107 protein-coding genes, 3 tRNA genes, 2 pseudogenes and 4 riboswitches (1 of these 116 cut by a window edge) are annotated in these 115,343 nt (G+C 31.0%); of the genes and pseudogenes, 6 read left to right on the top strand and 106 right to left on the bottom strand.

The window, feature by feature from the left end:
- Nucleotides 1-603 precede the first annotated feature (603 nt).
- The 46 genes from OREMA_RS0104900 to OREMA_RS0105125 all read right to left on the bottom strand — a co-directional run bounded on the left by OREMA_RS0104900 (nt 604) and on the right by OREMA_RS0105125 (nt 48,058).
- Nucleotides 604-1,425, bottom strand: coding sequence for an LptA/OstA family protein (locus OREMA_RS0104900; protein ID WP_018248166.1), 822 nt, complete (start codon nt 1,423-1,425; stop codon nt 604-606).
- The gene (gene lptC / locus OREMA_RS0104905) at nt 1,415-1,984 is read right to left on the bottom strand and encodes an LPS export ABC transporter periplasmic protein LptC (protein ID WP_018248167.1); all 570 of its coding nucleotides are present in this window, start codon (nt 1,982-1,984) and stop codon (nt 1,415-1,417) included. The genes OREMA_RS0104900 and lptC overlap by 11 nt, the downstream gene beginning before the upstream one ends.
- Entirely contained in the window at nt 1,977-4,412 is a 2,436-nt protein-coding gene (locus tag OREMA_RS0104910; RefSeq protein ID WP_018248168.1) for an LPS-assembly protein LptD, read from the bottom strand. The genes lptC and OREMA_RS0104910 overlap by 8 nt, the downstream gene beginning before the upstream one ends.
- 4 nt (nt 4,413-4,416) lie before the next feature.
- On the bottom strand, nt 4,417-5,502 hold the full coding sequence (locus tag OREMA_RS0104915) for an LptF/LptG family permease (protein ID WP_018248169.1): 1,086 nt from the start codon (nt 5,500-5,502) through the stop codon (nt 4,417-4,419).
- Nucleotides 5,503-5,622: 120 nt separating this feature from the next.
- Nucleotides 5,623-6,726, bottom strand: coding sequence for an LptF/LptG family permease (locus OREMA_RS0104920; RefSeq protein WP_018248170.1), 1,104 nt, complete (start codon nt 6,724-6,726; stop codon nt 5,623-5,625).
- A gap of 321 nt (nt 6,727-7,047) precedes the next feature.
- A complete protein-coding gene (locus OREMA_RS17175) occupies nt 7,048-8,682 on the bottom strand; it encodes a S8 family peptidase (protein ID WP_018248171.1) in 1,635 nt (544 codons plus the stop codon).
- A 189-nt stretch (nt 8,683-8,871) separates the two neighbouring features.
- A complete protein-coding gene (locus tag OREMA_RS0104930; protein WP_018248172.1) occupies nt 8,872-9,639 on the bottom strand; it encodes an outer membrane beta-barrel protein in 768 nt (255 codons plus the stop codon).
- Nucleotides 9,640-9,778: 139 nt separating this feature from the next.
- Nucleotides 9,779-10,414 (bottom strand): YjbH domain-containing protein, encoded by a 636-nt coding sequence (locus tag OREMA_RS0104935; protein ID WP_018248173.1) that lies wholly within the window; start codon nt 10,412-10,414, stop codon nt 9,779-9,781.
- A gap of 2 nt (nt 10,415-10,416) precedes the next feature.
- Nucleotides 10,417-11,460, bottom strand: coding sequence for a UDP-3-O-(3-hydroxymyristoyl)glucosamine N-acyltransferase (gene lpxD / locus OREMA_RS0104940; RefSeq protein WP_018248174.1), 1,044 nt, complete (start codon nt 11,458-11,460; stop codon nt 10,417-10,419).
- Nucleotides 11,461-11,602: 142 nt separating this feature from the next.
- Nucleotides 11,603-12,046: an OmpH family outer membrane protein gene (locus OREMA_RS0104945; RefSeq protein ID WP_018248175.1), complete on the bottom strand. Its 444-nt coding sequence runs from the start codon at nt 12,044-12,046 to the stop codon at nt 11,603-11,605.
- Nucleotides 12,047-12,059: 13 nt separating this feature from the next.
- Nucleotides 12,060-13,187, bottom strand: coding sequence for an OmpH family outer membrane protein (locus OREMA_RS0104950; protein WP_018248176.1), 1,128 nt, complete (start codon nt 13,185-13,187; stop codon nt 12,060-12,062).
- A 93-nt stretch (nt 13,188-13,280) separates the two neighbouring features.
- Nucleotides 13,281-13,742 carry an OmpH family outer membrane protein gene (locus OREMA_RS0104955; protein WP_018248177.1) on the bottom strand — a complete coding sequence of 154 codons (462 nt, stop codon included), beginning with the start codon at nt 13,740-13,742 and terminating at the stop codon, nt 13,281-13,283.
- An 18-nt stretch (nt 13,743-13,760) separates the two neighbouring features.
- Nucleotides 13,761-15,530 carry a BamA/OMP85 family outer membrane protein gene (locus tag OREMA_RS0104960; RefSeq protein ID WP_018248178.1) on the bottom strand — a complete coding sequence of 590 codons (1,770 nt, stop codon included), beginning with the start codon at nt 15,528-15,530 and terminating at the stop codon, nt 13,761-13,763.
- A 56-nt stretch (nt 15,531-15,586) separates the two neighbouring features.
- Entirely contained in the window at nt 15,587-19,804 is a 4,218-nt protein-coding gene (locus OREMA_RS0104965) for a translocation/assembly module TamB domain-containing protein (RefSeq protein ID WP_018248179.1), read from the bottom strand.
- Between the two features lie 147 nt (nt 19,805-19,951).
- A complete protein-coding gene (locus OREMA_RS0104970) occupies nt 19,952-21,793 on the bottom strand; it encodes a SpoIVB peptidase S55 domain-containing protein (RefSeq protein ID WP_018248180.1) in 1,842 nt (613 codons plus the stop codon).
- Nucleotides 21,794-21,871: 78 nt separating this feature from the next.
- On the bottom strand, nt 21,872-22,222 hold the full coding sequence (locus tag OREMA_RS17180; protein WP_018248181.1) for a rod-binding protein: 351 nt from the start codon (nt 22,220-22,222) through the stop codon (nt 21,872-21,874).
- Nucleotides 22,223-22,236: 14 nt separating this feature from the next.
- Nucleotides 22,237-23,391, bottom strand: a complete 1,155-nt coding sequence (locus OREMA_RS0104980; protein WP_018248182.1) for a flagellar basal body P-ring protein FlgI — start codon at nt 23,389-23,391, stop codon at nt 22,237-22,239.
- A 14-nt stretch (nt 23,392-23,405) separates the two neighbouring features.
- Nucleotides 23,406-23,990, bottom strand: coding sequence for a flagellar basal body L-ring protein FlgH (locus OREMA_RS0104985; protein WP_018248183.1), 585 nt, complete (start codon nt 23,988-23,990; stop codon nt 23,406-23,408).
- Nucleotides 23,991-24,006: 16 nt separating this feature from the next.
- Complete coding sequence (gene flgA, locus OREMA_RS0104990) at nt 24,007-24,975, bottom strand: flagellar basal body P-ring formation chaperone FlgA (protein WP_018248184.1); 969 nt, start codon at nt 24,973-24,975, stop codon at nt 24,007-24,009.
- A gap of 9 nt (nt 24,976-24,984) precedes the next feature.
- On the bottom strand, nt 24,985-25,773 hold the full coding sequence (gene flgG / locus OREMA_RS0104995; protein WP_018248185.1) for a flagellar basal-body rod protein FlgG: 789 nt from the start codon (nt 25,771-25,773) through the stop codon (nt 24,985-24,987).
- Nucleotides 25,774-25,792: 19 nt separating this feature from the next.
- A complete protein-coding gene (locus OREMA_RS0105000; protein WP_018248186.1) occupies nt 25,793-26,533 on the bottom strand; it encodes a flagellar hook-basal body protein in 741 nt (246 codons plus the stop codon).
- Between the two features lie 229 nt (nt 26,534-26,762).
- Nucleotides 26,763-27,926: a group II intron reverse transcriptase/maturase gene (ltrA, locus tag OREMA_RS0105005; protein WP_018247545.1), complete on the bottom strand. Its 1,164-nt coding sequence runs from the start codon at nt 27,924-27,926 to the stop codon at nt 26,763-26,765.
- A gap of 795 nt (nt 27,927-28,721) precedes the next feature.
- Entirely contained in the window at nt 28,722-28,985 is a 264-nt protein-coding gene (gene spoIIID, locus OREMA_RS0105010) for a sporulation transcriptional regulator SpoIIID (protein ID WP_018248187.1), read from the bottom strand.
- 85 nt (nt 28,986-29,070) lie between these two features.
- Nucleotides 29,071-29,838 (bottom strand): M23 family metallopeptidase, encoded by a 768-nt coding sequence (locus OREMA_RS18225; protein ID WP_018248188.1) that lies wholly within the window; start codon nt 29,836-29,838, stop codon nt 29,071-29,073.
- A gap of 61 nt (nt 29,839-29,899) precedes the next feature.
- The gene (gene spoIID, locus OREMA_RS0105020; RefSeq protein WP_018248189.1) at nt 29,900-30,799 is read right to left on the bottom strand and encodes a stage II sporulation protein D; all 900 of its coding nucleotides are present in this window, start codon (nt 30,797-30,799) and stop codon (nt 29,900-29,902) included.
- 127 nt (nt 30,800-30,926) lie between these two features.
- Nucleotides 30,927-32,177 carry a UDP-N-acetylglucosamine 1-carboxyvinyltransferase gene (locus tag OREMA_RS0105025; protein WP_018248190.1) on the bottom strand — a complete coding sequence of 417 codons (1,251 nt, stop codon included), beginning with the start codon at nt 32,175-32,177 and terminating at the stop codon, nt 30,927-30,929.
- Nucleotides 32,178-32,276: 99 nt separating this feature from the next.
- Nucleotides 32,277-32,867, bottom strand: a complete 591-nt coding sequence (locus tag OREMA_RS0105030) for a YueI family protein (RefSeq protein ID WP_018248191.1) — start codon at nt 32,865-32,867, stop codon at nt 32,277-32,279.
- Between the two features lie 143 nt (nt 32,868-33,010).
- Nucleotides 33,011-33,421 carry a F0F1 ATP synthase subunit epsilon gene (locus OREMA_RS0105035; RefSeq protein ID WP_018248192.1) on the bottom strand — a complete coding sequence of 137 codons (411 nt, stop codon included), beginning with the start codon at nt 33,419-33,421 and terminating at the stop codon, nt 33,011-33,013.
- Nucleotides 33,422-33,423: 2 nt separating this feature from the next.
- Nucleotides 33,424-34,851: a F0F1 ATP synthase subunit beta gene (gene atpD / locus OREMA_RS0105040; protein ID WP_018248193.1), complete on the bottom strand. Its 1,428-nt coding sequence runs from the start codon at nt 34,849-34,851 to the stop codon at nt 33,424-33,426.
- 21 nt (nt 34,852-34,872) lie between these two features.
- Complete coding sequence (gene atpG, locus OREMA_RS0105045; protein WP_018248194.1) at nt 34,873-35,727, bottom strand: ATP synthase F1 subunit gamma; 855 nt, start codon at nt 35,725-35,727, stop codon at nt 34,873-34,875.
- A gap of 38 nt (nt 35,728-35,765) precedes the next feature.
- Nucleotides 35,766-37,295 (bottom strand): F0F1 ATP synthase subunit alpha, encoded by a 1,530-nt coding sequence (gene atpA / locus OREMA_RS0105050; protein WP_018248195.1) that lies wholly within the window; start codon nt 37,293-37,295, stop codon nt 35,766-35,768.
- Entirely contained in the window at nt 37,285-37,860 is a 576-nt protein-coding gene (gene atpH / locus OREMA_RS0105055; RefSeq protein ID WP_018248196.1) for an ATP synthase F1 subunit delta, read from the bottom strand. The genes atpA and atpH overlap by 11 nt, the downstream gene beginning before the upstream one ends.
- Nucleotides 37,854-38,360 (bottom strand): F0F1 ATP synthase subunit B, encoded by a 507-nt coding sequence (gene atpF / locus OREMA_RS0105060; RefSeq protein WP_018248197.1) that lies wholly within the window; start codon nt 38,358-38,360, stop codon nt 37,854-37,856. The genes atpH and atpF overlap by 7 nt, the downstream gene beginning before the upstream one ends.
- Nucleotides 38,361-38,458: 98 nt before the next feature.
- Nucleotides 38,459-38,710, bottom strand: a complete 252-nt coding sequence (atpE, locus tag OREMA_RS0105065; RefSeq protein ID WP_018248198.1) for an ATP synthase F0 subunit C — start codon at nt 38,708-38,710, stop codon at nt 38,459-38,461.
- 44 nt (nt 38,711-38,754) lie between these two features.
- Nucleotides 38,755-39,306 (bottom strand): ATP synthase F0 subunit C, encoded by a 552-nt coding sequence (gene atpE, locus OREMA_RS0105070; protein WP_018248199.1) that lies wholly within the window; start codon nt 39,304-39,306, stop codon nt 38,755-38,757.
- Nucleotides 39,307-39,337: 31 nt separating this feature from the next.
- Complete coding sequence (gene atpB / locus OREMA_RS0105075; protein ID WP_018248200.1) at nt 39,338-40,060, bottom strand: F0F1 ATP synthase subunit A; 723 nt, start codon at nt 40,058-40,060, stop codon at nt 39,338-39,340.
- Nucleotides 40,061-40,063: 3 nt separating this feature from the next.
- Complete coding sequence (locus OREMA_RS0105080) at nt 40,064-40,459, bottom strand: ATP synthase subunit I (protein WP_018248201.1); 396 nt, start codon at nt 40,457-40,459, stop codon at nt 40,064-40,066.
- Between the two features lie 3 nt (nt 40,460-40,462).
- The gene (locus OREMA_RS0105085) at nt 40,463-40,687 is read right to left on the bottom strand and encodes an AtpZ/AtpI family protein (protein WP_018248202.1); all 225 of its coding nucleotides are present in this window, start codon (nt 40,685-40,687) and stop codon (nt 40,463-40,465) included.
- Between the two features lie 159 nt (nt 40,688-40,846).
- Nucleotides 40,847-40,981: riboswitch (cyclic di-AMP (ydaO/yuaA leader) on the bottom strand.
- A 349-nt stretch (nt 40,982-41,330) separates the two neighbouring features.
- On the bottom strand, nt 41,331-42,353 hold the full coding sequence (locus tag OREMA_RS0105090) for a glycosyltransferase family 4 protein (RefSeq protein ID WP_018248203.1): 1,023 nt from the start codon (nt 42,351-42,353) through the stop codon (nt 41,331-41,333).
- A 110-nt stretch (nt 42,354-42,463) separates the two neighbouring features.
- A complete protein-coding gene (locus tag OREMA_RS0105095; protein WP_018248204.1) occupies nt 42,464-42,904 on the bottom strand; it encodes a deoxycytidylate deaminase in 441 nt (146 codons plus the stop codon).
- A 246-nt stretch (nt 42,905-43,150) separates the two neighbouring features.
- Complete coding sequence (upp, locus tag OREMA_RS0105100; RefSeq protein ID WP_018248205.1) at nt 43,151-43,780, bottom strand: uracil phosphoribosyltransferase; 630 nt, start codon at nt 43,778-43,780, stop codon at nt 43,151-43,153.
- 12 nt (nt 43,781-43,792) lie between these two features.
- Nucleotides 43,793-45,031 carry a serine hydroxymethyltransferase gene (glyA, locus tag OREMA_RS0105105; RefSeq protein ID WP_018248206.1) on the bottom strand — a complete coding sequence of 413 codons (1,239 nt, stop codon included), beginning with the start codon at nt 45,029-45,031 and terminating at the stop codon, nt 43,793-43,795.
- A 12-nt stretch (nt 45,032-45,043) separates the two neighbouring features.
- Nucleotides 45,044-45,481 carry a ribose 5-phosphate isomerase B gene (rpiB, locus tag OREMA_RS0105110; RefSeq protein ID WP_018248207.1) on the bottom strand — a complete coding sequence of 146 codons (438 nt, stop codon included), beginning with the start codon at nt 45,479-45,481 and terminating at the stop codon, nt 45,044-45,046.
- Between the two features lie 100 nt (nt 45,482-45,581).
- Nucleotides 45,582-46,271, bottom strand: coding sequence for an arsenate reductase/protein-tyrosine-phosphatase family protein (locus tag OREMA_RS0105115; RefSeq protein WP_018248208.1), 690 nt, complete (start codon nt 46,269-46,271; stop codon nt 45,582-45,584).
- 43 nt (nt 46,272-46,314) lie between these two features.
- On the bottom strand, nt 46,315-46,884 hold the full coding sequence (locus OREMA_RS0105120) for a manganese efflux pump MntP (RefSeq protein WP_018248209.1): 570 nt from the start codon (nt 46,882-46,884) through the stop codon (nt 46,315-46,317).
- Nucleotides 46,885-47,014: 130 nt separating this feature from the next.
- Nucleotides 47,015-48,058, bottom strand: a complete 1,044-nt coding sequence (locus OREMA_RS0105125; RefSeq protein ID WP_018248210.1) for an L-threonylcarbamoyladenylate synthase — start codon at nt 48,056-48,058, stop codon at nt 47,015-47,017.
- Between the two features lie 233 nt (nt 48,059-48,291).
- Between OREMA_RS0105125 and OREMA_RS0105130 the strand changes: the two genes are divergently transcribed.
- Entirely contained in the window at nt 48,292-48,663 is a 372-nt protein-coding gene (locus tag OREMA_RS0105130) for a hypothetical protein (RefSeq protein WP_018248211.1), read from the top strand.
- A gap of 28 nt (nt 48,664-48,691) precedes the next feature.
- Here OREMA_RS0105130 and prmC read toward each other — a convergent pair whose 3' ends face one another.
- The 18 genes from prmC to glnA all read right to left on the bottom strand — a co-directional run bounded on the left by prmC (nt 48,692) and on the right by glnA (nt 65,721).
- Entirely contained in the window at nt 48,692-49,549 is an 858-nt protein-coding gene (prmC, locus tag OREMA_RS0105135; RefSeq protein ID WP_018248212.1) for a peptide chain release factor N(5)-glutamine methyltransferase, read from the bottom strand.
- A gap of 1 nt (nt 49,550) precedes the next feature.
- Nucleotides 49,551-50,627, bottom strand: a complete 1,077-nt coding sequence (gene prfA, locus OREMA_RS0105140) for a peptide chain release factor 1 (protein ID WP_018248213.1) — start codon at nt 50,625-50,627, stop codon at nt 49,551-49,553.
- 129 nt (nt 50,628-50,756) lie between these two features.
- Nucleotides 50,757-51,620 carry a DUF1385 domain-containing protein gene (locus OREMA_RS0105145; protein WP_018248214.1) on the bottom strand — a complete coding sequence of 288 codons (864 nt, stop codon included), beginning with the start codon at nt 51,618-51,620 and terminating at the stop codon, nt 50,757-50,759.
- A 118-nt stretch (nt 51,621-51,738) separates the two neighbouring features.
- On the bottom strand, nt 51,739-51,942 hold the full coding sequence (gene rpmE, locus OREMA_RS0105150; RefSeq protein ID WP_018248215.1) for a 50S ribosomal protein L31: 204 nt from the start codon (nt 51,940-51,942) through the stop codon (nt 51,739-51,741).
- Nucleotides 51,943-52,033: 91 nt separating this feature from the next.
- Nucleotides 52,034-52,861 carry a peptidoglycan DD-metalloendopeptidase family protein gene (locus tag OREMA_RS18230; RefSeq protein ID WP_018248216.1) on the bottom strand — a complete coding sequence of 276 codons (828 nt, stop codon included), beginning with the start codon at nt 52,859-52,861 and terminating at the stop codon, nt 52,034-52,036.
- 18 nt (nt 52,862-52,879) lie between these two features.
- Entirely contained in the window at nt 52,880-54,127 is a 1,248-nt protein-coding gene (rho, locus tag OREMA_RS0105160) for a transcription termination factor Rho (protein WP_018248217.1), read from the bottom strand.
- An 18-nt stretch (nt 54,128-54,145) separates the two neighbouring features.
- The gene (locus OREMA_RS0105165) at nt 54,146-55,153 is read right to left on the bottom strand and encodes a sodium:calcium antiporter (protein WP_018248218.1); all 1,008 of its coding nucleotides are present in this window, start codon (nt 55,151-55,153) and stop codon (nt 54,146-54,148) included.
- An 89-nt stretch (nt 55,154-55,242) separates the two neighbouring features.
- Nucleotides 55,243-56,229 (bottom strand): class II fructose-bisphosphatase, encoded by a 987-nt coding sequence (gene glpX / locus OREMA_RS0105170; protein ID WP_018248219.1) that lies wholly within the window; start codon nt 56,227-56,229, stop codon nt 55,243-55,245.
- A gap of 165 nt (nt 56,230-56,394) precedes the next feature.
- Nucleotides 56,395-57,249 carry a class II fructose-1,6-bisphosphate aldolase gene (gene fba, locus OREMA_RS0105175; RefSeq protein ID WP_018248220.1) on the bottom strand — a complete coding sequence of 285 codons (855 nt, stop codon included), beginning with the start codon at nt 57,247-57,249 and terminating at the stop codon, nt 56,395-56,397.
- Between the two features lie 282 nt (nt 57,250-57,531).
- Nucleotides 57,532-58,173: a hypothetical protein gene (locus OREMA_RS0105180; RefSeq protein WP_018248221.1), complete on the bottom strand. Its 642-nt coding sequence runs from the start codon at nt 58,171-58,173 to the stop codon at nt 57,532-57,534.
- A gap of 106 nt (nt 58,174-58,279) precedes the next feature.
- Nucleotides 58,280-59,011 (bottom strand): hypothetical protein, encoded by a 732-nt coding sequence (locus tag OREMA_RS0105185; RefSeq protein WP_018248222.1) that lies wholly within the window; start codon nt 59,009-59,011, stop codon nt 58,280-58,282.
- A gap of 129 nt (nt 59,012-59,140) precedes the next feature.
- Nucleotides 59,141-60,736 carry a CTP synthase gene (locus OREMA_RS0105190; protein ID WP_018248223.1) on the bottom strand — a complete coding sequence of 532 codons (1,596 nt, stop codon included), beginning with the start codon at nt 60,734-60,736 and terminating at the stop codon, nt 59,141-59,143.
- 150 nt (nt 60,737-60,886) lie between these two features.
- Complete coding sequence (locus OREMA_RS0105195; protein WP_018248224.1) at nt 60,887-61,042, bottom strand: XapX domain-containing protein; 156 nt, start codon at nt 61,040-61,042, stop codon at nt 60,887-60,889.
- A gap of 79 nt (nt 61,043-61,121) precedes the next feature.
- Complete coding sequence (gene argS / locus OREMA_RS0105200) at nt 61,122-62,789, bottom strand: arginine--tRNA ligase (RefSeq protein WP_018248225.1); 1,668 nt, start codon at nt 62,787-62,789, stop codon at nt 61,122-61,124.
- 1 nt (nt 62,790) lies between these two features.
- Complete coding sequence (locus tag OREMA_RS0105205) at nt 62,791-63,207, bottom strand: DUF1934 domain-containing protein (protein WP_018248226.1); 417 nt, start codon at nt 63,205-63,207, stop codon at nt 62,791-62,793.
- Nucleotides 63,208-63,301: 94 nt separating this feature from the next.
- A complete protein-coding gene (locus tag OREMA_RS0105210; protein WP_018248227.1) occupies nt 63,302-63,709 on the bottom strand; it encodes a hypothetical protein in 408 nt (135 codons plus the stop codon).
- Between the two features lie 60 nt (nt 63,710-63,769).
- Nucleotides 63,770-64,222 (bottom strand): DUF441 domain-containing protein, encoded by a 453-nt coding sequence (locus OREMA_RS0105215; RefSeq protein ID WP_018248228.1) that lies wholly within the window; start codon nt 64,220-64,222, stop codon nt 63,770-63,772.
- Nucleotides 64,223-64,389: 167 nt separating this feature from the next.
- Nucleotides 64,390-65,721, bottom strand: a complete 1,332-nt coding sequence (glnA, locus tag OREMA_RS0105220; protein ID WP_018248229.1) for a type I glutamate--ammonia ligase — start codon at nt 65,719-65,721, stop codon at nt 64,390-64,392.
- Nucleotides 65,722-66,090: 369 nt separating this feature from the next.
- Between glnA and OREMA_RS0105225 the strand changes: the two genes are divergently transcribed.
- A complete protein-coding gene (locus OREMA_RS0105225) occupies nt 66,091-67,581 on the top strand; it encodes an amino acid permease (protein ID WP_018248230.1) in 1,491 nt (496 codons plus the stop codon).
- Nucleotides 67,582-67,673: 92 nt separating this feature from the next.
- A complete protein-coding gene (locus tag OREMA_RS19315) occupies nt 67,674-67,808 on the top strand; it encodes a hypothetical protein (protein ID WP_018248231.1) in 135 nt (44 codons plus the stop codon).
- A 37-nt stretch (nt 67,809-67,845) separates the two neighbouring features.
- On the opposite strand, the gene OREMA_RS0105235 is transcribed toward OREMA_RS19315, so the two are convergent.
- The 36 genes and pseudogenes from OREMA_RS0105235 to OREMA_RS0105410 form a co-directional block, all read right to left on the bottom strand.
- On the bottom strand, nt 67,846-68,340 hold the full coding sequence (locus tag OREMA_RS0105235) for an FxsA family protein (protein WP_018248232.1): 495 nt from the start codon (nt 68,338-68,340) through the stop codon (nt 67,846-67,848).
- Nucleotides 68,341-68,539: 199 nt separating this feature from the next.
- Entirely contained in the window at nt 68,540-69,862 is a 1,323-nt protein-coding gene (rpoN, locus tag OREMA_RS0105240; RefSeq protein WP_018248233.1) for an RNA polymerase factor sigma-54, read from the bottom strand.
- A gap of 92 nt (nt 69,863-69,954) precedes the next feature.
- Nucleotides 69,955-71,664: a phosphoenolpyruvate--protein phosphotransferase gene (gene ptsP, locus OREMA_RS0105245; RefSeq protein WP_018248234.1), complete on the bottom strand. Its 1,710-nt coding sequence runs from the start codon at nt 71,662-71,664 to the stop codon at nt 69,955-69,957.
- A gap of 16 nt (nt 71,665-71,680) precedes the next feature.
- A complete protein-coding gene (locus OREMA_RS0105250) occupies nt 71,681-71,944 on the bottom strand; it encodes an HPr family phosphocarrier protein (RefSeq protein WP_018248235.1) in 264 nt (87 codons plus the stop codon).
- A 326-nt stretch (nt 71,945-72,270) separates the two neighbouring features.
- Entirely contained in the window at nt 72,271-74,301 is a 2,031-nt protein-coding gene (locus tag OREMA_RS0105255) for a sigma 54-interacting transcriptional regulator (RefSeq protein ID WP_018248236.1), read from the bottom strand.
- Nucleotides 74,302-74,352: 51 nt separating this feature from the next.
- Nucleotides 74,353-75,138, bottom strand: coding sequence for an IclR family transcriptional regulator (locus tag OREMA_RS0105260; protein WP_018248237.1), 786 nt, complete (start codon nt 75,136-75,138; stop codon nt 74,353-74,355).
- A 123-nt stretch (nt 75,139-75,261) separates the two neighbouring features.
- A complete protein-coding gene (locus tag OREMA_RS0105265) occupies nt 75,262-75,993 on the bottom strand; it encodes an NAD+ synthase (protein WP_018248238.1) in 732 nt (243 codons plus the stop codon).
- A gap of 150 nt (nt 75,994-76,143) precedes the next feature.
- Nucleotides 76,144-76,602 carry a hypothetical protein gene (locus OREMA_RS0105270; RefSeq protein WP_018248239.1) on the bottom strand — a complete coding sequence of 153 codons (459 nt, stop codon included), beginning with the start codon at nt 76,600-76,602 and terminating at the stop codon, nt 76,144-76,146.
- 104 nt (nt 76,603-76,706) lie between these two features.
- Nucleotides 76,707-77,222: an ECF transporter S component gene (locus OREMA_RS0105275; protein ID WP_018248240.1), complete on the bottom strand. Its 516-nt coding sequence runs from the start codon at nt 77,220-77,222 to the stop codon at nt 76,707-76,709.
- Between the two features lie 27 nt (nt 77,223-77,249).
- Complete coding sequence (panD, locus tag OREMA_RS0105280; protein WP_018248241.1) at nt 77,250-77,597, bottom strand: aspartate 1-decarboxylase; 348 nt, start codon at nt 77,595-77,597, stop codon at nt 77,250-77,252.
- Nucleotides 77,598-77,829: 232 nt separating this feature from the next.
- Nucleotides 77,830-78,681, bottom strand: a complete 852-nt coding sequence (panC, locus tag OREMA_RS0105285; RefSeq protein ID WP_018248242.1) for a pantoate--beta-alanine ligase — start codon at nt 78,679-78,681, stop codon at nt 77,830-77,832.
- 264 nt (nt 78,682-78,945) lie between these two features.
- A complete protein-coding gene (panB, locus tag OREMA_RS0105290; RefSeq protein ID WP_018248243.1) occupies nt 78,946-79,752 on the bottom strand; it encodes a 3-methyl-2-oxobutanoate hydroxymethyltransferase in 807 nt (268 codons plus the stop codon).
- A gap of 258 nt (nt 79,753-80,010) precedes the next feature.
- Nucleotides 80,011-80,553 carry a folate family ECF transporter S component gene (locus OREMA_RS0105295; protein WP_018248244.1) on the bottom strand — a complete coding sequence of 181 codons (543 nt, stop codon included), beginning with the start codon at nt 80,551-80,553 and terminating at the stop codon, nt 80,011-80,013.
- A gap of 66 nt (nt 80,554-80,619) precedes the next feature.
- Nucleotides 80,620-80,714: riboswitch (THF riboswitch) on the bottom strand.
- Between the two features lie 52 nt (nt 80,715-80,766).
- A complete protein-coding gene (locus OREMA_RS0105300) occupies nt 80,767-82,443 on the bottom strand; it encodes a formate--tetrahydrofolate ligase (protein ID WP_018248245.1) in 1,677 nt (558 codons plus the stop codon).
- 145 nt (nt 82,444-82,588) lie between these two features.
- A riboswitch (ZMP/ZTP riboswitch) is annotated at nt 82,589-82,681 on the bottom strand.
- Nucleotides 82,682-83,072: 391 nt separating this feature from the next.
- On the bottom strand, nt 83,073-84,938 hold the full coding sequence (gene ftsH, locus OREMA_RS0105305) for an ATP-dependent zinc metalloprotease FtsH (protein ID WP_018248246.1): 1,866 nt from the start codon (nt 84,936-84,938) through the stop codon (nt 83,073-83,075).
- Between the two features lie 96 nt (nt 84,939-85,034).
- Nucleotides 85,035-85,583, bottom strand: coding sequence for a hypoxanthine phosphoribosyltransferase (gene hpt / locus OREMA_RS0105310; RefSeq protein WP_018248247.1), 549 nt, complete (start codon nt 85,581-85,583; stop codon nt 85,035-85,037).
- Nucleotides 85,583-86,989: a tRNA lysidine(34) synthetase TilS gene (gene tilS / locus OREMA_RS0105315; protein WP_018248248.1), complete on the bottom strand. Its 1,407-nt coding sequence runs from the start codon at nt 86,987-86,989 to the stop codon at nt 85,583-85,585. Before tilS ends, hpt begins: the two co-directional genes overlap by 1 nt.
- 148 nt (nt 86,990-87,137) lie before the next feature.
- Nucleotides 87,138-89,519: a stage II sporulation protein E gene (spoIIE, locus tag OREMA_RS0105320; RefSeq protein ID WP_244871488.1), complete on the bottom strand. Its 2,382-nt coding sequence runs from the start codon at nt 89,517-89,519 to the stop codon at nt 87,138-87,140.
- Nucleotides 89,520-89,888: 369 nt separating this feature from the next.
- Nucleotides 89,889-89,965: transfer RNA gene (locus OREMA_RS0105325), tRNA-Met, on the bottom strand.
- Nucleotides 89,966-90,063: 98 nt separating this feature from the next.
- Nucleotides 90,064-90,139: transfer RNA gene (locus OREMA_RS0105330), tRNA-Met, on the bottom strand.
- A 105-nt stretch (nt 90,140-90,244) separates the two neighbouring features.
- Nucleotides 90,245-90,333 (bottom strand) — tRNA-Leu (locus OREMA_RS0105335).
- Between the two features lie 181 nt (nt 90,334-90,514).
- On the bottom strand, nt 90,515-91,396 hold the full coding sequence (locus tag OREMA_RS0105340; RefSeq protein WP_018248250.1) for a Ppx/GppA phosphatase family protein: 882 nt from the start codon (nt 91,394-91,396) through the stop codon (nt 90,515-90,517).
- Between the two features lie 2 nt (nt 91,397-91,398).
- Nucleotides 91,399-91,968 (bottom strand): DUF501 domain-containing protein, encoded by a 570-nt coding sequence (locus tag OREMA_RS0105345; protein ID WP_018248251.1) that lies wholly within the window; start codon nt 91,966-91,968, stop codon nt 91,399-91,401.
- A 172-nt stretch (nt 91,969-92,140) separates the two neighbouring features.
- Nucleotides 92,141-92,512: a S1 RNA-binding domain-containing protein gene (locus tag OREMA_RS0105350; protein WP_018248252.1), complete on the bottom strand. Its 372-nt coding sequence runs from the start codon at nt 92,510-92,512 to the stop codon at nt 92,141-92,143.
- 93 nt (nt 92,513-92,605) lie between these two features.
- On the bottom strand, nt 92,606-94,759 hold the full coding sequence (locus OREMA_RS0105355; RefSeq protein WP_018248253.1) for a Tex family protein: 2,154 nt from the start codon (nt 94,757-94,759) through the stop codon (nt 92,606-92,608).
- 77 nt (nt 94,760-94,836) lie between these two features.
- Nucleotides 94,837-95,157, bottom strand: a complete 321-nt coding sequence (locus OREMA_RS17195; RefSeq protein ID WP_018248254.1) for an FtsB family cell division protein — start codon at nt 95,155-95,157, stop codon at nt 94,837-94,839.
- Nucleotides 95,158-95,226: 69 nt separating this feature from the next.
- A complete protein-coding gene (gene yabQ, locus OREMA_RS0105365; protein WP_018248255.1) occupies nt 95,227-95,643 on the bottom strand; it encodes a spore cortex biosynthesis protein YabQ in 417 nt (138 codons plus the stop codon).
- A 53-nt stretch (nt 95,644-95,696) separates the two neighbouring features.
- A complete protein-coding gene (gene yabP, locus OREMA_RS0105370; protein WP_018248256.1) occupies nt 95,697-95,960 on the bottom strand; it encodes a sporulation protein YabP in 264 nt (87 codons plus the stop codon).
- Between the two features lie 110 nt (nt 95,961-96,070).
- The gene (locus OREMA_RS0105375) at nt 96,071-96,256 is read right to left on the bottom strand and encodes a hypothetical protein (RefSeq protein ID WP_018248257.1); all 186 of its coding nucleotides are present in this window, start codon (nt 96,254-96,256) and stop codon (nt 96,071-96,073) included.
- Between the two features lie 285 nt (nt 96,257-96,541).
- Nucleotides 96,542-97,710: pseudogene (gene ltrA, locus OREMA_RS17200) on the bottom strand (group II intron reverse transcriptase/maturase).
- Nucleotides 97,711-98,514: 804 nt separating this feature from the next.
- On the bottom strand, nt 98,515-99,630 hold the full coding sequence (locus OREMA_RS0105385) for an ABC transporter ATP-binding protein (RefSeq protein ID WP_018248258.1): 1,116 nt from the start codon (nt 99,628-99,630) through the stop codon (nt 98,515-98,517).
- A gap of 21 nt (nt 99,631-99,651) precedes the next feature.
- On the bottom strand, nt 99,652-100,644 hold the full coding sequence (locus OREMA_RS0105390) for a LacI family DNA-binding transcriptional regulator (RefSeq protein WP_018248259.1): 993 nt from the start codon (nt 100,642-100,644) through the stop codon (nt 99,652-99,654).
- A 264-nt stretch (nt 100,645-100,908) separates the two neighbouring features.
- A complete protein-coding gene (locus OREMA_RS0105395) occupies nt 100,909-101,922 on the bottom strand; it encodes a LacI family DNA-binding transcriptional regulator (RefSeq protein WP_018248260.1) in 1,014 nt (337 codons plus the stop codon).
- A gap of 218 nt (nt 101,923-102,140) precedes the next feature.
- A complete protein-coding gene (locus tag OREMA_RS0105400) occupies nt 102,141-103,856 on the bottom strand; it encodes a phospho-sugar mutase (RefSeq protein ID WP_018248261.1) in 1,716 nt (571 codons plus the stop codon).
- A gap of 217 nt (nt 103,857-104,073) precedes the next feature.
- Nucleotides 104,074-104,187, bottom strand: a complete 114-nt coding sequence (locus tag OREMA_RS18810) for a MetS family NSS transporter small subunit (protein ID WP_018248262.1) — start codon at nt 104,185-104,187, stop codon at nt 104,074-104,076.
- 103 nt (nt 104,188-104,290) lie between these two features.
- Complete coding sequence (locus tag OREMA_RS0105410; protein ID WP_018248263.1) at nt 104,291-105,211, bottom strand: SpoIID/LytB domain-containing protein; 921 nt, start codon at nt 105,209-105,211, stop codon at nt 104,291-104,293.
- 107 nt (nt 105,212-105,318) lie between these two features.
- Nucleotides 105,319-105,398: riboswitch (Fluoride riboswitch) on the top strand.
- A gap of 68 nt (nt 105,399-105,466) precedes the next feature.
- Here OREMA_RS0105410 and OREMA_RS0105415 point away from each other — a divergent pair.
- Nucleotides 105,467-106,669 (top strand): cation:proton antiporter, encoded by a 1,203-nt coding sequence (locus OREMA_RS0105415; RefSeq protein WP_018248264.1) that lies wholly within the window; start codon nt 105,467-105,469, stop codon nt 106,667-106,669.
- A 55-nt stretch (nt 106,670-106,724) separates the two neighbouring features.
- On the opposite strand, the gene OREMA_RS0105420 is transcribed toward OREMA_RS0105415, so the two are convergent.
- The 5 genes from OREMA_RS0105420 to OREMA_RS0105440 all read right to left on the bottom strand — a co-directional run bounded on the left by OREMA_RS0105420 (nt 106,725) and on the right by OREMA_RS0105440 (nt 113,305).
- A complete protein-coding gene (locus OREMA_RS0105420; RefSeq protein WP_018248265.1) occupies nt 106,725-107,882 on the bottom strand; it encodes a D-alanyl-D-alanine carboxypeptidase family protein in 1,158 nt (385 codons plus the stop codon).
- Nucleotides 107,883-107,896: 14 nt separating this feature from the next.
- Nucleotides 107,897-109,339, bottom strand: coding sequence for a bifunctional methyltransferase/pyrophosphohydrolase YabN (gene yabN, locus OREMA_RS0105425; RefSeq protein ID WP_018248266.1), 1,443 nt, complete (start codon nt 109,337-109,339; stop codon nt 107,897-107,899).
- Between the two features lies 1 nt (nt 109,340).
- Nucleotides 109,341-110,957 carry a putative polysaccharide biosynthesis protein gene (locus OREMA_RS0105430; RefSeq protein WP_018248267.1) on the bottom strand — a complete coding sequence of 539 codons (1,617 nt, stop codon included), beginning with the start codon at nt 110,955-110,957 and terminating at the stop codon, nt 109,341-109,343.
- A 319-nt stretch (nt 110,958-111,276) separates the two neighbouring features.
- Entirely contained in the window at nt 111,277-111,831 is a 555-nt protein-coding gene (gene spoVT / locus OREMA_RS0105435) for a stage V sporulation protein T (protein ID WP_018248268.1), read from the bottom strand.
- A gap of 223 nt (nt 111,832-112,054) precedes the next feature.
- Entirely contained in the window at nt 112,055-113,305 is a 1,251-nt protein-coding gene (locus OREMA_RS0105440; protein ID WP_018248269.1) for an RNA-guided endonuclease InsQ/TnpB family protein, read from the bottom strand.
- A gap of 98 nt (nt 113,306-113,403) precedes the next feature.
- Between OREMA_RS0105440 and OREMA_RS19020 the strand changes: the two genes are divergently transcribed.
- Nucleotides 113,404-113,547 carry a hypothetical protein gene (locus tag OREMA_RS19020; RefSeq protein ID WP_018248270.1) on the top strand — a complete coding sequence of 48 codons (144 nt, stop codon included), beginning with the start codon at nt 113,404-113,406 and terminating at the stop codon, nt 113,545-113,547.
- Nucleotides 113,525-113,972: pseudogene (gene tnpA, locus OREMA_RS17205) on the top strand (IS200/IS605 family transposase). Before OREMA_RS19020 ends, tnpA begins: the two are co-directional and overlap by 23 nt.
- Before the next feature lie 90 nt (nt 113,973-114,062).
- On the opposite strand, the gene mfd reads toward tnpA, so the two are convergent.
- On the bottom strand, nt 114,063-115,343 hold the end of the coding sequence (mfd, locus tag OREMA_RS0105455; RefSeq protein WP_018248273.1) for a transcription-repair coupling factor. It continues 2,205 nt past the right edge of the window; 1,281 of the gene's 3,486 nt are visible here — the last part of the coding sequence; its start codon lies beyond the right edge, outside the window — the gene reads right to left on this strand; it ends in the stop codon at nt 114,063-114,065.

Raw genomic sequence — 115,343 nt, forward strand, 5'->3', positions numbered from 1 at the left:
CCACTCAAAATTAAGATATCATTAGTAATCAAATCTTAAACTTCAATAACCTAGATATCCTTCGCTATAATCAACTTTCGTTGATTTTTTTTCTCACTACTATGATATCTTCTGAACTCTAATATATCATCACTCTGGCTTTCCTGTTGGAGTTATACCATCACTTATCTCTATAGATTTCTATAAAGAATTATATTAGAGATTCCCTCGGTCAATTACGTAAACCCTACAATCATTCCGACCCTAATCACACCTAGTTTTCTAACATGGGCACTTCCAGTTACACGTATTTACCAGCGCTACCTGTCTCTCCTTTGTACAGAGCCCCAAGCTAACATTGGACTTCCCCGTTTTTATGGCGGGTCGCCAAAGCTAAATGCCACCTCTGGTTCACATATTGTTCCGGACTGATTGCTCATCTCAAACTCTTCAGATTCTACCTCACGGTAGACACCCTACTACTGTTGATTTCACACACCGTACTGGCGAAAACAGCATGGATAGGATTTTCACCTACTGTTTACTAAATCTACGAGGCACACATAAAAAAGAGGTTAGGATTTCCTAACCTCTTTTTTAGAATAAAAGTAAATTAATAAATTATTAATCAATATCAAACTCCATTTCAACATTTCCAAGGGCATCAAAATCTCCCTCTTCAATGTATATAGTAACTTTATCACTGGTCAGTATTTGACCATCCTCCTTCAACTCTACCTCTTTACTAACCACCATCTCTTCTTTCTCATCATTATAATCTAACCTTTGCCCTTTAATATGTTGCCCATCATAATCAACTAAAACATCATCTTTAGCTAACATATCATTAGTATCAGTCCAGATTTTTAAATACTGACTAGTTAAATCTAGTGGTTTATCTTTTTTAGTAGAATCTAACTTAACATCCTCTTTAGCAACTAAGATATCTCTATCTAGATCTAATTTTAACTTATTACTATAGATTTCATCCCCTTGTCCTCTTTGTAAATATACATTCCCACTAAAATCTGCAATATTTTCGTTTCGATCTAACTTTAATTTATCAGAATCAACTTTGTTACTATCATAATCGAGATGTACATTATTATAAGCAAGATATAAATTCTCATCCTTTTTATAACGAATTCTATTTGCTGTTAATTTAGCTCTTTCTTCTTCTTTATTTTCTGTATCTACTTTATTTTTGACCTTGCTTTGCAAAGTATTCTTTACTTTATCTTTTGGCTGCTTTTCTGCTTCTTCTTTTAGCTTATTTTCTACTTGATCTTCTATCTCTTCCTTTACTCCATCTTCTATTTTTTCTTTAACTTCCTCTTTAATCTCACTCTGTATTTTATCTTCTGCCTTAGCTTTAACTCTCTCTGTTTGTACAGAACAAGAAAATATAACTAAGAGCATGAGCAATATGAATACTCTATTTTTCATCATTGCCATCCCCTTTTAGATCAAATTCCATCTCTACTTCTCCAGAAAAATCTATAATATTATTCTCTACATCCATTCTCATCTTTTTAGCAAATAAATTTCCATCTTTAAATTTAACATTTACATCTGCCTTAGAAACAAACTCTTTTCTTTTATCAATCCAATCAAGCTCTTCTGTCTCAATTTCTTCCCCGCTAATTTCTTTTAATTTAATATTACCTTTAAGCGTTATGTCTTTCTTCTCTTTAAAGTATATTATCTTTTCAGCATCTAGATCATATTTAGCCTTATTATTTTTAAATAACTGTCCTTTTTGTATATCACTTAAAATAACTTTCTTACTTTTCTCTTCTTCTGATTTAGGAACTAAAATCTCTAAAGCGGTAATATCCCATCTTTTATCTCCAGCATCATAGGTTACCACTCTAGAATCATCTATTTGATACTGATAATTAGGAATTTCCTTAGTTGTACTTTCATCACCTGAAAAATAGAGAAAGCATAATCCAGATATGATCAATATAGATATCCCAACTAATAATATTTTACTTTTATTCATCTAAAATACCTCCTAAATCCTCATCATATAACATTCCTTCATCTTTACTACTACCAAAATTAACTCCAGCCTGAGGAAAGGCTAAAATCTGATATTCAAACCATGTTTCTCCCTTAATATGATCGTAAGCCAAGGTAATCTTACGACAATGCAGCATCTTCTCTATCATTATATTAGCAGTATCAAACTCTTTTGTTTTACTATTATAACTACTTTGTAATTCTATCTTCCATTCATAATCCTGCTTTCCAAAGGTCCAATCCAAATCGTTATCATACCTTATCTTATCTACTTCTCCTTGATTAAAATATGCCCTAAGTCCAGTTTTATATTCTAAGTTACCATGTTCATATTTATACTTAGTAGCAAAATCCTCAAATTGATTCTTATTCAAATCATAGCTACTAACCATTTCCAAAGTAGAATACTTATTAAAATGATAATCTAGCTTAGTATCAAGATCATCATACTCTTGTTCTAGTATATTATACCCAGTTTCAATATAAAAATCACTGCTACCTCTTCTCCAGCTCAACTTCTCTTCTATTTTATGCTCTTCATCTTTATTCTTAGTAAAGCCAACAGGAACCTCACCAGCTGCCATCTGATACGTATGGGTTAATTTATTACTCCAACCCTTAGATATATCTGTAGTAAAGTATATTCTACTTCTATGATACCATGATTGATAATCATCGCTATATCTGTTCTGTTCATAGGTTTCTGTATAATTAATTCTATTCTTTCTACTAATTTTAAAGTAATCACTATAGTCTAATTTATAATAATACCTTTGTTTCTTATCTTCCCAGCTCTTATGGTGTTTATTAACTGCACCTAGATTAATATCTAAATTATCCCAGTAACTCCCATCCCAAATCCGACCTGGATCAATTCCAATATCTAATTTAGGCAAATAATATTCTTTTATTTCTTTATAATCTCTGTCAAGACTAGTTGTAAGAGTCCAGTCATAAGCACTATAATCACCTTCTAATTCTAAACTAGTATCATAGTACCAAGACTTAGTATCAGAGATCTTATTTTCTTTATTTGTATACTCCCAATTATAAGTTAATTCTATATCTTTAGTTAAATACTTTTTATACTCTATAATTGGATTATACTCTATTTTCTTTCCTTGATCTTTATCTGTCAAATCATAATCAAAATCAAATTCTAAATCATCATATTTATTCAACTCTTCATTATAAAATTCCTTATCAAGATCAATTTCAAGTCCATACTTATCACTTCGGCTAGTCTCCTTCTCCTTTAAATCATAATCTAAATCTAACTCTAAATCTAGGTCAGTACGATCCTCTGTTATGTTATCAAAACCTATATCTAAACTTAATTTATTCTTATAATACTTATCTCGATCATAATAAATTTCTAAATCATTTTCCCAATTATCAAGAGTTAAATCTTGATCAAAATCTATATTAACTACAGTCCCTTTCTCAGGACTAGATAAGTTATCACTCCCATAATAATTTCTATATCCAATAGTATAATCCCTCTGTAAATCATCTAAATCTAAATACCTATCATACTCTAAAGTAACCCATGGACTATCCTCTTTATTTCTCTCATCTCCATCTAAATAAAAGTAAAGATATTCACTATCATTTTTATCAGTACGGAAATAATGCTTAAAACCACCAGCAAAACCTGTTTTAGTATAATAATCAAGGTATAGCTGTCCAAAATCACCTTCTAATCTTCCTAAGAAGTTATCATAACCAGAACCAATCTTATAATTGTATGTATTTTTAATAAACCATCCTCTAACCTTATTATGACCTATTTGAGACTGTAAGGCTTGTTGGTCATCTTTTAGAGAATAAACTATTATCGGTAAATACATAATAGGAATATTGCCATTAAACTCCCAAAGTACAGCATTATAAGCAATTATTTTATCTCCTGGATAAACTGTAATAGTTGTAGAACTTATATGATAATGTGGTTCATCAAGATCACAAGTAGTAAACTCATTACCTTTCATTTCTGTCTTCTCAGCATCACGTTCAGTATGCTCACTCTTTATACGAATCGGATCTTTAGAGTGTTCACTAACAATTATTCCATCTGATTCAATAAATATTCCTTGCTTAGTCTTGAGATCATACTCTATCTCTTTACTATTAAACTCACCATCAGCTCCTATAACTGTTACTTTTCCATTCGCCTTTAATTTATTAGTTCTTAGGTCAATCTCCATCTTATCAGCCATAATATCAACTTTATCAACTTTTAAGCGAGCATTACCTGTTGCTATTATCAACTCTTCAGAACGATAATATTGTACTCTATCAGCCTTTAGATTACCTTCCTTTGCTTGAGCAAAAGAATAAGGAGTAAATAGTAAGAGTAATAAAATTATTAGAACTACTTTTATGAAATTTATTCTAATTCTACTCACTCCCTTACTTAAGTTTAATATAATCTTCTTTTAAAATTAAATAAGTCCCTACTAAAGCAAAAATAATATTAGGTAGCCAAGCAGCAACCACTGGTGATAATATACCATTTAAACCTAGAGAACGACTAATAGACTGAAAAACATAATAAACAAATATAATAATTAAACTAACTATAATTCCAAAAATTCTACCTTTATTAGACTTGATACTCAAAGGTGCACCTACTAACACAAAAATTAAGCAGACCAATGATTCAGCTAAATTAATATGATATTCAACCAATAATTTACTTGTATCTATTCCACTTGCCTTAAACAGTTCTATTCTTTCTCTTAATTCTTTTCGATTCATTTCACTAGGCTTTTTAGCTTTATCATAAAAATTATTAATATCTTTACCTATATTAATTTTCAATTTATTAACTCTTTCTTCTCCCTTACTATAATTATCTACACCTAATTTATAAACCAAAGCATTCTCTAACCATAGCCTACTATTCTCTACACTACCATAAGAAGCAGTAATTAAATCCTTCTTCCCAGCAGATTTGTCATATATAATAATCCGTTTAGCCTCTTTACTGCTATCATCTATCTCACCTATATAAACATATCTCTCTTCCCATTTAAATAAGACATCTTTGTGTAACTTTTGATCTTCCTTTTTATGAATAGAATATTTAATAATATTATGATATTTTGTATTAGACCAAGGGACTATTCTCTCATTCATAAAATAGGTTATTCCACTAACTAAGATAGACATTAAAATCAAAGGAACAATTAATCTCCAAAAATTTATCCCTGCCATTCTTAAGGCAGTAAATTCACTATCTTTAACTAAACGGCTTAAAGATAACAAAGTCGAAAATAATACAGCCATAGCAAAACTATTAACCATAACTTGTGGTACTCTATATAATAATAACTTAGCAACAATCTTAGTAGATATATCTTTAATTATGATAAAATCAGTTAATTCAAATAAGTATCCACTAATCATAATAATTGTCAAAGCAAAGACCATAAATAAAAAGGGCTTCACAAACTCTAAAATTAAATATTTATCAATAATCTTTAAGATCTTCATTTTTTCCCCCATTTAATAAAGTAAATAATATATAACTACAGTTGTATTTCTTAAAAAATAATAGAAATTCCTTTCAAAGACTATTGCAGTTTTAAAAAATATCTTTTAAGTAAAAAAGAACTATCTCAATTTAAAATACTCCTCTTTAAACACTAAATATAGCCCTAAAAGAGAGAAAATTAAATTTGGTAACCAAGCGGCAACTAAAGGATTTAATAGATCATTTCTGCCCAAAGAACGACAAAATGATATAGCAACATAATAAATAAAGATAATTATAATACTAATTATTAAGCCAAAAGCTTTCCCCTTTTTAGTTTTGATACTCAAAGGGATACCCAATAAAATAAAAATAAGTGAGGCAAAAACTTTTGATAATTTAAGATGATAATCAACTAATAAAGAGGTAACACTCAAACCACTTTTCTGAAATATTGTTATATCTTTCTTCAATTCATCCCTACTCATCTCTGAAGTAGTCTTCTGTTCACCATAAAAATTCTTTAATTTTTCATTTATATTTAATTTAAGTTCATTAAAATTTGATTGGCTAATCATATTCCCCTGTTCATCAAAATCGTGCATAACCCCATTACTCAAATACCAAATTTTATTTTGAAAATACCCTTTGTTAGCAGTAATAACCCTTGGAAACTCGTCTTCACTATCCTCTTCAAATTCATAAAGTACTATATTGGTCAAAGTCCCAGATTTATTATCAATATTCTCAATATAAAAATACCTATTATCTACCTGAAAAAATACTCCCTCTTGTAAATTAGGAAGTCCTTTTTGCAAAATTGTCTTTCTTACTATATTCTCTGCTTCATGATTGGTCCAAGGAACTACCTTTTCATTAATAAAATAATTTAAACCACTTATAATTACTCCTATTATTAAAACCGGTATGATTAAACGATGCAAAGAAATACCGCCCATCCGCAAAGCTGTAAATTCATTATTTTTAACAAACTGTGTCATAGATAGAAGTGTAGAGAACAAAGTAGCAATAGAAAAACTTTGTACAATAACATCAGGTATCTTATATAATAATAATTTTAATACAGTATTAACAGGAACTTTCTTTACAATAATTAAATCTGCTAACTCAAATAAATAACTACTAATCATAATTATAGTCAAAGCAATAATCAAAAAAATAAATGGTTTAATAAATTCAATTATAAGGTATTTATCTACTAAAGAAAGTTTAAGCTTCTTCATAAATCAATTCTCCTTATCTTAGTTTGAAAATCTTCAGCATTAGAATAATATAGCTAGCAACTTATCATTAAATTTTAACTTCTATCTGTACAGATCTCCAGCCTTAGAATGAAATTTAAATATATCGTTATAGGTAGTTTTAGCTACTGGCTATTGGCTACTAGCCGCTGGCTTAGAGCTTATAAAAATAATACTAATAGCTAGAGGCTAAAATATCACAATACATCCATTAAGTTTCAATTTAAACTTGAATATCTATATGAAAAAAACAAGGTTACTCTTTCTCATATCTAAGAAAGATATAACCCTATAAAGCAAGATCTAATTTCTAACCTCTAATTCTTCAAAGCTTTCATCAGTAATTAAATTAATTTCAAAATTAGTATTACTCCCCAGTCCTACTTGACTTGAAGTTCTACCAAAATAATCCCCTACATCTATTTTATCATAGCCTTCTTCTCCTGGCTTGTCTAAATCAATCCAGGAATATATATACCAATTCCCTTTCTCAACATTTGATAATTGATAAAGGCCATTATCTGTTACCTTAACAAGGTCACTCTTTAATCTAATCTTGGAAGCAAGTTTTTCCCCAGCAAAAACTTTAGCCTGAGTAATCTTAGCCCCAGCTAAAGCCGCATGAGCATTAATCAAACCATAGCCATATTGATTATCCTTTCCACTTTCTCCTAAATCCTCTGCCGTCAAAACTAACTCTTCTTTTATCTGATCTGGTGTTAAATTTTCACCTTCAGCTCTAAACTTAGCTAAAATTAAGGCAGCAACTCCTGTTACATGAGGAGCGGCCATAGAGGTACCTGAGTCATACTTATATCTGAAGTATTTAGATATATAAGCAGAGTAGATATCTTCTCCTGGAGCTACAAAATCAAGATTTTCTCCATAATTAGAAAACGTAGATAATTGAAAATCAGAATCTATTGAAGCAACCCCAATTACCTGAGTATATTGGGCTGGATATAATAATTCATCAGAGGAATAGTTCCCCGATGCAGCAATTACAGTTACATTATGCTTATAAGCATACTCAATCGCTTCTTCTAAGATTTGAGAAGCTTCTGAAGCTCCCAAACTTAAATTAATAATATCTGCCCCATGATTAACTGCCCAAACAATCCCTGCCGAAATTGTTTCCATATTCCCTGTTCTACCTGAAGCAGGTAATACCTTTATAGGCATTAAACTGATATTCCAATTAATACCTGCTATCCCTTCATCATTATTAGTTGTAGCACCAATAATTCCTGCTACATGAGTACCATGCCCATTTTTATCATCAGGTCCTGGAAAATCATCGTCATCATCTCCTACCATATCTATTCCATTAATTAATTGCCCTTTCAAATCAGGATGCTCTAAATCAATCCCTGTATCTATTACTGCTACTGTTACCTTGGCACTACCAGTGCTTAAAGCCCAAGCCTCTGGTAAGCTAATTGCCGAGTAATTCCACTTTTGATTCATATAGCCTGGGTCATTAGGTTCAACTGCCATCAATTTTACTCTTCGATTTAACTCTGCATAATGAATAGTATCTTCCTGATTCAACTCTTTAATTAGTCTCTGAATATCTCTAGTTCCTACTCCAGTCAAAAGCTTAGTATTTAATTCTTCAATATTCTTCTTTTCAATTAGTTTATACTTCTTTAATATCTGCTTAATATCTGCTGATTCTTTAAAAGAAATTATAATTTCATCTTTAACATACTCTTGCTTGGAACTACTATCTATCCCTCTTATCATTTTCTCATTACTTATTTGAGTTAATTGCTTTGTTATAGACGTTGAATTGTCAATTTTAATATTAGAAAGCGTGATATGTCCTTGAACCCCATTAAACTCACTATCATCATCCAAAATATTACTACATCCAGCTATAATTAAAGTTAAGCTTAAAATAGTTAGAGTAGTTGTTATTCTCCGAAATAAATTCATTGATTATATTCACCTCTGACTTAATCATAATATCCATTATTAGTGCTTTAAACCTTAGTTCTATTAACTACTATATTCAACAGACAAAGATAATCACCTGCTAGCAAATTAATGAATATTAGATACTCGATAGCAGATACTTTAATTCAAAAAAAGATCATTAACTTGCAAGTTAATGATCTTTTAAAGTTAAAACCTAATCTTTAATGCTAAAGAAACCTCAAAACCACTAAAATCTACAATATTTCTCTGATTGAAATTATTTATTAATCTATCATAATCCTCTTGAGTATCAAATTTAGAAGCATCTCCTCCGTTTTCTGGAAGATTATCATATAGACTCTGATCCTCAAAAGCAATACTATCATCATCTGTATTAGCATATCTATACATCCCTCTAGCAACAAGAGCCAGATTATCTGTTATACTATACTCACCTTCAAAGCCCAATTTACCACCAATAGTCTTATCCTCTCCAGTAATTAAACCATTGGCAACCTTATACTCAGAGTCATATTGACCAATCCCTAAAATAAATATCACTTTATCATTATAAAGCTCTTGGGGCAATCTATAATTAATTGTAGCCATCAGACCTGTTGTTTCAGCCTCAAAAACCCCATTACCAGTAATATAGCGAACTTCATCATCATTATTGTCATAAGCCAAAGCATTGGTACTAGCTTCTAACTCTTCCCCTTCAATACCAAAGCCTAAATTATTATTAAGCCAAAATCTAGCACCAGCAAAATAAGATTCATCTCCTTTTATCTTGCTTGGATTAATACCATCATCATCATCTTTTGTATGTTCTACCATATCATTATGATAATCAAAGCTATAGGTGTTATAACTAATTCCACCATAAACATCAATAACTTCATCGCTTGCTTGAGCAGTAGTAACTATTGAAAAACATAGTAACAAAAACAGTACCATTTCAATTAATCTTCTCATCCTTCCATCCCCTTTTACAATTTATAGATACCAAAATTATAACATTAATTCCATAAAAATTCAATTAATCCATTCTATTTAGGGATATTTATGCTAAATAAAAAAGCTCTTAACTGTTAACAGTTAAGAGCTTCTATATTTAAAATCTGTTCTTAAATCCTAAACCAAAAGTAAAATCATCCATATCTAAAACACCAAGATTTACTGAAACACCAGAAGAAAAAGCAAAATCAACTCCAAGATTTAATTGATCATTATATTCTGCCATCAAAGTTGTTGTTGGAATGCTAATCTCATTATCACCAGTTGAAATAGATACTGGATTTAATACTTTACTCAAACCAACAAAAGCTTTATCAGTAATCTCATTATCATCTGCTATTCCAACATGTGCTCTAAATCCATAAGGACTAATTGACTTGCTTGCAACCAAATAAAGGCTATCATCTATTACCCCTAAAGAAACTTCAGGTTGATAGTTATTATTTTCCTTAAATAAATTAACCTTTACCATAGGATAGACTTCATTGTCGTCATCAGCACCATCAATAGATATAACTGCTGCCCCTAACTCTACACCTTCTCTTAACCCATAACTAGTCAATACAAAATCAAGGCTATCAAAGTGTTGATAGTTTAAATTTAATTCTGAACTATCCAAAGTATCAGCTGTAGGAATAGTAATCAAACTATTAGCCCCTAAGCTTCCTGCATTAACTATACTTGGTACTAACAATACAGAAACTAATAAAAAAACAATTAACTTTGCTTTCAAATTTAACCCTCCTTGTTTAATTTAGATTCTAATAATTCTACTTTCTTCTCTAATTTACGAACTTTCTTTACTAAATCAGGTAATTTTTTGCGAGACGCTTTAATTCTTCTTTCCATACGATGGTCATGAGCAGGATAACCAGAGACAAATGAATTAGCAGAAACATTGTTAGTAATGACACTATTAGCTGCTAAAGTAGTATTATCTCCAACTGTTATATGCCCTACAACTCCACTCTTACCTGCTATTGTTACTTTATTTCCTATCTTAGCACTACCTGCGATACCAACCTGAGCAATAATCAAACAATTTCTTCCAACCTCTACATTATGAGCAATATGAACTAAATTATCAATCTTTGTTCCTTTGCCTATAATTGTAGATCCAGTTGCTGCCCTATCAATGGTCACATTGGCACCTATTTCTACATCATCTTGAATAATTACATTTCCCATTTGTGGAACTTTTATATAAGCATCTTTCCCCATCTCAAAACCATATCCTTCACATCCTATCGTTGTACTTGGGTGAACTTCAACTCTCTTTCCTAGCTTAGAATCATATTCAACCACTACATTAGGATGTAATATGCTATCTTCTCCTATTTTAACATTATGTCCAATATATACACCTGGCCCTAAAACAACATTATCACCAATTTCTGCTCCAGCTTCAATAACTACATTAGGATGGATAGAAAGATTTTTACCTAATTTGACACTATCATCTATATAAGCTTTCTTACTAACTCCTTGAGAATGATAAGGTTTAAAGACAAATAAACTAGCTATCTGAGCAAAAGAAAACCTTGGATTATCAACTATTAATAGGGGCTTAGATGTTTCTATTCTCTCAGCTAAATCATTACCAACAATAATAGCTCCAGCTTTTGCTTCAGCTAATTTAAAAAACTCTTTATTTTGAGCAAAGGTGATCTCATTAGACTTTACATTCTCAACTCCCCCAACTCCTGATATCTCTGTCTCTGCATCCCCTTGAATTTCACCCTCTATAAATTTTAACATTTCCTTTAATGTCTTCTTCATTTTCTTTCCCCCTGGTAAATATTAACACAACTATTAATAATATATACAAAATTATTTCTAATTAGAATATGCTTAAAATAAATATTTTATTTATGTATAATAATATCAGTCCTTAGCTTATTTCAGGACTGATATTATTATATTATTTCAACTTTTTAATTACTTCATCTGTTAGATCAATTCCTCCATATCTTACATCTTCTTTATTTAAAACAATATCTAAGTTTTTAGTTTTAGCTATCTCTTCAACAACGCTTTGAATCTCTTGCCTAAATTTTTCCTTTAATTCTGTCTGGATATTATTTATTTCTTTATAGGCCTCTTCATGCTTCTTTACTTGTTCTTCCTCACTTAGATTTTCTAATTCATCTTTATATCTATCTTGAATACCTTCAATCTTAGTATTTAATTCACTTTGATATTCTTTTGCCTTGGCACTTTCAGTCCAAATTCTATCTTGATTAATAACTCCAACCCTTAAAACTTTTTCTTCTTTTTCAGCCTGATCTTTAGCTGGTTGGGCACAACCTACTAATAAAGCTATAATAACTACTAGAAGGATAGAAATTATAAATAATTTTTTCATTACCTTCACCTCCCTATCCAATATCCTCTAATACATTTTCTGTTAAATCAATTCCATCTACATTTTGAATATAATCTGTTATAACTAGGTCAATCTTCCTAGTTTCAGCAATATCCTTAATAATATTATCAATTGATTCTAACCTATTATTGATAAGTTCTTTTCTGGTATTTTCTAATTTTTCTATTTCATCTTTTAAACTACTAATCTTAGTTTTTACTTTACTAATCAATCTATTCTCGGTTGTAGTTAAATTTTCTTCCATATCTCTTCTTAGTTCTTCTTCCTTAGAACTTAGATCCTCTTTTAAGCCTTCTTCTACACTAGTTAAATATTTATTCAACTCTCTTCTAGCCTCTTCTTCTTTTTTGGCATAGGAATCTTCTGCCTTTTGTTGCAAACTAGACTGATATTCTTTCATACTATTATTAAATTCAGCCTCTTTCTTCTTAATCAGATCTTGAATTTTTTGATTATAATAACTTTCTTTAGTAGATAATTTCTCTTCTTTTTCAACAGATAATTTTTTCAATTCATTTTTGTATTTATCTCTTTCTTCTTCCGATAGATTATTGAATTTTAATTTTAGTTTCAAATTAATAATTTTATTATTATATTTATCATTTAAGCTTTCCTTATAATTAGATATTTTTTCTTCATATTTTTGACTGATCGCTTGAATTTCATCTTTTAATTCACTTTGTAGCTCTTCTTTTTTAGACATAAGATCTTTATTCATATTATCTTTAAGTTGCTGATAATATTCTTTTAAATCATTATTTAATTTCTCTCTTCGATTTGCTATTTCCTTCATGGAATTATCTTTTACTAATTCCAATCTCTTATTTAACTGGGAATTAAAATCTCCCAAATATTCTTTGGTATCCTTTTGTAAATTATTCAAATTTTCAACTTCATTTTTTAAAGTTAAATTATAATTAGCAATACTCTTATCTATTTCTTTAATTTGTTTAGTTAAAGGATGATTATCTAATAATCTATCCATATCAACTATTCCAATTTTAGATTTAGATTTAATTTTAGGTCTCTCGCCTTGAACAACATTTCCAGTAAAAAGAGCTATTAAAAGAACAATTAAAACCACAACTACACCTATACTGGTTAACCTATATCGAGACACCTAAGAACACCTACTTTCTAATCTTATTTAAACTCAAGAAATAGTAGTCTTTACTACTATTTCTTGAGTTTATAAGCTAAAATTTTATAATCATTATTTGTCTTCTTCTACTGTTTTATTATCTTTAATAACCTTTAAAACATCATCTGTCAAATCATATCCTCCATAAATTACTGCTGGTTTATCTACAACTACATTAATTCCATTTTCTTCAGCTACTATTCTTATCTTATCATTAATATCTTCAAATATCTTAGATATCTCTTTCCGCTCTAAGTCCTTAAGATATTGTTCATATTTTTGTAATAATTCCTGTTGTTCTTCTTTAGTCATATTTTTAGCTTCTTCTTCTACCTTCTTTTGTATCCTTTTTGCTTCTTCATTTAATTTAGACTCTGAAGCTGCTTTATCTGGATGATTAACAAATAACTTTTGCATATCTACATATCCAACCTTTGAAGCTTTATCACCTTCTGCATCAACAGGTCTATTTAACATAAATACACTAGCTAATACACTAAAAACTAATAAAGTAAAGATTAATTTCTTTTTCATTATAACTATATCCTCCCTTTAGAAAGTATTACCAATTCTTAAGCTAAAGCTTCTATTATGATCAGCATCTCCTTCTGGGGCATAACCATAATCTAATCCTAATTGTCCTATAGGAGTATTAAATCTAGCACCTACACCTACAGAATAATTCAAATCATTTAAACTAAAGTCGTTATTTTGGAAAGTTCGACCAGCATCAGCAAATACAACTCCTGTTACACTCTCAACTATATCGAACCTATATTCTATATTAGCCAATAATAAAGAATCTCCTTTAAATCCACTTTCTTCTGGATCATAATCTACTTCTCCTGGATCTCTTTTATCATTATCATTTTTATCAGTCCACTTAGTCTTATTATAGTAATCAGAATCATATCCACGAACACCATCTAATAAACCATCTCTTAATTGATACTTATGGATATCTTCTAAAGTACCATTACTAGCTCCTGCTTTAAGACGTAAAGCTAAACTATCATCATTACCAACAGGTATATACTTACGTAAATCAGTTTGATATTTAGCAAAATTAGTGTCACCACCAAAGCCTGCTTTTTCTATAGATAACTCTTGACGTCCCCCTTCTTTAGGATTAAGGAAATTATCTCGAGTATCACGAATTGTCTTTAAAGTTATACTTCTTGTATTTTCATCAGCCTTTTCAAAAGAACCATCACTTATCTCTTCATAGTAATCACTATTGTCATAACTTAAAGTAATATAACCATTAGTATTATCAGTTATTGGATGACCTGCTGTAATATCTATTCCTTTTTCATTAACATCATTATCATTACTATCTTCTTCAGTTCTATTATACAAATTGAAATTTAAACTTGTTTCAGTTCCAAAAGCCCAAGGTTCATAAAAACCGATCTCATATAAATTCTGTTTTCCTCCAAACTCCCAATTTAACTTAACTCTTTTACCTGTACCAAATAAGTTATCCTTTTCTATATTAATAAGTCCTGTCATCCCAGAAGATGAACTATATCCTCCACCTACACTGAAGGTTCCTGTTTTAGCTTCTTTAAGATTAATCACCAAGTTCGCTGACTGAGACTCTCCTTCTACAGGCTTAAACTGAGGTTTTACATCTTTAAAATACCCTAGGTTATAAATATTTCTCAAATCATTCCACATTTGATTAACATTAAATACTTGTCCAGGTTCCATAGATAATTCTCTTCTAACTACATAATCTTTAGTTTCACCATCAGTATTGATTATTATTTTATTTAATTCACCTTCGTTAATAGTAATATATAACTTGTCACTTTCTTTAATCGTAACATCTACAACCTTAGCCAAGATATATCCTTCATCTTGATAGTATTTGTTGATTGCCTGGGTAGATTCATCTAACTTATTTAAATTTAAAATTTGTCCTGGTCTAACTGATATAACTTCTTTTAGTTTATCAGTTCTAACTTCATTATTTCCTATAAACTTAATTTCGTCCAATTCAGGATTTTCAACAACCTCAAAGGTTAACATTACACCATCCTTATGATTTTTGAAAGTAATCTGAATATCGAAGAAATACCCTAAATCAAAGATTTTTTTCATATCTTCTTGTAATTTTTCATTTGAAACCTTATCTCCAACTTTTGTCTTAACCTGTTCTAAAATCTCTTCATCCTTAATTTTCTTATTTCCTACAACTTTAATAGCAGTAATCTTGTTTTGAGTAACTTGACCTTCAATATTAGCTGCCATTAATGTAGTACTATTAACTAATATGAAAATCAAGGAGAGCATTATTGCCAATATTCTTTTATTCATTATAATCCTCCTCTTATTAATATTTTACCATATAAGCCGATACTCATAAAGAACAATTAGAACGGTATTGTTGTTTCCAATCCTAATTTATACTCACCTTTATTGTTGTAATAGCCATCAAATCTTAGTTTATCAAATCCTTCACTAAAATGATACTCAAAACCATAGGTTTGTTCTTCTTCTATACCAAATGTTTGTTTATATTTCAACATTAAGTTATCAGTTATAAATTTATTCAATTCTATTCTTGGCTCACCACTTAAAATAGACTTTATCCTAAATTGATCTAAATTTAAGGACTTCTCAAAAGATTCTTCAACTTTAGAGATTAATTCTATTTGTAATTCCTCATCAATCAATCTCCAGACCTCACTTACTAATGCTCCTTGATAATCTTTTTCCAAGAAGTTTTTAATACTACCTTGGTGAGTTAACAGTGTTATAATTTCATCTTCAGTTAACTCAGGCTTAGAAGAAAGATTGAAATCCATTTGAGTTGCTAATCCATCTAAGTTCAAATAAATTGTAGTATCATCTATTTGAGTAGTTGCTTTAATCTTTAAGTTAGGAATTAAGCTATATTTCATAAAGTTAGCAGTACCAGTCTCCAATTCAAACTCTGTATTGTAATAATTAACTTGCCCATTACCAGAATCTAATTGTCCTGTTAACTCAATTCCTTGTTCACCACTTCTTAGATTTAAAACTCCAGTCTGAATTAAAATATCTATATTATTGTTACCTATTCTTACATTTTTCCCAGGAATAATTTCTATATCAAATTTAGGACTAATCAAACTATCACCTTTTTTATCTGACATTGGCCAGTCAAATGACAGGTCTAAATTAGTATCTCTTACTAATAATTGTCCTTTTATTAAAGGTTCATTAAAAGGCCCTTTAATTTCAATTTCTGCATCATTATAACCTTTCCAAAAACCATGTTCAAAGAAGATATCATTTCCTATAAACTCTAGGTTATAATCTTTAGGCCTAAAACCTTCTAAATTAATAGAACCTTCTAAGCTGAAGTCTCCTTCTCCATAATCCCCCTTAACATTGCCTAGACTTATCTCTTTATTTGTTAAATTAATTTTTCCTGAAAGATTCTTTATATCCCTATCTAGTAATTTTGGATAAGATATATTACCAGAAATGATTTCTGCCTTTCCAGTTAAAATAGGTTTTTTTAAGCTTCCTCCCACATGGATATTAGCTTTCCCTTTTCCTGATGCAGATTCAATATCATCTAACACCAATGGTAATAAGCTTAAATTTCCTTCTACTAATTCAACATTTAAATCAAATCCTTCTTCTGGAATTAATGGCACCTTCCCTTTAGCTTTTACAATATTATTTCCTTTAACCCTTAATAACTGATCAATAACCACTTTTCTTCCATCACTTAGCTTTAATTCACCAGTTAACTCTTCATAATTAAATTCATCTAACATACCATCAATAATTTTTATATTTGAATCTAGGTTCAAAGAATTAATATTACCAGTGGCTTTTCCTGTTAAATTAATCTTTCCTCCTAGATTATAAGGAAGTAACTCCAAATTATTAATTGGAGTAAAATTAAATTCCTTAGCTAAGAGATCCAAATCAACTATACCTTTAGTATCATAATCTCCCTTGAGATCTAAATAACCTATCCCTTGATCATTTGAGACATGTAGATCTAGATTTAAAATAGGCCTACTAAAAGTACCATTTGCTCTAACTTGACCTACAACACCATAAGGTAAATCTAAATTCAAAGGGAGAAATTGATTTATATAAGATAAATTCCCTTCTTTTACATTTACCAATAAACTATTAATTAATTTATCCTTTAGATTTAAACTCCCATCTATCTTATAATAATTATCTTCATCTTCTAATATTAAATCAGTCAAATATAGATTATCTTCTTTATAGTTTATTTTTGCAGAAAGATTTCCTATTGAATTAGCATTAACTTTGATGTTATCACTATTTAATTTTCCAGCAACCTTTAGTTTAGAAATTGGTCCATATACTCTACCTTCTACTTTCGCTGAACCTACTATGCCTAATGAATTAAAATTATAATAGTTAATATTAGATAAAGTTAAATCATTACTAATAAAATCAACTTCAACTCTTTTATTAGAATAACTTCCATCAGCAACTAAAATATCATTATTATACTTTATTTTAGAATTATTAATAATAAAATCCCCATCTTGATAAGCAAAGTTCAAATCAGCTTGATCAAAATTCTGCTCAAAGATAGTACCTCCATTGAGGATAAGATTACCTTCAAGAGACAATCTTGGATATATAGAAGTAATTATAGTTCTCCCCTTAACTATACCAGAAATAGGCAGATCTATATTTAAACTACCTAATAATTTATCGGCTTTAATTGTATCTGTATCCAACACAATCTTCGATAAATTAGATTGGAAGTTTATATTTCCAGATAAATTACTAGATAAAGAGGGCAAAGCAATATCTTCTAAATAGAGTATATTATCAATTAAATTTATTTTTCCAAAGGCTTCATCTAGATTAATTTCCTTATATCTTAAATCAGCCAGATTAAATTGACCCTTTACTATAGGGTTATTTAAATTTCCTTTTATTTCTCCATCTACACTCAAAGCTCCCTTTAATGAATCTAAACCATGAATTTCTTTTAAATCTTTTAGTATTATATTATCAGCTTGAACAGATAAATTCAGCTCACCATTTAAACTAACTACCCCTGCTAAATTAGCAGTACTATCTGGTCTAGTAACTTCTAAATTATTTAATGACAATTTACCATCAGTCAGCCAAAAGTTACTTTCTAAGTTGTTAAAATTATAATCTTTTATTGAACCATCTTTTACTGATATATTTCCTAAGATATTTAATTTATTCTTATCTATCCCAATACCAGAGATCATAGCATTACCACTAAGAGAGCCCATTGTTTCTATATTATCATCGAAAAATGAGTTAATAGATGAAACATTAACTCCATTGACCTTAGTAGAAAAAATATAATTAATTCCATCATCAAAAGTAATTGTTCCACTACCACTAACAATACCTTGTCCATATCCCAAACTTAACTTTTCTAGATTAATTACCTTATCCTTATAATAAAAATCACTATCTAAATTATTTATATCAATACCTGATATATGTCCTTCTCCCATTGAAAGTTGGCCTGTTATATTAGGGTTATTAACTGTACCTTTGATAGTACCATTAACCTCAGCATAGCCTTCAGCCTCTAACTCATCATCTGCAAATAATTCTTTAATTTTCTCCATAGAAAACTTCTTAATACCATATTCTAAGTTGAGTTGTGAATTATTCCAATTAAAGATCTCCCCTTTAACTATTATGGGTAAATCCTTATATTTTGCAGAAAGTTGATTAATTTTTATCCCATACCTATTAATACCCAAATTGCCTTTAACATCTTTTATCTCAGTCTTATCTTTATTGATGCTGCCATTATTTAGAATAATAGCAATAGAGTAATCGGGATCTTTAGCAAAATCCCCTTCAAACTTAGCAACTCCGTTCAAATCACCTACCAAACTGATTCCATCTAATTTTGAATAATTTAGTTTCTTTTTTAACTCACCTAAATTAACTTTATCAAAAAGAACCTGTCCTTTATAACTATCATCTTTAATTGTTCCCTTTAATTCTAATTCTTCATCTGATAGAGATGATAATTTAGTTTTGAAATCAAAGAGAAAAGAGTCTCCTAAGATAAACTTACCATTAATATTTATAAGCTCTTCTTTTAATTTAGCCGTCTTGTAATTTAATTTACCGTCTTCTATATAAATAGGAAAATTAATATTATAACTAGAATTATTTTCTTTTTGGCTTCCCTTATTAATTAAAAAGGAATAATTCCAATCTTCTTTTTGCTGAATTAATATCTTAGGATTTTTAATAGTTATCCTTTCAATACTATCTAAAGGGTTAAAGGCTTTTAAAATTAGATTGATAACATTATAACTAATTTCAACTTTTTTAGTTTCTAATAACTTATTAGAATAACTATCCTTAATAGATACATCGCTAATAACTACTTTATTAAGTCCTTTAACTGCAATATTATCTACTTTTATCTTTGTATTCAACTCTTCTTCTAGACTTGCAATAATCTTATACTTAGCTTTTTCTAATAACGATTCGTTGTTTAAATACAGTAAATATAAAGATAAAGAAAATATAACTACTAATCCTATAAATATAATCTTTACTTTTTTAGACTGTAAAACTTTTAATATCATTACAATTTATCCTCCAGTCTAATCTACAAACTAATTTAATAATATTATATTTTAATAATCCTTGCAATAGTTATTAACAGTTATTTCTTGATAATTTTAATATTTATTGACATAAAAATCCCCTCTACCATTAGAGGGGATTAATATTTACTCTTCTATTTTAACTTTAATCTCTTCCATTAAGGAGCCTTCCAAAACATAATTAGTATCTACTACTTCTTCATCCAAGTCATTAAAAATCTCTTTTTTTGGCTCTCTACTATCTTTATCTTCTCTTACTTTTTTCTTCTCTTCCTTATCTTTCTTGCTTTCATGCTCTTTATTTACTTCTTTAATATTATTATCTACATCAGCTGAAGGAGTATAAGTTGGTCTTAATTCCACTACTAACTGATTATTCTTCTTTTGACTTTGATAAACCTCTATAAGTTCCTCTAAAGTTTTAATATTGTTCGCTTTAGACTTCTTTTCTTCTTCTTGAGGGGCCATTTGGTTTAAATTAGCCTCTTGACCACTAAAAACATGGACTTCTAAGTTAGTACTTTCTGTATCCTCTGGTATCTTAAATTTAACCTTCTTAGTTATCAATTCATTCCGATAAGGTCTTAAAGTAATTTCAGCCTCTACTTCTTCTCCAGGAGCAGCTTCTTTTTTATTCAATTTAATTTCCTCAATTAAAGCTACCTTAGCATCCTTTTCAATTTCAATATTAAATTTAATATTAGCTAATTCTACTTTATTAAAAGGATTATGCAAAATCAAACTTAGCCCTTGTAGAAAATCAGCTAATGATGAGGCAGCTATATCATTAGGACTATAATAAAGGTTTTCCACCTTAACAATATCAGTTGGCACCTTATTTCCCATGATTTCTATACTTACTTTCGAAGTACCCTCTCCTGTACGATCAATTGTACTATCAATTGCTTGTAATACTGCCGAAGAAGCTAACCCTTCTATTAATTCTTCATTTTGTATAATTTGTAAGTTATAAGTCTTACTCCTATCCAAATCATTATCAGTCACATTAATCTCTAAAGGAACTACATTTGGAAATTCACCTATTTTACCAGCGATTCCAGCAGTTCTATCTTGATTAATAACTCCTTTTAATTTACCTGGTGATCCAATTTTAAAAGGCATCTTTATACTTGTAATCATTTGGTGAATATAGGCTGAAGATAGAAGATAATTACTATTTCCTTTGGCTAAAAACGGATGACCAAAGGCTAAAATTTTATTTCCTTCCCGATAAGTTAAAGTACCAATAGCTGAAACATTAATATCTCCTCTAACTAGCTGTGCTGCTACTGCACTACCAGGCTTTAATTCTGTATCACCATCTAGATAAGCTAAGGATCCTCCATTAACAGGAGTAATATTATAATCTTTGAAAGTTTCAACTAACCTCTCTTTAGCTCTTCCGTTTAAACCACTGACTGTTAAAGGTGTCGATACTGGTCTAGCTATTAAAGCATCTGAACCTTTGACCTTTTTATTATTACTAGAAAAATATATTTTATTATAAGTTTTATTTCCTATTTTTATTGGGCTATTTAAATTAATTGTCTTATTATCATCTTTATTATGCTTAGTTAATGAAAAGATATCAATCATACTCTGAATTGGAGTTACCATACCAATCTTATGGTCTGCTAATTGCCATCCATAACCTATAGCTCCAATTAACTTTCCATCAATATAAATAGGACTACCACTCATTCCTGATGCAATTCCACCAGTTCTCTTAATAACATCTCCACTTGTCTTTACCAAAATTAAATCTTGACCTGGCTGTTGGTCTTTTAGAATACTTATAACCTCAACGTTAAAATCTTCAATTTCAGTTCCCCTTAAAACTGTCTTACCTACTCCTTTCATTCCAGGTCTAATATCTGATAATGGCATGATTTCTGTTTTTGCTACAGCTATATTAGATAATGTAATAAATAGTACCAATATAGCCATTACCTTTAAGGTTGTTCGCAATAAAATCCCATCCCTTCTTATTAAAACCAGTAACTTATTATCTATTTTTACCTGTATTATTATAATTATAAATATTAATTATAATTTATTACTTAATTGTTGATAAACTAACTTTGCTAACCCCAATTCATTTCTCTTAGAAGCTGATTCTGCTACCTTGTTATAATACATATCCTCAAAAATTTCACGGCTTAAACCACTATCTAAGAGATCAGACTTGACTACTGACTTTCTCATCTGCTTAAACATCATATTTAAAAAAACAGATTCAAGCTGTTTACTTACCGCTTTTAGTTCTTGATCTTCTGCACTATTATCTTTATTATTAACCTGTTTAGATAGATAATCTTTAAATTTTTGTTCTGACTTTTTTAGATCTGACTGACTTGTTGCTAATTTATTTAAGGATAAATCAAAATTTATTTTCATTTCAATCACAACCTTTACATAATTTCTAATTTAGCATGTAAAGCTCCAGATTCTTTTACAGCTTGTAAAATAGCAATAATATCTCTTGGTGTGGCTCCAACAGCATTTAAAGCTTTAACTACATCAAAAATACTAGATCCTTTAGGTAATACCATCAATCTACTATCTTCTTCTGTAACATCAACATTGGTATCTTCAGTTACTGCTGTCTCTCCTTCAGCAAGAGGATTTGGTTGTGAAACATTCTCTTGGGTTGAAATAGTAACTGTTAAATTTCCATGAGCAACTGAAACCTTTGATAAACGAACATTATGTCCCATTACAATTGTTCCTGTTCTTTCATTAATGATTACTTTTGCTTCAGTATCAGGACGAACTGATAGTTGACCGATTCTAGAAACAAATTTAACAACTTTCTCTTTATAATATTTAGGCACTTTAATATCTATTTGACCAGCATCAACTGCTTCAGCATAGTAAGAACCTTGAGGTGTATAACCAAAATTACCATTGATGACATCAGCTATTCGTTGAGCTGTAGAAAAATTAGGATTAGATAAAAGCAATCTAATATATCCATTATCTGAGAAAGCAGTAGGAAGATCTTTTTCAATTAATGCTCCATTAGGAACTCGACCTACTGTAGTATGATTTTGTCTAACCTGATTCCCACCTTGTCCTCCATTAAAACCACCAATTGATACAGGGCCTTGAGCTACTGCATAAACTTCATTACCTAGTGGACCTTGTAAAGGAGTCATCAAAAGTGTTCCTCCTTGCAAGCTATCAGCATCACCTATAGTAGATAGAGTAACATCAATTTTACTTCCTGAATGAGCAAAAGGAGGAAGCTTAGCAGTTACCATAACAGCCGCTACATTATCAACACTCATTTGATCAGAAGTAACTTTGATCCCAAAACGATTTAACATATTTGCTACAGATTGCACTGTGAATTGGTTGCTTTTACCATCACCTGTCCCATTTAATCCTACTACTAATCCATATCCTATCAGCTGATTATCTCTAACACCTTTTATTCGAGTTATATCTTTGACTCTAACCAAGGGATCATTTATTCCTTCCTGATTAGGTGTTAAAGCCAGAACTGAACTACTAATGATTAACAACATCAACAAAAGTAAAAGATTTATCTTTAGTATCTGCATCTTATCCCCTCTTCCTAGAATAACCAATTAAGTATCCGACTAATAATCCCTGGTTTCTGCTTATCACCAACTGATCCCTCTCCATGATAATTAATTTTTACATTAGCAACATAGGTTGAATCAACTGTATTTTCAGCAGTTATATCTTCAGGTCTAATTACTCCAGTAAGATTAACTCTTTGCTGTTCATCATTTACAGTAATTTCTTTATTTCCTTGAATTTTAAAATTACCATTTTCTAAAATATCAACAATCTCTACTGTCACCTTACTAGATAGATTACCACTTCTACTTGTTACTCCTGTAGCACTATTATTATCACTTTCATTAACTCCAAAGGCCTTAATAAAATCTAAAATACCACTTCCAGCCCCTACACTCACTTGACTACTTTGGGATGCATCAGTACTAGCCTGCTGACTAGCACTAGTGGTCTCCTCAATAATTATAGTTATTAAATCACCAATCTGATGAGCACTTCTATCAGAATATATAGACTTAGAATTATTCCATAAGGATGCAGACTGAACATTCGTACTTATCATAAATAACGCCAAGAAAAAAAGTAATGTATATCTTAAAAATAATCTCTGATTCATCCTTACTTTACCTCCCTTAATGAATTAAAACCTTAACCTTATTCTTAGCTATAATTTCAGCTGTAATAATCTTCTTGCTATGCATATTTTGAACTTTAATCCTTTCACCTAGGCGGCCACTTTGTCTCGCTTTACCTAGAGTTACAACTTCAACTCCACCGATTCTAGCAATAATCTGTACTTCTTCCCACCTTTCAACTAATGGTGGAAATTCAACCATTCTACTTAATAAAGGTCTTCCTGCTCCCAAGGAGATCTTCATTATCTTAGCATCTAAATTAGTATTTGTACTTATATATTGGCTGTTAGGTGTATCTACTAATATCTCTTCTATTCTAAAGTCATCTCGACTAATAAGCTGTCCTCGTTCAAGATTTTTTTTAGCTACCAAAACTTCCTGTAAGACCTGAACTTTATACTGAAGATATATCCTCTTATAAAGTTTATCATTAACTATTAACTTTATAGGCATAGTTATAGTACCTATTAAGTCCCCTTGATAAAAATCTCCTACTTCTAACTTCAAATTACCATGAGGAACCATTAGTTTTTGAGGTGGATTTATAACTTCCACCTCAAGCTTTTCCTTACTATATGATCCTGAACTATATATATAATCTTTACCTACATCAATCAATCTATTAATAGATACTCTTTTATAATCAGCAATTACTGTAAATTGATAGGGAATATCCAAGCGTACCTTAGATAAATTATAACCTCGATTTTTTAAAGCATAAATCACTTCTTCTCGATAAATAACCCTCTTATAGCCAGGCAAAGGAGCTTGACCTAAAGAAATTGAACTAACATTCTCTTTAAATTCATCTTCACCACTTATGTAAGCTATTTCACTTAACTTTATATTCATACTCCTAACCTTTACTTTATAAGGAATACTAATACTAAAGCTATTAGCTAAAGCCCCGGCAGTTATAAGAATGATTAGCAGAAGCAAACTAATAATAACTGACTTATTTTTCATTTTAAACCCCTATCTTCTTAGTGAATTTGCTTGTTGTAACATCTCATCAGAAGCTTTAATTGCTTTAGAATTGATTTCATAAGCTCGTTGTGCTGAAATCATATCTACCATCTCTTCTACTACTTTAACATTTGAAGTTTCTAAATAACTTTGAGCAATAGATCCATATCCTTCTTGAGCTGGCAAGCCATACATAGGTTGTCCAGAAGCAGCTGTACTCTTAAATATATTTTGTCCTATACTCTCAAGTCCAGCAGGATTTGCAAAAGAAGTTAACTCAATCTGCCCAGCCTCTTGAAAATCATCATTTCCTGGTTCTTTATAATATACTGATCCTTCTTGATTAATAGTTATATCGGATGCATTAGCTGGGATAGTAATAGGTGGTTGTAATAAGTATCCATCTGAAGTTACCAATTGACCACTACTATCTAATTTAAAAGACCCATCTCTAGTATAACCACTTGTCCCATCAGGTAATAACACTTGGAAGAATCCATTACCTTCAATTGCCATATCTAAAGGATTCTCTGTGCTTTTTAAACTTGATCCGCCAAATAATTTTTGGGTAGCAGCAGGGCGCACTCCAAGCCCAACTTCTATTCCTGTAGGAATCTGTGATCCTTGATTATTAGGTGCTCCTGCACTCTTTAAAGTTTGATACATTAAATCTTGGAAACTTACACGGCTCTTTTTAAAACCAGTAGTATTAACATTAGATAGATTATTAGAGATAACATCCATATTAAGTTGTTGAGCTCTCATACCAGTTGCAGCACTCCATAGCGATCTAATCATTTATCTCACTCCTCTTTAATTAAACTTTACCAACTTCATTAACTGCTTTACCTAAAGTCTCATTATTTGCTTTCAAAACTTTCTGATCTGCTTCATATATACGAGTATTATCAATCATTTTTGCCATCTCTTGAATAGGATTAACATTTGAATTTTCCAAAAATCCTTGTACTATTTGACCAGTTGCATTAAAAATATTTCCAGACTCTGGTCCTCTTTTAAATAATGCACTACCTTCTCTAATTAATCCTGATTTATTAGAAAAGCTTGAAATTTGAATTTTATCTATAACTCTATCATTAACAATTAATTGATTACCATCTATATGAATCTCACCTTTATCTGGTATTTGTATTATACCACTTTCTCCTCTAACTAAGTAACCATCTTGAGTCACAACTTGCCTTTGATTATTAATTGTAAAGTTTCCGTTTCGGGTATATCTAACACCTTGAGGAGTTTGAATAGTAAAGAAACCTTCACCTTTAATTGCTAAATCTAAAGTATTATTTGTTTCTTTAAAAGCCCCTGCACTAAAATCATTAGACATTCTATCTATTCCTACCCCACTACCAATTTTACCAATAGTCTTTACATTGTGATTGATCTTATTAAGTAGTTTGTTGGCAAATGACTTTTCTATAGTTAATTGCTTTTTATAACCTGTTGTATTAATATTAGCTAAATTATTGGAAATAGTATTATTTTTTAATAAAGCATTCTCCATCCCAGCAGCAGATGTATACAAACCTCTTATCATATTAATACCTCCTTTCATAAAGAATAAGCTTATTTATTGAATTATACATTAATACTAAAAATCCTTTATATAAATTTAACAAAAATAAAGTAGGACCAGCCTCACGGCTGGGACCCCTTGTCAAACTGTACGTACGGTTTTCCCGTATACAGCTTTCGGTTATTGGTGCTCCTTATCAGAGAGTAAGTCTTCGACTCTATGTTACCATAGATGTATATTTTACCCTTAATTAGAGCACATCAGTAAGTAATGATTGAAGTCCTTTATCTCTTAGATAACTATTTGAAAAGCGATAATTTTGATACATTATCGCCTTTTTCTTTTCGATAAACGAACGCATTCTCATTCTAATCCATTTATCCAACCTCGTAAACAAAGTCTTCACATTTCCTATCTTGAAATAGTTACCCCAACCTCTCAAAACTGGATTTAATTTTGCAATTATTACTTCTACAGGAAAAGGTCTAGTTCTTCTAGTAATCTTTCTTACTTTGTTTTTGAATTTTGTTATTGCTTTATCTTTAGGTCTCTTGTATTCAGAATGGTGAAATTTGAATCCTAGAAATTCAAATCCATCATAAAAGTTAGTTACTACCGTCTTACGAGGATGAAGTTTCAACTTCAATTCATCCTCTATAATTTTACGGGTAACTTTTAACGCTCTCTTTGCTTTGCGCTTATTTTTAGTTAAGATTACAAAGTCGTCAGCAAAGCGGACTATTTTGTAACCTCGACGAGTCATTTTCTTATCAAAGTAATGTAAATAGATATTAGCTAATAGAGGAGAGATGACACCTCCTTGAGGTGTCCCTTCTCTAGTTTCTTCTCTACCTTCTTCAGTCATAACTCCAATTGTCAGCCATGACCTGATAATATCTAATACCCAACCATCACTTATATATTCCGCTATAAAATCCATTAATAACTCATGGTCTATAGTATCAAAATAAGATTTAATGTCTGCGTCTACCACCCAGTAGTAACCTTGTTCTTTATATTTCTCTATCTTTTCTATCGCATCGTGAGCAGACCTATTAGGTCTGAAACCAAAGGAACATTCACAAAATTCTCGCTCAAAGTATATTTCTAGTACTTGCCTCACTGCTTGTTGAGCAATTCTATCTTTGATTACTGGAATACCTAGTGGTCTCTTTTCTCCATTTCCTTTGGAAATGTACGTCCGTAACACTGGTAATGGCTCGTAAGTATTCTCTATCAGCTGTCTATGAAGTTCTCGCATATTCATCTTGTAATTATTTTTAAACTCTTCTATGCTTACATTATCAACTCCACCACAGCCACCATTATCCAGTACTTTTTGTCCTGCAATATATAAGTGAAATTTCTTTGTGATTTTATCCTTCAAACTATATAGAGTTCGAAATTTTAACACCTATCCTAACTTCACTACTTACTAGTTCTTCCTGTCTCACCTTAATATCTTAATCCCTATATTCATAGCACTCCTGAGCACGTCTCTAAGCTCTCACCAATCGCACCTCTCAGTTTACCATTACTTAGGTTATGGTGTTCTCTAGGTTATCCATACTTTACAGTTATGATTTCCTGTTTGTAATTCTACTAGAACCCACTATAGTACTAGTGTTTAAACCACTCAAAATTAAGATATCATTAGTAATCAAATCTTAAACTTCAATAACCTAGATATCCTTCGCTATAATCAACTTTCGTTGATTTTTTTTCTCACTACTATGATATCTTCTGAACTCTAATATATCATCACTCTGGCTTTCCTGTTGGAGTTATACCATCACTTATCTCTATAGATTTCTATAAAGAATTATATTAGAGATTCCCTCGGTCAATTACGTAAACCCTACAATCATTCCGACCCTAATCACACCTAGTTTTCTAACATGGGCACTTCCAGTTACACGTATTTACCAGCGCTACCTGTCTCTCCTTTGTACAGAGCCCCAAGCTAACATTGGACTTCCCCGTTTTTATGGCGGGTCGCCAAAGCTAAATGCCACCTCTGGTTCACATATTGTTCCGGACTGATTGCTCATCTCAAACTCTTCAGATTCTACCTCACGGTAGACACCCTGCTACTGTTGATTTCACACACCGTACTGGCGAAAACAGCATGGATAGGATTTTCACCTACTGTTTACTAAATCTACGAGGCACACATAAAAAAGAGGTTGGAATTAATTCCAACCTCTTCCTAGCAATTAGATTGTTTGGCCTTTAAATATTTCTTTCTAGTTGCTTCTCCACCCCTAAAGTGCCTTTCTGCTTTATTATACTCTAAAATATCTTTTATTTCATCAGCTAATTGAGGGTTTATCTTCTCAAGCCTTTCTGTTATATCCTTATGAATAGTACTCTTACTTACTCCAAATACCTTAGCCGCTTGTCTAACTGTTGCTTTAGTTTCAGATATGTAATCGGCTACATCTAAAACTCTTCGATGAATATAATCTTTCATTAACTTGTCCCCCTCTAACAATTTCCAATATTATCAATATATATATATGAATTTAGAGGTAACAAGTATTCCAAAAAATTATAGATTAATTAATATAATCTAATGGTGATACACGTTTTTGCTTTTCTCCATCCACCTTAATAACTTCAAAGTGAAGTTTACTTTTGTCATTAAGTCCACTATCTCCAATTTCACCTACTACTTGACCTTTATGAACCTTCTCTCCTTCTACTACATGATTAGTCTCAAGATTAGAATATAATGTCTGAAGATTTGTACTATGCTCAATTATAATCGTTACACCTTGATAATCATCTTTAATAATCTCTTTTACTATTCCTTCTGCTGCTGCTTTAACTTTTGTACCAATCTCTGCACTAATATCTATACCTGAGTTAAATTTCCAAGCATCTAAGACCTTATCTTTATACGGTGAATGCCAAGATAAAATAATATTCCCATCAACGGGTCTATATAAATTGCTAAAACTTTTGGACTGAGCAGGCTTAGCACTGACTTTTACAGCAGGTGTATCTTCAACATCTTCTTTTTGCTGTGGTAAAGAGATCTTTGTTGTATTTAATTTATAATTATCATTTGCTTCTTTTATATCTTCTATTAATTTCACTGATTCTTGGGTGTTATTAATATTTGTTCTCTGAAAATGCGGCTCCTCTAAGTTGATATTATTTTTATATTGATAAAAAGCTATACTACCTCCTACTATCATAAAAACTACAACTACAAGAATATAATAACCCATCCATTTCCAGCTTTTAATACTATCCTTTAGTTTTAATTTCTTTCTATCTAAAAGAATAGAAAAGGGCCACTTGTCTGATTTTTTGGCCATTAAAATCACCTCCGAAATTATATTATCCGGAAATGATTCTTTTATACATATAATTTATAAATTACCAGATAGATTTCAATTCAACTCCAGGGTAATAATGCTTTAAAATTTGAATAAAATTATAACCATTCTTGGCCATACCATTAGCACCATATTGGCTCATACCAACTCCATGACCATATCCTGATGTAATAAATATATAATCATCTCCTTCTTTTAAAACTCTAAACTTAGTAGAAGATAACTTTAATTTATTTCTTACTTCTTTACCAGTAAATATTTTATCTCCTATCAATAATTTTAATACCCTACCACTAGCACTCCGTTTTAAAATCTTAATAGTTAAGGGAGCTTTAGCGTTAATCGATAACCTTCTACACAAATCTAATAATAAATATTTTTGTTGCTGCTTATAATACGGAGAAGTTTCTTCATAATTACTAGCTACACTTTGTAAGTAGGGAACAGAATTACCCCAGACTGCTACTGCAGCCTCTGTATATGCACCACTAGCAGAATGATATACTGAATTAATTAATTTACCTTTATAAAATAACCCTATACCCTCTGTCTCCTCTACTGCTGCTGATACCTTAGACCAATAGAACAAATAATCTTTCCCCCATTTTTCTTTTAATTTTTCCTTAGCTAACCAAGCTTGATTCTTATTACTATCTGTAGTAATTATACCATTGCTTGAATTTTTTAAAGTATAAGTTCTAGCAGCTATTGCTTGTGCTTTTAATGCATCTATTTCAAAGTTAGCAGGCATTTCAGCTGCAACAACTCCTTTAATATACTCTTCTAAATCTAATTGCATAGTTTTTTTATTTTGATGATTATATATACTTATTTTGTAATCTATAAAATTAAACATATTAAAAAATACTACTATAAGTACAGGTAATATAGCTATACACAAAAAATTAAAGATTAGAATTGAAATTATTACTTTTTTCATATCCCTCCTCCTTAACGTATAGTTATTAAATACTTATGTTTAATTATAAAGTAAATTGACAATTATAAATAAAAAAGAGTCGCATTAATGCGACTCTTTTTAACTAAGAACTTAGTATAATTATATTTTAACAGTTGATCTTAGTAATATTCCCACCGATTTTTTGTATCTTTGCTATTACATCTTCATATCCTCTTTCAATATGATAGATATCTTCTATTACAGTTCTACCTTCTGCTACTAAAGCAGCTAAAATTAAAGCTGCTCCTGCTCTCAAATCAGTTGCTTTAACTTTTGCCCCTGTTAATTTAGAATTATTAACCATTGCAGTCCTACCATCAATTTTAATCTTTGCTCCCATTCGCTTCAATTCATCTACATGAGCAAATCGATCTTCAAATACAGTTTCTACAACCATACTAACCCCTTTGGCTTGTGTTAATAAAGCCATAAACTGTGCCTGCATATCTGTTGGAAAACCTGGATATGGTAGAGTTTTAATATCAACAGCATTCAATTGATTATTTCCTATTACTCTAATACTATTAACATCTTCTTCTATAGTAGCTCCCATTTCTATTAATTTAGCTATTAAAGGTTTAACATGCTCTACCAATACGTTATTAATAGATAAATCACTAGCAGTAATAGCAGCCATCATCATATAAGTACCTGCTTCAATTCTATCTGGAATGATAGTATAATCATTAGCTTTTAGATTATCAACACCTTCAATCCTGATAATATCAGTACCTGCACCTTTTATTTTAGCCCCCATTACATTAAGGTAGTTTGATAAATCAATTATTTCCGGCTCTCTAGCAGCATTTTCAATTATTGTCTTACCCTCTGCTTTAACTGCTGCCATCATAATATTTAATGTTGCTCCTACACTAGGATAATCTAGATAGATTTTAGCCCCAGTTAATTTGTCTGCTTTCAAGTTAACCATACCATGATCTATGCTTACACTTGCCCCTAGTGCTTCAAAACCTTTTAAATGTAAATCAATTGGTCTACTTCCTATTTCACAACCTCCTGGCAAAGCCGTTTTAGCTTGTCCATAACGAGCCAATAAAGCACCTAAAGCATAATAAGAAGCACGCATTTTATTAGCTAAAGGATATGAAATTTCAAATTTATTGACACTATCTGAGTTTACCTTTAATTTATTATTCTGATATTCGACTTCAGCACCTAAAGACTTTAATATCTTAATTAAGTTATTTATATCTCTTAAATTAGGAATATTATCTAATACACTAACCCCTTCACCAATTAAACTAGCCATTACAATTGGTAAAGCAGCATTTTTAGCACCACTAATATTCAACTCTCCTTCTAACTTATTTCCTCCCTCTATTACCAAACACTCCATATAATTTCCCCCTACTTCAATTGTTCATATATCCACTAACTACTTTCTTGATTAGTAATCAAGTTCCTTCTTAATATTCACTAAATCAGCACAAGAAAACTAGTGGTCTCCTGGACATTCTTTTCCTATAAGTTTGTCAAACCAAGTAAATTTATAATAATTATCCTTCTCTTCAGGAACCTTTTTGCTAATAAGATCATAACATTTATCACATATCTTCTTTCCTTTTGCATTAATTATCTCTTCTGGTATTCCTTTTTCTTGTAACTTGCTATTTCTATCTTTAATAAAAACATCTTTCTTATTTACTGCATGATCACTTACTACTACCAAAGCAACATCCCCTTTAAAATCTGGTGAATCTACTTTTTTAAAGGATAAATCATAATCTCGAGCTAAATTAATATAGTCTTTAGCTCTATCCATATCAACTTGTCGATTAATTATTAATTTCATTGCTTCTGTATCTTTAATTGCTTCTAAAACTTCAGGGTATGTACCTGCTTCTTCAACTTGTTCAAAGGTTAAAGCTTGCAATACTCTTTCCCTAAATTCACCTAGAAATCTATTCTTCTCACCTTTTTTAAACTCAAAACCACCATTTATGCCTGCACTTACTGTCTGTTCAAGCTTACTTTTACTTTGTTGCCCCATTATTATCTCTTCTTGTAAATCATTATCTTTAGACATAGCTTTTCACCCCATCTAATTTTCTCTATATCTATTAGTTATTCCTTAAGTCCTAAAATTATATTTAAAATATTCAACATTTAATAACCTCTCCACTATAAATTTACCACTTAAATAAAAAAAGAGCAAGAGATTTTCATCTCTTACTCAAAATTTCTTCCTTTAGTAACCTTTAATCGATTAATAGCCTTTCTTAGAGCAATCTCAGCTCTCTTAGGATTAATTGAGCTATCATCTTTAGATAGACGCTTTTCAGCCCTCTTTTTAGCATTTTTAGCCCTATCAACATCAATTTCATCAGAATATTCAGCAGTATCAACTAAAATATTAATTTCTTCAGGTCTTACTTCAATATATCCCTGACTAGCTGCTAACTCTTTATCCTCTGATTCAGTTTTGATTTGAATCTGACCAATATCCAAACCTGTAACTAAAGGCTGATGCTCTGCCATAAATCCTCTATCACCATCTATGGTTCTAACAGTTACCATATTAGCTTCTCCGTCATAAACCACCTTTTCTGGTGTAATTATATTAAGTTTCATTTTAGACATGATTACTCACGCCCTTTTGTTTCTTCAGCCTTCTCTATAGCTTCATCTATTGTTCCTACATAAAGGAAAGCTTCTTCTGGTAAATCATCATGCTTACCTTCTAAAATTTCTTTAAATCCACGTACCGTCTCACTAACTGATACATATTTACCTGGCATACCAGTAAATTGTTCCGCTACATAGAATGGCTGAGACAAGAAACGCTCAATTTTACGTGCACGAGATACAACTAGCTTATCTTCTTCAGATAATTCATCCATACCTAAGATAGCAATAATATCTTGTAAATCTTTATACTTTTGCAAAGTCTCTTGGACTTGACGTGCAACATTATAGTGATCCTCACCAACTATACTTGGTGATAAGATTGTAGATGTAGAATCCAATGGATCAACTGCTGGATAAATACCCTTCTCTGCAATCTGTCTTGATAGTACTGTAGTTGCATCTAAATGAGCAAAAGTAGTAGCAGGAGCAGGGTCAGTCAAGTCATCAGCTGGTACATATACTGCTTGTACTGATGTAATTGATCCTTTCTTAGTAGAAGTAATTCTCTCCTGTAATTCCCCTACATCAGTTGCTAATGTTGGCTGATAACCTACCGCTGATGGCATTCGCCCTAATAAAGCTGATACCTCAGAACCCGCTTGCACAAAACGGAAGATATTATCAATAAACAATAATACATCTTTACCGGCTTCATCACGGAAATATTCAGCCATAGTTAAACCAGTTAGACCAACTCTCATTCTTGCTCCAGGTGGTTCATTCATCTGACCATACACTAAAGCTACTTTATCCAATATTCCCGCTTCTGTAAATTCTAACCATAAATCATTACCCTCACGAGTACGTTCTCCTACTCCTGTAAATACAGAAAAACCACCGTGCTCTTTGGCAATATTATTAATTAACTCCTGAATCAATACAGTTTTACCTACACCAGCACCACCAAATAGACCTACTTTACCACCTCTTGCATAAGGTGCTAATAAATCAATAACTTTGATACCAGTTTCAAATATTTCAGTAGATGTATCTTGTTCTTCATAACTTGGAGCTTCACGATGAATAGGAAGGTATTTATCAGTCTTTACCTCTCCAGCTTTATCTACTGGGTTTCCTAATACATTGAAGATACGACCCAAACATTCTTCTCCTACTGGTACAGAGATAGGACCATCTAAATCAATAGCCTTCATACCTCTTTTTAATCCATCAGTAGAACTCATAGATACACCTTTTACCCGGTTATCACCAACTTGATGCATAACCTCCACAACTACCTCTTTATCATGCTCTTTATCTATAATCTTGATTGCACCATTAATTTCTGGCAAATTTTCATTATCAAATTCAATCTCAACTACTGGACCAATAACTTCAACAACTCGACCAATATTTTGAGATGAATTATTTTCTCCACTCATCCTTATACCTCCTTTGACTTACTATTCTAAAGCTTCTGCCCCTCCAACAATTTCTGATAATTCTTGAGTAATCGCAGCTTGACGAGCACGATTATAAGATAATTTCAGCTGTTCAATCATCTCTTCAGCATTATCAGTTGCTGAGTCCATTGCTGTCATTCGAGAAGCAAATTCACTAGCTTTTGATTGTAACAAAGCACCAAAGATAATATTCTTTAGATACTGTGGTAATACAGCAGATAAAACTTCCTCTGCTGATGGATCATACAAATAACTATCCTCTATATCATCCAATTCCTCTGATTTTGGTGGCTCTACAGGTAGCAACTGTAAAGTATGTACATTTTGACTAACCACAGAATTAAATTCTGTGTAAACCAAATGGATCTCATCAAGAATACCTTCTGTATATAGCTCTATTAATTCAGTAGCTATATTAGTCGCTGTAGCAAAACCAGGTTTATCATCTACCCCTATATATTCAGAGATAATTTCCGACTTATTTTTGAAATAATCTCTTCCTTTTTTACCGATAGTAATTAATGCATAATCTTTATCTAATACCTTTACCTCTTTTTCAACCTCTTTAATCGCGCGACTATTATAAGCACCACATAGTCCTCGATCTCCAGTAATAAGTACATAAGCAACTTTTTTAACATTACGCTTATTAAGCAAAGGATGTAAATCTTCATTAACATTAGCTGTAACGCTGTCTAATGTCTCTTTAGTTTTATCAAAAAAGGGCTTAGCATTTTCTGCTCTTTCTTGCGACTTTCTTAATTTAGCTGCAGCAACCATCTTCATAGCTCTAGTTATTTTCATAGTACTTTCCACGCTACTAATCTGCCGCTTAATATCCCGCATACTTGCCATTATTAAATCACCTCACTTTCCTAGCAAAGAAATCTCATTTAAGCAGTTTCTTTATCTTTGCTAGTAGCAAAAGTATCTTTAAATTCTTTAATTGCAGCTTTTAACTTCTCTTCTGTATCTTCTTCTAACTTACCACTTTTAACAATAGCTTCTCCTACTTCAGGATGTGTATCTTTCATAAATTTAATAAATTCTCTCTCAAATCTTCTAATATCTTCAACAGGAATATCATCTAAATAACCATTAGTTACTGTATAAATAATAATAACTTGCTCTTCTACTTCTAATGGACTTGTTTCATCCTGTTTTAATACTTCTACTATTCTTTCACCACGAGCTAATTTGTTCTGAGTAGACTCATCTAAATCAGATCCAAACTGTGCAAAAGCTTCTAACTCACGGTACTGTGACATATCTAACTTTAATGTACCTGCAACAGATTTCATTGCTTTAATCTGGGCATTACCACCAACACGAGATACAGATAGTCCTACATTTACTGCTGGACGTACACCTGAATAGAACAGTTCACTCTCTAAGAAGATCTGTCCATCAGTAATAGAAATTACATTTGTAGGTATATATGCTGAAATATCTCCTGCCTGTGTTTCAATAAGAGGTAATGCAGTTAAAGAACCTGCACCTAATTCATCATTTAATTTAGCAGCACGTTCTAACAATCTAGAATGCAAGTAGAAAACATCACCAGGGTAAGCTTCACGTCCAGGTGGTCTTCTTAAAAGTAATGACATTTCACGATAAGCAACAGCATGCTTTGATAAATCATCATATATAACTAAAACATCTTCTCCTTCATACATAAACCCTTCTCCAATAGTACACCCAGCATATGGAGCTAAATATTGTAATGGTGCAGGGTCACTAGCTGAAGCCGATACTACAGTTGTATATTCCATAGCACCTGACTCTTCTAGTTTATTTACAATCTGAGCAACTGTAGAAGATTTCTGACCAATTGCTACATAGATGCACGCTACATCTTTACCTTTCTGGTTGATAATTGTATCAATTCCAATAGCTGTCTTACCAGTCTGTCGGTCACCGATAATTAACTCACGTTGTCCCTTACCAATTGGAACCATAGAATCAATCGCTTTAATACCAGTTTGTAATGGTTCTTCTACTGGTTGACGATCAACAATACCTGGTGCTTCAGACTCAACAGGTCTACTTTTATCTGTATTAATTGGCCCTTTTCCATCAATTGCTTCACCTAAAGCATTAACTACACGACCTTTTAACTCTTGACCAACAGGCACTTCAACTATTTTATTAGTTCTATGTACAGCATCGCCTTCTTCTATCTTAGATTCATCACCTAAAATAACACAACCGATACTATCTTCTTCCAAGTTTAATGCCATTCCATAAACATCACTTTCGAATTTTAACAATTCACCAGCCATAGCATCTTTTAAACCATGGATTCTGGCAATTCCGTCTCCAACACTAAGAACAGTTCCTACACCTTTTACTTCTAATTCTATATTATAATTTTTTATTTGATCTTTAATTATAGAACTGATCTCTTCTGGTCTAAGATTCATTTATTTTCACCCCTAACTTACTTACTTCTAAACCTTTTAGTTTATTCTCAAGATTTTTAAGATGATTTAATAAACTTCCATCGATTACTTTATCTCCAATTTTTAATAATAACCCACCCAATAAATCTGGTTGAATCTTAGGTTTTAAAGTAACCTCTTTTTTCGTTATGCTTACTAACTTTTCTTTTAATCTTGATTTATTATCATCTGACAATTCAATTGGTGTAAATACTTCTACTTCCAATCTATTCTCTTTTTTATCTACTAACTTAGTAAATTGATGATAAATAGATTTTAAGTAATTAACTCTACCTTTGTCTATTAATAATTTGATAAAATTCAACAAATTAGTAGATAACTCTTCTTCAAAAACTTCAGTTAAGATATCTTTCTTTTGAACATTACCAAGTTTAGGATGATCAATTACTTTTCTTAACTCGTTATTTTGCTCAATAATATTAAGAAATTCACTAAACTCATCTTGCATATCTAGTAATTTACCATCTTCAATCCCTAATTCAAATAAAGCCTGAGCATATTTTTCAGCTATTTGGTTTTCTAACATCCTAATTCACCCAGCTTATCTTTATCTATCTGTTCAATGTAACTTTCAATTGTCTTTTCTTGTACATCTTTATTAATAGATTGTTCTAATAATTGTCTAGTCATTTGAATAGAGATATCTGCTACTTCATCTTTTAAACTATCAATAGCTTGCTCTTTAGCACGAGCAATCTCTTTTTCAGCTCTTTCAATCTTCTTATTACCTTCATTTTTGGCATTATTAACAATATCTTCAGCATCTCTTTGAGCTCTACGGCGACTTTTTTCAATTATATCTTGCGCTTCAGATTTAGCATCGTTTAAGATATTTTTATATTCCTCTTTTAAGTCCTCAGCTTCCTCTTCACGCTCTTGAGCTCTATTTATTTGTTCGGATATTTCTTCAGAACGACTATTCATTAAATTAGTTATTGGTTCAAATAAAAAGTGTTTTAATACCATGTATAATATTATAAAGTTAATTAATTGAAGAACAAAAGTTGTTAAATCTAAAGAAATCAATTGTTGTTACCTCCTTTCATGACCACTATATCTAAAATAAATATCTAAAATAAGGAAAGGAAGATGAATAAGAATTATCCATCTTCAATAACAATTAATTATCCAAGGAATGGATTTGCAAATAATAGAATCAATGCAATTACTAGGCCATAAATACCAGTTGTCTCTGCAACTGCCGCACCTAATAACATTGTTCTAGTAATTAAACCTTGAGCTTCAGGCTGCTTTCCTACTGCTTCAGCACCCTTTCCTGCTGCAAATCCCTGTCCAATACCTGCTCCAATACCTGCTATCATTGCTAAACCAGCACCAATAGCTGATGCTGCTTGAACTAATGCTTGATCAGTCATAATTCAATTCCTCCTCAATAATTTTATTTTAATTATATTTTTCTCTATCCAACAAATGGATTAGCAAATAACAATATTAATGCTATAACTAAAGCATAAATCCCTGTTGTTTGACCAACTGCCTGCCCTAATAACATTGTCCTTACAATAATACTTTGATATTTAGGTCTTTGACCAACACGTTCAGCACCCTTTCCTGCTGCATATCCTTGACCTATCCCTGGTCCTACTCCTGCTATCATTGCCAATCCAGCTCCCAAAATCGATGCTGAAATAACTATAGCTGATCCAGTTAATCCAATTAAAGGGTTAGCATAAAGTAAGATCAAAGCTACAACCAAAGAAAAAATACCTGAAGTCTCAGCCACTGCTGCACCTAATAACATTACTATAGTAACATTATTGCTATTATCTTTATTACCTCCTACTGCTTCAGCACCCTTTCCTGCCGCATACCCCTGACCAACACCAGGGCCTATACCTGCAATCATAGCAAAACCAACAGCTATTACCGTAGCAGCCTGAATTATAGCTGTAGGGCTAAACTGTTCTAACCACTTAAAGAAAAGAAGTACTACATTTGATGTTTCTTCCATTCAATCCCCTCCTTCCTTAAATCATGGGAGATTATTCAATCTCTGTTGAAATATAAGTCATAGTTAACATTGTAAAGATAAAGGCTTGTAAGAGACCTGCAAAGACATCAAAATAAAGACTTGCTATCCCTGGAACAACAACTCCTACAACACTAAATAGCAATCCCATAATTACTACTCCACCTAGCATATTTCCAAACAAACGGAAAGAAAGAGATACAGGATCCGCTATTGCCCCAATTATGTTAAGTGGAACTAAAAATGGCATTGGCTCAAAATATCCTTTTATGTAAGACCCTATTCCATTATACTTAATTCCAGAAACATGGACAGCAATAAATGTAATTAGAGCTAAAGCAAAAGTAGTATTTAGATCTGCTGTTGGAGTATACAGGTTAAATAAATCTCTTCCTGGAATAACCCCTACTAAGTTAGCAAATGTTAAGTAAATCATTAGTGTTCCAATATAAGGAGCATAACCCTTTCGTCCTTTACCCATAGCATTATCTACTAAATTATAAATCGATTCTACTATAAATTCAGCTATATTCTGTAGACTAAATGGTCTAGGTTTTTTCTCTAAATTACGAGTTGCCAGCCAGGAGAAAACACCTAAAACAAATATAATTACCCAAGTAGTTGTAACTGTAGATTTAATTTGCAAACCAGCAATTTCAAATACTTTAGGAGCAAAAGCTTCCGAGTTAACTTCTTCAAGGAACATCTTATCAAATAGTTCAGTAAAGAAATTCATCTATTAATTCCCCTCCTTTCTTACAACCTCTTCTTTCTGTGGATAAGATTTAAATAAATTGCTTAATAAAATAACTATCTTAACAGACAACATACCAACTATAGTAGTTAGCAAGTTTACATCTGGTCTTTTTAGAGCTATGTAAAAAACAGTAAACCACAATAAATATCTGAATATATATTGAATAAAAACATAAGCTTGAGCCTTAATAGGAGGAAATTTAACAGCTTTTTGTAATGAATGAGATAATAAAATAAAATTAATAATACTCATTAGCCCTCCTACAAACCAACCAAAAGCACTTTTAAAATCAAAACACAATAGTATTAAAATTATTATTAAATTCAATAAAGCAGTCCATTTAACTATATAATTTTTAGTTTCTTTTAATTCTTCCACTTACTATCCCTTCCTATCTTCTTGCCCAGCTAATACTAACCTATAAGCACTTCTAAAACCAGTTAGTACTCCTAAAATAGTAAAAATAGCAAGAAAAATAATGTTAGTACCCAACCATTGATCCAATTTATTACCAAACCAAACACCAAAAATTATAGGCACTATAATGCTTATACCTATTTGTGATAATAAGCTTAAAGCCTTTAAAACGCCAATATTATCTTTCATTATTAATCTCCTATATTATGTATTAAATGAAAATCTTAATAAGAAAAATACTTTTTAGTATAATTAAAATTTATTCTCTTCTAGTTTACACAATATGTACCTAATTATACATAAAAACCACAGGAACATATATAGATATAGAACACCTGTGGAAAAGTATGTCCCTCTTTTCACATGCCTACGAAGTTAGCTGTCGGATTCGGGTAGAGGATACCCTACTGTTATTTGTAAATAATATCAGATTCACCCCAAAATTGGTTCCTCCGCTCCTTTAGGATTAGGCACTTTGCAATTTCTTTTCATTATACTATAAAATTATATTATTGTAAAGTTTATTTACTTTAATCAAGTTTAAAATTACTATAAAATACAAAGGCTTTGTTATATAAATTTATAGTTATTAACTTATTACTTAGACACCTCTCACTTTTAAAATTCCCATTATTAAAACTGACCAGTCAGTTTTAATAATATTATAAACATTTCTGTTAAATTTGTCAATACGAATATAAGTATAATAACAATACTTTTACAATTAGAAGATAAAAATCCAGGTACTAAAATACCTGGATTAATCAACTAAAACTCATATTTAATTTAATATTTAACTCTTTATAGTTAGCCACTTTTAGAAAAATTTACATTAAACTCTTTTATTATAATTAGTGTTAAGATTTACTATCCCTAGCTTAATAATTCCTATTAAAATAAATCCTAGCGAACTAAATATTAAAAATAATTGTTGAGATAACTCTGCTTCACTAACACCAATTGCAATCATCCCTAAAGAAATACTAATTAAATAAATAATCATAACTACCTGAATTTGATTCAATCCTAATTCCAATAATTTATGATGCAGATGACCTTTATCAGCCTTAAAAATTGGTCTGCCAGCTAATTTACGCCTTAATATAGCTAATAAAGTATCTATTATAGGGACTCCTAAAGCTAGCACTGGAATCAATAAAGTAATAAATGTTACACTCTTTAAAGTTCCTATAATCGAAATACTACCTAACATAAAGCCTAAGAACATACTTCCTGTATCCCCCATAAAAATATCGGCAGGATTAAAATTATACTTTAAAAATCCCAAAACAGCCCCAATAACTGTTAAAGCTAATATAACTGTTAAAACCTGACCTTGTTGATACGCAAAAATAGCTAAAGTTATAGTAGCTATAACTGAAACTCCTCCAGCTAAACCATCCAAACCATCTATTAAGTTAATTACATTAATAGTACTAATAATCCAAACTAAAGTTGTTGGTATACTTAAAATACCTAAATAATAAATACCACCAAAAGGATTACTAATAAATCTAATCTTAATACCAAAAGAAATCAATACTAAAGCTACTAAAACCTGTCCAAGTAATTTAACTTTTGCTGACAACTCATATAAGTCATCTAAAAGACCTAAAATAACAACTAAGGTTCCAGCAGCAATTATCCCTATAAATTTATCACTAAAGCCCGTCACTAATAAGGCAATTAATACTCCAAAATAAATACCTAATCCTCCTAAACTAGGAATAGGCTTAATGTTAATTCTACGTTTATTAGGATAATCTACTGCTCCTAATTTAAATGCCAGCTTTTTTACTTGTGGCATTACAAAATAACTACTTAATAATGCTAATAGTAATGGATAAATAAACATTTTACCCACCCCTTTCTAATTTCATAATAAGATTTGTTAACTAAAATTATTAAGTCTAACTATATTCTATGAAATTAGATCATATCTTTCAATTATTAATTTTTGGAATATTATTTAATCTCTTCTATCTTAATTCCAGCTTCTAACATCATTTTTGAGGCTAATTCATCTGGATAAGCTCCTTTAAATACAACTCTATTAATCCCTGCATTAATTATCATTTTAGTGCAGAGGATACACGGTTGATGTGTACAATATAAAGTAGCACCATTAATTGAGCTACCATGTAAAGCAGCTTGAATGATAGCATTCTGTTCTGCATGTAATCCTCGACAAAGCTCATGCCGCTCTCCAGATGGAACATTATTCTGCTCTCGCAAACAACCTGTCTCTTTACAATGTTTCAAACCACTAGGAGCACCATTATAACCTGTCGCAAGGACCCTTTTATCCTTAACAATCAAAGCGCCAACTTTTCTTCTTAAACAAGTTGAACGCTTGGCAACAACCTCTGTCATCTCCATAAAGTAATTATTCCAACTTGGACGCATAAAATTACCTCTTTCTTTTTTATAAATTAAATAATAATATTTTGTACTATTATAAAAATTAAAATCTCACACCTCATCCCCTAACCCCTTCTCCTAACCTTAAGAGAAGGGGGATAAAAAGTTATCCTCTCTCCTAAAAATAGGAGAGAGTTAGAATGAGCTGTGAGAACTATCTTTAAATCTATTTATTAAATCATTTTTTCTACCAATACTAATATATTGCTATTTTCTATTATTATAATTTTATTACTTAGTACCAAATAATCTATCTCCTGCATCTCCTAAACCTGGCTCAATATAAGCATGATCATTTAACCTATCATCTAAAGCAGCAGTATAAATATCCACATCCGGATGTGCTGCTTGTAGCTTTTCAACTCCCTCTGGAGCCGCTACTAAACACATAAATTTAATATTTTCTGCACCTCTATCTTTTACAAACTGTAAAGCGGCAACTGCTGTTCCACCTGTTGCTAACATAGGATCTACTACAATTAATTCTCTTGATCCTATATCCGTTGGCATTTTACAATAATATTCGACTGGTTCTAATGTTTCAGGGTCACGATATAATCCGATATGTCCTACTTTAGCTGCTGGTATTAAATTTACTACACCATCTACCATCCCTAAGCCAGCTCTCAAAATAGGTACTATAGCTAACTTCTTACCAGAGATAACCTTGGAGTTTGTTTCCATCACTGGTGTTTTAATTTTAACTTCCTGCAAAGGTAGATCTCTTGTAACTTCATAAGCCATTAAAGTAGATATTTCATTTGCTAACTCTCTAAACTCTTTTGGACCAGTCTCTTCTTTTCTCAAGTGTGTCAATTTGTGTTGAATTAATGGATGATCAATAATATGTACTTTACTCATTAAATTTGCCTCCTATTTTTGATGTAATAATGGAAATTCTTCAACCAACTCCTCAACTTCTCTCCTTACTTGGGCTTTAACCTCTTCATTCTCAATATTTAATAAAAGTTTAGTGATCATTTTTCCTACTCTTTTCATCTCTTCTTCTTTCATACCTCTAGTTGTTAAAGATGGAGTTCCTATACGAATTCCACTTGTCACAAAAGGACTTCTTGTTTCAAAAGGAATAGTATTCTTGTTAACCGTAATAGCCACTTCATCTAATGTGTTCTCTGCTAATTTACCAGTAATATCATGATCTGTCAAGTCCACCAACATTAAGTGATTATCAGTTCCACCAGATACCAATCTAAACTCTTTATTTAGAGTTTCTGCTAAAGCCTTAGCATTTTTAATAACTTGTTTCTGATACTCTTTAAACTCATCACTTAAAGCCTCTTTGAAACAGACAGCTTTAGCTGCAATAATATGCATTAAAGGTCCACCTTGAATACCTGGGAAGATCGCTTTATCGATCTTCTTAGCAAACTTCTCTTCACATAAAATCATACCTCCACGAGGTCCACGTAAAGTTTTATGAGTAGTTGTTGTTACTACATGTGCATGTTCTACTGGATTTTGGTGTAAACCTGTTGCTACTAATCCTGCAATATGAGCCATATCAACCACTAGATAAGCTCCTACCTCATCAGCAATATCTCTAAATTTCTTAAAATCTATCTCCCTAGAATAAGCACTTGCACCAGTTACAATCATCTTAGGATTATGCTCTAAAGCCAAATCTTTTAATGCATCATAATCAATTCTTTCATCATCTTTACTTACTCCATAAGGAATAAAGTTATAGTAATTACCTGACATATTAACAGGGCTACCATGGGTTAAATGACCACCATGAGTTAAATCCATCCCTAAAACAGTATCTCCAGGTTCTAATAATGCAAAATAAACAGCAGCATTAGCCTGAGATCCTGAATGAGGCTGTACATTAGCGTGCTCTGCACCAAATAACTCCTTTGCTCTCTTAATAGCCAATTTTTCAGCAAGATCTACACACTCACACCCACCATAATACCTCTTATCAGGATATCCTTCAGCATACTTATTAGTTAACACTGTACCCATTGCCTCTAAAACAGCCTCACTAACAAAATTTTCTGAAGCAATTAACTCTAAATTTCCTTTTTGCCTTTTCTCTTCTTTCTTAACCACTTCCATTATTTCAGGGTCAACTTTTTTCAGATTATTCATTTAACCACTCCTCTACTCCTCTAATTGGCTAATTTTATCAATCCTTCGTTGATGTCTTCCACCCTCAAATTCAGTATCTAACCAAGTTCTTGCTATCTCTAAGGCCAACTCTGTACCAATAACTCGTTCTCCCATAGCTAACACATTAGAATTATTGTGTAAACGAGTAGCTTTAGCAGAAAAGACATCATGGCATAATGATGCTCTAACTCCTTTAACCTTATTTGCTGCAATCGACATACCAATTCCTGTTCCACAGATTAAGATACCTCGATCATAATCGCCACTAGCAACTCCATTAGCTACTTCTTTAGCAAAATCAGGGTAATCTACAGAGTCTGTACTATCAGGTCCAAAATCATGATATTTGATACCCTTTTGCTCTAGTAATTCTTTAATCTTAGTTTTTAAGTTATATCCTCCATGATCACTGCCTAATGCAACTTTCATTAAAATACCTCCATATAAAATTATAATTTGTATACTTGTATTAAACCGATTTTTACTCCCTAAATAATTATTCTCTAATCTATAGTATTATCCTTTTTTATTAGTCCAAATTTTCTACAATCTTCTTCAATTCAGATTTAATCTCTTTAGCACAAGATCTATAAACAGAAATAGGTTGTCCAAAAGGATCAGATATATCAACATTATCTATATCCCCTTTTAAACTAGCTAACTTTCTTTTCTCTGGCATTAATGTTTGAGACAAGTCTATTTCCAGTTCTTCTATTCTCTTTTCTATAGTTTCTAAATTAATGAGCAACTTATTTCTTTTCTTTTCTAACTCTTCGATCTCTTCTTGATGATCAGATATAAAATTGTTTCTTTTTCTATCAATGATTTTATATATTTCTTCTATCTGATCTGTTTCTGCTTGAATATCTTCTGCTCTAGATGAATATTCTTTTAAAGTATATACCTTAGCTCTAAACTCCGGATATTGATCTAAAACATATAATTTATGCCTTTGAGTCATAGTTAGAATAATATCAGCCTCTTTCACCAAATTTTTTGTTAAAGGAGTTGTCTGGTGAGTTGTTAAATCAATATCTGAATCTTTCATCACTTCAATAGCCTGACTAGCTGCACTTCCACCTTTAAAAGCAGATATTCCAGCTGATTTAACTTCATATCCTTCTTTCCCAGCATCAACTAGTAAATCCTTTAATAAAGCTTCAGCCATACTACTACGACAGGTATTACCTGTACAAACTAATAGAAATTTTTTCTTCATACTATCCACCTCCTTCAATATTCATTATCTGTTAAGGTCACTGTTAGGAAAAAAGAAAATGAATACCTAATAGTATAAGAACTATACCTCCTAATAGCTCAGAGTTTTCACTAACTAATCCCCCTATTTTACCTCCTAAAATTAAACCTACCATTACCATTATAGTAACTATAACACCAAAAACAAAGCAATTAAAGATCATACTAGAATCTAACATACCTAAACTAACTCCAACTGATAGCGCATCAATACTTACACTCAATGCTAATATAATTAGAGACCAACCATATAATTGAAAACTATAATCTTGATCTTCTTTATTACTTAGATTTTCATAAATCATGATCATCCCCAAAATCATCAATATTCCTGATCCAATAGCTGTAGTTATACTATCAATTGTGCCTTCAAAATAATAATTACCAAAAAAATTATGTAAAAAAGCCCCTAAATTAATTCCTACTAAAGGCATTAAGATATGAAAGACCCCTATCATAAAACTTAATTTTAATAATAATAATAACCTTAAATTTTTAGTACCTATTGCAAGAGATACTGAGAAGGCATCTGTACCTAGAGCAAAGCCCAAAGTAATTACCTCTATAATACTCACTATAAACCTCCCTATTAGAAAACTATAACCTAACTGAAACATTATTATATATATTCTAATAGGAAAGAAGTTATATCTCTATTTTGATAACACTTACTAAATATTAAACAAATACTAATCAACTACTAAACTATACCTCTATTATTTGATAACCGGCTGACTTTCTAAGCCTATTCATAATAGCCAAACCTAAGCCTTCTGTTACTACCCCTTCTACTAATATCTTATCAACACCTTCATTATCAAAATCTCTTAAAAGTTTAAAAATATTTTGACCAACCTCAGCTAAATTATCTCTACTCCCCATATACTTAAGATTAACATTACTATAATTACTTCTTAACTCTTTGGTGAGCATTAGACCAAGCTTAAGATCTTGATATGTATTTATTAATTCCTCTATCTTATCTCTAACTTTATCACTTTTTCCTTCAATTAGAATAACTTCTGCTTTTGGGGCATAATGTTTGTACTTCATCCCTGGGGAAATTGCCCTTTTAGCTTCATTCTCACCTTTACTACTAACCGCTGGATCTATATCTACTTCACCTAATACATCAACTAATTCTTCATAAGTAACTCCTCCAGGTCTTAATAAAACCGGGATATTCTTAGACAGATCTATTACTGTAGACTCTACACCTACTCCAGTCTGACCCCCATCAATAATACCATCTATTGTTCCTGCTAAATCCTCAATAACATGTTCTGCTAAAGTAGGGCTTGGTTTCCCAGATAAATTAGCACTTGGTGCTGCTATAGGAACTCCAGCTTCCTCTATTAGCTTTAAAGCTACTTGATGATTTGGCATTCTAATAGCTACAGTCTCAAGCCCCCCTGTAGTAATCCCTGGGACTTTATTATCCTTAGGTAAAACTATAGTCAATGGTCCAGGCCAAAATTTATTTATCAATTTTTTAGCTAAAACTGGTAACTCTTTAGATATTAAATTATTTATATCTTCTTTTTTAGCAATATGTATAATTAAAGGGTTATCTGCTGGCCTTCCCTTAGCATTAAAGATTTCCCTTACTGATTTTTCCTGTAACGCATTAGCTCCTAACCCATATACTGTTTCTGTAGGAAAGGATACCAGCCTTCCTCTTTTTAATAGGTTGGCAGCCTCTTTTAACTCAGTAATATCAAATACTTTAGTTCCTTTAATAACTTTCATTATTTTATCCCTCTCTCTAGTGAAGTAATAAAACGCTCCCAGAAATTATAACATATTTCTCACCAATTTGACTATAGTATATAATATTTTTAAAGATTTGTTAAGAGAGGTCAAACTATATTTACTATTACCTAGTAAATTTAAAATTATTCAAATCAAAAATCTAAAAAGAATTTCTTTTTATTAAAATAAGTGTTATAATTAAAATAAATAAGATTTAAGGAGAGTTTAAGATGAAAACAACTTATTTTTTATTGATTTTTTTTCTTTTAAACTTCTTTATAATAAACAATGTGGCTTTAGCACAAAATATTTCAATACAGGAACCGAATGATAAACAAGAATTACGCTTCAAATTTGAAGGAGAACTGCTTAAAAAAGTCAAAGAATGGACTGAAGATTTTAGTGAAGAATATTTAATTTACAAAGAAGAATTTGGAGAATATAGTACAACTCTTTCTTTGATTGATAGACATTTAATAATTACTAATTCAGACCATAAGATAACAATTAACGAAGATGATTTAACTCTATTACTAGATAAAAATAGAAAAATAAAATATGATTATGATGAAAAAATGTTAAGATATATTTTTAGATTTTAACCCTAAAAAGAAGTAGGTCTAATTAGACCTACTTCTTTTTAGCTAAAATAACCCTCTCAATTCCAGCATAATCTTTAATTCTTTCAATTTGATAAAAATCAAATCCATTTAATATCTCTATAACATAATCACCTTGATTAATGCCTATTTCAAAAGCTAGAATACCTTCTGCTTTTAATTTATTATTTGCCTGATCAATTATTTGACGATAATAAGCAAGACCATCTTCTCCACCATCTAAAGCGTTCAAGGGTTCATTTTTAACCTCATCTTGTAAACCTTCTATCTCTTCAGTTGGAATGTAAGGAGGATTAGAAACAATAATATCTAGCTCTTTATCAATAGGTTCTAACAAACTACCTAATCTAAAATCAATTTTACCCTCAACTTGATGACTCATAGCATTTTCTTTTGCCACTTTTAATGCACCACTAGATATATCTATTGCTATCCCATTAATATGCTTTTTAGCATATTTAGCTATACTAATTATAATTGCTCCAGTTCCTGTACCTATATCAGCAATATTAACTATATCACTACTAAAATCTTCAATCTTATCTAAAACAGCTTCAACTAAATGTTCTGTTTCTGGTCTTGGTATTAAGGTTGATTTATCAACTTTAAAATTCAAAGACATAAACTCTTGCTTAGCAAGAATATAAGCAACAGGTATCCCTTTGCTTCTAGAAACTACAAAGTCGCGATAAAGGTCTATTTCTTTTTTAGTTAAAGGTCTATCAAAGTTAACATATAAGTCTATTCTTTCCATCTCTAAGATCTCAGATAATAAGACTTCAGCATCTAACCTAGGACTATTAATATTATATTTTTCAAAATGTTTAACAGTTCTATCCAATATCTCTTTAACAGTCAAGAACTCCAAATTATTCCACCAACTTTAATTTTTCTATTTGATCTGCTGTAATTAAAGCTTCTATAATTTCGTTTAATTCACCATCTAAAATAGAATCTAGCTGATGAGTAGTCAAATTTATTCTATGATCTGTTACTCTTCCTTGTGGGAAATTATAAGTTCTAATTCTTTCACTTCTATCCCCTGTTCCAACTTGGCTTTTTCTTGCTTCCGCAACTTCAGCTTGCTGTTCTGCTTCGATCTTCTCTTTTAGTCTAGCCCTTAAAATTCTCATTGCTTTATCTTTATTTTTGTGCTGAGATTTTTCATCCTGACAAGATACTACTAATCCCGTTGGTTCATGAGTAATTCTCACAGCTGAATCAGTAGTATTAACACTTTGTCCTCCTGGGCCACTAGAACGATAAGTATCAATCTTTAACTCATGTTGATTGATTTCAATGTCTACATCCTCAGCTTCAGGTAATACAGCTACAGTAGATGTAGAAGTATGAATCCTTCCACTAGATTCTGTTGCAGGTACTCTTTGTACCCTATGAACTCCACTTTCATATTTCAACCGACTATATGCTCCTTTACCTTCAATCATAAATACAATCTCTTTATACCCACCCATATCAGAAAGACTAGAGCTCATTACTTCTGTTTTCCATCCAGCCCTTTCAGCATAGCGAGTATACATCCTATATAAATCTCCAGCAAAGATATTAGCCTCATCTCCACCAGCACCACCACGTATCTCAACAATAACATTCTTTTCATCGTTAGGATCTTTAGGAATTAGCATTAATGGTAATTTCTCTTCTAATTTTTCCATTATTGGTTTTGCTTCATTTAACTGCATATTAGCTAATTCAATCATCTCTTCATCATCAGCAATCTCTAATATTTCTTCTGCTTCTTCTACATTGGATTGTAGCTCTTTATATTGCTTATATTTCTCAACAATCTCTTTTAAATCAGCATATTCCATAGATAATTTTTGGAATTTATCTTGATCAGCAATCACCTCTGGATTACTTAATGACTTTTCTATCCCTTTATAACGATCTACAACACCCTCTAATTTATCAATCCACCTTTTCATAAATAAACCTCCTTGATACGATTCCTTACATTATATTGATCACAATTATTATATCATAAATTAATCTTTAATAAAGCTTATAGCTATTTTGTAGTTAAAAAATAATAAGGTTATTTATAAATAACCTTATTATTTTTCTTCTTGCAATACACTTTCTAATGATTTAATAGCTACCTCTAACTGATCTAAAGATGGCTCTCTAGTAGTTAATTTCTGCAAATGCAAACCAGGTAATGCAGCTAATTTAAATAATTTATTAGCATTATCTTTACCCGCTTGTTTAATTAATTCATAAGATAAACCTGCTACAATAGGTAATAAAGATACATGAATAAGAATTCTATTAATCAGACTTGGCTTTCCAAAGAAAGAAAATAATAATACACTCATTAACATAACAATTAACAAGAAATTAGTTCCACACCTAGGATGTAGTGTAGAAAATCCTTTAGCATTTTCTGGGCTTAATGGTAATTCAGATTCATAATTATGAATTACTTTATGCTCTGCTCCATGGTACTCAAAAACCCTTTTTATATCTTCTAAACGTGATATTATTAAAATATAAATCAAGAAAAAAGAAACTTTAATAAGTCCTTCAATTAAATTTATGGCAATAGCTGAAGATAGATATTTTTGTATAAAAGATATTAATACTGCAGGTAATACTACAAAAATACCAATCGCTAAACCAAAAGAAATTGCAATAGTACTTATTAATTCCCATAGATCCAAATCTTCTTCTTCCTCACTAAACTGATTAGCAGAAAAAGTTAAAGCCTGTAAACCTATAATTAAAGACTGAAACAAGGCAACAACACCTCTAAAAATAGGCAACTTTAAAAACTTAAATCTTTTACTTAAAGAATTTAACTCTTTTTTATCTATAACTATATCTCCATCTTCTTTACGAACCGCCACTGCTATATGGCCTTCTCCTCTCATCATAACACCTTCAATTACCGCTTGACCACCGTACTGCTTTTCAGGCATTTTTATTTCCTCCTATATAAAATAAAATTCACTTTAATTTTATCACAATTGATGAAAAGAGTAAAAACAACTTAGATAAATATTAAAAAATAGCAGAGCATTAGCCCTGCTATTACAATTAAGCTTCAATTCCATATTTTTTCTTGAATCTCTCAATTCTTCCACCTTTAGCAGATTTCTTCTGCTTACCTGTATAAAATGGATGACAACTGGAACAAATTTCTACTTTCATGTCACCTTTAGTTGTTTTTGTTTCAAAAGTTGCTCCACAAGCACATTTTATAGTTGCTTCTGTGTACTCTGGATGAAGTCCCTTTTTCATTTAGCTCACCTCTTTCCTTTATCATCTAATCATTTAATTCGCTCTACATTTCAACTGTTACATTATAACATAGTTAAAATTTGATTGCAACCTAATCTAAATAACTGATTGGATTTACTGCTTGACCATTAATTCTAATTTCAAAGTGCAAATGAGGCCCTGTACTTCGCCCAGTATTTCCCGAATAAGCAATAGCTTGTCCTTTATAGACTTTCTCACCTTCTGATACTAATAATCTAGAATTATGTGCATAACGTGTCATTATGCCAGACCCGTGATCAATATAAATTACATTGCCATATCCCCGTATATATCTACTTTTAATTATCCTACCACTTTTGGCTGCTTTAACTAATGATCCTTTAGGAACTGCAATATCTATTCCTTCATGCATTCTACCCCATCTCTTACCAAAAGGAGAGGTAATTCTTCTATATTTAGTTGGCCAAATAAAATCATCTTCTTGATAACTAACTGAACTTCTTAAGTAATTATTATTTTTAAAAGAATTAGTCTTATTTTTATCATCATAGCTCTTCTTAGCAGGAATAATTAACGTAGTACCAACCTCAATCAAATCTGCTTGCTTAATATTGTTTAAAGCAGTAATCTTATTAATATCAATTTTATATCGCTTTGAAATACTCCACAAAGTATCTCCAGAATGAATTTTATGTATTTGCATTCTAGTAGGAACATTCAACTTTTGTCCTACTTTTATAATATTTTTATCAGCTAATTCTGGATTGATATTTAAAAGAAGCGAAATATCTACATCAAAGCTTTGAGAAATACTCCATAATGTATCTCCAGCACGAATAATATATTTAGACAAAGAATCATAATTTCCCTGTGCACTTACATTAAACAAAGGAGTAAATAATAGAACCAAGACAACAATAAACAATAATTTTTTCATTGTTTCACCTCGAAATTATTAGAATACCTTTTGTAAGGATTTTAACATTTGTCTATTATTCTTACTTGCTTTTAATTGTTTAATAAATGAATCTATAATTTCTGCTGGATTATTACTATTCATATTTCTTCTTATCTTCCAAATAGTATCTAATTCTTCTTCTGATAATAATAGTTCTTCCTTGCGAGTACCAGATCTATTAACATCAATTGCAGGAAATAACCTTTTTTGCGCTAAATTACGATTAAGGTGTAACTCCATATTTCCAGTACCTTTAAACTCTTCATAAATTACATCATCCATTCTACTTCCTGTTTCTACTAAAGCAGTAGCTAAAATAGTCAAACTACCACCTTCTTCAATATTTCTAGCTGCCCCAAAAAATCTCTTAGGTTTATGAAGCGCTGTGGGATCTAATCCCCCTGATAAAGTACGACCACTAGATGGAATAGTTACATTATAAGCTCTTGCTAATCTAGTTATACTATCCAATAAAATAATAACATCTTGCTTTTGCTCAACTAATCTTTTTGCCTTTTCTAAAACCAATTCTGAAACATTAATATGATTTTGTGGTGGCTCATCAAAAGTAGAACAAATTACTTCTGCGTTGACAGAACGTCGCATATCAGTAACCTCTTCTGGCCGTTCATCTATCAGCAAAATCATCAATTTAGATTCTGGAAAATTACTTGTGATACTATTCGCTATCTTTTTTAATAATACAGTTTTACCTGCCTTTGGTGGCGCAACAATTAATCCACGCTGTCCCATTCCAATTGGAGCAATTAAATCAATTAAACGACTAGAAATTTCATTAGGATTATGCTCTAATGTAATTCTATTTTGCGGATATAATGGGGTTAAATCTTCAAAATGAGGTCTTTGTTCAGCCAATTCAGGATCTTGATAATTAACTGCTTCAATTCTTAATAAAGCAAAATATCTCTCATTCTCTTTAGGCTGACGCACTTGACCTGATACTACATCCCCATTCCTCAAATCAAAACGTCTAATTTGAGAAGCAGATATATAAATATCATCGGTACTTGGTACATACTTAGATGGCCTTAGAAAACCATAACCATCAGGAAGTATCTCTAAGACACCTTCTGCAAAGATTAATCCTCCTTTTTCAGTCTCAACCTTTAAAATTTCAAAAATCAATTCTTTTTTTCTTAGTCTAGTATAACCAGAGATATCTAAAGATTTTGCAATATCATATAACTCTGTTATAGTCTTTCCTTCTAATTCAGTAATATTCATTACTTACTAACTCCCTCTCTAAAAATTAATTCCTAATCTAAATAATAAATAAGTTCCAAATAAATATGTGATTAAAATCGCTACTGAATCCCAACCTATAGTTAAAAAAGTCTTCTCAGAACGATAAAATAATCCTATAACTGAAATTCCACTTAAAACTAATCCCATCAAAGCTGTTATGGAATGAGATAAAGATACATCAGCTAATACTGATCCCTGTCGATAAACAAGGTCTGTAGTAAATATAATCATCATATTAAAAATATTACTACCAAAAACATTACCTACTGCCATATCATAAGCATTAATTCTTATTGCTGCTATAGCTGCGACTACTTCTGGCAATGAGGTAGCTGCTGCAACCAAAATCGTCCCCATAAAGGTTTTGTCCAAACCACTTAGAGTAGCAATCTTATCTCCAGAGTATGATAATGATATACCTGCAATTATAATAAAAAATGCTGCTATACTAAAACCTATTATTGCTTTTTTTAAGGATACATTAGAATCTACTAAATCATCATCTTTTAAATTTTCTTTATTTTTTTTCTCATATCTAAAGTTTAACCTTGTGCCAACTAAATAACCAATTAAAATTACAATACTTCCTAGTCCAATACTTAAAACTTCTATATTTAGACCAGCCAAATGATTAGCTAAAATAAATAAAGTAGCTACACTAGCTAATAAAACTCCTAATAAAGCTGATAAAATATGTTTAGAGTGCACTCTTAACATAAATGGACCTGGACCATGAATCAAATCAACTAAAGCCAAAATAGTAAGGTTAAAAGTGTTACTACCAAAAACATTACCAATTGATATATCAGGCGAGCCAATAATAGCAGCAGTAGAACTAGTAACTAATTCCGGTAAAGAAGTTGCACCTGCTACCAAAATACCACCTACTAAGGCTTGGCCAAGACCGGTTTTATCAGCAATAATATCTCCATAATCAGATAATTTAGTTCCAGCTAATATTATTACCATTGCCGAAACTAAAAATATACTCCATAAGCCTATCAAATCTATTTCCTCCTGTTTGTCAAAATATTACTTTTGTACATTATATAGTAATTATTTTTATTATATCATTTCCAATTACAATAAGTCAATTAAAAGTCTTGCTTAAAAGGTAATGGTTTTTGATCTAATTTATGAATAGCTTCTACAAAGCGCATAGTACCTGTCTTATAACGCATTACTAATGAGTGAGTTATAGCCTTATTATCTTCAAATCTAACCCCTTCCAACATCTCTCCATTAGTAACTCCTGTAGCACAAAAAATGATTTCATCTCCTGAAGCCAAATCATCTATTCTTAGTGAAGCATGAACATCTTCAATTCCCATTTTCTTAGCCCTTGTTATTTCTTCTTCTGCTTTAGGAATTAATCTAGCCTGCATATCTCCACCTAAACACTTTAATCCAGCTGCAGCTAAAACACCTTCCGGAGCTCCACCAATTCCCATTAAAATATCTACTCCTGTATCTGGTAGACATGTAGCTATTGCTCCTGCTACATCACCATCTTTGATTAACTTGATTTTAGCACCACATTTTCGAACTTGTTCTATTAATCCATTTTCTACTCTATGGCGTGGCTTATCTAATATAACAACAGTAACATCCTCTACTGCTTTATTCATAGCTTTAGCTACAGATTTGACATTATCTTTAACAGAAAGATCAATATCTATAGCTCCTTTTGCCTTAGGACCTACTGCAATCTTACTCATATACATATCTGGTGCATGTAAAAGAGATCCTCTATTAGCTACTGCTAGAACCGATAATGCATTTGGACGTCCTTCTGCAATAATAGTAGTTCCTTCTAATGGATCTACCGCAATATCAACTTTAGGAACTTCACCCTTTCTAGTACCTATCTTTTCTCCTATATATAACATTGGAGCTTCATCAATCTCTCCTTCTCCAATTACAACCTCTCCATCTATATCTACAGTATCAAACATACCTCTCATTGCATCAACTGCAGCTTGATCAGCAGATTCTTTATCTCCTCTACCCATCCATCTTGCTGAAGCAATTGCTGCTGCTTCTGTTACTCTAACAAATTCAATAGCTAATTCTCTTTGCATTATTATCCCCCTTATTATAAGTAAATTATCAATTTAAATAAAATAATTCAAAAACTAAAGTTCAGCAAAATAGTCATCAGACGTATAACTTATTTATCTTAAAACAGAAAAAAGGAGCAGAACAATTTCTGCACCCTTTTGAAAAAATAGTATGTTATTTGTAAATTAAGCTTTATTAGCACTTCCAAAAACATCAATCTTCTTCTTAGCAGCTTCAATAATTCCATCTTTTCCTGGTCCAATAATCTTACGTGGATCATATACATCTTTATCATTTGCAATTACATCACGTACAACTTTTGTCCAAGCTTGTTGGAATTCAGTATTTACATTAATTTTACAAGTACCAGAATTAATTGCTTCTTTGATATCTTCAGTTGGAATACCAGTTCCACCATGTAATACTTGAGGAATATCAGCAAGACTTCTGATTTCTTTCATTTCTTCAAAACCTAAATCAGGTTCTCCTTGATATGGACCATGAACAGATCCTAAAGCTGGAGCTAATGCATCGATACCAGTCTTCTCAACTAGTTCTTTACATTCATTTGGATCAGCATATTTGATACCACCAATGATACCATCTTCTTCTCCACCTACAGTTCCTAACTCAGCTTCAACAGATGCACCATTTGCATGTGCATAATCTACTACTTGTTTAGTAGTTGCAATGTTTTCTTCTAGTGGGTGATGAGAAGCATCAATCATAACAGATGTAAAACCAGCATCAATTGCCGCTTTACAGCTTTCAAAACTTGTTCCATGATCTAAATGGATTGCAACTGGAATAGTAATCTCCATATCTTCTAATAGACCTGTTACCATATTTACAACAGTTTTGAATCCTCCCATATAACGAGCAGCACCTTCAGATACACCTAAAATAACAGGTGATTGCTTAGCTTCACAAGCCTCTAAAAGAGCCTGAGTCCACTCTAAGTTATTGATATTAAACTGTCCTACTGCATATTTCTCTTCCTTTGCCTTATTTAGCATATCAGTCATTGATACTAATGCCATAATCTTATAACCTCCTTAAAATTGTCAGTACTTATTATTCCATAAAGAAGTATAAAAATCCTTCTTTAATCTTATTTTTTTCGACATTTTTTTAATTTGTCGATTTTACACAAATAAAATATGTATTAATTTAGAACACTTTTAAGATCTGAGTTGATAACTAAGCCCTAGAATTGAATAATCTAATCAATAAATTGAAATCTTAATTAAATAGAAACCATTTAGATAAATAAATCTATTGCAATAGATTTATTTATCTAAATGCAATCTAAGAAGTAAGCTTTAAATATTTATTCCCTCTAAGGCGCTAACTACTCCTTCTAAAATCTTTATCTGCTTTATCTTTCTTAAAAAAGCTAAATCGTCCTTATTTTCTGCACTAATTCTAGTTACTCCATGACAGTTATTGCAAGTTAATCTAATCTCACGCGGTAGCATATCTATATCTATATCTGAGTTCCCACATTGGCAGACCAATCCATTGGTAGCAGCAATATCATGTAATTCATTCAAAACTGAAAGCATAATCTCAGGATTATTAAAATAATCATCAAACTCTAGTTGGTCAATCATTAACTTCAAACATTTTTCTTCTTCTTCAGCCAGCTTTTTTACTTCATCATAAGGGCCTAAATATCCTAACTCAGCATTATTACCTAAACATTTAATCTCTTTAATTTGATCCGACCATAATTTTGATTGAGTATAACTAACCCTATGGGTAGATTCACAAACTATACAAGAATACTCTAACCAATATTTTTTCGGGCTATTCTTTCCAAATACTAATTTTGTAAAGCCACAAACACATTTCATTTCTAATCTATTTTTTCCTGAAAAATCGAATATATTAATTTCATCTAATTCTAATTCTCCACAAATAGGACATCTCCAGGCTAGAGTAGCATTACATTCCAATAGCATTTAGCTCCCCCTCCTTTCTCCTTCCATGATAATTATTCTCTATCCAAAGATAAAACCCTTTTAATAAATTAAAATATTGTTTTAAAACAATATTTTAATTTATTAATTATATCTTTCTTGCTATTACTTCTTTAACCCCTTTATTGACTTTCAATTTAATCCAATTATAACAATTTAATCTTTTTAAATTAATCCTTTTATTATAGGCAAAAATTGGAGTTTCAGCCTTTAAAACATACTTTTTTAAATCAGGATTTAATCTACTTCCAACATTTAAAATTATTTTATTCTCTTTAGAATTAACCCTTACTAATATACCACTTATATCATAATGATATAATACCAACTTATTTAATTTATATCCTATACCCAAAATAGCTATTCCTTTATCCCCTACTCTAACATCTGACACTCCAGTTGAATAATTATTACGAACTAACTTAACATCTCTATCTATATTATATGTTATTTCATGTCCTGTATTTAATTCTTCTAATCTAACCTTATTACCTTTAATTGATTTAACTTTAATATTTATTGCTTTATAAAAACTATTTATACTTTCTATCCCTCCACCTTCATTTAAAGTTATTTTTGCATATTGAAAATTATTATTAGTAACTGGCTTTAAAGCAGATAAAGAAACCTCTTGATTATTAAGATAAATCTTAGTGGCTATATCAATAATATATTCTTCTATCCCTTGATCACTTTTAAATAGTAGAGTATCTTGACTAGCATTTACCGCTATTATTTCACCACTAATTTCCTTAGCCCAAACAACATTATTTATAAGAATACAGCTAAATATTATTAAAACAATTATAAACTTTTTCATATTCATCCCTCCGTATATCTTTTGTTAGTAATATTATTGACATTTATTTCAAAGATATACGGAATAAAAGGAATTTTTTTGAATTCAAAAAAAGAAGAAGGGGGATATCCCCCTTCTTCTTGGACTTATTTATTTTAATGTAGACTCTATAAATCCTTTAAATAAAGGATGAGGTCTATTTGGTCTTGACTTAAACTCTGGATGAAATTGACTTGCCACAAACCATGGGTGTTCAGGAATCTCAACTATCTCTACCAATCTATCATCTGGAGAAACACCTGATAATAATAATCCAGCTTCAGTTAACTCCTTTCGATACTGATTATTGAATTCATAACGATGACGATGTCTTTCGTAAACTACTTCTTCATTATATAAATCACGACTAATAGAATCTTTAGATAGTTTACAAGGATATAAGCCTAATCTCATTGTTCCACCTTTATCTTCAATATCCTTTTGTTCAGGCATTAAATCTATCACTGGATATTCTGTACTCATAAATTCTGCACTATGGGCTTTGTCTAAACCACAAACATTACGTGCAAATTCAATTACCGCACATTGCATACCTAAGCAGATTCCTAGAAAAGGAACTTTATTTTCTCTAGCATAACGAATCGCTTCAATCTTTCCTTCTACTCCTCTATCTCCAAATCCACCTGGCACCAAAATACCATCTACATCTTCTAAATACTCTTGAGCATTATTTTCTTCAATATCTTCAGAATGAACCCACTTAATATCAACTTCAGAACCATTGCTAATTCCAGCATGCTGCAAGGATTCAACAATACTAATATAAGCATCTTGTAACTCTACATACTTTCCAACAATAGCTATCTTAGTTGACTTATCTAAATTTTTCATAGTAGTCACTAACTGCTTCCACTCAGATAAATCAGGCTCAGAAACTTGGGATCGCAAACCTAATCTCTTTAATGTAATTTTAGCCAATCCTTCTTCTTCCATAATCAAAGGCAGCTCATAAATACAACTAGCATCTTTAGCTTGAATAACAGCCTCTTTATCTATATCACAAAATAGCGCTATTTTATCCTTAACCTCTTTACTTAATTCATGTTCTGTACGACAAACAATTACATCTGGTTGAATACCTAAACTTCTTAACTCTTTAACACTATGTTGAGTTGGCTTAGTTTTTAACTCACCAGCTGCAGCTAAATATGGTACTAGAGTACAATGAACATACATTACATTTTCGGGACCAAAGTCACTCTTACACTGACGAATTGCTTCTAAAAAAGGCAAACCTTCTATATCTCCTACAGTACCACCAATCTCTACTAAGGCTACATCCACCTCTTTATCTTCCCCTAGACGTTTAATTCTTGATTTCATCTCATCAGTAATATGTGGAATAACTTGAACAGTTCCTCCTAAATAATCTCCTCTTCTTTCTTTTGTTAATACTGTAGAATAAATTTGTCCAGTAGTTACATTAGAATTTTGATTTAAATCTATATCAACAAACCTCTCATAATGCCCTAAATCTAAATCTGTCTCTGCTCCATCATCAGTAACAAATACCTCACCATGTTGATATGGGCTCATAGTTCCAGGATCAACATTTATATAAGGATCTAACTTTTGAACTGTAACCTTCAATCCTCTCTCTTTTAACAACCTTCCCAATGAAGCAGCTGTGATACCTTTACCTAATGATGAAACAACCCCACCTGTTACAAAAATATATTTTGTCATTTAAATTCCTCCTATTTTACAATTAAATTCTTTTTCATTCTATCTAACTTCTTTAATCTAACTACAAGTCAGACGTCTATCCTAAAGGCCTCCATAGAAAAAGACTAGAATTTTAGGGCTGGTTACCCCTAAGCTTCTAGTCTTTAGTCTTTAAATTAAATACTTGATAATTAGAGATCCTAAATAAACTCCTGCGACCCCCATTACTCCTGCTAAGTTCGGAGGGGCTGGAATGGGAAAATTAAAATAAGAAAATAAAGCTCCAACAATTATACCAGATACTGTTGCTAATAATACTTGATTCATTGCCATTCCTCCTTAATATTATTTTATCCTCTCCGACTAAAGCTAATTCAAAATAAAAATTAAATGTTTATACTAGAAATTACATACTTTCTGGAGCAGATACGCCTAATAGACCTAACACATTCACTAAAACCTGCTTAGCTGCTAAAACTAGTACTATTCTAGCTTTCATAACCTCTTGATCTTCAATTAAAACATGGCATTTATTATAAAACTTATGGAATACAGAAGCTAAATCATAGGCAAAACGTGCTATATGATGTGGTGCCCTACTTTCTGCACTCTTAGCTATCTCATTAGGATAATCCGCCAACATTTTCATCAAATCAATTTCAACATCTTCTCTTAGATTAGTTAAATCAACTTCTTTAACCTTAGGCAACTCTATGCCTTCATCTTTAACTTGATCCAAAATACTACAAATCCTTGCATGAGCATACTGAATATAATAGACTGGATTATCACTAGATTGCTTTTTAGCCAATTCTAAATCAAAATCAAAATGACTATCTGTACTACGCATAACATAAAAATACCTTGCCGCATCTTTACCAACTTCTTTTACTACATCACGCAAAGTAACAAAATTACCAGCCCGTTTAGACATAGGAACTTTCTCACCATCACGCAATAGAGTAACTAACTGCACTAAGACAATCTGTAATGATTCACGGTCATAACCTAAAGCTTCTATTACAGCTTTCATTCTTTCGATATAGCCATGATGATCAGCACCCCATACATTAATAACTTCTTCAAAGCCACGATCATATTTGTTCTTATGATAAGCTATATCTGCAGCTAAATAAGTAGGATTTCCATCATCTTTAATAACTACTCTATCCTTATCATCTCCAAATTGAGTTGACCTAAACCATAAAGCCCCTTCATTTTCATAGATGAAGTCAGATTTCTTTAATTCTTCTACTACTTCCTCTACACTATCTGGATGGAGAGTTTGTTCACTAAACCATTTATCAAACTCTACCCCAAAACTTTTTAAATCACTTTCAATATTGTTTAATAACTTCTGATAAGCATATTCTCTAAAGAAATCATAATTACCACTTTTAGCATCTTGCAGATGATTATTATTTTCTTCATCTATTATTTCTTGAGCAATATCTTTTATATAAACACCTTGATATGATTCTTCAGGAATCTCAACCTCTTCACCTAATAACTGTTGATATCTAATAGCAACAGATTTACCTAAAAGATTCATCTGATTACCAGCATCATTAATATAATATTCTTTACCTACAACAAATCCTGCACTAGATAAGATGTTTGATAATACATCGCCCACAACAGCACCACGACTATGCCCTACATGTAAAGGACCTGTTGGATTAGCACTTACAAATTCAACTTGAACTTTTTTACTTGCTCCAACATTAACTTCGCCATAACTTTCTCCTTGTTCTTCAATCTCCGCTAAAACATCATATAACCATTTATTACTTAAGAAAAAGTTAATAAATCCTGGTCCAGCTACCTCAACTTTATCAATCAAATCTACCCCTGATAAATTTTCTTTAATTATCTCCGCAATTTGACGAGGAGCCATTTTAGCTTGTCCTGCTAAAACCATTGCAATATTTGTGGCATAATCCCCATGGGACTCATCACGTGGTACTTCTAATTTGATATCTGGCAACTCTTCTATATCTAGCTCATTTGAAATATTTATCGCATTTTCTATTGCTGCTAGCAATTCATCTTCTAACTTTTGTACCAGCGCCATCTTATTCCTCCTTATAAAAAATATTTAATTCATTACTACTTATTATTTTCAAATCATTATACAACTGATAAGATAAGCTAATCTTCCCTTGAGAAGAACCTAGATCAAACTTTAAATTTTGAACTTCAACTTCAAAATTTAAAGTTCCATAAGGGGTATGATAATCAAACTCCCTTTTTTCATCTAATACAAATTCTTGTATCATTCTTAATTTTCCTTGTCTGATTAAAGTTAACCTATCTGGCTTTATCTTAAGAGTAGTTTTTACTCCTTTTACTCCTTCTAACTCTTCCTTATATTTTAAATAATATGTATTATTTTTATTATATAAACTACCTTTAGTTTTAAAAGAAATTTTATTACTTTGATTGCCATCATCTTGAATACTATTTATTCTAAGCTTTACCTCTTTTGGCAAAGTACCAACCTCTTTCTAAATTTGATAACTAATTAATAACGTATTATGATACAACAATAATTTATTATACATTCTAAGTTTAATTTTTTCAAGACTATAATCTAAATCCTTTTGCATATCTTTTGGCACTTTCTTTATCTTTCAATTCTCTAAAATCCTTAACTATACAACCCTGCGATTCCAACTTACCCATTAAAATTTTTAAAGCTTTAGACCTTCCAAAAAAACGTTCCTGCACAAAAGCAATTACCTCTTGGCCAACAGCCCTTTTTGTATTCTGCAAAAATATATCTACCTTTGGATCTAAATTACCACCAAACAAGCCCAAATTCGGACTACCTACAAGAACTAAATCATACTTAGAAAAATAAACTGCGGGAGAATTTGTAGGAATCGTCTCTAAATCTACCATAATATCATTGAATTCAAAACCTAATTTCAAACCTTCAGCAATTTCTTTTAATTTATTATCCTTTGAATAAGCAATTAGAACCCTCTTCATTATCTTACCTCCAATTAAACTTTACTATCTCTATCTTTCTTTAAACAATAAGATCTTCCTTTATCTAAACAAGGAAATTAATTTATATATAACCGCTGTAATTCCACTTGCAATCAATGGACCACTAGGTACCCCCTTAAAGAAAGCAACACCTATAATTACTCCAATTACAAGGTTAATAGTCACAGTAGGTGTATTTTCCATCAACATTAAACCCTCTCTAGTAAATTGGGTAACTGCTATCCCCATTATTAGACCTAAGATAGCGATTGGATTCATCAAATTTTCTGTCATTCCTTCAAGCTTTAAATCTCCAGTTGCTAAGGGGGTTAAAACTCCTAACATAATTAGAATAATTCCAATTTTAACACTATAATTATCAATTATATTTAAAAATCCTTCCGCTTTCAATAATCTAACTAACAATAAAACCGCTCCAGAAATAATCAAAGAATTATTTCTAACTATTAATCCTAGGATCGTTATTATAATTAATACTATATTAATTTGCATTACTTATACACCTCTTCTTATAAATTTTATTACGAAGCTTATTATAACAATTATTTAATTATAATTTAAGTGGAAATTTAAAATATATTACTTAATTTAATTTTAAGACTTGATTTTATAAAAATAAAAAAGCAGACTGCATAAGCAATCTGCTTTATAATATTTAATTAAAATACATTTAAGTATTGATCTAATTCCCATTGATGAACTTGAGTTCTATATACATCCCACTCAATCATCTTAGCCTCTACAAAATGTTCTACAACATGCTCACCTAGAGCATCTTTTACTAAATCATCTGCTAATAGCTCTTGTACAGCATCGAAAAGATTACCTGGTAAATTATCAATACCTGCTGCATCTCTTTCAGCTTTAGTCATCTCAAAAATATCTTCTAAAATCTCTTTAGGTGGTTCAATTTTGTTCTTAATTCCATCTAAACCAGCCTTCAACATTACAGCAGTAGCTAGGTATGGGTTAGCAGCTGGATCAGGATTTCTCATCTCAACTCTAGTTCCCGCACCACGTGCAGCTGGGATTCTTACTAACGCACTACGATTAGAAGCAGACCAAGCTAAATAAACAGGTGCTTCATATCCTGGTACTAATCTCTTATAAGAGTTAACAGTTGGATTAGTAATAGCTGCAATAGCCTTAGCATGCTTTAATAATCCACCTATATAGTAATATGCCTCTTGACTTAGACCTAATTTATCATTTTCATCATAAAATGCATTCTTTCCATCTTTAAATAATGATTGATTCATATGCATTCCAGAACCATTCTCTCCAAAAATAGGTTTTGGCATAAAAGTAGCATGTAAGTCATGCTTATTAGCAATAGCCTTAACTACAAATTTAAAAGTAGCGATATTATCAGCCGTTCTTAAAGCATCCTCATATTTAAAATCAACCTCATGCTGTCCTGGAGCAACTTCATGGTGAGAAGCTTCCATTTCAAAGCCCATTTGTTCTAATGCTAAAACAATATCACGTCTAGTATCTTCACCTTTGTCGATAGGTCCTAAATCAAAGTATCCACCTTGGTCATGAGTTATAGTAGTTGCATTTCCCTCTTCATCTCTTTCAAATAAGAAGAATTCTGGTTCAGGACCAACATACATTTGATAACCCATCTCTTCAGCCTCTTTTAAAGCTTTTCTTAATACGTTTCTTGGTCCACCTTCAAAAGGAGTTCCATCAGGCATATATACATCACAGATCAATCTAGCTACTGCACCATCTTTTGGTCTCCATGGGAATACGGTAAAAGTATCATAGTCTGGCTTTAAATACATATCTGATTCATTAATTCTAGTAAAACCATCGATTGATGAACCATCAAACATAATTTTACCATCTAATGCATCCTCTAATTGATTAACTGTGATTGCAACATTTTTAATTACCCCTAAAATATCAGTAAATTGCAATCTAATAAACTTAACTTCTAACTCCTCGGCTTTTCTTAATACATCTTCTCTCGTTAAATTACTCACTCTACTTCCTCCTTGAATTCGCTTTTATTTGCTTATATATTAACAGGAAAAATAAATTGTGTCAAGTTCATGTTAACTTTTTTATGAATATTTTTTTATCAAATAGTTATTTAACTCTAATATTTTAGTTTTTTTGAGTTTAAATAATAAATATTTACTTTAATATAATTAACCAAATTATTAAATAATATGTTTATCAAAGAATTTATTCACCTTTATTATATACTATAATTGTTAATTATTAAATAAAAAAATAAAATTTATCAGTTTTGAATATACTATAATTTTATAAAATAGATCATTATAATAATTAAAGTCTTTTTAAACATACTAACAATAGAAAAATACAATTTTAAAAGAGGTGTAAATATGTCTAAAAAAAATAGCGGTTTATCAATATGGCATCTTACAATGCTATCTCTTGGAACTGTAGTAGGCGGATCATTCTTTTTAGGATCTGCTATAGCTATACGAACTGCTGGACCTGGAGTACTTATATCCTACCTTTTAGCTGGGATACTAGTCCATATAATATTAACAGCACTTTCTGAAATGACTGTAGCAGAACAAGCCCCCGGTTCTTTTAGGACCTATGCTGAAGAAATGTTTGGACCCCTAGTTGGATTTGTTGTAGGTTGGGTTTATTGGACAGGAATAATTCTTGCTATGTCTAGTGAAGCTACAGCCGCATCTCTTCTTCTCAGAAATTGGTTCCCTGGAATTTCATTACCTTTTACAGCTATAATAATTATTGCTGGGGTAACAGCATTAAATTTATTAGGAGCAAAACTATTAACCACTTTAGAAAGCGGACTAGCTTTGATAAAGCTAACTGCTATAGCAGCCTTTATATTAGGAGCAATAGCACTTATAGTTGGTATAACAGGAAGACCTATTGGAATAGGAGCTATAGGCAAAGAACCTTTTCTTCCTGAAGGAATAAGTGGTATTGCCGGTAGTATGTTAATTGTTATGTTCACTTATGCAGGTTTTGAGGTGATTGGCTTAGCTGCTTCTGAGGCTAAAGACCCACAAAAGACTATACCTAAAGCAATCAACTTCACAGTCTTAGGCCTTGTAATACTTTATTCTCTTGCAATTACAGTACTACTCCCACTCATACCTACAAAAGGACTAACAGAAGAAGTTAGCCCTTTTGTAGCAGCTTTAACAGCATCTGGGGTCGGATGGGCAGCAAGAGCTATGAATATAATATTAATCATTGCAATTTTATCAACAATGTTAGCAGCTATGTTTGGACTAGGACGGATGATAAGTTCTTTAGCAGAAAATGGTTATGCTCCAGCATGGATAAAAGAAGATAGCGATATACCAAAAAGAGGAATTCTATTTTCTGGCATTGCCATGATTACAGGAGTTGGTCTAGCTTATTTATTGCCGAGCGAAATCTATGTCTTTTTAATTAGTTCTGGTGGGTTTTCTTTATTATTTGCCTATGTTATTATTATGGCTACCCACTATAAATTCAGAAAGAATAAAGGTTGCCCTCCCCAAGGAAATTGTCAACTATCAGGATATCCTTATACATCCTTGTTCGGACTTATATTTTTATTAGCGATAATAGCAAGTATGCCTATAATTCCAGGACAAGGTTCAGGGCTTTTTGCTGGTTTATTATTAGTAGGATTTTATACCTTAGCTTATATTGTACTTAGGTCATATTCATTAGTAAAATCTAATGATGGTATTTCTCTGAAAAAAATATTGGATCTTAATAAAGCAGAAAAAGAAATAAATAATCCTCAAAGGTTGAAATCTTTAAAGCTCCAAAGTCAATTTGAAACAGCAGAAGAATTATCAAAGCAAAAAGAAAATAAAACAGATAATAATCAAAAATAACCTTAATATAAAGAACAACTAAAAAAATCTACTAAACTTAAATCAAACTATTTAAACTACCAGAACAGGGAAAACACGAAAAGGATTTACTGTTGGGAGCCATTAAAAATACAGACAATTCAGCAAATGATATTAGACATATGTCTGAGGAAATAAGCAATTCATCACAAGAATTAGCTGATATGGCACAAGAAATAAAGATTTTAGTTGATAAATTTAAGGTATAAAAAAGCCGGGGATTCTTCCCCGGCTTTTTTATCTATATTAATCATCTATTTCTTCATAATCTACATCAATTGAATCTGACAGATTTCCCCACTCATCTTCATCACTATAATTATTAGTTCCTGAATAATTATCCCTTTCCTTCTTACTATAAACTGAACTCTGATGATAATGTATATGGTTTTTAAATTTATTTTTTACTAAGCCTCTAACGATTCTACGACTCAAAGGAATTATTAATAAAAAACCACTTATATCTGTTAATAATCCTGGAGTCAACAACATAACTCCTCCAATCAAGATTAACAAACCCTCTATTAGACTATCAGCCGGCAATTTACCACTATCTAAAGACTTTCTAATCTTACTTACTACTAAAAACCCCTGCTCTCTAGCTAGTGATACACCAATAACTCCAGTTACAGCTACTAAGAAAAGAGTAGGCAATAACCCCATATAACTTCCTATTCTAATTAATAATGACAACTCAATCATTGGAATTAAGGTAAATAATAATAATAACCTCAAAAACATCAACTTCACCTTCTTTGTTGTTTATAACTCTAATTATAACTAGTATAAATGTAAAATGCAATTTAGATTAATTACAAAAAGAGTATAGGGTATTTTATCACCATCACTCAACAATGAAATTTTTAACAATATCTAAAAAACATAGTTACTAGCTATTAAAATTAAGACAAATACTTAGAGTCTTAGAAAAGTTCATACCTTAATATGCATACCTTTTTCTCTGCCTAGAAGATGGAATACTCAACTCTTTTCTATAATTAGCAATAGTTCTTCTCGAAATATCTATATTCATTGCTTTTAATTTATCGACTATTTTTTGATCACTTAAAGGTTTAGATTTGTCTTCCTCTTCAATAATAGTCTTTAACTTCTGTTTTACACTTACTGCAGAAGTAAAACCACTTTTAGTTTTGATACTTTCACTAAAGAAAAATTTCATCTCAAATAATCCATGAGGGGTTTGGATATACTTATCACTTGTAGCTCTACTTACTGTTGATTCATGCATATCAATAGCATCTGCAACTTCTTGCATTGTCATTGGCTTCAAATATTCTAGTCCACCAACCAAAAAATCTCTTTGAAGATCGATAATTGCTTGGACTATATTATAAATAGTTCTTCTGCGCTGTTCAATACTCTTAATTAACCATAAGGCAGAGTTTAATTTCTCATTAACATAATCCTGTAACTCTACTTCTGATTTACCCTGTTCTAAGATCTTTTTATAATATCTATTAATTCTTAAAGTCGGAAAACTTCTTTCATCCATTATAATAATATAATCTCCCTTAACCCTTTTTAATATCACATCAGGTTCTAAGTAAGAATTATTATATAAATCGTTGAATCCCTCAACTGGAATAGGTGTTAAACTTTTAATTAAATCAATCAACTTCTGGGCATGATCTAGTTCAAGATTAAGCTTCTTAGCAATTATAGAAACTTGATTTTTACTCAATTCAGATAAATAATCACAGATTATCTTTTTGGCTAAATTAATATCTTGAATATCTATTTCTGCTGTTAAATTATCTAACTGTAATACTAGAGATTCCTCAATATTATTTGCAGCTATCCCTAATGGCTGAAATTTTTTTATTTTACTTAGTATAACTTCTATTTCCTTATCACTTACTTTTAATTCTTCCTTCACTTTTTCCTCATCAGTAAAAAAACCTGAATCATCTAAATTTCCTATTATATATTGGCCGATCTCTTCTTCCAACTTATTATCAGCAACTAAATATAATTGTTGGCACAAATATTCATCTAAACTTGGCCTATCAGCAATAAAATTCTGATAATTAATACCTTCTTGACTATAAGATTCTCCACTATAATTGGCTGATGAGCTATAGATATCTTCAAATTCTAATAAAGGATTATTTATTATTTCTTCTTCTATATACTCTCTTAACTCTAGCGTAGAAAACTGTAATAGCTCTATAGCCTGTTGCAACTTAGGTGTCATAATCATCTTTTGCCCTTGCTTTAGATTAAATTCTTGTTTAAAATCCATGACTACACCACCTTTGTATATATTCTATACTATAGTTTACTATAAAAAAAACAACTACTCAAGATTGAGTAGTTGTTAATAATTAGAAATATTTACTTAGGATTACTTAAATAATCTTCAACTTCTTTGGCCGTAGAGAAGGTCAATGCCTTTTCAGCAATCTCTTTTGCTTCTTCTAGAGTCATATTTCTAATATTATCTTTAACCTCTGGAATAGAGATACCACTCATACTAAACTCATCTAGGCCTATTCCTAATAAATAAGGCGTTAACCTCTTATCTCCTGCCATTTCACCACACATTCCTGCCCAATTACCTTCAGCATGAGCTGCTTCTACAACACGTTTAATCAAACGTAATAAAGCAGGATGGAATGGTTGGTATAAATGAGATATATTTTCATTCATTCTATCTGTTGCTGTTGTATATTGAATTAGATCATTTGTACCAATACTAAAGAAGTCCGTCTCTTTAGCTAGTATATCTGCAATCATAGCAGCTGCTGGAACTTCAATCATCATTCCAACTTCTAGATTTTCATCAAATTCAACATTTTCAGACCTTAAATCATCTTTAACCTCTTCTAAAATTTCATTAGCTGCTCTTAATTGTTCTAAAGCAGAGATCATTGGATACATAATCTTAACTTGACCATAAGCACTAGCTCTTAAAATAGCTCTCAATTGAGTTTTAAAGATATCAACTTGATCTAAACAGATTCTAATTGCCCGATAACCAAGAAATGGATTCATCTCCTCGGGCAGATCTAAGTATGATAACTCTTTATCTCCACCTATATCTAAAGTTCTAATTACAACTGGTCCTTCCATCTTCTCTGCTACTTCTTTATAAGATTCAAACTGTTCTTCTTCAGTAGGTAAAGAATCACGATCCATATATAAGAACTCACTACGATATAACCCAATACCTTCTGCTCCATTATCTAAAGCACCTTTAACATCTTTTGGAGTTCCGATATTAGCTACTAATTCTATTTGATGACCATCTTCTGTCTTCCCTGGTAATTCTTTAAGTTGAGCTAAACGTTTCTTTCTTTCTTGATATTCTTGAGCTTTAGTTTCATAAGTTTCTAGCTCTTCAGCAGATGGATTAATAATTATATTACCATCTACCCCATCTACAATAATTTGCTTTCCATTTTCTACTTCATCTAAGATATCACTAACTCCAACTACAGCAGGTAATTCTAATGAACGAGCCATAATTGCAGTATGGGAAGTTCTACCACCAATTTTAGTAGCAAAACCTAAAACTTTATCTTTATCAACTTGAGCTGTATCAGAAGGTGTTAAATCCTCAGCAATCAAAACAACCTCTTCTTCTAATTCTGCTAAATCAACACTTTCTACTCCTAATAAATTCTTTAGGATTCTACCTCCTACATCACGAATATCACTAGCTCTTTCTTTCATATAATCATTATCCATATTAGCAAACATAGTAGCAAATTGCTCTACCGTCTCATCTAATGCTACTTCTGCATTGACTTGTTCACTCTCAATCTTATTTTCAATCGCAGATATTAACTCTGGATCAGCTACTACCATTAAATGAGCTTGGAAAATTTCTGCTTTGTCACTTCCCATCTCTCTTTCAACCTTTTCTTTGATAGCTGTCAATTGTTCTTTAGAAACATCTAAAGCATCATGTAATCTATTTTTTTCACTATCTACATCATCAAACTTCTTTTTGTCATATTCAAGGTTTTCTTCTTCTAAAATTAAAATTTTACCAATAGCTATTCCTGGAGATGCTGCTACTCCTAGCATTTGTTTACTCATTTATTATCACTCCTTTTTATTCTCCAAAACCACTTTCAACCAATTCAACTAATGCATCAACTGCTTCTTCAGCATCTGCTCCTTCTGCTTTAACTGTAATTTCTGTACTTTTACTGATACCCAAACTCATAATTCCCATAATGCTTTTAGCATTAACTTCATTAGCATCTTTAGCAATCTTAATATCAGCACCATATTTATTAGCCTCTTGAACAATCATAGAAGCTGGTCTAGCATGAATACCTGTTTCATTATTAATTGTAACCTTTTTTTCTACCATTGGAATCCCTCCATAAAAATTATTTTATTTTATTTGAATTTTTAACTAATAAAAATTGAGTAATTTAATTATTCACCAAATATATATTGCAATTATCATTCCAAAAAATAAAATCAAGACATATAATCTATAAAAAAGAAGAAAAATAAAGATAATAAGATTATAATATATATATTTTTATACCTTAGCTTATAAAGAATAAAAATAAATCTATATACTAATAAATAGCATATGACGTCTTTAGCAATCTATAAAAGAAGATAATATCCTTTAAAAGAGCCACTAGCTTGATATTAATTACCAGTTTATCTGATCTTTTTTACCAACTAATCTTTTACTAAGCCATACTTCCTTGCTTTAGCAGCTACTGTTTTATGAGTAACACCTAAAACCTTACCAGTGGCGTTAAAGCTTTTGTGTTTCTTTAAAGCATGTTTTATAATTTCCCTCTCATATTCTTCTAAACTAGCCACCTCTCCATCAGAATTTAAATTAATTAAAGAATTTTCGTTTTTATAATTATTTTTTAAATAATCAGGTAAATCTTCAACTTGAATTTCTAAATGATCAGTAAAATTAATTACTCTTTCAATTATATTTTGTAACTCTCTAACATTTCCTGGCCAAGAGTAATTTGTAAGAAGATCTATAGCTTCTTGGGAAATACTATCAACCTTTTTATTTAGCTTATCAGATAAGGTATGTAGAAAATAGTCGGATAAAAGAGGTATATCCTCCTTCCTCTCTCTTAAAGGCGGTAAAATAATTGGAATAACATTTAATCTGTAATATAAGTCTTCTCTAAAATCACCATCTTTAATCATCTCCTCTAAATTTCTATTAGTAGCTGTAATAACTCTAATATCTACAGAGATTCTATCTATACTTCCAACTCTTTCAAACTCTCTTTCTTGTAAGACTCTTAATAATTTTACTTGTAATTCAATTGATAATTCACCTATTTCATCTAAAAATATAGTTCCACCATCTGCTAATTCAAATTTACCTACTTTTTTATTGATTGCACCTGTAAAAGAACCTTTTTCATGACCAAACAATTCACTTTCAATTAAACTAGATGGTATAGCGGCACAGTTCACTCTGATAAAAGGTTTATCCTTTCTTGAGCTAGCATAATGAATAGCTTCAGCAACTAGCTCTTTACCCGTTCCACTCTCACCTCGAATCAATACAGTTGATGAAGTTTCAGCAGCCTTTGATGCTCTAACTAAAGAATCTTTTAAAACTCCACTTCTACCAATAATTCTTTTAAAAGATGAATCTAATTTCTTCTCTCTTTTTAATTCTTGTTCAAGATATTCTGCTTTGGCTGATAATTCTTTTAAATGATCTGCTAACTTTTCAATTTCTGTCTTCTTTTTTGATACTAGAACAACTCCATCAACTTCACCATCAACTTGTATAGGATAAATATTTGAAATAATGACTATATCATTATTTTTCTCACGGACAACACCAGTTATACCTTCTCCTGTATTCAAAACCTTCTGATAATTTTTATCATCATAGATCTCTTCAACGGGATAGCCTACAATATCCTCTTCATCTATATCAAGCATTTTAGAGTAAGTAGGATTAACATACTCTATTATTCCATCTTTATTGATTACACAGATACCATCCTGCACAGATTCCAAAATTAAATCTAATCTTTCTTTTAAAACTTTAACCTCTTTTAATTCTCCTGATAATCTCTCTAAAGTAGAAATATCTTGAAATACTGCTACAGCACCTATTATTTTATTATTATAAAAAATCGGTGTTCTATTGGCAATAATTGTAGCTTCGTTGATTTCTTGCCTTTTGCCAACCTCAGCTTCTCCGGAATCAATTATATATTTTAGCCTAGAATTAGGGATAATTGAATTTATCTCTTCACCAATCACTTTATTTGCTGATAATTCAGTAATTCTTTCAGCTGCAGGATTAAAGGCAGTAATTATACCTTCCTTGTCAACAATAATTACACCATTAGCAATATTGTTAAAGACTTTATCCATTGTTAAAGTTGCTTCTTGTAATAACTGATCTATTGTATCACGATTACTCTTATTTTCTAGATCAAACCTCCCCTTCAAAAACTCTACAAATTCAATTATAGATTTATCAGCATTATCTCCTTTGCTAACAACCAGCATCTCATCTTTATACTTAACATTAGTTGAAGTAACAGAAATTAAACTAGTAGCTGGTAAAAGATTCCCCTCATCTCTACCAATAAATAGTTTATCCTTATATTTATTTTGTAATTGGTTTGCTTTACGAACAATCAAAGCAGCTACTCTTGCATGTAAGCCTTTTTTATGCTCAAAAACTACACTTTGCTTTCTTAACATCTAATTTTCCTCCATATATAATTTATTATTCAATATTATAAAAATTATAGGCTAATTACTAAATTCTTTAATACCAATATCTCCAATATTCTTAGATATCTCTTCTGCCTTTCCTGTAACTAGTGGAATTAATTTAGTATATAAAAACTTATCAGTAATTCTTGTATTAGGACCTGAAACACTTATTGCAGCAATTACTTTTCCCGCTTCATTACGAATAGGTGCTGCAACACATCTAACACCTTCTTCCATCTCTTCAAAGTCAATAGAATATCCTTGCCGTCTAATTTGACTTAAATTCTTCTTTAATTTATCCATACTACTAATAGTTTCCGAAGTATATTTAGTTAGTTTAATATCTTTCAAAATACTTTCTAACTTATCTTCTTCTAAAAATGCTAATAAAACTTTTCCAGAACCCAAACAATGTGCAGGACCTTTACTACCAATATTAGCAAACATTCTAACCATATTAGTGGACTCAACTTGATCAATATAAACAACATCTCCACCATCTAAAATAGTTAAATTAGCTGTTTCATTGCATTCATCTACTATTTCCCGTAAATAAGGACGTACTACTGCCTTTAAATCCAAAGAGCTTTCTAAAGCGCTTGCAATCTCAAAGATTCTTAGCCCTAATTTGTATTTACCACTATCTTTTTCCTGTCCTACAAAACCTCTATGCATTAAAGTATGTAATAATCTGTGTACTGTACTAATATTTAAATTAGCCTTTTCACTAATCTGGCTCAAAGAAATAGGCTGGTTTTCTTCTACTAATATCTCTAAGATACTCAGTGATCTATCCACTGATTGAACTATACTTTTGCTCATCTATACATCCTCCGATTTTATATTATGAAATAATTATATCATCTTTTCCGTCATATGAAAAGGGAAAACCAAGCGATAAATCGCTTGGTTAAATCAAATACCTCTATTCAATTGCTTGAATAACTAAAATTTAGGAATAGGAATTGCTTCTAATTTATGTTTGTTCTTAGAGGATAAGTCGTCAACAATCTCTTTTACTCTAGGAGTAGCTTCTCCTGTTAAGATATATTTATCTAATTCTTCATATGTAATTCCCATTTCTGCTTCATCAGTTTGTCCTCCCCATAAACCTGCAGAAGGATCTTTAGTAATAATCTTCTCTGGAATCCCCAAAGCACTTGCAACTTCTCTAACCTCTAATTTCACTAAATTTCCTAAAGGAGCAATATCAATTCCACCATCACCATACTTGGTAAAATAGCCCACTTTCAATTCACTACGATTATCAGTTCCTACTACTAAACTATTTTTTATACTTGCATAATAATAAAGAGTAGTCATCCGCAACCTTGGCTTAATATTTGCCACAGCCATACTCTTTTCTACATCAGCTCTTCCTTCAATTGACTTTAATAACTGATCAAAAGTAGTACTTAAATCAACTACCTGATATGGAATAGCAAATTTTTCAGCTACCAACTTAGCATCTTTAGCATCTTGTGGATCACTATAACAAGGCATAATTACGCCAAAGGTATTCTCCGGGAAAGCCTTCTTACATAAGGTAGCTGTTACAGCAGAATCAATTCCTCCACTTAAGCCAACTACTACCCCATTACACCCAGCTTGTTTAACTTTCTTCTGTATCCATTCTACTAGTTTATCAACCATCTGATCATAATCTTTATTTAACATATCAACCCTCCAAACTCATAATAATAGCCAGATTGCTCTAAAGTAATTATAACACAAGTGAAATAATTTTAAAAAAGAAAAGGTTAAATCATGAGTGATGATCTTAAAAAACTAACTTCAATTCATCACTCATAATATAACTATCACTAACTAAATAAAGGGACTACTGACCCATTCAACAAATGACAATGTTGGAATCAAACCATCATCATCTAACTCATAAGCAAAGTCAAAAGAATTATGTAATTTCAAAGTAATCACTTTATCATCTCTATACACGAAATTAATCTCATTTTCTTTTTTGAAGATATGAAAATCTGGTTTTGTTATTTCTAATGCCAATTCTTCATCATTCTCAGAACCTGGAACATATAGCTTATACTCCACCATTAACATCATAAAACTCTCTTCTAAATTTACAGCCCTTAAAAAAGGTATTGGTTTAGAAATACCATGAGGATAACTCATATTACGAATTTGTGGAATTATACAATCTAGTAAAATACCATAACCTTTCTCTGGTAATAAATTATTCAATATATTTGTTAACTCTTTAAAATCAATCTCTTTACCATAATTATTATTTTGTCTAGTATGAAAGTTAGTCATAATATAATCTTCCCTCCTTTATATTAGAATACCATAAAAATATTCTTTATATTAATTAAATCAATATAAAAAAGAAAGATAATAATTTATAATTCAATCAAATATTAATCCAATCTAGCTCTATCTAAACCTTTAGCTATTGCTACTGTAATTAATACAGCTAAAACTACTTCTGCTAATCCATGGGTGATTGCAATCGTCAAAGCAGTTTCCCAATTCGGTAAATAATTTTTTACTACAGCTAAAGATAATACTCCTACAGTATTGGTCAAGGTACCAATTATAGCAGCAATACCCGCTCCACCTATTCTGTTTTTAACCATTTTATAGCTATAAGCAGAAAAAATCCCAATTAATATTCTTGGCAGAATAGCTATTACTGGATCTGAAAATAATACAGCTCCACCCCTTAAAAAGCTAAACAATCCAAAAATCAATCCTACAAACCCCCCAACAACAGGACCTTCCATAATAGCCCCAATAATAACTGGTATATGCATAATAGTAGCAGAACCTGCTGGAGTTGGAACCGGAATAAATCCTAATGGTGTCGAACCTAATAATAAAGAGATTGCTCCTAATATACCTATAATAGTTAACTGCCTTACTGTTATTTTCAATTTTATCCCTCCATAAAATTTTATTCTTTATTTTATCTTGTTATTTTCATCAACAAATACGATTTTAGGCTTTATTTCTTTAGCTTCTTTATCATCAATTAAAACATAAGAAATTATAATTAATACATCTCCAAGTTCAGCCTTTCTAGCAGCTGCACCATTTAAACAAATTACACCAGAACCTCTCTCGCCAGGAATAACATATGTTTCTAATCTTTCTCCATTATTATTGTTAACAACTTGCACCTTTTCATTAGGCAATATATTAGCTGCCTCCATTAATTCTTCATCAATAGTAATACTACCAACATAATTTAAGTTAGCCTCTGTTACCCTGGCTCGATGAATCTTAGATTTATACATCATCCTCATCATAGTCTATACCTCCATAAGATTATTAATTTAAGGTCACTAAATTATAAGTGTGAACTGATTAAAATTCAAATGTGACGTGATATAGAATATAAAGCGACACTTTTAGGTGCTAGGTGATAGGTCATAGGAGTTAGTAAGATCTTTCTATGTCCTAGCTCCTAACGCCTAACTCCAAAACTGTCGTTTTATCAATCTTAAGTTTTAATTTAAATTCACATAACTCTACTCCTATTTATTTTTCAACATCTAACATCAAATTATCAATCAATCTTGTCTGTCCTATATATACAGCTAAAGCAATCAAAATTTCACCTTCAATCTCATTAATCTCTTCTATATTGCTTTGCTTTACTATTTTAACATAATCAATTTCAGCTAACTCTTCCTGATTAATTAAACTTATTATTTCTTCTTTAATAAAATTAGCGTTCCTTTCTCCAGAAACAATTAATTTCTTTGCTAATTTTAAAGAACTGTATAATACCAAAGCAGCTTTTCTTTCTTCCTTATTTAAATATTTATTACGAGAACTCATTGCCAACCCGTCTTCTTCTCTTACGATAGGAACTGTTACTATTTTAATATCAAAGTTTAAATCATCTACCATCTTTTTAATTATCAAAACCTGTTGAGCATCCTTCTGTCCAAAATATGATCGGTCAGGGTTTACTATATTAAATAATTTACTAACTATAGTACAAACACCATCAAAATGACCAGAACGCGAACCCCCACAAAGCCTTTCATTCAAAGAATCTACCGTAACTGTAGTAAGCTCATCCTTTAAATAAATCTCTTCAACCTCTGGTGCAAAAATAATATCTACTCCTATTTCTTTAGCTAAGTTAACATCTCGCTCTAAATCTCTAGGATAATCTTCATAATCTTCTGTTGGCCCAAATTGAGTTGGGTTAACAAATATACTAGCAATCACTATATCATTATCCTCTTTAGCCTTTTTCATCAAAGTTAGATGACCTTGGTGTAAGTAACCCATAGTAGGTACCAAAGCAATACTTTTACCTTCTTTTCTTCTCGCTTTGACATACTCTCTAACCTCTGAGATCTTCTTCAAAATTTTCATCTACTCTTCTCCTTCCACTCCACTTCTGTACTTATGAAAATAAAACTCTATCATGAATAATCTCATTATAGATATCTAGTTAAATGAAACTTTATAGTTATAGAGCGACATTTTGGCCACTAGCTTATAGCTGTTAGCCTCTAGCTATTAGTATTATTTTTATAAGCTCTAAGCCAGCGACTAGTAGCCAATAGCCAGCAGCTAAAAATGTAGTAATTCTATAGCACCACATTTCAAATTTTAGTATAAATTCCTAAATATTCATTAAATAAAACTTTCATCTAAGCTAGGAAAGTTTCCATTTTGAACTTCCTCTTTATACTTTTTTAAAGCTTGCTTGATCTGATTATCTAAATCAGCATATCTTCTAACAAATCTAGGAGTAAAGTCTGATAATATTCCTAACATATCTTGAGTAACTAATACCTGACCATCACAATCCTTACCAGCACCAATACCAATAGTAGGAATGGATATTTTTTCAGTAACTTCTTTGGCTAATTTTGCAGGTATGCATTCTAAGACTAGAGCAAAAACACCAGCTTCTTCTAAAGCAAAAGCATCTTCGACTAACTTTTTAGCTGCTGATTCTTCTTTACACTGTACCTTAAATCCACCAAATTGATTAACCGACTGAGGAGTTAGCCCCAAATGACCCATTACTGGAATTCCAGCATTTATAGTAGCTTTAACCTCTTCTACTATCTCTTGACCACCTTCCATCTTTACAGCTGTTACTCCACTTTCTTTAATAATTCGTCCAGCATTCTGAACAGTCTGACTTATATTAGCAATTTTATAAGCCATAAAAGGTAAATCTGTCACAACCATTGCTCTTTTAATTCCTCTAGTAACAGCTTTACTATGATGAATCATATCTTCAATAGTAACCCCTAGAGTATCTTCATATCCTAAGACAACCATCCCTAAAGAGTCACCAACCAAAATAATATCAATACCTGTTTGATCAATTAGCTTAGCAGTTTGATAATCATAGGCCGTTAACATTGTAATCTTTTCTTTTAAGTCTTTCTTTTGTTGCAACATTTTAATCGTTACTTTATTTGTCACTTATATCACCTCATAGTAGTGATTAATTTTTAGTCAAGAAAACAAAAAACCTTCCTATCCTAAAAGGACAAGAAGGCTTATGTAATCATAATTAGACATAAATATATATAATAGATACAGTTATCCCAATCTATTAATCTCAATACCGTCTCGGTCCTCTAGGATCCAAGCGAAATATTCAATTATTTTTAATTCTAAAATAGTCAAACTCTTTATTATTATACTAATTAGTTTTAATAATTTCAACCACAAAAGAAATTAATTACTAATATCTTCAACTGAATTAATCTTAAGTTCTAAATCAATATCTAAACTAGATATTCTATTAACTAAAACTTTAATTACAAAAGCATATAAAGGTACATGTTGAAGTTGAGTAACTAATGCTGGATAAAACTTAACTCTAAAAGGAATTCTAAATAAAATATTAATAAAATAAGGTATCAAAATTACCGATGTAATCAATTGCCCTATTCCAACCGCTAATAAATAATGCCTAAACTTTAAAGGATTATTCTTCAATAACATAACAATAAACCCAGGTATTAATCCAGTTAAAATAGCTGTTAAAGTAAAATAAGGCATAAAAGTTCCAGTAGGTCTAAGAATAAATCCTAAAATATCTGTTATCCCACCTACAATCCCTCCTGAAATTGGTCCAAATAAAACACCTGCTAAAATCATTGGAAACCCAGTAAAACTTAAACCTAAATAAGGAATAGTAATTTTAAAGAATTTTAACATAACTCCTAAAGATACTAACAAAGCTAAATAAACAATTCTTTTCACACTAAATTTCATCTTATATCCTCCCTTAAGTAACTGGCAGCTTACCACACTTAAGAAAAGAAGATCTTCTCTTTAGTGTACAGCGAACGCGAAAGTAATACCGCAGATTTCACCTTTCGTCTTAAGACAACGTCCCATCCTTAAGCACTTAACGCATTACTTTCTACTCTGCCATTGTTGTTAGGTATTAGGCTCTAGGTACTAGGTTTTCCTATTACCTAGCTCCTAAAATAACCCTGTAATCTTTCCTGCTTCATCAATATCTATATTTTCAGCAGAAGGTCTTTTAGGTAATCCAGGCATTGTCATTACAGCTCCAGTTAATGCTACTAAAAAACCTGCCCCTGCTGATACATTAATTTTCCTAACAGTTACTTCAAACCCTCTAGGTCTTCCTTTTAAGCTTGGATCATCTGATAAAGATGCTGGTGTTTTAGCCATACAAATTGGCATCTTATCAAATCCATCTTTAACTAATTTAACAATATCTTTTTTAGCTTGTGAAGTAAAATTAACCTTATCTGCTCCATAAACTTCAGTAGCAATCTTAGTAATTTTATCTTCAATAGAAGTTTCTACATCATATAACACTTTAAATTCTGATGGCTTTTCTATAGCATCTAATACTTTCTCAGCTAAATCAATCCCACCATCTCCACCTTTAGCCCAAACTTGAGATAGAGCAACTTCTACACCTAACTCTTCACACCGCTTGCCAATCAACTCTAATTCAGCTTTTGTATCTGTTGGGAACTCATTAATAGCTACTACCATTGGTACACCAAATTTCTTTACATTCTCAATATGCTTCTCTAAATTTTCAAGGCCTGCTGCTAATGCACCTAAATCTTCCTTATCTAAGTTATTTTTATTTACTCCTCCATGTAATTTCAAAGCACGTGCAGTTGCAACTAATACAACAGCATCTGGAGCTAATTCTGCAAAGCGGCACTTAATATTAAAGAACTTCTCAGCTCCTAAATCTGCCCCAAAACCAGCTTCTGTTACTACATAATCAGAAGTTTTAAGTGCTAATTTAGTTGCCATAATACTATTACATCCATGAGCAATATTAGCAAAAGGTCCACCATGAATAAAAGCAGGTGTATTCTCTAAAGTCTGAACTAAATTTGGCTTAATAGCATCTTTTAATAATGCAGCCATCGCTCCAGCTACCTTTAAATCTCTAGCCCTTACTTTCTCACCATCATAACTATAAGCTACAACTATCTCACCTAATCTTTCTTTTAAATCTAATATTCCTTCTGCTAAACATAAGATAGCCATAACCTCAGAAGCTACAGTAATCATATATCCATCTTGTCTAGGTTGACCATTAGCAGTTCCACCAAGTCCTACTACAATTTCTCTTAAAGCTCGATCATTCATATCTACTACACGTTTGAAAGTAACTTTAGTTGGATCTATATTCAAATCATTTCCTTGTTTAATATGATTATCGATGGTTGCTGATAATAAATTATGAGCTATTCCTATTGCATGAATATCACCAGTAAAATGTAAATTAATATCTTCCATCGGTACTACTTGAGAATATCCTCCACCCGCAGCTCCACCTTTAATTCCCATACACGGTCCTAAAGAAGGCTCACGTAATGCAATAGCTGTATTCTTACCTATCTTATTTAAAGCTTGACCTAACCCTACAGTAGTAGTTGATTTTCCTTCTCCTGCTGGAGTTGGATTAATTGCTGTGGTCAAGATTAACTTAGCAAATTCTTCTTTTTCCATCAATCTCTGATAAGTTTCTAACTTAATCTTCGCTTTATAGTCACCATATAGTTCAATATCTTCCTCAGTTAATCCTAACTTTGCAGCTATTTCCTTAATATGTAACATCTTTGCCTCTTGTGCAATCTCAATATCTGATTTGTAAGCCATTTTATCTTCCCCCTTGTAGATTGTTATTATCTTTAATATTTCTTTATTCTTCTAAAGTTATCCTTTAAAATTAATTTCAATAGCTAAGTTAAAACTGAATATTCACTAAATAATAAAAGACCGCCTGAACAAATAGTGGATTTACACTATCTGCCCAGGCGGTCGGCTAATTCATTATATATATATCATAATCCCTTATGGTTAAACCCATAATTATCCGCCAGTCTTATGACCTCTTTTGCTTTGATTATAGCATAGATCTTTTTTATTAGTCAAGGATAATTCGAAAGAATTAAGTTTAAGTAATTCTTATTATAAGTTTTATTATTTTGCTTAAACTAGCTTATCTATCAAACTCTAAAATTATAATTTTAACACCTTGTACTAATATATAAAGTGATATAGTAGCATGATAATGCGACAGTTTCGGAGTTAGGAGTTAGGAAATGGGAGGTAGGAAGACCTTACTATCCCCTATGACCTAACTTCTATCACCTAAAAATGTCTCTTTATCCCCATTAAACGACACTATCTATATTAACTTTTGCGCCACATGCTAAAGCACTGTGGCTCATAATTTATAATTTCTTAAATCAAAAACCGCTAGTATAAATACTAGCGGTTTCAATTTACTCTTCACTATTATCTTTATCTTCTAAATCCCAGTAATCTTCTTCAAGATCATCATAGAAATCCGGTTTATATTTACTAATAATAGCTTTAATCTCTTTTCTATTTAAGGTTTCCTTCTCTTTTAATTCAGAAACCATATCTTCAACCATATCACTATTCTCTGATAAGATATCTCTAGCACTTTGATAGCATCTTTCTACCATATTTTTAGCTTCTTGATCAATTGATGCAGCTACATCTTCACTATAATTACGACTACGCGATATATCTCTACCTAAAAATACCTGTTCATTATGCTTTTGACCCAAGGTTAATGGACCAAGCTTCTCACTCATACCATAGTCAGTAATCATATTTCTGATTATCTTAGTAGAACGCTCTAAATCATTTTGAGCTCCAGTACTAATATCATCCAAGAAGACCTCTTCAGCTACTCTACCACCCAATAACATAGTAACTTTATCCAATAGTTCAGCCTTAGTTATAAAGCTTTTATCTTCTGTTGGAAGATTAATAGTAAATCCACCAGCTCTACCACGAGGAATAATAGTTACTTTATGGGTAGGATCAGCATTTTCTAATAGTTCTCCTAATAATGCATGCCCTGTTTCATGATAAGAAACAATATCTTTCTCCTTTTCACTAATTATTCTACTCTTCTTTTGTGGACCTGCAATAACACGATCAATTGCATCATCAAATTCTAACATACTAATTTTATCTTTATTTCTTCGTGCAGCCAAAATAGCCGCTTCATTAGCTAAGTTTTCCATGTCAGCTCCAGTAAATCCAGGAGTTCTACGGGCTAATACCCCTAAATCAACATCATCAGCTATAGGTTTATTTTTAACATGGATTTCTAAAACACCTTTTCTACCTTTATAATCAGGACGATCAACAGTTACTTGACGGTCAAAACGGCCTGGTCTTAATAATGCTGGGTCTAATACATCCGGTCTATTAGTTGCAGCCATTAAAATAATTCCTTCATTTGGCTCAAAACCATCCATTTCAACAAGCAATTGGTTTAGGGTTTGTTCACGTTCATCATGACCTCCACCTACACCAGCACCACGTTGACGACCAACAGCATCTAACTCATCAATAAAAATAATACATGGTGAGTTCTTCTTCCCTTGTTCAAATAGATCTCTAACACGAGAAGCACCTACACCCACAAACATTTCTACAAAATCAGAACCACTGATAATAAAGAAAGGTACACCAGCTTCTCCAGCAACAGCTCTAGCCATTAAAGTCTTACCTGTTCCTGGAGGACCCACTAACAATACACCTTTAGGTATCTTTGCACCTAATCTATTAAATTTATCAGGATTTTTCAAAAATTCAACAACTTCAACTAACTCTTCTTTAACCTCTTCATAATTGGCTACATCATCAAAAGTAACCCTCTTCTTTTCATCATCATGAAGTCTCGCCTTGCTTTTACCAAAAGACATCATCTTATTTCCGCCACCTTGCATCTTATTCATAATAAAGATCCAAGCAGCAATTAAGATAACTGTAGGTAGTAAATAAGCAAATAGCCCTGTCCACCAAGGTGGTTCAGGTTCAGGCCTTGTCTGAATATCCACATCATTTTCGTCTAAAATCTTTTCAACTTTGTCCATAGTACCAGGAATATATATATTGAAAGATTTTCCACTTGATGACTTGCCTTGAATTTTATTTTCTCCAATAGTTGTAACTTCTTTTATTTCACCAGCTTTTACCTTATTTATAAATTCACTATAACTAAGTTCTTCATTTGGTTGATTTGGCGCTATAATATATTGGGCTATTAAAACACCTATTGCTATAATTATCAAATAAAAACCTATACTTTTTGAAAATTTCTTCAACTATTAATCCTCCTTCCCAAAATAGAAAACTACAATTTCATATACTTTCACAATTAACAATTATATCATACTGTATAATTTATAGCAAATTGATTACTACCCCTCATAAAGTTCTGGTTCAGGAATGAAAATATATGGTATATTTCTATATTTTTCATCATAATCTAATCCATATCCTATTACAAATTCATTTGGAATTTCAAATCCATTCCAATCTGCCTCTACTTCTTTTTCTGTCCTACGTTCAGGTTTATCTAATAAAGTACAGACTTTAATACTCTTAGGCTTTCTAGTTTTTAACATATTAATCACATGCTTTAAAGTCAATCCAGTATCTATAATATCTTCTACTATTAAAACATGTTTATCTTCAATACTCTCCTCTAAATCTTTAATAATTCGAACATTTCCAGTACTAGTAGTTCCTCCTTCATAACTTGTAACATCCATAAAATCACAAGAAACAGGCAATTCAACTTGGCGTACCAAATCAGCCATAAAAATAAATCCACCTCTTAATATACAAACCATCACAATCTCATCGTCTTCATTATAATGATTAGTAATTGTTTTCCCCATTTCTTTAATTCTATCTTTCAATTGCTTCTCATCAATTAGTACTTCTTTAATCATTCCTTCTAGCACTATAACTCCTCCTTTAATATTTGAGTCTCAATCATTAGAATTTTTTCTGTTTCGTTTGTTATTTTAAATCTATTATCTACCCTTAATCCCCCTACCCAAAATATATCACCTTCTAAAGTTGTAAAGATAGGAATTTGATCTCTTTTATCAAGTGAAATCTTATTATCAATTAAAAAATCCTTTAATTTTTTACTTCCTTTCATACCTAAAGGATAAAAACGATCACCATCTTTACGTTGTCTTAAATAAAATTCTTCTCCTATCTTATCAAGATCAAAACAAGCAATTGATGGATTACTAAGGGTTTCTTGCCAGGAATAATTTTTATCACAAACTTTAGAATTAATCTGTAAACCTAATTTATGTAATTTCTTAACTCCTATGCTTAATTTATAATTAAAATAATCAATATCATCATCAGCTCTAACTGCAAAAATAATCTCATTATAATTTAATCTTACACTAATATCTTGTGGCAAATCAAGTTGACTACCTGTTTCAGAGTTTTTAATCAATTCTAAAACTAACTCCACATGATTATAATAAAGATCTTTATAATCTTTTTGCAAAAAGTTATAACTCTCTCTTATAATTCTTCTTTGTATTGCCAAATCTAAATCTAGTAATTCTTCTTTATCTAAAATTAATTTATCATCTACTTTAGATAAAGTAATCTCTTCTAACTTCTTAGTTGTATATCTAGTTAAAAACTTCTCTTCTTCTCTTAATAAATCTGCAGTTCTATTTAATGTAGCTATTAAATTATTATTATAATCCTTTTCTAAGCTCGGAATCAAATCTAACCTAACTTTATTTCTAAGGTAGATATCTTCAAAGTTACTCTTATCAATTCTTGGGTTTAATTGATGGGAAAAACAATAATTTTCTACTTCTTCTCTAGTCAGATCTATAAAAGGCCTAATAATCTTTCCTTGCCTAGGATAAATTCCACCCAATCCTTTTAGGCCAGCACCACGCAAAAATTTCATAACTACGGTTTCAGCTTGGTCATTAGCATGATGTCCGACAGCTATTTTATTAATATTAAACTTTTCAGTTAATTCAAAAAAAAACTCATACCTAACTTGCCTAGCTGCATCTTCAGGAGATAAACCCTCTTCTTGTTGATATGATTTTACATCATAGGCTTTGGTAGTAATGGGAATTTCCCATTCTCGTGCTATTTTTTCTACAAACCTAGCATCTTCTGCAGACTCTTTACCTCTAATCATATGATCTAAATGAGCAATATGTAAAGATAAATCATATTTATCCTTCAAACTTTTTAATACATGTAATAAAGCAAGGGAATCAGGCCCCCCTGATACCCCTATTAATACTTTATCTCCATTATTTAACAGCTTATATTTATTTATAGTATCTTCTACTTTAGTTAATAAACACATTTTTTATTAATTCTAAGTAAAGTTAAAAATAACTTAGAATTAACTCATCCCCCTCTAAAAGTTACATAATTAAAGAAATTAGAACCTAATCTTTAAATTTCAACATAAGTTTTGTATTTTCCTTCTTAAAACGAATATTTATTTTATCTTAACATTTATCTACTCGAATTACAAGTACAGTCATATCATCTTTTAGATTATTATTCTCCAGCTTAGCTTTATCTAAAATATATTGAGCTAATGATTGAGGATCATTAATCAAATTATTTTTAAGAACTTTTAATATCCATTCTTCTTTAATTGTTAAATTATGATTTGTATCTAATACTCCATCAGTCATCATAATAATTAAGTCTTTATCTTGTAATTGCAAGGAATTAGGTTGAACATCTATATTATTTAAAATTCCAATTGGCAAAGAAGTAGACTTGATCATACTAATATCAGAACCTCTTTTTATAAAACTGGAAGCAGACCCTACCTTAACAAACTCCGCCTGACCTGTAGCTTGATCAACATGTAATAAATCTAAAGTAGCAAAAGTATCTTCATGAGAACGAAGCCCCAATGTAGAATTAACCGTATGTAAAGAAAGTTCATAATCTAAACCAGCTTGTAACATCTTCTCTAATAAGTTAACAGCAAATCCACTCTCTCTAGAAGCTTTAGCTCCCACACCCATCCCATCACTTAAGATAGAAATAAATTTACCATCTTTTTGTTTGAAGAAAGAATAATTATCACCTGAAATATTCTGTTCTGAACTTAAAGTTGCCACTCCATAATCAAAGCTATATTTAGCACCAGGAGCCAACTGGCAAATACAATTTCTCTTATCTAATTCTGATCCACACTCATTCCAAACCAACTCCAAATTAACTCCTAATTTATTGTTAAGCAGGGGAATCATCTTTTTAATACATTTAGAATCACCATTACAGCTATTCTTTCTAATAGTATATTGTAATTCTTCATTATTATAATTAGTAGCTAAAACTTCTTTTACCATAAATCCATTATTCTCTAAAATACAATATATCTTATTTTCTACTTCATCTTCTGTTCTAATTTCTACAGTAAGTTCTTTAGATAATCTATCAATTACTTTAGACATCCCAACTAACTGATCTAATAATACCTTTTCACTATTTTCTAAGCGAGACTGCCAATAAGTATTCAATTCATACATTTTCATAAATTCATTTATTGCTGTAGCTAACTTAATTTTTTTAGTACAACTTATTGTCATAATCTCATCTAAATCACCCACTGTTACTTTACCCCTATTTTCAGCAATTAATAACAAATCAAACAAAGAATTATAAGTTTTATGAAAAGAATTCTTCCAACACGAATTATATAGATCACATTTAGAGCAGATCTTATCAGTCAGTATATCTAAAAAAGTTCCTATATTCTTTACTTCATCCTTCTCAACAACTCCTACTTCAGAAAAAGAGCTAGATAATTCTGCAAAAATACTAGAAAACTGCTCTATCCTTTGGGCAATAAAGGATTGTAACTTTCTATCTTCTAACCTTAAGCCTCTATACTTATCATCAGACAAAATATTAAAGGAAGGTAAAACTTTTTTAGGAGTTATTAATAATAGAATTCCTGCTATTATAGACTCAAAAACTATACCTGGAATATAATCTGATTTAGTAATAAAAATAATATAAATCAAGTTACTTAAAATAAATCCTATTACTACACCTAGCTTCTTCTGTTTTTTAAAATTGCCAGCAATAAAACCTCCCAGCGCATAAATACCAATTAAAGGGTCATAACCTAAATGAGAAATACTATATAAAAATCCTAATAAAACACCAGACATGGTAGCCAAACTAACCCCTGCTGTCAAAGCAACCACCATAACAAAATAATCTCCTAATAAGCGAACTATATTAATTCCTTTTATAACTTCAATAGGTAAATCAGCAATTAATAAACTTACTAATATAGCCATTAATGTCAAGCTAGTTACTGTTCTCTTATTCTTGTTCTCTATATAAATTAAAAAATCAGGTAATATCCTTAATGATAATAATGATATTAAAAAGATCAACAAAATTTCAGAAATTGCTGTAATAAAGGATGCTGTTGAAGAACTAATAAATACTTCAGGAAGTTGGCAAATAAAAAAACTTAAAGATGTTATTAATGAATATTTAATAGGCTTACATTCATTTAAACGCTTTAAAAGCAAAATCAAAATAATTATACTTATTATATACTTAGCTGATAATATCCCTAATTGACTAATATATCCCGATATTACCCCTAAAGTAATTAGAGAAGTTCGTGACAAACCTATTATCTTCTTATCATATTGATACAGAAAGATTGAAAAATAAACAAATCCTAAAGGCCTTAAATCTCCTAAAATAATAGCTCTACCAAATAAAAAACCAATCAAAGCTAGTCCCAAATTAACATAAGGCAAAGAATTCAATTTAATAGAAAATGAATGACCTTTATTATCTTTTGAAGTTAAATTATTCTTTCTCTGGTAAATAGGCAAATCCATAGATTCCAAAAAAACCACCCCTCGTTTCCATAAAATGTAATTCACAGTTTATTATACAACTTCTTAGATGGTTATTTTGTCGAGAAAAACAGAAGAGCGTTCAAAAAATTTAGACAAAAAATTATAATAACTATAAATAATAAAGAAAAGTTAAATATTTAGTCATAAATTAATAATATTTTAGCTGTTAACTTCTAGTTATTAGTTAGCTATTGTCTAGTGATTAGAACCTAATATATAAATCATTAATCAGCAAAAGTCATCTTATACAAATGTCAAGTTTCTATAGATATATGTACTAGTAAAATACAAAAAGATGCTATCTTAAAAGATAGCATCTACTCTATGTTTTGATTATTAAATTCATAATGGTAGCGGCGGAGGGACTTGAACCCCCGACTCTACGGGTATGAACCGTATGCTCTAGCCAGCTGAGCTACACCGCCACGGATATATAATTGAGAATTGATAATGTAGAATTGAGAATTAAATATCTTTAAGAACTTCATCCTCAATTTTCATTTCTCCATTCTCCATTGATTTTTGGTTGCGGGGGATGGATTCGAACCAACGACCTTCGGGTTATGAGCCCGACGAGCTACCAACTGCTCCACCCCGCGACATTTATTTAATTTATAATTAACAATTGATAATGTATAATTAAAATCTTTAAATCCAAGACCTTTAATCATCAATTATCAATTTTACATTGTTAATTATTAAAGTGGTACCGAGGGTCGGGTTCGAACCGACACGGGCATAAAAGCCCACCGGATTTTAAGTCCGATGCGTCTGCCAATTCCGCCACCTCGGCACAATCTTAGTTTGGGATGTTTTCCCCAAACGACAAGATTTATTATATTATATTAATCATATTTGGTCAAATAAAAAGCGATTCAAATAAATCAATTAGAATAAATTAAATTGTTATTACTCTTTATTTCTCCGCTAAAGTCAAGAATACTATTTTATTAAACAGATCAAAGTTAGATAACTTATCTACTAAAATCATAAACTAAACCTTCTAAAATACTAGCATCACTAACTTTAAGATATGGCTGGTCAACTAACTCCATTACCGTTAGTAAAATGATTATACCACCCAAAATAATATCAGCTCTCTTAGGATTTAATCCTATAACTTTTTCTCTCTCTTTTAGAGATAGCTTTTGCAATCTATCTAATATCTTCTCAATATCCCCTTTTAATAATTTAAATCCATGTACCAATTCTGAATCATATTCTTCTAAAGATTCTTTAATTGCTACTAAAGTAGTAACTGTTCCACCTACTCCAATCAGTTGTTCCACTTCTTGGTCTGTTATTACTCCACTCAACATTCTATAAGCCTCTTTCTTCATCGACTCTAAATCTTCCCCATAATTCTCTGATAATCTCACCGCACCTAGGTTAATACTAGTAAATTCTGACATTTTATTAGGCTTGCCAAATATAAGTTCTGTACTTCCGCCACCTATATCGATAGCTAATAATCTTTTTGATAATTTTTCTAAAGAAGAGGTTATTCCATAATAAGATAATCTAGCTTCATCAATTCCTTCAATTACTTCTATATCTATACCAACCTCTTTTTTAACCCTTTCTAAAAATGAAGCTTTATTAACCGCATCTCTAACAGCACTTGTAGCAACTGCAATAGTATGACCATTATAACTATCTATTATCTTTTGATATTCTTTCAGTGTTTTTATGGTTCTATTCATTGCATCTTCTTGTAAAAATTTATTTTTATGCACACCTTCTCCTAATCTAGGGGCTCTTAGTTCACTAACTAACTCTGTTAGCCCTTGCTTATTCTTTTCAGCAAGCAATAATCTAGTTGAATTAGTACCTATATCAATAGCACCTATTACCATTTCTAATCCTCCTCTGAACTACTACAATCTACACAACACTCTTCAATCTCTGTAGTTCCATACTCTTCTACAAGTAATTCATCCACCTTTTTTCCAACTGGATTGCTTTTATCAACTAAGTAATGTGCATAATGCGTATGTAAACATTTAATCCCGTCAAACTCTAAAATCCCCCCTACTCCTGAGTCTTTTAGTACTTTATATTGACCATAATTATTACTTTTTAACTCTTCTAATCTATCTTTATCAACTAAATTCAAACGATAATTAGCATAATTTTTATGAGCTTCTTCTAATTGTCTAGATAGTTCTTCATCTGACAATATTTCATCTTGAATCTCTTGAACTAGACCTTTACTTTCTAATTTAGAAATTCTATAGTTTAACTCTGGGCAAGTCAACCAGAAAGTAGTAGGAAAAATCCCCACTCTGTCTTTCTTCTCCAAAATAGGAGCAGTTACAATAACCTGTGGATTAGCATTTTTACACCTTGTAGCAATCTCAACTACATTTCTAGGTTTACGTCCTAATTGCTTCTCTAATATTTCTAAGTCTCTTTTAGTACATTTCATATCATCACCTCTTTTATTATCTACTATATAATATAAACAAACACCCTCAAATTATTGAGGGTGCTTTTAGAAAAATTTATAAATCAGCAAATTTAAATAGAATTCCTTCTATTATATGCATATTCTTTATAAAATAATCTACAATTTAACATAATTTTATATAAATCTATAATTATCTTACGTTTCCGCTTCTTTTCTCTAAGCTACGTCTTAAATCTTGTTGCTTTTCGCTACTTTCTTTTAAGAAATCGGACATCATATCATCAAAAGATTTCCTAGGGGCTTTTGTGAATTTTTTTCTTTTATTTTTATCTGATAATTGTTTGATAGATAAACCAATTTTACCATCATCATCAACAGATATTACCTTAACATTAACTTCTTCATTGACTTTTAAGTAATTTTTAACATCTTTAACATAAGCATCAGCAACCTCAGAAATATGAACTAGACCTGTTTCACCTCCATCTAATTCAACAAACGCTCCAAAATTAGTGATACCAGTTACAACCCCATTTACAACACTTCCAACCTCGATTGACATGCCTAAAAAATTCCTCCTCATAAAATTTTATATATTCTGCTATTCTATTAATCTCTTACATTATATAATACCAATTATAATGTGTCAAACAATTTAAAAGTTCATAGTCAAGGATATTCTTCCTCTATCCATATCAATCTCTAAAATTTTAACATTAACAATATCACCTATAGCTACAACATCTAAAGGATCTTTAACAAATTTATCACTTAATTTAGAGATATGAACTAATCCATCTTGCTTTACTCCAATATCAACAAAAGCACCAAAATCTACTACATTACGTATTGTACCTTGTAATATCATACCACTCTTTAAATCCTCCATCTTTAGAACATCTGTTCTAAAGATAGGCTTTGGTAATTCCTCTCTAGGATCACGATCTGGCTTTAACAAAGAAGATCTAATATCCTTTAATGTTGGCAAACCAACCTCTACTTCCTCAACTAATTTACTTAAGTCTAAGTTTTTAAGCTTGTTTTGCAATTCAACTAAAGATTCTCTATTTATTAGATCATTAAGATTAGCACCTATTTTCTCTAATAATTCTTTGGCTATATGATATGATTCAGGATGAATAGCAGTTTGATCTAATGGGTTACACCCTTCCCGAATCTTTAAAAAACCTGCTGCTTGAGTAAATGTCTTAGGTCCTAAACGATAAACTTCTTTTAACTCTTCTCGAGTATTGAACTTACCATTCTCTTCTCTATATTTTATTATATTCTTAGCCACATTAGAATTAATTCCTGAAACATATTCTAACAACGCACTAGAAGCAGTATTTAAATCTACTCCCACATAATTTACTACTGATTCTACAACATCTGTTAAAGAAGTCTCTAATTTAGATTGAGTAACATCATGTTGATACATTCCTACGCCTATATGCTTAGGATTAATCTTAACTAATTCAGCTAAAGGATCTTGTAATCTTCGACCAATTGAAATAGCTCCTCTTATTGATACATCTAACTCTGGGAACTCTTTCCCTGCCAACTTAGAAGCAGAGTACACTGAAGCACCAGCTTCATTAACAATAATATATTTTAAATCAACCTCTAATTCTTCTATTAATTCCACTACTAAGCTTTCTGTTTCTCGACAAGCAGTTCCATTCCCAATAGAGATTATATCTATATCATATTTTTGAATCAACTTAGATAATTTAACTTTAGCTGACTCAAAATCCTTTTGCGGGGGATGAGGATAAATTGTACCATATTCTAATAAAGCACCTACTTCATCCAAAGTAGCCACTTTACAACCAGTTCTAAACCCAGGATCAATAGCTAAAACTCTAACTTTAGATAATGGTGGCTGTAATAATAAATTTCTTAAATTTTTAGCAAAGACATTAATAGCATGTTCCTCAGCCTCATCGGTTAAATAGCTTCTTACCTCTCTTTCAATAGCAGGTGCAATCAACCTACTATATCCATCTTCAATTGCTTTTTCTATCTCTTCTCTAAAAATAGACTCTCTTAAAATGAAATTTTCTTTTAGCTTATTAATAATTTCTTCTTCTATAGTATCTACTTTAACCCTTAAAATATCTTCTTTCTCTCCACGATTAATAGCCAGAGTACGGTAAGGAGGTACTTTTTTGATAGCCTCTTGGTAATCATAGTATATCTCATAATTACTTACATCTTCTGTTTTCCCTTCAGAAATTAACTTAGCATATTCAAAAGTTAATTCTCTAGCTGCTTTCCTACTATATGGATCATCTGCAACATATTCTGCTATAATATCTCGAACTCCCTGTAAGACATCTTCAATATTATTTAATTCTTTTTTATCATCTAAAAATTCCTGAGCTAGCTTTTTAATAGAACTATAATTAGGATCTTGGCTTAAGAAGGTCTCTGCTAATGGCTCTAATCCTTTTTCTCTAGCTTTACTTGCTCTTGTCTTCCTTTTTTTCTTATATGGTCTATATAAATCTTCTACCTTTTGTAATTTACTTGCTTGTTTAATTTTAATTTTTAATTCTTCATTTAACTTGCCTTGTTTCTTAATGGCATTAATTACTTCTGCTTTTCTCTCTTCTAAATTTCTTAAATAGCTCAGTCTATCTGCTAAATCCCTTAATTGATTTTCATCTAAGCTACCAGTAATCTCTTTTCTATATCTAGCAATAAAAGGGATAGTATTGCCATCATCAAATAACTCAACTGTATTCTTGACTTGTCCAACTTTTAGGTTCAACTCTTCTGCTAATTGTTGTTCTAAATTAAAACTCACTTTATTACCTCCAATTAAACTTATCAATTTAATATAAAAATGCTTTTAATTTATAAATATTATCTATTCAAATAAAATTATTCCTCTACTAATATATACAATATTTCTCCCTTTTTGACTAACCCTAATTCTTCTCTAGCCACTCTTTCTATAAATCCTTCAGAATGTATATGCTCAATCTGTTCTTTCAAATCCTTTTTGCTTTTATCTAAAACTCTAATTTCTGCTTCCAAAGATGCTATTTTAGATTCCATTATCTTCTTTTCTTGATATCCCTGATAAAAATTATAAATAATACTCAATAAACAAAATATTAAAGCAAAAATAATAAAACGTTTAAGCTTAACTAGTTTTGAAGAATCTTTACTTTTATTTTGAAGCTGTTTTTGTTTTATCACGATTAACTCTCCTATCTTATCATATGAATTATACTATCTTTTTCTTCATTTTTATTATCTTTCCTGCAATCATCCTTTAAATATGCTTATAATCCATTTTTTAGATCTAAAAACTAATATTTTTAATTTTTTATAACTCCATACAATTATACCTTTAATCTTATTATAACAAGAATATATTAGAACTAACACCTTTGAAAAAAACAGAATAATAAAATTACTCAAAAAATAGTAATAAATTATCTGCCCTAAGATAACTCCTAAAAAAATATATATCCTTATTAATCCGTCATTACTATAAATAAGAGTAAGAAAAATAATTAACATAGTAAATAAACAAAATAATAAATCAAATATATCTGTAATAATCCTTTTTAGATTTAAATTACCTCTTAACACACGATAAAAATCAAAAAAAACACCAATTATCAATCCTATAATAATCATATTTAAAAAAGTAAAAAATTGCAAATTCAAGGAGACCATATTATTACCTCCTAATAAAGCAAAAATAAAAATTAAAGTTCTACACTAAAAACTTACTTGAATAACCTCTTAAAAAAACCTTCTGCCTTAGTTTCTTGGTCATAACGTAAGTCTGTAATATAACCATTGACTAATAACTGAGAATTTTCTAAGTCTAACTGTTTGATATGCAAATCTTCTCCTTGAATTATTAACTTCCCCATATTACTTTCTAATAAAATTTCATTCTCACTAAAATTAATAACCTCAGTAACTCCAACTAACTCCAAATGTTTTCTGTCCGATAAAGTTAATTTTTGTTCTTTAATGTTAGACATATAATCCCCTCCTTCTTATTTATCTAATATGTATGAGAAATAAAATAAATCTATTCCTACCTCCTATAAATTAGATTATAATAAAAAGCTTTCAGCATTTGCTGAAAGCTTTAATAAGGATAATAATCATCATTCCAAGGCAAATCATATTTATATTCTTTAGAAAGATTGTCTAAGCGTTTTGTATTACTTTTAGAAGTAGAATCAAAATCGCCTTGCTGAAAAAACCAATTATCTAATTCTTCATCATACCTACAATCAATAAATTGATCAAATTCTCCCTTTCTACTTCTCATCTACTCACCTCTTATTAGAATAAATATTATAACCACTTGAAAAATTATTTTTATAACAACAACTACTCTTAGTTTATCATATTAATTAATTTTTTAATCAAAGAAGTCCACATATTTATATAATAAATTGATTCCAAAAAATAAAGTAGGACCAGCCTCACGGCTGGGACCCCTTGTCAAACTGTACGTACGGTTTTCCCGTATACAGCTTTCGGTTATTGGTGCTCCTTATCAGAGAGTAAGTCTTCGACTCTATGTTACCATAGATGTATATTTTACCCTTAATTAGAGCACATCAGTAAGTAATGATTGAAGTCCTTTATCTCTTAGATAACTATTTGAAAAGCGATAATTTTGATACATTATCGCCTTTTTCTTTTCGATAAACGAACGCATTCTCATTCTAATCCATTTATCCAACCTCGTAAACAAAGTCTTCACATTTCCTATCTTGAAATAGTTACCCCAACCTCTCAAAACTGGATTTAATTTTGCAATTATTACTTCTACAGGAAAAGGTCTAGTTCTTCTAGTAATCTTTCTTACTTTGTTTTTGAATTTTGTTATTGCTTTATCTTTAGGTCTCTTGTATTCAGAATGGTGAAATTTGAATCCTAGAAATTCAAATCCATCATAAAAGTTAGTTACTACCGTCTTACGAGGATGAAGTTTCAACTTCAATTCATCCTCTATAATTTTACGGGTAACTTTTAACGCTCTCTTTGCTTTGCGCTTATTTTTAGTTAAGATTACAAAGTCGTCAGCAAAGCGGACTATTTTGTAACCTCGACGAGTCATTTTCTTATCAAAGTAATGTAAATAGATATTAGCTAATAGAGGAGAGATGACACCTCCTTGAGGTGTCCCTTCTCTAGTTTCTTCTCTACCTTCTTCAGTCATAACTCCAATTGTCAGCCATGACCTGATAATATCTAATACCCAACCATCACTTATATATTCCGCTATAAAATCCATTAATAACTCATGGTCTATAGTATCAAAATAAGATTTAATGTCTGCGTCTACCACCCAGTAGTAACCTTGTTCTTTTCTTTATATTTCTCTATCTTTTCTATCGCATCGTGAGCAGACCTATTAGGTCTGAAACCAAAGGAACATTCACAAAATTCTCGCTCAAAGTATATTTCTAGTACTTGCCTCACTGCTTGTTGAGCAATTCTATCTTTGATTACTGGAATACCTAGTGGTCTCTTTTCTCCATTTCCTTTGGAAATGTACGTCCGTAACACTGGTAATGGCTCGTAAGTATTCTCTATCAGCTGTCTATGAAGTTCTCGCATATTCATCTTGTAATTATTTTTAAACTCTTCTATGCTTACATTATCAACTCCACCACAGCCACCATTATCCAGTACTTTTTGTCCTGCAATATATAAGTGAAATTTCTTTGTGATTTTATCCTTCAAACTATATAGAGTTCGAAATTTTAACACCTATCCTAACTTCACTACTTACTAGTTCTTCCTGTCTCACCTTAATATCTTAATCCCTATATTCATAGCACTCCTGAGCACGTCTCTAAGCTCTCACCAATCGCACCTCTCAGTTTACCATTACTTAGGTTATGGTGTTCTCTAGGTTATCCATACTTTACAGTTATGATTTCCTGTTTGTAATTCTACTAGAACCCACTATAGTACTAGTGTTTAAACCACTCAAAATTAAGATATCATTAGTAATCAAATCTTAAACTTCAATAACCTAGATATCCTTCGCTATAATCAACTTTCGTTGATTTTTTTTCTCACTACTATGATATCTTCTGAACTCTAATATATCATCACTCTGGCTTTCCTGTTGGAGTTATACCATCACTTATCTCTATAGATTTCTATAAAGAATTATATTAGAGATTCCCTCGGTCAATTACGTAAACCCTACAATCATTCCGACCCTAATCACACCTAGTTTTCTAACATGGGCACTTCCAGTTACACGTATTTACCAGCGCTACCTGTCTCTCCTTTGTACAGAGCCCCAAGCTAACATTGGACTTCCCCGTTTTTATGGCGGGTCGCCAAAGCTAAATGCCACCTCTGGTTCACATATTGTTCCGGACTGATTGCTCATCTCAAACTCTTCAGATTCTACCTCACGGTAGACACCCTGCTACTGTTGATTTCACACACCGTACTGGCGAAAACAGCATGGATAGGATTTTCACCTACTGTTTACTAAATCTACGAGGCACACATAAAAATCGAGGAAGAATTCTTCCTCGATTAATAAAGCTATAATTAGATAATTGCTTCTTCAGTTTCAGCATCAAAGATATGCATTTTATTAAGATCAAAAGCAAGCTTCATAGTATCTCCAACTCTTGCTTTACTATGAGGATCAACTATAGCTACTATTGTTTGACCTCCAACACTAACATGTAAATTAATTTCAGATCCCATTGGCTCTACAACCTCTACAACAGCCTCTACAGTATCTACATTATCTACATTTCCTTCTACAGTTTCAGGATCGATAATATCTTCAGGTCGAATTCCAAAAACTACTTCTTTATTAAGGTAAGTTTGTAATTCTTTCATAGCTTGAGACATATCTTCAGGAACAGTTAATTCAAAGCTATTACCTACTAATACCAATTCTTCTCCTCTAGATTCAATTCTACAATCTAAGAAGTTCATTGCAGGACTACCAATAAATCCAGCAACAAACATATTATTTGGCTGATTATAAAGTGTAATCGGATCATCTATTTGTTGAATAACTCCTTCTTTCATTACAACAATACGGTCTGCTAAAGTCATAGCCTCAATCTGATCATGAGTTACATAGACAGTAGTTGTTTGTAATCTTTCATGTAACTTACTTAACTCAGCTCTCATCTGTACTCTTAATTTAGCATCTAAGTTTGATAATGGCTCATCCATTAAGAATACCTTTGGTTCACGAACAATAGCACGCCCCATTGCTACACGTTGACGCTGACCACCAGATAATTCTTTAGGCTTTCTATCTAATAAAGGTTCTATACTTAATACTTGAGCAGCCTCTCTTACTCTTCTATCAATTTCTTCTGAATCAAATTTTCTTAATTTAAGACCAAAAGCCATATTATCATAAACATTCATATGTGGATATAGTGCATAGTTTTGAAATACCATAGCAATATCTCTATCTTTAGGAGCTACATCATTAACTATTCTATCTCCTATATAAAGTTCTCCACCAGTAATCTCTTCTAATCCAGCAACCATTCTTAAAGTAGTAGATTTAGCACATCCAGATGGACCAACTAAAACCACAAATTCTTTGTCTTGAATTTCAATGTTTGCATCATGTACAGCATGAAAACCATTTGGGTATACCTTGTTTACATTTTTTAAAGTTACCTTTGCCATTAAAAATTCCTCCTTAAGTATTTAGGTAGATTTTCTAACTATCAGCTTACTAGCTAATATTTCAATCTTTTCTTCAACTTCTTCTTTGTTAATTAAAGAAAAGAGCTTTCTAACAGAATTAGCACCCAATTCATACATAGGCTGTGATACTGTTGTAAGAGCTGGTTCAATAACTGATGTTACAATAGTATCTTCAAAACCAACTACAGCAATATCATGAGGAATCATATATCCTCCCATTTTAATTGCCTCTATTACACCAACAGCAATTAAATCATTGGCTGCAAAGATAGCGGTAGGGACTTCATCTGAATCTAATAATTCTAAAAAGCCTTCATAACCACTTTCTCTGCTCCAATCTTTATGAATAACTAGCTTTGGATTATAATCTATATTATAATTTTTTAAAGCTTGTTTATAACCTTGTAATCTGTTTTGTGATTGTAAATTATCTTGTGGACCATTAATTAAAGCAATCCTTTTATGACCTTTTTCTAACAAATGAATAGTTGCATCAAAAGCACCTGTAGCATTATCAATAACTACAGAAGGAATCATCACCTCTTCAACTAACCTATTTGCCAATACAATTGGATAATTAGATAATCCTAAATTAATAATCTTATTATTAGCTAATCCATATCCTAAAAATATAATCCCAGCTATTTTATTAGCCTGTAGCCAATCTATATAATTTTTTTCACGCTCTTCATCGCCATCAGTATTACACACTATCACTTGATACCCTTCTTTAGCAGCAATATCCTGAATGGCTCTTGCAGCTTCAGAATAGAATAGACTGGAGATGTCAGGCAATAATAAACCAATCATATTACTTTCTTGCTTAGCTAGATTTTGAGCAAGTTGATTCGGCTGATAATTATATTTTTCAACTAGCCTTAGTATTTTCTTTTTAGTCTTAGCTCCCACTCCAGGTTTATTATTAATAGCCCGTGAAACGGTAGACTCTGAAACTCCTATCATTCTAGCAATATCTTTCATTGTAACTCCCATATTATCCTCCTTATAGCAAACGCAACCGCTTGCGTGAATTGGATAATAAAAAAGAACCTACTACCCCCTAATAATGGCGTAACAAGTTCTTGTGTTCTTATATGCTTATACTTATTATCTTGATTCTAATTATAACACAACTCTTATTAAATGACAAGCCTTTACAAAAATATTAAATCAATTTTTAGGAAATAAACAACTACATAATTATATATATGTCTTTTGATGATCAATATTCCATACAATTACTTTGGTGTCAAAAAATTATATTCTCGAACAAGAATCCCTTACTACTAAATTTGGAACTAATTCTCTTTTTATTATTTCATTCTGCTGTGAATTAATTGATTTCATCAACATCTCAACACCTAATTCTCCCATTTCAGACATAGGCTGTGCTATAGTTGTAAGATCTAAATGTTTAGATAACTCAATATTGTCATATCCAATTAAAGAAAAATCATCTGGAACAGAATAACCAGCTTCCTTAATTGCTTTTAATGCTCCAATAGCTTGAATATCTGAAGCAGTAAAAATAGCAGTAGGTAGATTTTCTTTAGTCTCCTCTAGTATTTCTTTCATAAGATTATATCCTGATTCTTCATTAAAATCACCAATTTTAATCAAATTATCATCAATTTCAATATTAGCTTCTTTTAAAGCCTCCTTAAAACCTCTTAATCTCTGTTTCCCCTGCCTACAATCCATACATCCATTAATAAAAGCAATTCTTTCATGACTCAAACTGATTAAATAATTAACAGCCTCTTTAGCACCTTCTATATCATCTACAAAGACAGAGCTATTACTCTCTTGCAAATCATTTACCAGAACCAGAGGTACTTTAACACTTTTAAATTTGTTAATCTCTTCTTCAGTCATCTGCATAGTAATTGCTAATACACCATCTACTCTTCTCTCACTTAAAATTCGATCAATATAATTCTCTTTGCGAGTTATGTCGTAAAAATCCCCTGCACTAACAGTATATAAGACTAAATCCATATTATATTTCTTTAACCCCTGCTGAACTCCTTTTAATACTTCCATAAAAAAGTGACTAGTAAAATTAGAAATTAAAATTCCAATAGAAGCAGTTTTTTGTAAAGCCAAACCTCTTGCCATAGCATTTGGCTGATAATTTAACTTTTTTATAACTTCTAACACTTTATTTCTTGTCTCTTTACTAACTCGAGCACTATTATTTAATACCCTAGATACAGTTCCTATTCCTACTTCAGCTAACTCAGCCACATCATATATAGTAACATTTCCCATAATAAGCTTATCCCCCTCTTTTTCTTCTTTACAAAAAGACCACAATTACCTCAATAAAAAACCGTAAACCTTAAAACTTATATAAGCAATCATAATAATTATATAAAATTTTTTGCTATTACTCAATAATTATCTGTAAAACGAAAATCCCAACAGTAAAATTAGTATTAAACATAAAAAACGAGGGCAATATTGCCCTCGTTTTTTATGTTTAATGCCTATTTTGTTAATTTCATTACAGACTCCTTTAAAGAAGATAACTTATCTTCTGCTTCTTCATTACTATCACCTGTAACCGAGAAATAAAATTTAATTTTTGGTTCTGTACCAGATGGCCTTACTGTTACAAGACTATTATCAGCTAATAAAAATTGTAATACATTAGATTCTGGTAAATCAATTTCACTTTCTTCTCCATTAACTAAGTCATACTCTTTACTTAATAGATAATCCTTCTTTACTATTACCTTTTCACCATTAAGCTCTACTGGACTATCTTCTCTTAATGATTTTAGTAACGCAGCTATCTTCTCTTTCCCTTCTTTTCCTGGCATCTTAATAGCTTCTAAGTCTGCTTTGTAATATCCATACTCTTCATAACATCTCATTAATTCTTCATAAATTGAGCTTCCTTTAGATTTATAATAAGCTGCCATCTCTGCCACTAACATAGTAGCTACTATAGCATCTTTATCACGAGCATGAGTCCCGTATAAATATCCATAACTTTCCTCAAATCCAAAAATATATTTTTTATCATACTTACCTTCTTCAAACTCTTTAATCTTTTCACCAATATATTTAAATCCAGTTAAAGTGTCCATTACACCTAAACCATATTTTTCAGCAATTGGTCTAATCATTTCTGTAGTTACAACTGTTTTAATAACTACTCCATTTTCAGGTACCCTTTCTAAAGAATTAACTATATACTCAGTTAATAAGATTCCAACTTGGTTTCCATTTAAAAACTCCCATTCACCATCAGTATTCTTAACAGCAATACCTACACGGTCTGCATCTGGATCATTAGCCATTACTAATTCTGCATCCTTCTCTTCTGCTAACTTAATTCCTAAATCAAATACTGCTGGTTCCTCTGGATTAGGATAAGATACTGTAGAAAAATTAGGATCTGGCTGCTCTTGCTCTTTTACTACATGTAAATTTTTAAATCCTAATTCATCCAAGACTCTTTGTACAGGCATATTTCCTGTTCCATGTAATGGTGTATAAACAATATGTAAATCATTAGCTACTTTTTTGATGCTTTCAGGGTTTAAAGATAAATCCTTTAAAGTTTTTATGTACTTATCATCCATTTCTGGTTTTATAATTTCAAATAAACCTTGCTCACGAGCTTCTTCTTCAGAGATAGTCTTTACATTATCAAAGCTCTCAATAGCATTAACTTCTCCAATAATACCTTTATCATGTGGAGAAACAACTTGTGCTCCATCTTCCCAATATACTTTATATCCATTGTACTCTGGTGGATTATGACTTGCTGTTACCATAATTCCTGCAGTTGCTCCTAATTCTCTAACTGCAAAAGAAAGTTCTGGTGTAGGTCTTAAATCATCAAATAAATAAGCCTTAATTCCATTAGCAGCTAATACTAGTGCAGCTTCTATTGAAAATTCTCTTGACTTATGTCTAGAATCATGAGAAATAACTACTCCCTTTTCTTTATCTCCATTTTCAGAAATATAATTAGCTAATCCTTGAGTAGCTTTTCTAATTGTATATTTATTAATTCTATTAGTTCCAGCTCCAATTATACCTCTTAAACCACCTGTTCCAAAATCTAAACTAGTATAAAATCTTTCTTCGATTTCTTTTTGATCATTTGCTATGCTTCTTAATTCTTCCTTTGTGTTTTGATCAAAGTAATCATTAGTTAACCATTCTTCATACTTAACTCTATAATCCATAATATCCCCCTTCAGTTTTCACTTCATCTTTTTATCATTATCTAAAAACTATATTAATACTTAACTATTAAAGCATTATATACATAAGTATCAAATTATTATCAACCCATTACTTATATTTTAAAAGGATTAGGAAGTAATTTCAACCTATTTTCTAAATATTTTTTCATATAGAAAAATCAGCAACCTTTAAAGGTTACTGATTTAAAATATAACATTAACCTTTATTTCTTTCTTTTTCTCTTTTAACAACCCTATAAACACAATATCCTAAACCTCCATAAAGTATTACAGAACCAAAAATAAACATTAATATCGCAGAAATAGACATGATAGCACCTCCAAAAGGTTAATAAGTCACTATAAATTTATTTCAAAAACCTACTTAATATATTATTCTAAAATATTCAATTAAATTCATTTAGCCCAACTAATTACTCCCATATTTTCCCTATCTTAATATCTTTAAAATAATGCCTAACTATATCTTCAGGTTTCTTTCCATCCTGAGCCATCTTATAGGCTCCCCATTGGCTCATTCCAACACCATGTCCATAACCACTGCCAGAGAATATGAACTTATTGCCACTCTTCTCGATTGAATTAATTAACGTTGATTTTAATTTATCAGGACCTATAATAGTTCTAAATTCAGCTCCTTTTAATTTCTTACTTCCTTGGTCATGAACTATTTCAATTTCCTCAATTCTACCTGTTTGATCTTTTTTTATTACCTTAATATCCTTTAACTCTTTTGACACCTCACCAGTTTGCTGCAATGCAGCTAAAATATCTGAAAAAGAAATAACCACTCTCCAATTTTGAATATCAGCTGGAGCAGCCCCATCAGGAGACTTTACACTATGAACATATGCTGGTTCATCTTCTTTGTAAGCTAGACCTACTTTAGCACTAGTTGTCTGACCTCCTGCACTTGAGTGAAACCACCCCTGAATATATTGACCATTATAAGTTACAACTTCTCCCCTAGTCATCTTAATAGCTTCTTTTATCTCTGGCGTTATATTTTCTGGCTTATATGCCTGAGCTTCTTCATGCTTAGCACTGATAGTATTATTTCCATTTTCTTTTAAACGTTTTAAAGTAAAAGTTCTAGCAATAATAGCTTGAGCTGCATAAGCATTTTTAGGCCAATCTTTCTTCATTTCTCCAGCTACAACACCAGCTATATAATCTTCTATTTTTATCTTTTTAATATTCCCATCCTTAAGTTTAACTTGAATAGTAGGCTCTTCTTTATATTGTGCTTTCTCCTTCTCTTTTGCACAAGCAGTAAAGATTAGTATAAAAATTATTAATAAAAAATTAATTTTATTAAAATATTTGCGATTCATAAAATTCCTCCTTTTTAGAATAGTATCTCTTCTATTCTATTTAACTATTCATTATTATTCTTGACTTAAAATCTTAAAAGTAATATAATATTAATTGACTTTACATATGAATGAATGGTGATGAAGCTCACCTTGATATTTTTCTTTATCAAAACCGTCTTTATAGACTAATGGCTTCTACTCCCTAGGGAGTAGAAGCCATTTTTTGTTATCTTAACTAAAATTAATTAAAAACAAGTAAATAGGAGGAATTAAATGTTATTAAGTATTGCTTTAATTTTAATAGTTGGTTTGATTTTAGGATTTATTTTTGCTAAATTTAATTTACCAAGCCTAATAGGAATGTTACTTGCAGGAATCTTATTAGGTCCTTCAGGATTTTCTTTGCTAGATGTTAAATTAATAAGCATATCTCAAGAGATAAGGGACTTGGCTTTAATTATCATCTTACTTAGAGCAGGCTTAGGAATTAGTAAAGAAACTTTAAAAAAGATTGGAAAAACTGCTTTTAAATTAAGCTTCATACCTGGCTTGTTAGAAGGAGGGGCAATATTTTTACTTGCCAAATATCTATTTAATCTTAGTTGGCAAGCAGCAGGAATGTTAGCCTTTATTATTGCAGCTGTATCTCCAGCAGTAATTGTACCTTCAATGTTACAATTAATTGAAAAAAAATTAGGTAAAGATAAAGAAGTACCAACTTTAGTCTTAGCTAGCGCATCAATAGATGATGTCTTTGCAATTACTATTTTTAGTATCTTTTTAGGAATTTTTAAAAGTGGAGAAGTTTCTATTGCAAATTCCTTAATTCAAATACCATTTAAAATTATTGGTGGAATAGGCTTAGGATTAATTATTGCTTATCTTCTAAACTTATTCTTTAAAAAATATTCTAACTTAGAGCTAAGCTATCAAACAATTATTTTAATTGTTACAGCTATCTTAACTACAGTTATTGGCAACTACTTCAAAGTAGCCAGTCTACTAGGAGTAATGACTATAGGATATTTATTACTGGAAAAGAACAAAAAATTAGCTACTAATTTATCTTTAGCACTAAATAAATTATGGATTCCAGCTAAAGTCTTCTTATTTGTCTTAATTGGTGCAGCTGTTAAAGTTGAAATCGCTTTAAATGCTGGCTGGTTGAGCATACTTCTTATCTTCTTAGGATTAATAGCTCGAAGTATAGGAGTCTTAATTGCTACTCACAATAGCTATCTTAATCTAAAAGAAAGAACCTTCTGTGTGATAGCTTATTTACCTAAAGCCACAGTTCAAGCAGCTATCGGTGCTGTTCCCTTAGCAAATGGGGTTCCATCAGGAGAATTAATTTTGGCTTTAGCAGTAATGTCAATTGTCTTAACAGCACCTCTTGGAGCTATTGGGATTGATTATTTTGCTCCACAATTACTTTCTCAAAATAAAGATTATAAATTAGAATGTCAACCAGAATAAGAAAAACAGGGCAATTGCCCTGTTTTTCTTATTCTCCATAATCTAAAATTAAATTTTACTTTTTAAAGAATCCCATCACAAAGTCAACTATCCAACGCCATATCAAAGTAAAGAACCCAGCCTTTTCAACATCATTAGATGTTACTAAATCAACCTTTCCTAATACACTACCCTCTTTTTTAAAGATTAGCTTTCCAACTTTTGTACCCTTTTTCACTGGAGCTTCTAAATCTTCACTAATTTTAACCTCTTGTTCAACCATATCTTTAGTTCCTCTTTCAATCATAGCAGAAAAACTTTGAGCAGTTTCAACAGCTACCTCTAATTCTTTTCCTTTTTGCACTGGAACCTTATCTACTTCAATAGCAGAATTAATTAACAAAGCCTTATTAAATGCTCTAAAACCATAATTTAATAATTTTGCAGTTTCTTCCACACGTGCATCAGCACTTTCTGTCCCCATCACTACAGCAATTAATCTCAAATCTCCCCTTGCAGCTGTACCAGCTAAACAATAACCTGCTTTTTCAGTCCAACCAGTCTTTAATCCATCAGCTCCTGGAAAATGACCTAACAAATTATTAGTAGTATAAATAGGATAACTTTTCTTTCTAATATAATCTAAACGCTTACTCGTAAAATCTAATATTTGATTATGTTTAACTAATTCTCTAGCCATAATTGCTATATCAAGGGCACTTGTATGATGGTCACCATGTGCTACAGGAAGTCCTGTTGCATTAACAAATGATGTATGATTCATACCTAACTCTTTTGCCTTATGATTCATCATTCTAATAAAATTATGCTCTGTTCCACCAATATATTCTGCTACTGCAACAGCTGCATCATTGGCAGAAGGTATCATCATAGCCTTTAATAGTTCCTTTAAAGATATCTTCTCCCCAGCTTCTAGCCAAATTTGTGAACCTCCCATAGATTCAGCTAAATCACTTACTGTTACTTGATCACCTAGAGAAACATCTCCTGAATCAATTGCTTCCATTGCTAGTAAAGCAGTCATAATCTTTGTTATGCTAGCCGGTGGTAATTCTAAATTTCCATTCTTATTGAATAAAACTTGTCCTGTTTCAGCATCCATCAATACAGCAGACTTAGAATTTACATCAAACTCTGCCGCCTGAACTGTTACTGCTAAAGATAAAACTAAGATAAACAAAAAGCCACTAAGTATTCTTTTCAATTTCAACATCTTGCTCCTCCCTATCAATTACTTTTAGATTCTTCCCAAAGTAAATCTAACCTTTCTAAAGATAATTCTTCTAAACTTTGATCTTCCTCACAAACTTTATCTTCAATAAATTTAAATCTAGATTTAAATTTATTGATAGTATTTCTTAAACACTCCTCACTATCTATATTTAAAAACCTAGCTACATTAACCAAAGAAAAGATTAAATCGCCAAATTCTTCTTTGATACCATCTAAATTACCCTTCTCTATGCTATCTAATAACTCCTCAATCTCTTCATTAACCTTAGTTATAGCACCGTCTACCTCTGGCCAATCAAAACCAACCTTAGATGCTTTATTTTGAATTTTTTGAGCTTGTATCAAAGCTGGCAGTTGAATAGGAACATCATCCAAAATTGATTCCCTTGTTTCACCTTGCTTCATCTTCTCCTTTTTCTTTATAGCCTCCCAATTTTCTAAAACTTCAGCAGAGTTTTCTACTTCAACTTGAGCAAATATATGAGGATGTCGTCTAAGCATCTTTTCAATGATCTCAGAAATAACATCATAAATATTAAAAGTACCATCTTCTTTAGCAATCTGTGCATGAAATACTATTTGCAATAATACATCTCCTAATTCATTGGCCAAACCAAAAAAGTCTTCCTTTTCGATTCTTTCTATAACTTCATAAGATTCTTCTATTAGGTGCTTCTTTAACGAATGATGATCTTGTTCTAAATCCCAAGGACAACCATCTGAGCTTCTTAAGATCTCCATTATCTCTAATAATCGATTAAATTGCTTTGTATTCTCATTATCTGCTGGTATATATAGTGATGTTAAGTGATCAATCCATGGTAAATGATCTAATTCATAAAGTGATAGTTCCTCTATTCTTTCATCTTCAAGACCTGCTCCTCGCAAAACCTTAACCTTAAAATCATCTGGATATATCTCCATCAAAGTTAACTTAACATTTGATGCTATATTTCTATTATAAACCTGAGTAATAATTGTCGCAATAGAAGGTTCTAAATCTCTCTCTATAAAATTTAACCCATCCAGTACCTTTATACCATTAACAGGATCTATTCCCAATGAGGTAAAGATAGCATCTATAAAGCTGGGCCCTGCAATGACTTTATATTCATTATCAGAAAGCTCATTTGTAATTTGTTGGACTGTATCCTCTGCTACTAAAGGATGTCCAGGCACTGCATAAATTATATCTTTCTTCTTTTTTGTTAAATCTATTATTTTATTACTAATATTACGGTATACCTCAGCAAAGTTTTCACCTTGCTCATAAAGATAGTCAAAACTTTCAAATTCAATATTTTCTTCTTCAAGCTCTTTAACTGCAGGATGATGCTCTGTACGTAAGTATATAACATCAGCATTTTTTAAAGATTTATAAGCCTCTAAAGTCAGTAACTTTAATCCTCCAGCACCTAAACCAATTATTTGTAGCATTTTATCCCCTCACTAATCCTAATTTATCTAATAAATTTGCTAACTTAATTCCAACTTTAGGTATTAGTTTTAAATCATCCTTAGTAATTCCTTTAGTTAATAATAGTATACCTCCATAGATAGTCATACCTATAAAAACTGTACTTAAAGTGTTAAAGCTTAATATAATAAAAGAATCATCACCTAAATAAGTTGAAAGTAGTTTATAGCTTGAAAAAATAGCTATCAACATTATAATTCCAGAAAATAATGGCTTAATAATTAAGTTATTATAATTAAAATCAGGCTTAACAATATTAAAGACTCCTATCATATTTAATAAAGCCGCTAAAGTAAAGCCTGCTACTGTACCTAAAGCAGCACCTCTAATTCCTAAAGTAGGAATTGCTGTTAAAGTATAATTTAATATTATATTTAGTGAAGCTCCAAAAAATAAATTTCTAGCTGGCAACTTAGTCTTACCTACTCCTTGTAAAATACTAGATGTTACCTGTTGCAGGCTCACAGCTATGACTCCAAAAGATACATAACGCAAAGACACTGCCGCCTGTTCATTAGCAAAGATCATCTTGCATAATGGCCTAGCTAAAATAAACAACCCAATAGAAGATGGAATTGACACATATAATGCCAACTTAAAAGCTTTTGATATCCTACTCTTAGTAAGCTTGTCCGAACCTAAAGCATAAGATTCTGAAATAGCAGGGACCAAATTAACTGCTAAAGAAGCTGCTATTACTGTTGGAAAACGTACTAAAGTCATAGCCATTCCATTAAATTGTCCATATAAACTAGTTGCTTCTTCTAAGCTAAAACCAGCAACTTTTAATCTAGGAGTAATCATTGTAGCATCTATCATCCTCATCAATGGTAAAATCAAAGCCCCAATTGTTATTGGAACCGCCAATGAAATAATCTTATGTAATATCTCTTTGACTGGTGGCTTATCTAATTCTGCTCCATTTAATTCTTCCCTATTTGATTGAAATCGATAATAAATAATTAGGACAACAGTTAAACCGGCAACAGAACCAAAAAAAGCACCAGAAGCTGCTCCAGCAGCACCTAATTCTATCCCATAGGGCAATAATAGATAGGCTAATAAAATCATACTAATCATTCTAATAATCTGTTCTACAACTTGGGATATAGCAGTAGGTCTCATTTCTTGATAACCTTGGAAATAACCCCTATAAGTAGCCATAATAGAAACTATAAAAATAGCTGGTGCAATTGACAGTACAGAATAAAAGACTCTGATATCATCTAATAAATAACGAGATATTGGCTTAGCTAACAATGCAATACTTATTGATGCTATTAGACCAAAAACAAAACTAAAACTTAATGCCACTTTAAATATATAATCAGCTATATCTTTTCTTCCTTGAGCTCTTTTTTCAGAAATCAACTTAGAAATAGCAACTGGAATTGCAACAGTAGATACAGTTAAAATAATTGTATAAACTGGATAAGCTTTCTCATAGAGACCAAAGCCTTGATCGCCAATGACTCTTCCTAAAAATGCTCTATATATTAGTCCTAAAAATTTACTAATAAAACCTGCCATAGCTATAATAGCAGTCCCTTTTAGCAAAGTGTTTTTTTGTTTATTCAACTATACTCTCCTTTCCCAAATAAAAAGAAATATCTAAGTAATTACTAAGTTTACCCTCCTAACTATTTATAATAACAAATTTTCAATAATTATGCTACCCTTTTAGCTTAGCTTTTATAGTAGAGTAAGAAACTATATTTATATAATATTACTTATCATAAATAATAAAATGCCCTAGTGGGCATCAATTCTTTATTTATAAACTCTAAATACTCAAATTATTATTTTCTATTTTAGAATAATTTATTATCTAATCAAATCTCTAATATATATTTTGTAATTTATAAAAATAAAGGCGAGCTAAATAGCTCACCAAAAATTAACTTTCCATTTGTTTTGCTAAAAAACCTGCTGCTGTACTGGAGAGTTTTATTTCTAAATCTCCCATGCTAGCCCCATCTTTCTTAGATGCTAATACAACAGCCCCTATTGAGTCTCCTCCCGATATAATCGGTACTATTACTTGAGCTGTAAATATACTATCTTCTTCCCCATAAATTCCTTCACAGAAAATTTCATCAGTTTTCTCATTAATTACTTTAGTTTCGCCACTCTTCATTACCTCTTCTGAAATTGAACTAACGGGTTTATCAATAAATTTATTCTTTTTAGCACCAGCTACTGCTACGATAGCATCTCTATCCAAAACACAGGCCATATGTCCTGTCACTTCAGATAAAGAATCTACATATTCTTGAGCAAACTCACCTAATTCCCCAATTGGAGAATATTTCTTTAGGATTACCTCTCCATCACGATCAACAAAAATTTCAAGAGGCTCTCCTTCTCTAATCCTCATAGTTCTTCTAATTTCCTTTGGAATTACAACTCGACCCAAATCATCTATGCGACGTACAATCCCTGTAGCTTTCATCTTAATTATTTAGTATCCTAAAAAAAAGAATACTAAGTAATTCTCACCTCCCAATTATTTTATTTCCTTAGTACTTCACTATTAGTATATAATTCAATTAAAAATTTTATTCTTATTATACCAACTAATGTAAAAAATCCATTGACTAATTTCGTGAACAACCTCCGAGACAAGCAACGGAGGCTTCAAAAGAAGTTTGAAGTTTAAGTTTCCTCCTAATTCATTAGGATATCCTTATTCTTTTAGGACTTGCCACAAGCCCATTATCCCTAATCTGCTTTAGCATTTTGGGAATACATTTATTTTTTAAGTATTTTCTCATTATATTTAATGAGCCATTTATATCAGCATTGATTAATTTATTGCCTGTTTTGAATAGACCTCTTGCAATTCGTCTAGATTTATCATAGTTAGCTTTATTTAATTTCTCTAGGTCTATGGAACTACAACCTGATGTATAGCTTTCATTGATTAAGACTACTTTAATACCTACTAACTTAGCTTTGTATTTAATCAATTCTACTAATCTTTGAATTGGTATTTGAACAAAAGATTTAAGACTATTACCTTGTTTAATATTCTTCAAATCTCCAATGATGATATTAGATACTTTATTTTCAATTGCTAAGTCGATTATTTTTCTGCTAGCTTTATGAAGGTAGTCTTTGACATAGTTTCTTCTCTTTAATCTAAGGTTTCTAATTTGCTTAGTATCTTTAACTTTGCTAGTCCCTAACTGTTTCATTCTAATTCTTTGGAGTTTAGCAATTTCTTTATTGAAGTAAAGGTTCTTAGATTTAATAGTCTTACCGTTGATAATGTAGCTTTCACTATTGTCTTTAAAAGTTAAGGTAGCTAAGTTATCCAAACCTAAGTCTATTGACATTATGTTAGAATTAGTATTCTCTTTAACTTCTGCAACTTTGTGGATAATCAGTAAATACCATTCTTTAGAGAGTTTATCTTGCTTAATCCTTACCTGCTGGATAGTTTCTAAATTTACAATGCTTTGAACTGCTACTGGCAACTCAAATTTAAGACTTTTTACATCAAATTCAGATTTTATCGTTTTAGCTAAGGATAATAGCAAATGATTATCTCTAACTCTAGTCGCTAAGTTAGTAAAAATTATCTCATTAGGGTTTCTGTCCATATTCTTAAATTTAGGTGGTCTGGGTTGACCTTTATACTTGCTAGGATGTTTCTTATAGTCTTTGATACTAGCAAAGTAACTTTTCCAATCTTGAGCTAACTGTTTTAATGCTTGTTGTCTATTATGACTATGAAGGAAATCGTTGTGCCAATTACTCTTAAATCGCTTTTCTAGTTGAGTATATATAGGTTTTACATCTTCATTATTTCTAACTTCATAATTGACAATATTATATAGTTTTGTTGTGTGCCAACTTAATTCTTTAATTATCTCTAGTTGTTTATTATTAAATTTAGGTTTAAACTTAAAAGCTAATCTCATAGTTTCACCTCCTTTACATTGTTATCTATGTATTTATTATAACATAACATTGACACATAGTCAACTATGTAATATAATTATTTTAGGAGGTGCTTAATATGGCTAGAAAAAATATTAATACTACATTAGAAGAAGAACTATACAAAAAGATTAAGGTATTAGCTATTAAATTAGACAAAAATGCTAATGACTTACTAGAGGAAGGTATGGAATATATCCTTGACAAATACAAAGACAACTAAGCATAGCAAATACAATATTAATTATCACATTGTCTTTTGTCCTAAGTATAGACACCCTATCTTTAAAGATAAGTTAGAATCCAAATTGTTAAGTTGCTTTAAAAAGGTTTGTAGCAATTATGGATATGAACTTATTGAACAAGAAATAATGCCAGACCACGCACATTTATTTATCTCTGCTCCACCAACTGTTGCACCAGTAGGTATAGTTAGAAAATTAAAAAGCATATCTGCTAATCATATATTTAAAACTTTTCCTAACTTAAAGAAAGCTAAGTTTTGGGGTAGTGACTGAATTTGTACGAAGAGTTTTTAAGTATAAAAACTCGTAGGGTTTGTGGAGTAGGGGTTATTATGTTGGTACAGCTGGTAGCGTATCTTCCAAAACTATTCAAAAGTATATCCAAAACCAAAAGAATGTTTAATTTCAAGGTATCGAACCTTAAAATTAAAAGGCTCATTCATCCCCTAAGACAAGCACAAGGGGTTTTCTGAGCCTTTCCTTATAAAATAATTTAAGATGACAAAAAATCTAATAAATCTGTTATACAATTAACTTTTTCTATATCATTTAAACTATTGATATTAACTTTTATTTTAGGCTTATTACTAGCTATAAACTTCAAATTTTCAAACCTTTGTCCCATATCCACCAATTTTTCCCCCGATAGTTTATGATCTGATGAAAATTCAAACTCTAAAGTTTGTCCCTTTTCCTTTATTTCTAACAGAGATAGCTCCCTTGCTTTCACTTTCATTTTAGCTAATTCTAATAAAATTACTACCTCTTTATGCAACTGACCAAACCTGTCTTTTAGCTCTTTATTTAATCTATGATACTCATGAATATCTGAGATAGAATCAATCTTTTTATAAATTTCAATTTTTTGCTTAGAATCATTAATATAATCATCTGGAATATAAGCATTTACCTTTAATTCTAACAATGTTTCTAACTCTTCTTCTACATCTTCATTCTGTAATTTATTAACTGCTTCTTCTAATAATTTACAGTACAGAGAAAAGCCAATAGCTTCAATATGACCATGTTGTTCAGGACCTAATATATTACCGGCTCCTCTTATCTCTAAATCCCTCATAGCAATTTTGAAACCTGAGCCTAAAGTCGTAAACTCCCTAATAGCTTTTAGCCTCTTTTCTGCCAATTCTGATAATATACGGCCTTGATTATATAATAAATAGGCATAAGCAATTCTATTGGTCCTTCCTACTCTTCCCCTTAATTGATAAAGCTGTGATAAACCTAATTTATCAGCTTCATTAATAATAATAGTATTAACATTCGAGATATCTAAACCAGTCTCGATAATAGTTGTACAAACTAATATATCATAATTGCCTTCTAGAAAGTCTACCATTAATTTTTCTAATTTCAACTCACTCATTTGACCATGAGCTATTGCCACCTTAGCTTCTGGAACCAATGCTTGTATTTGAGCAGCGATCTCTTTGATATTCTTAACCCGGTTATGGACAAAATAAACTTGTCCCCCTCGACTTAACTCTCTATTTATCGCATCTTGTATTAAAGTATCTTCATATTCTCCTACATGAGTTCTAATCGGATACCTATTTTCAGGAGGAGTTTCTATCAAACTTATGTCTCTAACTCCAACAAGGGACATATGTAAAGTTCTAGGAATTGGAGTGGCAGTTAAGGTAAGCACATCAACACTCTCTTTTAATCGCTTTAATCTTTCTTTCTGCTTTACACCAAAGCGTTGTTCTTCATCTACGATAACTATACCTAAGTCTTTAAATTTTATATCTTTAGA

Origin of the sequence: Orenia marismortui DSM 5156 (assembly GCF_000379025.1) — a bacterium.
Classification (GTDB): domain Bacteria; phylum Bacillota; class Halanaerobiia; order Halobacteroidales; family Halobacteroidaceae; genus Orenia; species Orenia marismortui.

Bases quoted from the DNA above. Each gene is read 5' to 3' on its own strand.
- OREMA_RS0104900 (WP_018248166.1), bottom strand. From the start codon at position 1,425: ATGAAAAATAGAGTATTCATATTGCTCATGCTCTTAGTTATATTTTCT.
- lptC (WP_018248167.1), bottom strand. From the start codon at position 1,984: ATGAATAAAAGTAAAATATTATTAGTTGGGATATCTATATTGATCATA.
- OREMA_RS0104915 (WP_018248169.1), bottom strand. From the start codon at position 5,502: ATGAAGATCTTAAAGATTATTGATAAATATTTAATTTTAGAGTTTGTG.
- OREMA_RS0104920 (WP_018248170.1), bottom strand. From the start codon at position 6,726: ATGAAGAAGCTTAAACTTTCTTTAGTAGATAAATACCTTATAATTGAA.
- OREMA_RS17175 (WP_018248171.1), bottom strand. From the start codon at position 8,682: ATGAATTTATTTCGGAGAATAACAACTACTCTAACTATTTTAAGCTTA.
- OREMA_RS0104930 (WP_018248172.1), bottom strand. From the start codon at position 9,639: ATGAGAAGATTAATTGAAATGGTACTGTTTTTGTTACTATGTTTTTCA.
- lpxD (WP_018248174.1), bottom strand. From the start codon at position 11,460: ATGAAGAAGACATTAAAGGAAATGTTAAAATTTATAGAGGGTGAAATT.
- OREMA_RS0104945 (WP_018248175.1), bottom strand. From the start codon at position 12,046: ATGAAAAAATTATTTATAATTTCTATCCTTCTAGTAGTTATTATAGCT.
- OREMA_RS0104955 (WP_018248177.1), bottom strand. From the start codon at position 13,742: ATGAAAAAGAAATTAATCTTTACTTTATTAGTTTTTAGTGTATTAGCT.
- OREMA_RS0104960 (WP_018248178.1), bottom strand. From the start codon at position 15,530: ATGAATAAAAGAATATTGGCAATAATGCTCTCCTTGATTTTCATATTA.
- OREMA_RS0104965 (WP_018248179.1), bottom strand. From the start codon at position 19,804: ATGATATTAAAAGTTTTACAGTCTAAAAAAGTAAAGATTATATTTATA.
- OREMA_RS17180 (WP_018248181.1), bottom strand. From the start codon at position 22,222: ATGAAAATAAATTTTGATTTATCCTTAAATAAATTAGCAACAAGTCAG.
- OREMA_RS0104980 (WP_018248182.1), bottom strand. From the start codon at position 23,391: ATGCAGATACTAAAGATAAATCTTTTACTTTTGTTGATGTTGTTAATC.
- OREMA_RS0104985 (WP_018248183.1), bottom strand. From the start codon at position 23,990: ATGAATCAGAGATTATTTTTAAGATATACATTACTTTTTTTCTTGGCG.
- flgA (WP_018248184.1), bottom strand. From the start codon at position 24,975: ATGAAAAATAAGTCAGTTATTATTAGTTTGCTTCTGCTAATCATTCTT.
- flgG (WP_018248185.1), bottom strand. From the start codon at position 25,773: ATGATTAGATCGCTATGGAGTGCTGCAACTGGTATGAGAGCTCAACAA.
- OREMA_RS0105000 (WP_018248186.1), bottom strand. From the start codon at position 26,533: ATGATAAGAGGTTTGTATACATCTGCTGCTGGGATGGAGAATGCTTTA.
- spoIIID (WP_018248187.1), bottom strand. From the start codon at position 28,985: ATGAAAGATTATATTCATCGAAGAGTTTTAGATGTAGCCGATTACATA.
- OREMA_RS18225 (WP_018248188.1), bottom strand. From the start codon at position 29,838: ATGGCCAAAAAATCAGACAAGTGGCCCTTTTCTATTCTTTTAGATAGA.
- spoIID (WP_018248189.1), bottom strand. From the start codon at position 30,799: ATGAAAAAAGTAATAATTTCAATTCTAATCTTTAATTTTTTGTGTATA.
- OREMA_RS0105025 (WP_018248190.1), bottom strand. From the start codon at position 32,177: ATGGAGTGTTTGGTAATAGAGGGAGGAAATAAGTTAGAAGGAGAGTTG.
- OREMA_RS0105030 (WP_018248191.1), bottom strand. From the start codon at position 32,867: ATGTCTAAAGATAATGATTTACAAGAAGAGATAATAATGGGGCAACAA.
- OREMA_RS0105035 (WP_018248192.1), bottom strand. From the start codon at position 33,421: ATGTCTAAAATGAAACTTAATATAATTACACCAGAAAAGGTGGTTTAT.
- atpD (WP_018248193.1), bottom strand. From the start codon at position 34,851: ATGAGTGGAGAAAATAATTCATCTCAAAATATTGGTCGAGTTGTTGAA.
- atpG (WP_018248194.1), bottom strand. From the start codon at position 35,727: ATGGCAAGTATGCGGGATATTAAGCGGCAGATTAGTAGCGTGGAAAGT.
- atpA (WP_018248195.1), bottom strand. From the start codon at position 37,295: ATGAATCTTAGACCAGAAGAGATCAGTTCTATAATTAAAGATCAAATA.
- atpH (WP_018248196.1), bottom strand. From the start codon at position 37,860: ATGTTAGAAAACCAAATAGCTGAAAAATATGCTCAGGCTTTATTTGAA.
- atpE (WP_018248198.1), bottom strand. From the start codon at position 38,710: ATGACTGATCAAGCATTAGTTCAAGCAGCATCAGCTATTGGTGCTGGT.
- atpE (WP_018248199.1), bottom strand. From the start codon at position 39,306: ATGGAAGAAACATCAAATGTAGTACTTCTTTTCTTTAAGTGGTTAGAA.
- atpB (WP_018248200.1), bottom strand. From the start codon at position 40,060: ATGAATTTCTTTACTGAACTATTTGATAAGATGTTCCTTGAAGAAGTT.
- OREMA_RS0105085 (WP_018248202.1), bottom strand. From the start codon at position 40,687: ATGAAAGATAATATTGGCGTTTTAAAGGCTTTAAGCTTATTATCACAA.
- OREMA_RS0105090 (WP_018248203.1), bottom strand. From the start codon at position 42,353: ATGTTTATTTATCCATTACTATTAGCATTATTAAGTAGTTATTTTGTA.
- OREMA_RS0105095 (WP_018248204.1), bottom strand. From the start codon at position 42,904: ATGCGTCCAAGTTGGAATAATTACTTTATGGAGATGACAGAGGTTGTT.
- upp (WP_018248205.1), bottom strand. From the start codon at position 43,780: ATGAGTAAAGTACATATTATTGATCATCCATTAATTCAACACAAATTG.
- glyA (WP_018248206.1), bottom strand. From the start codon at position 45,031: ATGAATAATCTGAAAAAAGTTGACCCTGAAATAATGGAAGTGGTTAAG.
- rpiB (WP_018248207.1), bottom strand. From the start codon at position 45,481: ATGAAAGTTGCATTAGGCAGTGATCATGGAGGATATAACTTAAAAACT.
- OREMA_RS0105115 (WP_018248208.1), bottom strand. From the start codon at position 46,271: ATGAAGAAAAAATTTCTATTAGTTTGTACAGGTAATACCTGTCGTAGT.
- OREMA_RS0105125 (WP_018248210.1), bottom strand. From the start codon at position 48,058: ATGAAAGTTATTAAAGGAACTAAAGTATTTGATATTACTGAGTTAAAA.
- OREMA_RS0105130 (WP_018248211.1), top strand. From the start codon at position 48,292: ATGAAAACAACTTATTTTTTATTGATTTTTTTTCTTTTAAACTTCTTT.
- prfA (WP_018248213.1), bottom strand. From the start codon at position 50,627: ATGAAAAGGTGGATTGATAAATTAGAGGGTGTTGTAGATCGTTATAAA.
- OREMA_RS0105145 (WP_018248214.1), bottom strand. From the start codon at position 51,620: ATGCCTGAAAAGCAGTACGGTGGTCAAGCGGTAATTGAAGGTGTTATG.
- rpmE (WP_018248215.1), bottom strand. From the start codon at position 51,942: ATGAAAAAGGGACTTCATCCAGAGTACACAGAAGCAACTATAAAATGT.
- OREMA_RS18230 (WP_018248216.1), bottom strand. From the start codon at position 52,861: ATGAAAAAATTATTGTTTATTGTTGTCTTGGTTCTATTATTTACTCCT.
- rho (WP_018248217.1), bottom strand. From the start codon at position 54,127: ATGAATATTACTGAATTAGAAGGAAAGACTATAACAGAGTTATATGAT.
- glpX (WP_018248219.1), bottom strand. From the start codon at position 56,229: ATGCAAAGAGAATTAGCTATTGAATTTGTTAGAGTAACAGAAGCAGCA.
- fba (WP_018248220.1), bottom strand. From the start codon at position 57,249: ATGGCATTAGTATCAATGACTGATATGCTAAATAAGGCAAAGGAAGAG.
- OREMA_RS0105180 (WP_018248221.1), bottom strand. From the start codon at position 58,173: ATGCTATTGGAATGTAATGCTACTCTAGCCTGGAGATGTCCTATTTGT.
- OREMA_RS0105185 (WP_018248222.1), bottom strand. From the start codon at position 59,011: ATGAAAAAGTTTATAATTGTTTTAATAATATTTAGCTGTATTCTTATA.
- OREMA_RS0105190 (WP_018248223.1), bottom strand. From the start codon at position 60,736: ATGACAAAATATATTTTTGTAACAGGTGGGGTTGTTTCATCATTAGGT.
- OREMA_RS0105195 (WP_018248224.1), bottom strand. From the start codon at position 61,042: ATGAATCAAGTATTATTAGCAACAGTATCTGGTATAATTGTTGGAGCT.
- argS (WP_018248225.1), bottom strand. From the start codon at position 62,789: ATGGCGCTGGTACAAAAGTTAGAAGATGAATTGCTAGCAGCAATAGAA.
- OREMA_RS0105210 (WP_018248227.1), bottom strand. From the start codon at position 63,709: ATGAAGAGGGTTCTAATTGCTTATTCAAAGGATAATAAATTAAAAGAA.
- OREMA_RS0105215 (WP_018248228.1), bottom strand. From the start codon at position 64,222: ATGCAAATTAATATAGTATTAATTATAATAACGATCCTAGGATTAATA.
- OREMA_RS0105225 (WP_018248230.1), top strand. From the start codon at position 66,091: ATGTCTAAAAAAAATAGCGGTTTATCAATATGGCATCTTACAATGCTA.
- OREMA_RS0105235 (WP_018248232.1), bottom strand. From the start codon at position 68,340: ATGTTTTTGAGGTTATTATTATTATTTACCTTAATTCCAATGATTGAG.
- rpoN (WP_018248233.1), bottom strand. From the start codon at position 69,862: ATGGATTTTAAACAAGAATTTAATCTAAAGCAAGGGCAAAAGATGATT.
- ptsP (WP_018248234.1), bottom strand. From the start codon at position 71,664: ATGAGTAAACAAATGCTAGGAGTAGCAGCATCTCCAGGAATAGCTATT.
- OREMA_RS0105250 (WP_018248235.1), bottom strand. From the start codon at position 71,944: ATGGTAGAAAAAAAGGTTACAATTAATAATGAAACAGGTATTCATGCT.
- OREMA_RS0105255 (WP_018248236.1), bottom strand. From the start codon at position 74,301: ATGTTAAGAAAGCAAAGTGTAGTTTTTGAGCATAAAAAAGGCTTACAT.
- OREMA_RS0105260 (WP_018248237.1), bottom strand. From the start codon at position 75,138: ATGAGCAAAAGTATAGTTCAATCAGTGGATAGATCACTGAGTATCTTA.
- OREMA_RS0105265 (WP_018248238.1), bottom strand. From the start codon at position 75,993: ATGTTAAATAAAGATTATGATCAGATGGTTGATAAACTAGTAGAATGG.
- OREMA_RS0105270 (WP_018248239.1), bottom strand. From the start codon at position 76,602: ATGACTAACTTTCATACTAGACAAAATAATAATTATGGTAAAGAGATT.
- panD (WP_018248241.1), bottom strand. From the start codon at position 77,597: ATGATGAGGATGATGTATAAATCTAAGATTCATCGAGCCAGGGTAACA.
- panC (WP_018248242.1), bottom strand. From the start codon at position 78,681: ATGAAAATTTTGAAGAAGATCTCAGAGGTTAGAGAGTATGTCAAAGCG.
- OREMA_RS0105295 (WP_018248244.1), bottom strand. From the start codon at position 80,553: ATGAAATTTAGTGTGAAAAGAATTGTTTATTTAGCTTTGTTAGTATCT.
- OREMA_RS0105300 (WP_018248245.1), bottom strand. From the start codon at position 82,443: ATGGCTTACAAATCAGATATTGAGATTGCACAAGAGGCAAAGATGTTA.
- tilS (WP_018248248.1), bottom strand. From the start codon at position 86,989: ATGTGTTTATTAACTAAAGTAGAAGATACTATAAATAAATATAAGCTG.
- spoIIE (WP_244871488.1), bottom strand. From the start codon at position 89,519: ATGGATTTGCCTATTTACCAGAGAAAGAATAATTTAACTTCAAAAGAT.
- OREMA_RS0105340 (WP_018248250.1), bottom strand. From the start codon at position 91,396: ATGGTAATAGGTGCTATTGATATAGGTACTAATTCAACTAGATTATTG.
- OREMA_RS0105345 (WP_018248251.1), bottom strand. From the start codon at position 91,968: ATGAAATGTACTAAAAGAGACTTAGAAATATTAGAGAAGCAATTAGGA.
- OREMA_RS0105350 (WP_018248252.1), bottom strand. From the start codon at position 92,512: ATGTCAATCGAGGTTGGAAGTGTTGTAAATGGGGTTGTAACTGGTATC.
- yabQ (WP_018248255.1), bottom strand. From the start codon at position 95,643: ATGGTCTCCTTGAATTTGCAATTTTTTACTTTTTTAAATATGATTATT.
- yabP (WP_018248256.1), bottom strand. From the start codon at position 95,960: ATGTCTAACATTAAAGAACAAAAATTAACTTTATCGGACAGAAAACAT.
- OREMA_RS0105375 (WP_018248257.1), bottom strand. From the start codon at position 96,256: ATGAGAAGTAGAAAGGGAGAATTTGATCAATTTATTGATTGTAGGTAT.
- OREMA_RS0105385 (WP_018248258.1), bottom strand. From the start codon at position 99,630: ATGGCAAAGGTAACTTTAAAAAATGTAAACAAGGTATACCCAAATGGT.
- OREMA_RS0105390 (WP_018248259.1), bottom strand. From the start codon at position 100,644: ATGGGAGTTACAATGAAAGATATTGCTAGAATGATAGGAGTTTCAGAG.
- OREMA_RS0105395 (WP_018248260.1), bottom strand. From the start codon at position 101,922: ATGGGAAATGTTACTATATATGATGTGGCTGAGTTAGCTGAAGTAGGA.
- OREMA_RS0105400 (WP_018248261.1), bottom strand. From the start codon at position 103,856: ATGGATTATAGAGTTAAGTATGAAGAATGGTTAACTAATGATTACTTT.
- OREMA_RS18810 (WP_018248262.1), bottom strand. From the start codon at position 104,187: ATGTCTATTTCTGCGATATTAATGTTTATTTTTGGTTCTGTAATACTT.
- OREMA_RS0105410 (WP_018248263.1), bottom strand. From the start codon at position 105,211: ATGAATCGCAAATATTTTAATAAAATTAATTTTTTATTAATAATTTTT.
- OREMA_RS0105415 (WP_018248264.1), top strand. From the start codon at position 105,467: ATGTTATTAAGTATTGCTTTAATTTTAATAGTTGGTTTGATTTTAGGA.
- OREMA_RS0105420 (WP_018248265.1), bottom strand. From the start codon at position 107,882: ATGTTGAAATTGAAAAGAATACTTAGTGGCTTTTTGTTTATCTTAGTT.
- yabN (WP_018248266.1), bottom strand. From the start codon at position 109,339: ATGCTACAAATAATTGGTTTAGGTGCTGGAGGATTAAAGTTACTGACT.
- spoVT (WP_018248268.1), bottom strand. From the start codon at position 111,831: ATGAAAGCTACAGGGATTGTACGTCGCATAGATGATTTGGGTCGAGTT.
- OREMA_RS0105440 (WP_018248269.1), bottom strand. From the start codon at position 113,305: ATGAGATTAGCTTTTAAGTTTAAACCTAAATTTAATAATAAACAACTA.
- OREMA_RS19020 (WP_018248270.1), top strand. From the start codon at position 113,404: ATGGCTAGAAAAAATATTAATACTACATTAGAAGAAGAACTATACAAA.